Origin of the sequence: Mucilaginibacter ginsenosidivorax (assembly GCF_007971525.1) — a bacterium.
GTDB lineage: Bacteria > Bacteroidota > Bacteroidia > Sphingobacteriales > Sphingobacteriaceae > Mucilaginibacter > Mucilaginibacter ginsenosidivorax.
The window spans coordinates 3,682,830-3,798,172 of record NZ_CP042437.1 but is presented as its reverse complement, the minus strand read 5'-3'; the positions used below and the strand labels follow the sequence as shown (position 1 = coordinate 3,798,172).

Sequence of the window (115,343 nt, the reverse complement as noted above, 5' to 3'; positions counted from 1 at the left end):
CGAAATAAACTTTTTAATATTTCTCTTAACTTAATAGCATTGGAAATTCCCAGGCAGACAGACCACTTAATGCGCCCTGCCTTGTTCGCTCTCGGCGCCGCCGGTATCACGTTTTTGGGGTGTGTTGGTTAGCTTACCAAAGCTATAGGTAAATGCAAGTGTGGCTACCCTGGTATCTAAAAAGTTATGAAAGTTTGCATTGGCGCCCACAATATTAGTAATGGTGCCACTTGGCCTGAACGTGTGAAAAATATCGCGCGCATTTAACTTAATAGTACCTTTATTGTTCAATATTTTTTTCTGAATGGCAGCATTAAGCATTCCCTTGGGTAGTACAACAAACTGGCCGTATGTGCCCCCGTTATCATAAAAACCACTTAATTCGGCGCTCCATGTTTTGGATATGGTGAACTGGTTGTTGCCATTGCCCGAAAATGTGTATTGCGATTGATTAAGGTACCCGGTGTAAAACGCCCCCTGGTAAGTATTTTTATAAACCTCGGCATATAAGTTAACCGACCACCATTTGGCCGGCTGAAAGTTGCTGTTGGCCGACAGGTTGATTGTTTTTTGGCGCCCTATGTTACCCTGGGTGCTGATGAACACGTTGTTGCTGTTGTGAATGGTTTCGCCCTGAACATCGGTAGTGTAATTATAGGCAAGCGCAACGGTAAAAAGGCTTTTGAAACTATAGGCCAGCTTATAATTATCGGTAAACTGCGATTTAAGAAAAGGGTTGCCCGAAAAATACGTGAACTTATCTACAAAAAACGTAAACGGATTTAAGCTTCCGTAGCTGGGCCTTCCAATGCGGCGGCCATACGACATAACCAGCACATTGTGGCCGGCTGTATCCAGGTTGTAAGAAAAATACGCCGTTGGGAACAAGTTGGTATAATGTTTAACAAACGATGAATCGGCCTTTTGGGCATTCCCCAACTGATGGCCCGATCCGTTGGTATTCTCGGCCCGCAAGCCGGTTTGTAATGAAAACCGGCCCAGGGTTTTGTTGAAATTAACATAACCTGCATTTATGTTTTCTTTATATAAAAACCGGTTGGTGTTGTTGTAATCAATAGTGCTTACATTATCAACCACGTTAAAATAATTGGCCGCGTTATCTGTACTTACATAGCTGCTTTTAACCCCGGCCTCCAGCTTGGCTTTGCCCTTAAGCGGATGGGCGTAATCGGCCTTTGCCGAGTAAATGTTGATGGTGGATGGCAAATTATCAGTCAGCGTTTGTGAATTTGTTAACGTGCCATCGGGCAAAAAGGTATTGTTTACAAACAGTTGGTTGCTGCCGGCGGCATCGTGGATATAATCCAGGTCGAATGTAAGTGTACGGCCTGTGCTATCAAACTTATGGGTATAGTTTAGGTTTATACCCTTGCTGTCAAACTTATTGGTGGATGTATTCAGGGTATTTATGGTTGAATCCAACCCGCCACTTTTGCCATATAATAAGCTGTATACCGGGCTGCTGTCGTGGTCACGCGATATATCCCCTGTAAATACCAAACCCCATGTAGTTTTTGGCGATGAGTAGAAGTCCATTCCGGCTTTAATATTGGTGTTGTTACCGGAGGGCCTGAAATAGGAGATGTCTTTTAAAGAAGAGGTTCTATCTCCATTGGCGTCAAAATAATCGCGGTCAATTTCCAGCCGTCTGAAAGTTTTTTGCTTGTTATAAGCAAGGTTGGCAAAAATATTAATTTTATCTACCCGATAATTCATGTTGATGCTTTCATCTGTACGGCCATAAAAACCAAGTGCGTAATTTGCCGAAACCACGGCGTTAAATCCCCGGGTGGTATTTTTTTTTGTTTTTATATTAATAACGCCCGCATTTCCCGCGGCATCATATTTGGCCGGCGGGTTATCCATCAGTTCTATCTGGTCTAATGACGATGACGGTAACGAACGCAGGTAAGTTGCAAGGTTTGCAGCCGAAAGATAGGTTGGTTTATCATCAATCATCACCATTACTCCGCTTTTTCCCTTAAAAGTAATATTGCCTTCGGCATCTACCTGTACGCCGGGTGTTTTTGCCAATACCTCTAAAGCGCTGGCTCCTGTGTTTGATATCAATGCACCAACGTTAACCACGGTACGGTCAATTTTTTGTTGTACATATGATTTTTTGGCAGTTATTGCTACCTCATTTAACCTTTTGCCTGCCAGCGATAAAATAAACGGGGGCAAATTAACCGGTTTTTGCTGGTTTACAATCACGGGAATGCTTTGGTAAGTTTTATAACCAATATAAGTAGCCTTAATAAGGTAGGTATTATCCTTTACATTTTTAAATACGAAGCCACCATCCGGGTTAACAAGCTGGGTGCTTACCACGCTTGAATCTTTTGCGGCAAGTAAAATAACGGTTGCGCCATCAAGTGGTTTCTTAGTATCATCTAAAATAAATCCTGAAATTCTGGCACCCGGCGTTTGCGCCTGTACAAAGTTGAATAGTAATAACGTGAATAAGGGCAACAGAAATAATCGTATCGGTTTCATCATAACTATAAGACATAGGCTGCGCTATTATCGTTACATGATTTTGTTTTTTATTTAGGCGGGAGGCCGACAATCCCGGTGGCTCATGCGGTGCTCGGGGTTACATAATGATCCCCTTACAACACAAAAAAGGACACACCCAATTCTGGATTTTTATTCAGCCGTTAAAAAAAACAATATTATATTTGAACCCGCTGTATAACAAGGCATACAACGGGTTCTTTTTTATGGCAGCAGCCGTAAACCATGAACCTTAACAATGAACTAAAAAAGTTATGGGAAGAGCATTTGAATTCCGCAAAGAAAGAAAGTTTAAGCGCTGGGCCAAAATGGCGGTGCAGTTTACCCGTTTAGGGAAAGAAATTGTAATGGCCGTAAAAGCAGGTGGTGGCGATGTAAATACCAACTCGCGCCTGCGTACCGCGGTGCAAAACGCCAAGGCAGTAAATATGCCTAAAGACCGCGTGGAAGCCGCCATAAAACGTGCAAGCAGCCGCGACGAAAAAGATTACGAAGAGCTTGTATATGAAGGCTATGCACCTTATGGCGTTGCTGTTTTGGTTGAAACAGCTACCGATAATACCAACCGTACTGTTGCCAACGTGCGCAGCTATTTTACCAAATATGGCGGCTCGCTGGGGAAAACCGGCTCGTTGGATTTTATTTTCACCCGCAAATCGGTATTTACCTTTGAGCCGGGCGACCGCGACCTGGAAGAATTAGAGTTTGAACTGATTGATGCCGGCCTGGAAGACCTGTTTGTTGAAGCAGATGAAGAAGGAAAGGATATCGGCGTTATCCACACTGCGTTTGAAGATTTTGGAAAAATGCAGAAAGCCCTGGAAGAAGCCGGAGTTGAAGTAAAATCGGCCAAACTGGAGCGCGTACCGCAATCTTTCCACGAAGTAACCGAAGAACAGGTTGTTGATATCATGAAACTGATTGACCGTTTGGAAGAGGACGACGACGTACAGGCGGTGTACCATAATATGGCGGAGTAAGGTTTGATTTGAAAATTTGAGGATTTGAAAATTTGAAGATGGTTTGATAAGGTAATAATTTTCAAATCAATAGCGCTTTTTCATTTTCAAATTCTCAAAATAAAAAACATGCCACTATTCAGTTCACGTAAGGAAGAAAAAAAAGTAAAGGTAAGCTTTGCTAACGGCCTGCTTTTTGTTGAAAAACCCGATGGTAAGCAACAAGCTTTTCCGCTGGAGTGGTTTCCTAAGCTGATGAACGCTACTGATGAAGAACGCGAAGACTGGAAACAAACAGATAAAGGCATCCATTTTAATCAATTGGATGTGGACGTGACTTTATAGAGTCAAGATACAAGAACCAGGAGTCAAGAGTTTTGAATGCGGGCGATTTGTCTTGATTCCTGGCTCTTGATTCTAACATCTAATTCCTATGCTATTCGAAGAGTTTTTTAAAAAGAAAAGAATTGACCTTGCTGCTTTACAAGTGGCCGAGGGATTGTTGTTTTCGGAATTTAAAGACCACTTTGAGCAAATGGGCGAGAAAAGTTTTGACCATAGCAAAAAATACTGGTTTAATAAATTAAGGCGCCGGTTCCCTTTAGCGCCTGAAGTTAAAACCGAACGGGTTCACATTGCCAACCCATTGGCCGAGCAAACTATTACCGAAAGCCTGATAGAGCCCGGCAACACGCCGCCACCTAAAATTGGGTTTACACCAAAATTCAGGGCTACAGCGGTACCACCAAAACCAGTTGACGAAGCAATTGAAGAAACAAAACCCGCAGAAGCATCAACGCCAACAGAAAATACAGCACCCAAACCGGCATTTAAGCCGCGTTTTAACCCGGGCATGGTAAGACCCAAAGCGGCTGAAGGCGCAGGCGCTATTGAACAAAAGCCGGATGTTGCCGATGGAGGAGTTACACCGCCCACAGAAACGCCTGCTACCAAGCCCGCTGGTTTTAAACCACGGTTTAATGCAGCAATGGTAAAACCAAAGCCTACCGAAGAAAGCGAAGCCCCTGCCGATACGCCGGAAGTAAAAGAACAACCAATAGCAGCAGCCCCCGAAACGCCTATTGCCAAGTCAGGCTTTAAGCCACGGTTTAACGCGGCCATGATGAAGCCAAAACCCGTTGAAGGAACTGAGCCCACTGCAGAAAAACCGGAAGAAAAAGAAGAAATGCCTGTTGAACCCACGGCAACACCCGCTGCAAAGCCGGGATTTAAGCCCCGTTTCAACGCGGCCATGATGAAGCCGAAACCAATTGCAGAAGAGGAGGCAACCCCAGCACCGGAAGTGCCCGCCGGGCCAGTTACACCATCACAACCCGAAGCAAGCGCCGATGAACCCACCCAGGAAACGCCGGCCGCAAAACCTGCCTACAAGCCCAAATTCAATATAAAAACCCTGCCAAAGAAACCGGAGCAGGAATAATATACCCTAAAAAGTTGCCCCGAGTCGTAAGGATTCCCAAAGTTGACAAGGGGAAATACATTGTAAAGAAGACTGTCATACTGAGTTGTAAAATTTCGTGAAATTCTGAAGGGGGAATGACATACAATAAGAGAACTGTCATCCTGAACGTAGTGAAGGATCTATTCGCGAACTTTTCTATCGGTCGTGCACGGCTGATAGATCCTTCGTACCTCAGGAAAGCCGCCGGATACCCGCCAGTACACAAGTCATCGGGAAACAACGTTTATGCGCCAAACTGCCTCAAATGATGATCAATGTGTTTGTAGGCAAAGCAGCCTATTTGCTCTTTGGTCATTTTGCCAAAAAAAGGGTGTACAAAATTGTGATTGGCAAAATTTTCTTCCTCATGTATCAGTTCTATCCATTTGGCTTTTTCGGCCTCCACGTCGCCCGTGCCGGTAATGTTAAACCCGGGCACAGTAGGCATGTTTTTTTTGACAGGGCTATCGTCTTTTAGCATGCCTTTCAAGGCCATTTTGCCAAACAGCTTCCCAATGAACGATTGTTTGTACATAGTTTTACCCAATACCATTTCTTCCCATAGGCTGCAATGTTTCAGCATCTGGTAAACGGTCATTTTGCCCCATTGAGCGGTGCTGCTTTCGTTGAGGGTGCCTATACGGTCAATAATTTCGGCACGGGTGGCTTTGTCAAAAATGGTTTTCATGGATGGGTAAGCGGTGTTTTTAGGTTGGTTTAAAAATAGTTAATTATTTGTGATGATAACGGCTACTCCCGGTTATCATTTTGTCCAAAAACAAAGCTATAAGATAAATACCATTGCCGCTAGCCCGGTTTATGACAAATTAAGGGTATAATGCGACAAAGTCATTAAAGCCTCTTTAACTGGCATTATCCCGATGTTATATTCTTTGGAAGCTGTATGTTTTTTATAGGGGAAATAGTTAGGGCATCACTATCCGTTTTTTCCTGGATTATTGCTTACATGGGGCAGCTATTTACCAGCCAGTCTACGGTATGTTAAACAGTTCTTTGCTAAATCGTTTTTAATTACATACGTATTCGCGGGTCTAAAATAAAGAGCGCCAACAATAATTACTAAATAAATTAGCAAACAAGTAAACTTATTGGCATATTTGTATATACAATGCAAATTGCATCATCTGCATATCTGAAATTTAAAATCTGCATATCTGAATCTCCATGGCCAAAACTAAAATTGCCTATTTCTGCCAAAGCTGCGGCTTCGAATCGCCCAAATGGTTGGGCAAATGCCCATCGTGCCAGCAATGGAATACTTTTGTAGAAGAAATTATAGAAAAGGGCAACGCCAGCAATGCTGTACCCACCTGGAAGGTAACATCCAATACCCAGCAACGCGCCAACAAGCCCGTGCAGGTAGCAGATATTACTTTTAACGAAGAAGACAGGGTACTTACGCCGGATAAGGAATTTAACCGTGTTTTGGGGGGTGGTATAGTAGCTGGTTCGCTGGTGCTTATTGGCGGAGAGCCTGGTATAGGTAAATCAACCCTAATGCTGCAACTGGCGCTAAATATGCCGAAACTGAAGGTGCTTTATGTATCGGGCGAGGAAAGTGAAAGGCAGATTAAGATGAGAGCGGAAAGATTAGCCCCCGACGGGGGAAATGCTAAAAATCAAATTCTGAATTCTAAATCCGAAATCGAACATCCGAAATCCGAAATCGGAGGCTCCTGCTATGTACTTTGCGAAACATCTACCCAAAACATATTTAAGCAAATAGAGGCGCTGGAGCCCGATTTGGTGGTGATAGATTCTATCCAAACCCTGCATTCATCGCACATTGAATCCACCCCGGGGAGCGTATCGCAGGTACGGGAGTGTACCGCCGAAATGCTGCGCTTTGCCAAAGAAACCTCGACCCCGGTATTCCTGATAGGGCATATTACCAAAGACGGCGCAATTGCCGGCCCTAAAATACTGGAACACATGGTTGATACAGTGCTGCAATTTGAAGGCGACAGGCACCATGTTTACCGCATCCTGCGCACGATAAAAAACCGTTTTGGCTCGGCATCTGAGTTGGGCATTTACGAAATGATGGGCGAAGGGCTGCGGGAAGTATCCAACCCTTCCGAGATCCTGCTATCGCACCGCGACGAACCGCTGAGCGGCATCACCATATCGGCCACTTTAGAGGGCATGAGGCCCATGCTGATAGAAACCCAGGCATTGGTAAGCGCATCAGCCTACGGTACCCCGCAACGTACGGCGACGGGCTTTGATACCAAACGGATGAGCATGCTGCTGGCTGTACTGGAAAAACGCTGTGGCTTCAGGCTTGCGGCTAAAGATGTGTTCCTGAATATTACGGGCGGTATCAGGGTAGAAGATCCGGCTATCGATCTGGGCCTGGCTGCGGCCATTATATCGTCTCATGAAGATATGCCTATCCCCTTTAAAACCTGTTTTGCCGGCGAAATTGGCCTGTCGGGTGAGATAAGGGCCGTTAACCGTGTAGAGCAACGCATTGCCGAGGCACAAAAACTGGGCTTTAACCAGATATTTATCTCTAAGTATAACCTCCCATCCGGCGGACAGGATAAAAAGCGCATGGACCTATCCCGCTACGATATCGATATTAAAATAGTAAGCAGCATCGAAGAGGTATTTGGGCAATTGTTTGGGTGAAAGGTGAATCAACCTTGCTTCGCTGGTTGATTCACATCATTGAGGCATACCGCAAACGCAGCTACCTTTTACCTTTCGCCTTTATCCTTTCACCTATCTATAAAGCAGGCAATACAATTTTACGGATACGATTGTTGCCCGAGTCGGTTACGTATAGGTTGCCGCTTGCATCTGCAGCTACGCCCTGTGGCGATGCAAACAAGGCACTTGTACCGCTACCTTCGGCAAAGCCCGCCGTGGCGCTAAGGCCGGCCAATGGTAATAAAACCTTATCGGTAGTAATTTCAAATACACGGCCGGTTTGGTCGGCAATAAAAAGGTTCCCTTTGGCATCAAATGTTAATGCCACTGGCGAACCAATAACCTTGTGTTTTGGATCGCCAAGGTAGGTACTCACTACACCAGCAGCTGTTATTTTGCGGATGGAATAGTTTAGCGCGTCGGCCACATAAATATCGCCGGCCGCATTTATAGCCAGGCCCGATGGCTTGTTAAATGAGGCGCTGGTAGCGGTAGTATTATTAACCCAGGCTGCTCCCCTGTTGCCGGCAAATGTTGTTACCACACCAGCCGGTGTAACCTTGCGGATCAGGTTATTCCCCCTGTCGGCTACGTAAAGGTTACCAGAGCCGTCAATCACAATACCGCGGGGGTTGTTAAATGTGGCAGCTGCACCTGTTCCGTCGTCATAACCTGCGGTTCCGCTGCCTGCCAGGGTGCTTACCACACCGGCCGGAGTTATTTTGCGGATAATGTTGTTGCTGAAATCGGCTACATAAATGTTACCCGCGGCATCAGTTACCAAACTTTGCGGTGCATAAAAACGGGCATCGGCTAATGAGCCGTCTATGTATCCAATAGTTCCGTTACCGGTTAATGTGTTTACCGTACCGCCGGTAGTAACTGTTCTGATGGCGCTATTGAAAGCATCGGCAATATAAATGGTACCTGTACTGCCGATGGTGATACCTTGCGGACTGTAAAAAGACGCAGCATCACCTGTAGCATCAACAAAGCCGGCAATACTATTACCGGCAAATGTGGTCACGGTGCCTACCTTCGATGTCAAATCGGCGCCGGTAGTAAATTCCACAACTTTACCATAGCCGGTACCAACAGAATTGGTGGCATAGGCACGTACATAATATTTGGTGTTAATTTTTAAGCCTTTCATTTTACTGGCATAGCTTAAATAGTTAACAGAATCGGCAGTTTTTGAATCGGCTGTAGTTGGGGTTGGGTTTGTTGCACTCCAGCACACGCCATAGGTTGATACGGCATAAGTAAGCGCTTCGGTAATAAAACCACCGCTATGGGCGCTGGTATCGGCAGCATCTTTAACCACATCAGTGGTGGATATAACAGGCACTACGCCAGGAGTAGGATTATTGCTTTTAACACACCCTGCCTGGGTTAAAGCAATAGTAAACACTACTGCCGCAAACAGGATGGAATTAGTAAGATTTTTGTTCATTTGAAGTAATATGAATTAATGAGCACGGTATTATCAGCTGTAAAAATAAACAACTTGACAAAGCTTATTACCTAAAACGAATATTTTAACATTCATTAACACTTAAATAAAAGCCGGTTACAAATTGAATAAAAATAAATGAGTTTAAAGTGAATATAATACGGCCAATAACCACAAAATGTAACAGTAATAGGCCCTTAAAGTAAATATGCAACATTTTACAGGCTATGGTGTTATGTAAAAACAAGCTATAAGTATGAAAATACCCACATTATTAATTGCGATACTAATGCCTGCGATGGTATTTGCCCAAAAGCACATACCCCTACCCCATGGTATGGTTTACGGCCAAAAGCCAGATACCATTGCCATGATGCCTGCTAATAAGCTGGAAGAATTTATGGGCAAAAAGACCAGGATAAGCACCACCATTGAGGGTAAGATTATAAAAGTGACCAAAGAAAAAGGCGGCTGGTTTGATGTAGACGCGGGTGGCGGCAAAATAATGGCAGCTCACTTTAAAAATTACAATGTTATACTACCTGCCCAGTTAGCTGGCCGTACCGTAATTATGGAAGGCGTTGCCGAAAAAATGTTTATTGCCGATGACCTGCAACACCTGGCGGGCGATACAGTAAGCGGTAAAAAGCAGCACAAGGTAAAAACCGATCCTAAGCGGGCGGTTACGTTTGAGGTAAAGGGGCTAATGGTTGATAAATAGCCTTGCCGGCTTTGCGCTTATTACTTTAGCCTTGTAAACGAATAACTGTAAATAAGCCGCATACCGAAAATGCTTAACGATCTGTTGTTATTGTTTTTGATATCGGCGTGAAAGTTTAAATCGATAGTTTGATGTGTTGTGGTCATCACCATATATCCTATACCAGCTGTGCCACCACCCCCTGTCTCGCTAAACACCTCGCCTTCGGCATTCACAAAGCCACCGGCATGCAGGTATAATTGAGGAGTAACGTATATCCTGGCTACAAGACTGGCATATGCCAGGTAAGGCGCCTCGATACCAACGGATGGTGTAATGCTCAAAAAGTTATTTAATCTTAACTCGCCCTGACCTACAATTCCATAGCCGGGCATGTTTTCTTTGGAGTAGCTTAATGCCCCACCGCCTCCAATAGCAAATTTAGCCTGGGCTTTGGCGCCATGTACAGTAAAAATGAGGCAACAGGATGCAAGGATGGACGTTAAGGCTTTGCAGGCAGCGTTCATAAGGTAGTTGTATTAAAACAACAAAAGCCCCTTAATGCCGGGGGCTTTCATCATGTTATTACAATAACGTAAAAAACAAAAAATACTTATGTCGCTAATTAAATTTAGCGTTATGAGTTTATACCAGTGGTTAGGTGCAGTTCGTTAGTAAAAAGGTCTTTTACTTTTTGTGCTACTTCGGCGCGGTTCACTGTTGCAGCATCGCGCCTGCATTTAAGGTAATGTTCCCTTGCCACTTTTTCGGCCAGGTCACCCAGGGTTTTTACTTTCAGTTCTTTTCCAAACCTGCCAGCAAGGGCAAATCCCGAAAGAGCAATTGCCAGGCCAAAAGCGGCTATTACAGGCTGAAAGAAAAAGCCGGCCAAGGATGCCGCCAATATAAAGGCAAAAGCGGCAATTACACCTTGTTTGGGCTGCAGTAAATTAAGCTGAAAACCCATTTCCCGTTCAATCTCATTAATAACTACGATACGGTTATCGCGCGGAAAAATGTCTTCGAGCCGGGTTTGGGGTTTTACCAATTCCCTTGGGGCGGTAATGGTGCAGTTAATGGCATTCCTGATTTTGTAAAATGCCTGTTGAGTGGTGCAGCTTTCGTTGTTTACATGTTTTATCTTTTCAACAACAATATCGCAAAGTTTACCGAAGGTTTTTACATCCCGTACAGATGTATCTTCGAAACTGATATTAAATGATCTTTCAATTTTTACAAGAACGTCACCTAAATCATCAGGATCAACACTATTAAGGTTGAATGCCTGGTTATTATTTAAATTAACTTTCAAACTATAGCAACTAAATTTAACCATAAATTGCCTGTAACCGGGGCTACAGGCAATTGTTATTAGCTATTAAACACTGTCAAGTCTTAAGTTCTGAGCCTCAAGTCTTAAGTCCGATTTATTACTTCTAACTTTGGACTTAATACTTTGGACTACAAACTACCGGCTCAGGTACATCGATTTCTCTTTGTACAGGTGACGGAAATATGGGTCTTGCAGGTTAGGGATAAAGCGTATCGCCTCTCCTGTCGATTTCATTTCAGGGCCTAATTCCTTGTTTACTTCAGGGAATTTATCAAAAGAGAACACCGGCTCTTTGATGGCATAGCCCCAAAGTTTGCGTTCGATGGTGAAGTCTTTTAATTTATTTACACCCAGCATTACTTTAGCTGCTATGTTGATGTAAGGTACATCGTAAGCTTTAGCTATAAACGGCACCGTACGTGATGCGCGCGGGTTGGCTTCAATCACATACACCTGGTCGTTTTTAATGGCGAACTGGATATTTAATAATCCGCGCACATTTAACGCCCTGGCAATTTTCTCTGTATACTCTTCCATCTGGCTGATCACATTGTCCGACAGATCGAACGGAGGCAATACCGCGAACGAGTCGCCTGAGTGGATACCAGCCGGCTCGATATGTTCCATCATACCAACAATGTGCACATCGTCGCCATCGCTTATCGAGTCAGACTCGGCCTCGGCAGCACGGTCAAGGAAGTGGTCGATCAGTACGCGGTTGCCTGGCAGGTTTTTAAGCAAGCTCACAACAGCTTTCTCTAAATCCTCGTCATTAATCACAATGCTCATGCCCTGACCGCCTAATACGTAGCTTGGACGAACCAAAACCGGGTAACCTACATGATGTGCAACCTCAAGAGCTTCTTCAGCGCTTTCAGCAACACCATATTTGGGGTAAGGAATATCTAAATCTTTTAACAGATCGCTAAAACGGCCACGGTCTTCGGCAATATCCATATCGTTGAAGGATGTGCCTATGATTTTGATGCCATGCTGGTGCATTTTTTCGGCCATTTTAAGAGCGGTTTGGCCACCCAACTGAACAATTACACCGTAAGGTTTTTCAAGTTCAATAATCTCGCGAACGTGCTCCCAGTAAACCGGCTCAAAGTACAGTTTATCGGCCATGTTAAAGTCGGTTGAAACCGTTTCAGGGTTACAGTTAACCATGATGGCTTCAAAGCCCGATTCTTTAGCGGCTAATAACCCGTGAACGCAGCTGTAGTCGAACTCGATACCCTGGCCAATGCGGTTAGGGCCCGATCCTAATACGATGATCTTCTTTTTATCAGACGATACAGATTCGTTCTCGCCTTCGTAAGTGGAGTAGTAGTAAGGTGTTTTAGCAGGGAACTCGGCAGCGCAGGTATCAACCATTTTGTACACGCGTTTGATGCCTAATGCCTTGCGGCGCTGGTATACATCTTCCTCGGTAACGTTACCTAAAATGTAGGCTATCTGTGTATCCGAGAAGCCTTTTTGTTTTAGGGTGAACAGGAAGTCCTCAGGGATATTGTTCAGTGAGTAGCGGCGCAGTTCGTTCTCTAAGTTAACCACATCCATAATCTGGTTCAGGAACCAGCGATCGATCTTGGTTACTTTACGTACAGATTCAATTGGTACACCAAGGCTCAACGCATCGTAAATATGGAATAACCTGTCCCAGCTTGGGTGTTCCAGGCTGTACATAATTTCTTCCAGGTTGCGGCTTTGGCGGCCATCGGCGCCTAAACCTGCCCGGCCTATCTCTAAACTCTGACAGGCTTTTTGCAAAGCCTCAATAAAGCTGCGGCCAATACCCATTACCTCGCCTACCGATTTCATTTGCAGGCCAAGCTCACGGTTGGCGCCTTTGAATTTATCAAAGTTCCAGCGAGGTATTTTTACAATCACATAGTCCAAAGTAGGCTCAAAATAGGCCGAAGTTGTTTTTGTGATCTGGTTTTCTATTTCATCAAGGTTATAACCTATGGCCAGCTTAGCAGCAATTTTAGCGATTGGGTAACCGGTTGCTTTAGATGCCAATGCCGATGAGCGCGAAACGCGTGGGTTAATTTCGATGGCAATGATGGCTTCATCGGCAGGGTTAACCGAAAACTGTACGTTACAGCCACCTGCAAAGTTACCAATGGCACGCATCATTTTGATGGCCTGATTACGCATTTCCTGGTAACAACGGTCGCTTAGAGTCATGGCCGGTGCCACGGTAATCGAGTCGCCGGTATGGATACCCATTGGGTCGAAGTTTTCGATAGAACAGATGATAATCACGTTATCGTTGTTATCGCGCAACAACTCCAACTCATACTCTTTCCAGCCTAAAACCGCTTGCTCAACCAAAACCTCGTGGGTTGGCGATGCCTGCAGGCCACGGCTTAAAGCGGCATCAAAATCCTCTTTTTTATGTACAAAGCCTGCGCCTTTACCGCCAAGTGTATAGCTTGGGCGGATAACCAGCGGGAAACCAATTTCCTGGGCAGCTTCTTTACCTTCTAAAAACGAATTGGCAATTTTTGAAGTTGCAACACCTACACCAATATCAACCATCAACTGGCGAAAAGCTTCGCGGTTTTCGGTTTTTTCGATGGCGGCGATATCCACACCAACAATTTTAACACCGTATTTTTTCCATATCCCTTGTTCATCTGCCTCGATACAAAGGTTTAACGCGGTTTGGCCACCCATGGTAGGCAATACAGCGTCGATCTTTTGTTCGATGAGTATCTGTTCGATACTGGCAGGTGTTAAGGGCAACAGGTACACATGATCGGCAATAACTTTATCCGTCATGATAGTGGCGGGGTTACTGTTGATAATGGAAACGGAAATGCCTTCGTCTTTAAGGGAAAGGGCGGCTTGCGAGCCGGCGTAATCAAATTCGCAGGCCTGGCCAATAATGATGGGGCCAGAGCCGATGATCAGAACGGATTTGATGGAATTATCTTTGGGCATAGGGCTTTTTTTTAAATCAAAAGTTCTAAGTCAAAAGTTACCGGACATTGCGGCCGGCAAACGATTTTTCCTATGCACTGAAGGCGAGAAATCCCGACCTCAGTGTCGGGGTGCAAAGATAGAGTTTTGACCGACACAATTAATGTTTTTTTTGAATTAATATTTATATTTTATGTACGTCCTTAAATTTCAGCATTTCGGTGAGTTTTAGCTCCTTGTCGGTATCAAATCCGCATGATGTTGTAAAGTTTCGCGGATTGCTGTAGGTGCCAAATAACATATCCCACCAAACAATATCGCCATAATTATTACTGTGTTTTTCGTACTCGTGATGTATGCGGTGCATTTCGGGCCGTTGAAAAATATAGCCTATCCATTTTGGTGTTTTTATATTGGTATGATAAAAAAATTCGCCCAGGGCTGTGCATAGGGTATAAATAGCCCCGGCTTCGGGATTTAAGCCAAGCAGGGTGTACACCAGTAAACTGCCAATTACGGAGTTAACCATCATTTCGAGCGGGTGTTTATAAAAGGATGTAATTACTTCAATGCGTTGCGCGCTGTGGTGTATCTGATGAAAATGCCGCCATAAAAAATCACTCTGATGGCGCCACCTGTGCCACCAATAAAATATGAAAGTTGCTATAAAGTAAGCCACCACTCCGCCAAGCCAATTAGGCATATGGCGCGACAGAAAGAAAAGAGAATAGCCTGACAGCCATTTTTCCCAGCTATAACCGGCAATAACTACAATGAGTAACTGTACAAAATTGATAGCAAGCACTCTGATGGTCCAGGTAGGCACCTGAGGGAGTTTCCACCCCGGCGAAAGCTTTTCAATGAGGAAACAAACGGCGAAACAAATGAAGATGATATAAAGCATGGTTTTATGTTTTTGATTAAATCAAATCTCGGTGCCAGGCCGGTCAATAAGTTTTGACTTATATCAAAAAACGTTACCCTTTAGCTCTTATCCTACTTAAGGTTTCCTGTTTAATACTTAAAAATGATGCTATTTGCCCCAGGGATGCTTTCTGAAGAATGTCGGGATAGGAGGATAACAGGTTTTCATAGCGCTGTTTTGCGGTAAGTGTTTGCAGGTTAATGACGCGCTCTTCGCTGCGGATGTAGTATTGCTCGGTAATTAGTCGGCCGGTTAAATTAAACTCCGGATGATTTTTATAAATACTTTGCAGTTGATCCCAATTAATGGACTGCAATATGCTATCTTCCAACACCTGGATATTTTCGAACGATGGCTTCCTGGAAAAGAAACTATAAACCGATACTATAATTTCGCCCTTTCCCATAAACCAGCTGGTAAATTCGCTTTCCCCTTTGTGGTAGTAGGCCCTGGTAAAGCCTTGTTTTACAAAATAAATTCGCTGCGACACCTGTCCTGCTTTTAACAGGATGGATTTCTTAGCATAATGGTCTTCAACCAGATATGACTCAAGCTGGCTTTTTATCTGCGGTGTTAGGATATTTATATTATTAAGTACTTGCAATAAACCATTTGTTTCCATAAAATCTTAATATATTTATACAAGGTATAAATTACCTATAAAACCAATTAAACTTGTAATTGTAGTAATGTACAATTACCTTACAGCGATAAATTATGATGAAGAAACATACATTTTTTCTGTTTGCCGCTATTTTCCTGTTCGGAAGCTGTGGTATGCTGCAGTCAATCATGAAATCTACGTTCCCTTATACGGCTAACCTGGTAATTCCGGCATCATCATCGATCGATCAGCCGCATACCGCCATAAGTACGGCCAACAGCTTCGACCAGGATTTCACCAAAGATGGCAATAATGCAAACCGGATAAGTGAAGTTCGTATTATATCGGCAAAGCTGCAGTCAAAAGATCCATCGGATTATAATATTGGCAATATTGCTGCTTTAAGGATATATATGGCCAAAGCCGATGGCAGCGATGAGGTATTAGTAGCCATCCGTAAAGATATTACTGCCAACGTTGGCAACAGTGTGGTACTGGATATAGATAATTCGCATTTTTTGGACGAGATTGTAAGGGAACCAAGCGTGCGCATCAGGATGGTTTACCTGTTACGTAAAGCCGTTAACACCGATGTAGAACTGAAAGTATCATTAAGCATAGGCGCCGAACCTCGGGAACGATAATTTAATAGCCTTGCAATGCAAAAGCAACCGGCACCGAATACAAAACCCTTACAGGCGATCCAAAACGCATACCAGGTATCCACTTCGGCGAAGCATTTAATACCCTTACAGCTTCTGCATCAAGTTCCTGGCTAACAGATTTTACAACTTTAACCTCGGTAACCTGCCCGTCTTTTTCAACAACAAAGGTTAAAACTACACGGCCCTGTATATTATTTTGCCTTGCGTAGGTGGGGTATTCAATATGATTGGAAAGGTACCTGCCAAAGCCCTGTACCCCGCCTTTAAACTGCGGTGGCACACTCCTTGTTTTGGTATAGGTATTAACCTTGCCATCATCTAATGTAGCAGTGCCTGAAATAAGTTGGCCGTTACTATAGTTCTCTTCAAAACGAGTATGGATATCATCAAAACGGCCTTTCCAAAGCCCTTCCCGTTTGCCATTTTTAATTTCGCCCTCTTCAGTTACTTTTTTGAAATTATCATTATATCCAATATAATGCCCATTGCCGTTTGTTACCAGCGGCGTTCCCAATGAATCGAGACAATCTGTTAATAAGTAGTTACCGTCAAAATCATTATAAGGGCTATCGTTATCAGGAAACTCCCTGCCAAGGTATAACTTGCCGTTTGGGAAATAATCATAGGCGCTACCAATCACTTTGCCTTTTTTGTAGGTGCGTACAGATTCTTTATTGCTATTTTTAAAATACGTTACACACTGGCCCTCAAGTGTTACCGGATCGATGGTAGAGGTTTTACCCAACGTCTTAATTTTCCCGTTAAGGTAGTACTCCAATACGTTGAAAAAAACAGTCCCTGAATCGGGCTCGCGAATGATCCTGATGTAATCGGCGCTGTCGCGAACATCAACATGTTTGCCGTTGTTTTTCAAAAAATAAACATTCTGGCGCTGGGCAAAGCACAGCGATGCCATAAGAAGAAAGGTAAAGGTTAAAGGTAATTTCATTAGTAAACCAGGGGCTTTAAAACCGCGCTAATTTACTTTATTAATTTATTATCGGCATCAGGAAATACCAATATGGGTTCATATTTTCGCGCTTCGTCGCGCTCCATATAAGCGTATGACATAATGATAACCACATCGCCAACCTGGGCCAGCCTGGCGGTAGCACCATTTAAGCAAACCGTGCCGCTGCCGCGCTCACCTTTTATAACATAAGTTTCAAAACGCGCGCCGTTATTGTTATTCACTATCTGAACTTTTTCGTTCGGAATAATATCGGCTGCTTCAATCAGGTCTTCGTCAATTGTAATACTGCCCACATAATTCAGCTCCGCCTGCGTAACCTTCACCCTGTGAATTTTGGACTTCAATATCTCAATAATCATGGCGCAAAGTTATAAACTTTTTTGTTCATGGGTCATAGTTGATGGTTCATGGCCAAAAAGATTACAATTAATTCATAGTCAACACCTAATAAACAACCTGTACCATGATGATGAACCATCAACTATGAACTAAAGCATCAACATATTATCTATCAATCTTGTTTTACCCGCCCGGGCTGCTACCAGGGCTACTATATTTTTAGTGGCAGCGGTGACCGGCAACAATGTGCTGCCATCAACAATTGCAAAATATTCAAGGCTAATTTCCGGCTCAGCACCTATCATCTGTTCGGCTTGCTGCTGAAGTTGCGGGATATTTTCTTTATCGAAATTGCTTTTAACCCAGTTTAATGTTTTTGATAAGATGAGGGCGTGCTGCCTGTCGTCGGCGGTTAAGTGAATATTCCTCGAGCTCATGGCCAGGCCATCGGCATCGCGCAAAATGGGGCACATCACAAGCTTTACGGGCATGCTTAATAAATTAACCATTTTGCTTATCACCATAAACTGCTGGTAGTCTTTCTGCCCAAAAAATGCGATGTCGGGCGTTACGATGTTGAACAGTTTATTTACCACCTGCATAACACCCTGGTAATGTCCGGGCCGGAATTTGCCTTCCAGTAAGTGCTCCAGGTTGCCTATGTCTAAATGCCATTTCTCATTATCATCATACATCTCATCAACCGCCGGGTTAAACAATATATCGCAGCCCGCCTGCTCCAGCATTGCAATATCCGCAGCAATGGGCCGGGGGTACTTTTCAAGGTCTTTTGGATCGTTAAACTGGGTGGGGTTTACAAAAATACTGCAAACCACTTCGGTGCTAATTTGCTGAGCCTGTTTAATTAACGATAAGTGGCCATTGTGCAGCGCACCCATTGTAGGAACAAAGCCAACAGTTTTGTTGGTTTTGTTGGCAAAGTACTGGGTTACCTGTTGCCTGGTAGTAAATATCTTCAATGTAGTTTGAATTACAAAATTTGGTAAAGGTGTGCATTTACGCAAAAAATACCAAAAGTTACTTGCACAATTCGTTGACAGTTCATATAATAATGATTATATTTGCAAACTCAAATTTTTTGACTTCTTTACATATTTTTAATACTGATTAAGTGATGGGTAAATCTAAGCTATTGTTTATAACTCATGAAATGTCTCCTTTCCTTGAACTCACAAAAATTGCTGAAATAACACGCCAACTTCCGCAGGCAATGCAGGAGAAGGGATTCGAGATCCGGATCCTGATGCCGCGTTTTGGCAATATTAACGAGCGCAGGAACAGACTTCATGAAGTTATCCGTTTATCGGGTATGAATATTATTATCAACGATAATGATAACCCGCTGATCATTAAGGTAGCATCTATCCCGGCAGCACGTATGCAGGTGTATTTTTTAGATAATGAAGAATATTTTCAGCGTAAACATGTGTTTGGTGATAAGGACGGCAAGTTTTATGCCGATAATGACGAGCGTATGATCTTCTTTTGCAAAGGTGCATTGGAAACGGTTAAAAAATTAGGATGGGCTCCAGACATCATCCATTGCCATGGATGGTTAAGCGCCCTGGTGCCTGCATATTTAAAAACTACTTACAAAGACGACCCGACTTTCAAGCATTCAAAAATCATTTATTCGATTTACGAAAACGACTTTAATGATAAGCTTGGTGCCGATTTTGCCCAAAAAGCAATCATGAGCAACATGACTGAGGTTCACGTTGACGCTTACAAAGAGGGCACTAACACTGCACTTTATGCCGGCGCAATCCAGTACTCAGACGGGATTGTTTTGGGCAGCGAGAATATCGACGCAGATGTGTTAAATAATGTTAAAAACAGCAATAAATCGGTTTTAGAATTTGATTCTACCGCAGATTTCGAAAATTATTACAATTTTTACGACGAAATTACCAACGACGAATTGGTGCATGTTGCATAAGACTTAATATTATATATGAAATTTTTCAGATTAGACTTATTGACCCTGTTAATAAGTCTTTTTATTTTCAATAGCTGTAAGCGCCAGGAGGGCATAGGTTTAGGCGTAGATACATCATCCCAGGTAAGCGGCACTTTGCTTGTTGATACTACCGTTACCATCAACACTGTTGACGAAGATACTGTAACCGTAGTTACATCGGGATTAACCAAAACACCACTTGGCGAGTTTGTTGACCCAATTTTTGGCACAACAAAAACAAATGTGGCATTAGGCATTCAATTACCAACAGCTCCGTATACTGTTCCTGCAGGCACGCTTACTATAGATTCGGCTGTGCTGGTATTGGGCTATGCCGATGGCTTTTATGGCGATTCAGTAGTTTCACGATATAAAGTTAACGTATATCAGCTACAAGATAAACCCACTAACCAAACCTATTATGGCACCAAACGCTGGGCGAGCCAGGCTACTGTATTGGCAACTAAAACCTTTACTGCCAACACCCATGATAGCTTAACTATTGCCCGCATACGTAAGGACACCATTGATACCGTGCAAAGGGTTGCGCCGCAGTTACGTATACCTTTTAGCAAGCAGTTTATTTATGATAACCTTTTTAATGCCACTGGTACAGCGTTAGCTTCTGACGCGGCTTTCCAGGATTTGGTTAAGGGCTTATATTTAACGCTGGCCAGGGTACAATCTTCAAACGCGGGTGGTACATTACAATTAAATCTTTCGTCTACACGGTCGCACCTTGACGTATTTTACAAGGCCAAGAATGACACAACAACAGATACTGCAAGTGTATCGTTAACCTTCCCGATTCACGCAGCCGAAATAAGACATCAATATAGCCAGGCTATAACAAAGGCCAAAACCGCAACTGCTGGTGTAACCAGCCAAACTACAGTTTACCTGCAAGGGTTGGGCGCATTGCGTGCCAAAGTTGGGTTCCCGGGTTTAAGTAAGCTTAACCCCGATTCAATTGTGTTAAACCGCGCCGAGTTAATTATAACACCTGTGCAGGGCTCAGGTATTCCGTATCCGTCGTTGCCTAAATTGGCCATGTATCAATTAGATATCGCCAACCAGCGTATTTTGATACAGGATGCATCGTCATCAAACGCGCTTTACCAGGCGGGGGTATTTGGCGGTTTTTATACCCGCACAACCAAAGAACCTATAAAAGCCTACCGGTTTGTAATTACAAGCTACATCCAGGATTTGATCCGTAAAAAGACAATAGATTATGGCACTTACGTAGCCCCTATTGATACCAGCGAAGTAAACTCAACCACTGGCGCAGGGCTTATATCTCCAAGCGCGCAAATTGCCGGCCGCACAATATTGATTGGCAGCGATAAAAATTCGCCTTACCGTATCAAACTGAATATTTTTTATACCAAGATACCCAAGCTGTAAAGGCTCAATTAAAATAAAAAGAATCTCCGCTTAGGGGATTTTTTTGTTTAAGCCCAAAACACTTCTTAAAATTAATTTTTAAGTAAGTAAAAACCTTTCCATTTTCTGAAATAATTAAAATAATAAGCTATGAAGTGTGTTATATAGCTGATTATTTTTGCTCCATTTACATTTTATAAAATTTACTATGTGCGGAATTGTTGGTTATATAGGTTACAGAGATGCTTATCCCATCATTATAAAAGGACTTCATCGTTTAGAATACCGGGGGTATGACAGTGCCGGTGTTGCCCTGTTAGATAAAGAGCTTAAGGTTTATAAAAAGGCCGGCAAGGTTGATGACCTTGAAAACTTTGTAAAAGGTATTGACCTTAAAGGATCAATAGGTATGGGGCACACCCGCTGGGCAACACACGGCGCACCAAGCGACCGTAACTCGCACCCACACTCGTCTGGCAATCGTAAGCTTACCATAATACATAATGGTATTATCGAAAACTACGGCGTTATTAAAGAAACGCTTACAGCCAAAGGCCACGTTTTTAAAAGTGATACCGATACCGAGGTGCTCATTCACCTGATAGAAGATATCATGGACCAAACAGGCCTTGGCCTGCGCGAGGCAGTAAGGGTATCACTTACTAAAGTTATTGGCGCCTATGCCATAGTGATCATGAGCGCCGATGAACCCGATTTGCTGATAGCAGCACGTAAAGGTAGCCCCATGGTGATTGGTGTTGGCAAAGGCGAATACTTTATAGCATCAGACGCAACGCCTATTGTGGAGTACACCAAAAATGTGATCTATTTAAACGATAACGAAATTGCCTACATACACCGCGATAACCTGTTGATCAAAAACATTGACAACTCGGTTCAAACACCCTACATCCAGGAGCTTGACCTAAAGCTGGAAATGCTGGAAAAAGGCGGCTACGAGCATTTTATGCTGAAAGAGATTTACGAGCAGCCGCGCTCTATCCGCGATTGCTTACGCGGCCGTATTTACCCGCAGCAAGGTAAAGTACAATTGGGTGGGATAAAAGAATATACGGAGAAGCTCAAGAACGTAGACAGGATCATCATTATTGCCTGCGGTACCTCATGGCATGCTGGCCTGGTTGGTGAGTATTTGATTGAGGAATACGCCCGTGTACCTGTTGAGGTGGAGTATGCTTCGGAGTTCAGATACCGCAACCCTATCATCACCGAGAAAGATCTGGTAATAGCCATCTCCCAATCCGGCGAAACTGCCGATACTATGGCAGCAATAGAGTTGGCCAAAGAAAAAGGGGCTACTATTTTTGGAATTTGCAACGTGGTGGGTGCGTCCATTCCGCGCACCACTCATGCCGGTGTTTACACACATGCGGGGCCCGAAATTGGCGTAGCTTCAACCAAAGCGTTTACAGCCCAGGTAAGTGTTTTAACGCTGATAGCGTTTTATATAGCCCAGCAGCGTGGTAAAATAACCCAAAGCAAGCTGGTGGAATATTTAACCGAATTGAACCAGATCCCTCAACTGGTTGAGGAAGCTTTAAAATGCAACGATCATGTAGTAAAAATTGCCGCCAAGTTTAAAGACTCGACTAATTGCCTGTTCTTGGGCAGGGGCAGTTCATTCCCCGTTGCATTAGAGGGCGCTTTAAAGCTGAAAGAGATCTCCTATATCCATGCCGAGGGCTATCCTGCTGCCGAAATGAAACATGGCCCTATCGCCTTAATTGATGATGATATGCCGGTGGTTGTAATTGCAACCCAAAGCTCATCGTACGAAAAGGTAATAAGTAATATACAGGAGGTAAAAGCCCGCAAAGGCCACGTAATAGCCATTGTTACCGAAGGTGATACCGAAGTAAGAGAAATGGCCGACTATGTAATTGAGATATCCCAAACCCACGAAGCGTTTGTGCCGCTAATAGCAACTATACCATTACAATTACTGGCTTACCACATAGCTGTTATGAGGGGCTGTAATGTTGACCAGCCAAGAAATTTGGCTAAGTCGGTTACGGTGGAGTAGGTTTTAGGTGGTACGTTGTAAGTTATACGTTTTTATTTATTGCAAAAGCCGATAGTAGTTGCTATCGGCTTTTTTGCTTTAGGCTGTCTACGTAAAACCTACAACGTCCAACGTAAAACCTCTAAGCCGGCATATGTTTCATTGTTTCTGACAGGTCAAGCTGCAGGCCTTTGGCTATGGCCATGCCCAGGTTAATATCTGCACGGAACCAGTGGCAAAGCTGGCGGTTGGTAATCAGGTCTTTCTTCGGCCCATCTATACCGCTCATGGAGTTTACTATATTATTAATCAAATCCTGCTTTTGTTGGGCATCCATTAACCGGTACAAATTGCCGGGCTGTGTGTAATGGTCGTTTTCGCCTTCGGCATTGCGGTCGTACCAATCGCCAACAGAGCTGCCAAAATCCCAGGCGGGTTCTTTATAGCTTTGGTCGGCCTCAATGTCATCAAAACTGTTGGGAAAGTAATTAGGTGCCGATCCGCCATTGCCATTAACCGCCATTGCGCCATCCCTTTGGTAATTGCTTACCAGGTAAGGGCATTTATTAACCGGTATTTGCTCGTAATTGCCCCCTAAACGGTAACGGTGCGCGTCCGGATAGGATAAAATACGGCCTTGCAGCATCTTATCCGGCGAGTAACCAACACCATCAATAACGTGAGCCGGGGCAAAAGCAGCCTGCTCAACATGGGCAAAATAATTATCGGGGTTTTCATTCAATTCCAATACACCAACATCAATCAGCGGGTAATCACCATGTGGCCACACTTTAGTTAAATCAAATGGGTTGATGTGGTAGGTTTTGGCATCAGCCTCGGGCATTACCTGTATTTTCATGGCCCATTTCGGAAAATCGCCGTCATCAATATGGGTTAGCAAATCATGTTGTGCAAAATCAGGAGCTTTGCCGCGCATCTCGCCGGCTTCGGCATCGGTAAAGTTTTTGATGCCTTGCAGGGTTTTAAAATGAAATTTAACCCAAAATCTTTCGTTCGCGGCATTAATAAATGAAAAGGTATGGCTGCCAAAGCCATCCATATGGCGATAGCCGTAAGGCGTACCCCTATCGCTCATCAAGATGGTTACCTGGTGCAGGCTTTCGGGGTTTAACGACCAAAAATCCCACATTATGGTAGCGCTTTTGCAATTGGTATACGGGTCGCGCTTTTGCGTGTGGATGAAGTCGCCAAATTTTTTGGGGTCTTTTATAAAAAACACAGGGGTGTTATTGCCAACTAAATCCCAGTTACCATCCTCCGTATAAAACTTAATGGCAAAGCCCCGCGGGTCGCGCTCGGTATCTGCCGATCCTTTTTCGCCACCAACCGTCGAAAATCGAAGAAACAATTTGGTTTGCTTGCCAATGGCGTTAAAAACTTTTGCCCTGGTGTATTTGCTTATATCATGTGTAATTGTCAGTGTGCCGTATGCCCCGGAACCCTTGGCGTGCACAACACGCTCAGGTATCCGTTCGCGGTTAAAGTGTGCCATTTTCTCGTGCAGAATAAAATCCTGCAACAGGATTGGGCCCCGTGGCCCCGCGGTTTGCGAGTTCTCGTTTTCGGCGTAAGGCTTGCCCGAGGCTGTTGTCAGTTTCTTTTTAGTTTCCATAAATACTTGGTTTTGTAATTCAAACTTCAGCATAATAATTCAATAGAGAAAATCAATAATTACTATATTTGTATAGAGTTTATCTATATCAAATGACCATAACACAACTGGAATACATTGTAGCTGTTGATACTTATCGCAGCTTTGTTTTAGCTGCCGAAAAGTGTTTTATTACACAGCCTACCTTAAGCATGCAGATACAAAAACTGGAGGATACCCTCGGTGTAAAAATATTCGACCGCAGTAAACAGCCTGTTACGCCTACCGAAATTGGCATCGAAATAATTACCCAGGCCCGCATTATGCTATCTGAAAGTGAAAAGATCAAGGAGATTATCACCGACAGGCAAAAAGAGCTATCGGGCGAATTAAGGGTTGGTATTATCCCCACCGTATCGCCTTACATTTTACCAAAAATCATCCACGGGTTTATTGAAAAATACCCGCAGGTAAAGCTTGTGGTATGGGAGCAAACAACCGAAGAAATTGTACAGCAGTTAAAACTGGGGATGATTGATTGCGGAATATTGTCAACTCCGCTGCATGAAAGTAGCTTGACGGAGATTCCCGTTTTTTATGAAAATTTTGTAGCCTACGTATCTAAAAACAGCAAGCTTTCAAAAAAGAAAAACATCACCCCCGATGACATTGATATGGAGGAGATATGGATACTGAACGAAGGGCATTGCATGCGCGAACAGGTATTAAATATTTGCCAGCGCCGCAAGGCCACCAAGGGTTTCCAGCATTTTGAATACAATACCGGCAGCGTTGAAACCCTTAAACGCATGGTCGATCAGAACAATGGCGCCACCATATTACCCGAGCTGGCCCTTGCCGAGTTAAACGATAAACAGCTGGACAAAGTGCGCTATTTTAAATCGCCCGAACCAGCCCGCGAAGTAAGCATCGTTATCCAACGCAATTTTTTGAAGCGCCGCCTGATTGAAGCCCTCAAAAACGAAATACTTGAGTTTGTACCCAAGCGCATGAAGAGTAAGAAGAAAAAAGAGGTGATGGATATATAGGATTTTCGATTTCGGATGTTCGATTTCGGATTTTTGAAGGTGCGGATTGTAAATGTGCAGATGAGCAAAGCGATTCCTGTGGGCCGGCCTTGATACTTGATACTAACTACTTGATACTTGTTTAGAATCTTTCTAAATAAATTTGGATGAATTGTCATAATGGATTACTTTTGGTCATTATTTATAATTAGTCTAAATAAAAATGAATCAACTCCAACCCTACTTTTACAAACTATTTTCTATTGTTCTTTTGCCTGTACTGTTACTTTTAATGGTTACAACGGCATTTGCTCAGCAAAATCGGGGAACCGTTAGCGGGCACGTGGTTACCAATACCAATAAGCCGGCCGACAATGTTTCGGTGATGTTAAAGGGCACCAAATATGGCGCTGTTACTAATGACGACGGCGATTTTAGCTTCAGGGCGCCGCAGGGCAAATACACGCTGGTAGTTTCGCAGGTTGGCAGCCAAAGTCAGGAGGCGACCGTTGAGGTTATCGCCGGTAAAACTACTGTTATGCCGCAGTTCACCGTATCTGACGCTACCCACGGCTTGCAGGAAGTAAATATCAACGCCAATAAAACCAATAAGTTTAAACGCAACAAAAGCGTTGATGTATCTAAAATGCCTTTGAACAACCTGGAAAACGCTTCGGTTTACAATAGTATCAGCAGCCAGTTATTACAGGAGCAACAGGTGTTTTCGATTGATGACGCCATACGCAACGCATCGGGAATCCAAAAAATGTGGGAGGCAACCGGTCGCGGCGGCGATGGTGGCGCTTATTATGCCAGTCGCGGTTTTGTGGTACAATCTGCATTGCGCAACGGTATTGCCGGTAATGTTACCAGCCAGATTGATGCATCCAACATCGATCGTATCGAGATTATAAAAGGCCCATCGGCCACTTTGTTCGGTAGCAGTCTTACGTCATACGGAGGCTTAATTAATCGCGTAACCAAAAAGCCCTATGACTCATTTGGCGGCGAAGTGTCCGCCTCTGCAGGTAACTTTGATTTTCAGCGTGTAAGTGCCGATATTAACATGCCGCTCGACGCTCAAAAAAAAGTATTATTCCGTTTAAACACAGCTTATAACCACGAAGGCAGCTTTCAAAACACTGGTTTTAACCGCACGGTTGCTGTGGCGCCAAGCCTGGTTTATAACGCTACCGACAGGTTAAGCATTGCGGTAGATGCAGAGTTGTTTTACGGAAAAAGCATTGGTAAGCCCATCTTCTTTTTCCCGTATGGCGTTACCATTGCCCAGCTTGGGCACAACCGGGCTGATGAACTTCCTATCGATTACAAGCAATCATACATGGGGAATGATTTAACGGAAACATCAAGAAGCACCAATTTTTATGGCGAAGTAAAATATAAGATCTCCAATTCATGGACTTCGCGTACCAACATCGCATCAACCCATAGTTACTCTGATGGTTTTGGCCCTTACTATTACCTGCTTCCAGGCGATTCTGTTTCCCGCAATGATCAGTCGACCCGCAAAAGCAAGGATGACATGATCGAGATTCAGCAAAACTTTAATGGCGATTTCAAGATTGGCAAATTCCGGAACCGGTTTGTGGGCGGGCTTGATTTTTTCAGGGATAACTCCAATCAGTACTTCTTCGGCAGCACCTTGGATACCGTATCATTAAAAGGGAACCAAAATTACAGCAACTTTAACAAAGCCGCTATGGATGCCATGTATGCTACCGGCACCTTCGGCTTTACCTACCCGGCCATTTATATCCGTAACACCTATAGTGCATATGTATCTGACGTATTTAACATTACCGATCAGTTACTTGCATCGGCAGCCCTGCGGGTAGATCGTTTTGTTAATATCGGCAATTACGATCCTACTACCAAAACAAGGTATGGCGCTTACCAGCAAACTGCATTTTCGCCAAAATTTGGCCTGGTTTATCAGCCTGTGAAAGATCATGTATCCTTGTTTGCCAATTACCAAAACAGTTTCCGTAACCAAACCGGCATTACCGAAGATAATAAACCACTTAAACCCGAGCACGCCAACCAAATTGAAGGCGGTGTTAAGCTGGATTTGTTTGAGGGTAAGTTAAGCAGCACCATTAGCTATTACGATATTAAAGTTAAAGATATCACCCGCCCATCAGCTACGCCAAACCGGGTTATCCAGGATGGCACCCAGTTGAGCAAAGGCATCGAGGCCGAGGTGATTGCCAACCCTATTGCCGGCCTAAATGCTGTATTGGGCTTCTCGTACAACGACTCTAAGTACGATGCTACCACCAATGCCGATGTGGCCAACCGTCGCCCGGGAACAGCGTCTTCGCCATACCTGGCCAATTTTTGGGTAAGTTATCGTTTACAAAAAGGCACTGTCAAAGGTTTAGGATTTGGATTTGGCGGCAACTACGCCAGCGATAACAAAATTATTAACAGTGTAAGCCAGGGTGTATTTACCCTGCCGGCATACACCATTTTTAATGCCTCTGCATTTTACGACCTGAAAAACTACAGGATAGGCACTAAGATGGATAACCTTACCAACCAAAAATACTGGATAGGTTATACCACCGTTAACCCGCAAAAATTAAGAAACTACGCCCTTACATTTACCTATAAATTTTAATGATAACCTTTAAAAAAGGCATACTATTTGCGCACCGCTGGCTTGGCTTTATATCCGGGCTGGTGGTGTTTATTGTGAGTATTACCGGCTGTATATTTTGTTTCCAGGACGAGATTCAGGATGCCATTCACCATTATCGCCATGTAGATAACCTGTATAAACCATACCTGCCGCCATCTGTACTAAAGGCCGAAGGTTTAAAAGGATACCCGGGCGCTACAGCCAGCTATATGTATTATTATGGGGCCGACAGGCCGGCCGGTGTACTGGTGAATTTGCCGAAGGATAAGGGGATGTTGTATGTATACCTGAACCCTTATACCGGCAAGGTTACCCACACGGAAAACCCGATGCACAATTTTTTTATAATTGTTGAATACATTCATTTGTACCTGCTATTGCCGCCCAAAATAGGCGGATTGGTAGTGGGGATATCGGTTATTATATTTGTGGTGCTCATGATAACAGGCATCATCCTGTGGTGGCCTAAACGTAAAACCGACCGCAAGAGAAGCTTAACCATAAAATGGAACGGCCGCTGGCGCCGGGTTAATTACGATTTACATAATGTATTAGGTTTTTATGCCACCGGCGTCGCCCTGATTTTAGCTATCACAGGCTTATCTATCGCCTTCGACTGGATGAGAGAAGGCATATATACCACAGCCAACCTTGGCAAGGCCTATCCCCAGGAAAAAGCAGTGTTAAAATCGGATTCGGTTTTAAGGGGAAAAACCAATACGCGCTTTGTGATAGATAAAGCTTTTGAAGCCGCCCAGACAGGATCGCCCCGGGCCGAAATGTTTTTGCTGTTTGATGATGCGTCCGCTTCGGGAACTATCGGCATAAGCGCCTACGCGCAAAGCCTGCATTATTACAAAAGTGATGAGTATGCTTTTGAAAAGTATACCGGCAAAATGCTCAAGAAAACCAGCCATGCCCAAAAAAGCCCCGGCATGAAAATGAATAACATGAATTACGATTTGCATGTTGGCCAGGTGCTGGGCCTTACAGGTAAAATCATTGCTTTTTTAGCCAGCCTGATCTGTGCTTCGCTGCCCATAACAGGGTTTATCATTTGGCTGGGCAAGCGTAAAAAAGGCAAATCAAAAAAAGGAAAAGAGGTGGCGCACAGGCGGGTGGTAAAACAGATGGGCGTTTAATATATTGTAGCGTTAAGTCAACAGTACTAAGTCGTAAGTCTAAAGTTGATTTTTTCTTTTTTGGCCTGGAACTTAAGACTTTTGGCTAAAGACTATCCACCAATTATCGATGACACGACAGCAGCACAATGTTAATGTCTGATATTTTTGACTTAGAAACTGATACCAACTACTGACCACTAACCGCTCCCGATTACAACTAACCGCTAACCGGTACATATACCGATACCAGCGTACCCCTGCCAACCTGCGAATCCAGCTCGACTTTGCCTTTCAAAAAATTAATCCGCGAGCGCAGGTTGTTCAGGCCCATGCCGCTATAAGCTTCGGGGTTGGCGGCATCAAAGCCCAGGCCGTTATCTTCAATAGTAAGGCTGATGTTTGTCTCGTCCCTAATCAGCGAGATGTCTAAACGGCTTGCGTTAGCGTGTTTCATTACATTGTTCACGCTTTCCTGTAAAACACGGTACAAAATAATTTCGATGGTATCGTCAAACGGCGAATCAAAGCCTTTGCTGTAAAAATTTATAGCGATGGTATCGTTTTCAATATTCTCAATAAAGTGTTTAATCACCTGTGCAAGGCCTGTTTTATGGAGCGCCCATGGCATCATGTTGTGCGATATGGTGCGCACTTCCCTAAAGCCATAGTCAACCAGGTTTATTGCCTTTTCAAATCGCTTTCGCTGGTCATCGCTTACAAAAGGCAGCTCGCCGCCAATAACCGTTAAATTAATTTTTGCTGCCGACATGGTTTGGCTTACACTATCATGCAAATCCTGCGCAATGCGCCTGCGCTCACTTTCTTCGGTTTCAATAATAGCCTGCATGGCCGCGTTGCGTTGCTTTAGCTGCGCCTGCTTATAAAAAACAAAAACTATCAAAAGCACCAGCAATACAAAAACAATAATGCCTATCATCCAATAATTGCGTTTGGTTATTTCAAACTGCTGTTTCAGTAACTGGTCTTCCCGCTGCGTTATTTCATACTTGGTTTGCAGTTCATCAATAGTTTTTGAGTTTTTGGCGGTGCTTAATATGGCATGCTTTTTTAAGTAGAAAAGCGATTGTTTGTAATCGCCCATCTGTCCATACAAATCGGCTATCTCATTAACAGCGCTGTTTTGCATGTCGGTATAATTTATTTGCGTGGCGTATTGCAAACAACTTTGCAAAGCATCCAGCGCCTGCGGATACATCCTGTTGCTTTTGTACAACTGCCCCAGGTTAAAATAATTAATGGTAAGCGCCAGGGTATCGTTTAATGCTTTTTTTGTTTCTATCGTTTTCAAAATGTCGGGCGCCTGGATGCTTTTTTGTTTCATACTGCCCAAAACATCTCCCATAAAATTATGGCTATAAGCTTCGGAAGTGTTTTCCTTTGCCTTTTTTACAAAATCAAGCGAGTCGCCGATGTCAAAAGATTGCCTGTAGTAATTTAGTGCCTCTCGGTAATTTTGCCCGTCTTCATACAGTTGGCCAAGTCCGCTTAATGCCATCATCAGCGTTTTACGCGTGCCCGTTTTGGGTGCAATGTCTATCGCTGCATTGTAAAGGCTAATGGCCTTATCGTAATTTTTTTGTTTGGCATACACCTGTGCTAACGCGATATAATCATCAGCCAAAACATGCTGCTGGTTTAGGGTGCCAAGCATATCCACAGCCTTACCGTAGTAATGGGCTGTAGAATCATAATTGCCTTTTAAAAAATAAATTGCACCTATGCTTCTGAGCATTAAACCGGTTACTTTTTTATCATGAAGTTTCATGGCAAGGTTTAGCCCTATCCGGGCAACAGGCAAAGTTTCTTCTTTATTTTCGGCGGTTAGATAAGCTACAGTTTTTTCGGCAGCGATTAAGCGCGTTTGGGCCGGCGATGTACCAACCACTATTTTTTTTAAGCTATCAATATTCTGACCGAAACACGGAAGGATAATTGAAAAAAACAAAAGTAGCAACAAGTATTTCATATCCGGGTGTATGGCCCCAGTTAAAGATAGCAATTTATCAGCTTTGAAAAAAAAACTCCGATTGTATAACAATTATTAGTAATGCTGATATTACGGCCAGTACCGAAAACAATGTTTGCCTTTGCTTAGCACCCTGAATATCAGGAATTTTACCGGTACCCTGTAATTTGTTGAATTTTAGTTTGTAAACACGCGACAACACCACAAAAACAACCGGGGTACAATAAGCTAAGTATTCTAAAATGGTTGTCATATCCTTAATTTTAAGTGAAACAAATTGGTTTTTAAGCAGCCAATAAATGCAGCCTGCTGTTGCCTGCTATATTTATTGAGCTTTGCATACCACAATTTTATGGAGTATTAAAAAGGCACACAATACAAAGCAATTGGTATTTTTTGTAGGACCGATAAAGTGTAGATTTACAAATAATTAGTACAATAAAAAGAAAAACAGAAAAGACTACCGGCCCGACGCAATGCCGGATGCGTTTGTTAATGCTGATTTAAGTGCTGATAAATTAAAAAACACTAACTTTAATATGGATTACCTGCGCAGCGCGTAAACCAATAAAATGGCCAACAACTAACAAAATATAATATAGTTCAGCAAAACATAATCAATCATTTTATATCTGCTACCTGCTTTTATAAAAAAAGATAGTCATTTAATGGAAACATACCTGATCAAAAAAGCAAGAAAAATCAAAGCCAGCGGCAAAATGCTGGTGGCCTTGGTTTTTACTACTATAACCATTGCCTGCTGCCTAAACCAGGCAATAGCACAAAGCAAAACTAATCAGTCCGATTGGAATGTACCGCCGCCGGTGCCGCCCCCCCTGCATCCCGGTACCCAGGTAAAAGTTGGTAGCAATGGCAAGCCTTCATTGGATAAACCCGTTTCGCTTAGCCTGAGTGATATTCCGCCGGTTGCATTGCCGCCCGCGCCGCCCGTTCAAATACCGGTTTTGGCAGCTATTTCAACAACGTCGCCGATGGTAAATAGTCCCGACCAGCCAACTATATTGGGCATTGGGGCCAACCTGCCCGAAATTCCCATGCCCGGTGCACCCGAAACCCCGGCCTTACCAAAACAATCCCTGCGCGATTTACCGGTGACATCCATTCCCGAGCTGCCCATACCTACATCGCCTGAATTGCCTGCTTTACCTGCCGAGCCGGTGCCATCGGGCCAGCCCGCACCCGCAAACGTATTAATGCCAGCTATGCCCGAGGTGCTTAACCCGGTTACCCCTAACCTGCCCGCAAACAGCGGTGGATTAGAACCATGGCCCAGCCCAGGGATTCCTGAAAACGCCAATTTTAAGCTGATTACAACAGCCGTAAAAGGAAGCAGCTCAGGCAGCGTTAAAGGCACGCAAAAAGTTAAATCTAAATCAGTTATAAAATAAAACAGGTTGGCTTAGCAATAGGCCATATAATATATCATGGTATATTTAAAACATATATTTATTATAACACTAACATTTATTGGCAGTGTTACCTGTGCGCAAATTAGATTTAAAACAGGCGATGAATTTCAACGGCAGGTGATTACCAAATCAAATTGTGTTTTACAACGTGGCGGCCAAACATTGCATGTTGGCTCGGTTTCAAACATTGTTAAAACCTATAAAGTAACAGATGCAACCGAAAGAAGTGCCTCTGTTACTATCATAACCGATAAGTTGATTGATACAGTAAATGCAATGGACCAAAACCTGGTGTACAATTCGGCCAAACCAGGCGATCCGAATTCAATAATTCATGCCGGCTTACAAAAAATATTGAATACCCGGCCGGTAGTTTCTGTAAATCATAAAGGCGAAGTATTGAATTTAAAACGCCCGGTATCGGTAGATGATACGCTATTGTCATTCACCGGCATCCAGCCCGAACGTTTGTTGCCCGGCAGCACCTTGCAGTTTATGGTCGATTTCCCGGTAAACCCAACACTAAAAAAAGGCTATACATGGACAGATGCCACCAAAGCTGCCGAAACCAGTTATACCATTTACGCTGTAAGCGGGCGCACTACTACCATAACCTACAAAACATCGGTTTTAGGCGGCAATTTAAATAGCCGCATTAACGGATCAATATTGATAGATAACCTTACGGGGATTGTTTTAAAACGCTACTCTCAAAGCGTTTCTACCGGGTACGAAATGGTAAACGGCGTTGTTTATACCGCTACCCGCCGGACGGCTATTACCGAGGTGAGTGTTAAAAAGTAGAAGTATCTATATGCCTGGTCGCCTGTTCTTAGTATTTATCCTTTTCAGCTGCTCTTCCTGTTCCTCCCAGGAAAATATAGGTTTGATTAAAAACTGGCATAGTTATCCAGTGCCTGTTAACCAGGATTCACTTATAAAATATAATTGGGCTGTTACTGGCTGGGCCGTATCTCTCAGCGATAATGAGATACATGTAGGGAGCGAGAAGGATAGGATGACTTCAAAAGACTTACCTTTTAAGGCAGATGTTAATAAAGAAGATAAAATTACCGTAGGCGAAGTATCTTATCTGAAAGTTGATGACGGTTTAATTATTGGTTTCAACAGAGGCGAATGGGGAGGCAGTCTTTATTGGTTTACTGCCGACGGCAAAAAGCATTACAAAATATCGAACGACCAGGTAATACAATTTACGCAGAAAGATGGCAGGAATTATGCCATACAGGGTTTAAACCACATGGGATTTTCACAGGGGAGTATCATAACTATTGATAAGAAAAACGGCAGGTGGACATCGAACACTTATTTCAAATTACCGGATGCTCCGGAGGTTTTCACTACTGACAACGCCGGCGATTTTTATATTGTAACGTCCAGTCGGATTTTGAAAATTAATAAAAGTGGCAAAGCAGTTACTTTGATTGCAGATGGATTTTGGTCGCAAGGCTTATATCCAAATTCTGTAGTGGTCAAAGATGGTATATTATATGCGGGCATGCGCGGCGGCGTGCTTAAGTATGAAATAAAAAACAATAAACAAACCTGGTTATTGAACCATTGAGCAATGCCAGCCTTGGCAACCTTGCGTTAATGTCAGAAAAAAGATATCTTCACCCCAAAACTTAAAATACTACCGTATGAGTTCGTCAAAAGAAATTTTTGAAAAAATGTTTGCCGGGGGCGATATAAAAATAAACGGTGATAACCCCTGGGATATAAAGGTAAATGATGAAAGAACCTATGACAGATTGCTTAGCGATGGAATGATAGGCTTTGGCGAATCATACATGGATGGCTGGTGGGAATGCCCTGCCTTAGACGAGTTTTTTTACAGGATGATGTATTACCGGATTGACAAATTAATCCCCAAAAACTTTAACACTATAAAATTTGCGCTTAAAGCCAAATACCTGAACATGCAAACCAAGACAAAGTCTAAAAAGGTTGCGCATATGCATTATAATATAGGCAATGATCTTTACAGGGGCATGTTGGATAAACGCATGATATACACCTGCGGTTATTGGAAAACGGCCCAAACACTTGATGAAGCGCAGGAAGATAAGCTCGACCTGGTGTGCCGGAAGCTGAAGCTGGAACCGGGAATGCGCATGTTGGATTTAGGGTGCGGATGGGGAGGTTTAGCTAAATTTGCAGCCGAAAGATATGGTGTAAGCGTGGTTGGTGTTAATATTTCTGAAGAGCAGGTTAACCTGGCCCGCGAAGCCACTAAAGGCTTACCTGTCGAGATCAGGTTAATGGATTACCGGGATATAAATGAAAAGTTTGACCGCGTTGCCAGCGTTGGCCTAATGGAGCATGTTGGTTACAAAAATTACCGCAGTTTAATGGAAGTAGCAGCCCGCTGTATGGATGACGATGGGATTTTCCTGTTACACACCATAGGCGGCAACTTTTCGCAAACAAAAACTGACCCATGGATAGATAAATATATTTTCCCTAACGGTATGTTGCCATCGCCGCCGCAAATTAGTACCGCGGCCATGGGCCTGTTTACTTTAGAGGACTGGCACAACTTTGGCGTTTACTATGACCGTACCTGCATGGAATGGCTGCACAACTTTAAACGAACCTGGCCCGAGATAAAGGATAAATATGGCGATACCTTTTACCGTATGTGGGAGTTTTACCTTAACGGCTGCGCGGCATCGTTCAGGGCACGCAAAAACCACCTATGGCAAGTAGTATACAGAAAATCGAAAAGTTTAGGATTGTATGAGCCGGTGAGGTAGGGGTACTGATTTACAAACAATAGCCTTGCATTGCCTTATGTCATTGCGAGGAACAAAGCAATCGCGAACTGTGTAGTGTAGACTTATAAAGTTCGCGATTGCCGCGCTACGCTTATAATGACGTGTTTATAAGTTATTGACTGTCACTATCAAATCGAGGTACGAAGCAATCCCCTACATGCTAAGTCCCACATCGTTCGGGATTGCTTCGTACCTCGCAATGACGGTAGTTTAGAGCATTCGTTTAACTATATCCCTGGCACGTCATAACGGCTTTTTTCAGCTTTAAACAGTTTTTAACCGCACAGGCGACCCGCTACTTCCCCTTATCAAACTTCATCCAATGCAGGTTAAAGCCGCCCATATCTGCATAAATCCTTACTTTATTACTGCCGGCTTTTAGCTTAATATTTTTTAGTTCGATGACCTGCCATTTTTTAAAGCCCCCGGTGGCGGGAATATCGATAGCCTGTTTAATTCCGTTAACATCCAAGGTTATTTTGCCATCATCGGCAGCTGCCGCTATTTTAAGTTTTACGGTGTAGATACCGGGTGCCATGGTTTTCACCGTATATTGCAGCCATTCGCTTTTTTCAATATCAGTTACATAGTAGCTGTTGTACGCGGCAGAATCTTTTGCGATATCTACCCCATCGTTACGGTACATGTGCCCATTGTTGCCTTTGCCGTACTTACCGGTTGATACGTGGTAATCGGCAGTATCGGTATCAAAGTAGGCGTAGCCATTGCGGCCCAGGTCATAATCTACCGCGTTGATGATAGTGCCGTTGGTAATCTTATTGGCCTTAAACGGTTTGGTTACGGTTGTATGGGGCTGCCTGAAAATGGCATCTATCACATCATGGTGAATAATGGCGTTTTCCAGTTTGGCATAAGTGGCCATTTCTAAAGTGCCGCTGTAAACATTACTTTCTTTGGGCTTGTTACGGCCGGTGTTCAGATAGTTGGTAACATCATCATAATTCGGGTTAGATGGTATCTCTATAGGATTATTATTCCCCATCTTTTTTAACGGCCAAAGCGCCCAGCCGATATTATTTTTCTCTAACAGGCCGATGGCTTCGGTTAGCCATACGTTAGAGTTTTCGCCGGTTTCGCCAAGCCATACGGGCATATTGTACTGGTCGCGGGTTTTTACAATATGCGCTACCGATTTTTGGTCGTTATAGTTCCAGTATTTGTGAAAACTAAGCACCATGTTTTTATCCCAGGCCGGCAAAATGCCGTTATAGTTGTTGCCCCAGCCATTGCCTTCAATAATAATAATGTGCTTTTTATCAACCTGGCGTATAGCCGTGGTAATATCAACCATTAGTTTTCTTAGCGGGGCATTGGTTTTTTCCTTCAGGCCATTTTTATCATTCGCCGGGTCATCAAAGCCAAAGTTGGGTTCGTTAATAATATCATAACCGGCTATGTTAGGTTCGTTTTTATACCTGTCGGCAAGTTTATGCCAAAGGGCAATCATTTTTTGCTTATTGGCGTCGCTATCCCACAACGAGGGGTTATCGGTATTCCTGTCAGATATGTTCAGATCGTTACCCTGGCCGCCCGGGGTGGCATGCAAATCAAGTATCAGGTACATATGGTTGGCCTTGCACCAGGCCAGCAGGTCGTCGGTCATTTTAAAGCCTTTGTCTATCCAGGTATTTTTCCCGGCAACGGGTTCTTTTTCTATAGGGAGCGTATACAGGTTATAATGCATGGGCAGCCTAACCGAGTTAAAGCCCCAGCGGTGCATCGAATCCACATCAATTTTACGGGTGTTGTTGGCCAGCCAGGTATCGTAAAACTCTTTGGTTTCTGCCGGCCCCATCAGCTCCTCCAGCCGCTCGCGGATGCGGTACTGGCGGCTATCTTTGGTTACATGCAGCATGTAACCCTCCTGTAGCATCCAGCCGCCAAGGCCCATGCCGCGCAGCAGCACGTTTTTGCCTTTTTCGTCGGTTATTTTTTTTCCATCGGCCTTTAAAAAGCCCTGTTGCGCCTGGCTTTGTACCGATATAAAGGAGGCCGCGGCCAATACCAGCAAGCCCTTGCAAGAAAATATATTTTTAACAGATTTTTTTAACATGTTATTAGCGATTATTATAACGTTTATTTTAAGAGAGCCAAGATATTAGAGTCAAGAACCAAGAAAGAAAAAAGTAACAGCCTTTTGCGCTCATCTTGATTCTTGACTCTTAATTCTATTTTCACCTACCAGGTATAAGTACCAACAGATCCTTTATCCAAATGAGCGGCAAGCATTTTGCCGGCGTAGCTGATATCAAAATCCTGCGCGGCTTCGCTGGTATTGGCCACTATTAAAACCTTTTTGCCATCGGGGGTTTTAAAAGCCACGTTTGGCAATTTATCCAGGTTGTTTGATGCTATGCGTACCGAACCTGGCCTCACAAATTTTGATGCATGCGCTATGGTATAATAAGCCACATTTTTTTTTACCTCATTTTTATTGATAGTAACCGCGCCCTGGCATGACGGGCATCCCCCCCTATCGGTATAAGGTTTATAATCCTGGTCGGCGGCCAGGTTCCATTCCAGTACGTTGCGGCTCCAGTTGCGGGTTGCGCCAATAATCAGGTTTTTTAAGGGCCATCTCATATCAATGGTCGATTCGTTTTCGGGCTCAACCACCATCTGTTCGGTAAAGTAAACGTTCTTTTCGGGGTGGGCGTTGTGTACGGTACTTAGGGCGCTGATATCGCCGCCATATAAGTGAAAACCCGAGCCATCGATATATTTGGCTGCCGCCTTATCGTTTAATATCGAAATTGGGTAGTCGGGCCGGTCGCAGTTATGATCGTACAAAATAATTTTTGTTTTGATGCCGGCTGCTTTAAAGGCAGGGCCTAAGTTGTTTTTGATAAAAGCGCCTTCATCGGCTGCAACCAATAGTAAGCTGGGATTATTGCCGGGGTGTAAAGGCTCGTTTTGTACGGTAATGGCATCTATGTTTATGCCCTGCGCTTTCATCCCCTGTATGTATTTTACAAGGTATTTAGCGTAGGTTCCCCAATATTCGGGTTTTAGCCTGCCGCCGCGGGTATCGTTGTTAGTTTTCATCCATGCCGGAGGCGACCATGGTGAACCTAATATTTTTATTGAAGGGTTAATAGCCAGTATCTGTTTCATCACTGGTATTACGTCGTGCTTATCGGGGCCAAGGTCAAAATGTTTTAACGTAGGGTCGGTTTGGCCGGCGGGCATGTCATCGTACGAGAAAGCTTTTTCATTTAAGTCAGATGCGCCTATGCTCAACCGCAAATAGCTTACCCCAATGTTGTTATCATTAACCGCAAACAGGTTTTTTAACAGCGCAACGCGGCTATCAGCACTCATGCGAATGATGTGCATGGCGCTGCCGCCGGTAAGCGCAAAGCCAAAACCATCAATAGGCTGGTAAGTTTGCTTATCATCCACCGTAATGGTAACATCATTGGGCTTGCCCCCTGCCTTAAACTCCAGCGCTTCTTTTTGCTTAGCAAACAATGCCGACCTATCGGCTTTGGTAAGCCAAAGGCTGGCCGCTGTTGTTTTTTGGGCTGATGCTATGGTAGCGGTACACATCAGCGCTGCCGCCGATAAAAACGAAATGACATGTTTATTCATCAAACAAATATTTAACGGGTTATACATAATTCAAAACAGGCTTTGAAAAGGCCGGAAGGCAATTGGTTGAGTAAATTTATTATTGTTTTTGAGATATAACCGCATAAATTATTAAGTAACCAACAATTTACGTGTATTAGTTACACAAAGGTACCGGATAACAACTATACCGGGACTAAGTGGTATTAAACTGACCGGATTATACATCTAAAAAGGCGCTTTATAATGGGCAGGAGTGCCATTTAATTAGAACCTAAATTTATTTGCTTTTATTAAAAATAAACTATATTTTCACTTGCACTATCCACATGAGAGACTCGAATAAAAAGATCATCATTTTTGATGATGACGAAGACATCCTTTCTATATGCAGTTATATTTTAGAAGAGCAAGGCTGGGAGGTTTTTACATTCACTGATTGCAATAATATAACCGAAAAAGTATCGCGCGTTTTACCGGATGTTATACTCATGGATAACTGGATTCCGGATGCCGGCGGCATTATTGCCACCCAAACGTTAAAAAAATCCGAAGAATTAAAAAACATCCCGGTAATTTATTTCTCGGCCAATAGCGATATCCAGATCCTGGCCAGCAATGCCGGCGCCCAAACCTACCTGGCCAAACCGTTTGACCTGGAGGAGTTGGAAAAGGTTATCAGCAAAGTGCTGATTAGTTAATAAACATTAAATTTTTATTTTACAATATACAACAAGGCCCCATCTGTTTAGGATAGGGCCTTGTTAGTTTATGCCTTTTATTGCGGGCCGCCAGGGCCGCCTCCTGGACCGCCGCCTCCCGGACCTCCACCACCGGGGCCACCACGCTCGCCACGCGGCCTGTCGCCCCTAATGTCCTGGGTTGGCGCTTTACCGGCAAACTTTTGCAGGCGCAGGGTAAAGGTAAGCAGGTAATAACGTGCAAGCCTGTTCACGCTCGATTGTGTAATTGAACTGGTAGTTGTTGTTGATGAAAAGCCGGTATTTTGATTAAACAAATCAAATGCCGAAAGGCGCAATGTAGCCACCTTGTTTTTCAGGAAACGGCGCTCAACATATACGTTTAAAATGTTGGGGTTGGTTATCTGGATGTTTGAGGTATAACCATAGTTGGTTGCCTTGGTATAATCGTAGCTAAATACCCAATCGCCAAAATAGTTTTTGCCGTTAAGGCCAATGTTCCAGGTTTTTATATTGGTTAAACCATCGTTAACCGGGTTTTTTATCGAGTTGTTTGTGCGGTTGATGGCATAGTTGGTTAAAATTTGTGCATCGATGATATTCGGCAAATCAACCCTGAACCTGATTTCGGGCGTAAATACCAGGTTTTTAGCAATGTTTTTTTGTTGTGCCGCGGCAATTTCTTCGGCAGTAGCCGCAAGCGGATCGCCGGTAACCGTGGTTAAATAACCAACATTATTATTGTACTGGGCGGTACCATTTAGGGTAACCGAGTATTTACGCTCGGCCCATGGTTTTGAATAGGTTACACGGCCGGTAAAGTTATAAAAGCCATCTGCATTTAAGTATTGGGTAAAAATTCGGCTGGAAGTGGTTGACGAAATAGCGTTGGTTACAATTTGATTGGATATGTTTTGATAGGTAAAGTTTGCAAAAAACACGTTGCCTGTGGTAAAGCTAAAGTTGTTATACCTGATAGATATATTGTTGGTGAACGCAGGTTTCAGGTATGGGTTACCCTGTACCGGGTACAACGCGTTCGAAAAATCAATAACCGGCTGCAACTGGGTAAAACTTGGTGCTGCGTTTGATCCGTTATAGTTAACCGCGAATGTTTTGCTGCGCGAAAAATTATAAATATAGCGGGCTGTAGGTATAATATTAAAGGTGTTTTTATGCGTATCAGGGATGGTATTGTTTGATACGGAGTGGCCATCCAAGGTTGAGGGCTGAACCGCCAGGCCCAAAGTATAGTTATACTTTTTCTCGATAAACCTATAGTTTAAGCCAACCTTATTGGTGGTAAACGTATAATCAAATTTGTTTGACAGCAAATCATACACATTCCAGGTTTGGGCGTTACTTAGGGTATCAGTTTCCTTATTATTTACCGTTGCCGAATGATTTAAGGCGTAATTAAGCTCAAGATACGATCGTGTGCCCAATGGCTCAAGGTATGAAAGGTTTACACCAACACTATTGGTACGGCTATAGGTATTAATAATCTGGTTTTCAGGAGCGGTTTGCTGTGTGCCCGGAACAAAATTATAAATGGGGTTTTGATACGAAGTGGTTGGCGCGGAGCTTGCCGATGCAAAAATGCTTAAGTTACGACGATGCGGAAATTTATGGTTATACAATGCTGTAATACCGTAATTAGGCGATTGCGAATCGCCATTGGTAGTAGAGGTGTATGCCGAAGCAAGCGTTCCTTTCCGGGTAAGGTTTACACTATCCGATTCGTTGGTGTTGGTACTGCCGTATGAAAAAGATGGTACCACTTTTAAGTAATTAACAGTATCCGGCTTATACTCCATGTTCCAGTTAAAGCGGTGATTTATATTCTGATCTTTTTCAAGGCTTAACTGATGCTGCTCGCTTGGGTTAGCGGCAGAAGTATTCTGTTGAAAAATATTGTTATTGGTGCTTGTAGTATTATCCGCAAAGCTATAGCTGCCATATACGGCCAGTTTTTTGCCCCACTGATCGCGAAAGTTTATACCTATTGATTTTGCATCGGTTAAACCATTTTGAGCGGTAATTAGGCTTCCGCCGCCGCCACCGCCACGGCCCGCGTTACCACGGCCACCGCCGCCGCCAAAACCACCGCCGCCACCACCACCCGTAGTGCCGAATGAGAAGGTATTAACATTGGTATTATTGATGCTTCCCTGCACCGCAATTTGCTGATCGCCGTGAAAATTGAAAATATTTAATGATCCTATATACCGGTTTTTATTGGGCACGCCCTGGTCTTGCGGCAGTGCATCGCGGCCATCGCCGGCAGTTGCCTGGGCGGTATAGCCATAGTTTTTATCTTTCCTGATGGTAATGTTCATTACCTTGGTAGGGTCGCCGGTTTTAATGCCGGTAAGGTTGGCCTGGTCGCCGTAATCGTCAATCATCTGTATGTTTTCAATAATATCGGCAGGCAGGTTTTTGGTGGCGCTTTGCACATCACCGCCCATATAATCCTTGCCGTTTATCCGCACCTTGGTAACCTGTTTGCCCTGTGTGGTAATATTGCCGTTTACATCTACATCCACACCGGGCAGCTTTTTTATCAAATCTTCGGTGGGCGCGTTCGCACGTACTTTGTAGGCAGCCGCGTTGTATATTACTGTATCCTCTTTAAGGGTAATGGGGTTGGCGGCCCCTATAATGTTTACCTGGCCAAGCAAATTTGTTTCGGCCTTTAACAATATCAACCCCAAATCTACCGGCTTGGTGTTATCCTCCAGGGCAAAGTGCTTTTTTATTGCAGTAAACCCAATTGACGATATGGTGAGCGTTATTTTACTCCCTTTAACACCCGCAAACCTGAATTTACCATTAGCATCTGCAACGGTTAATGAGCTATCGCCGGCATCGTTTACCAGTTTTACACTGCTGCCGGGCAAACTTAGTTTGGTTGTATCGGCAATGGTACCGCTAATATCGCGCGCAGTTTGGGCGTGGGCGCCAAGGGCGCATAACAAAAAAATACTTAAAGTAAAAATTAGGGGTTTCATGATATATGTTCAGCTACAAGTGTATTCATTTGTGTTAAAGACACATTTAAAGTGCAAATGTTCAACATATAAAGGGCATATTAAATAATAAACATATAATTGTTACACATACAGCTATTAAAGGCCTATCAATCATATTATTGTTACATATACAGGCAAAAAACAACTCTTTTAAAAAGCTGTTCAAACTGATTTTTACGGTAGCACATTCCCGATCTATTAAATGTGTATCTGATTTGAAATATTAAGATTGCTGTTTGAAATGATTAATTAAAAACAATGGGAAAAGGTTCAGCCTCTTGAGATTATACCAATCGCAAATTCCCGCGTTTTAACTCATACCCTGGCGAACCTTTTTAGTTATATGTAACACCTTAACCCTAACGCCAAAAAGTCTGGTTATTACTTAGCACGGCGTTTACTTATCAGCGGACCACAACGATTAGCCATTGAGGCGGCAGCAAAGAAAGCCGACCGGCTGAAAAGGCTAATCAACCACTCAAAAAAAACACCTTCTTGTTTAATCAAAATATTTATATAGCTTTATTTCCAAATCAAAAAACTAATCACGCAATGAAAATTTTAATTACCGGGGCAGCCTTTATCGCGCTGCTATCGTTCTCGGCAACCTCAATGGCTCAAAAAGTTAAGTTAAAAGATGGCGACTTTTCTGCACTAAAAAGCGAAACAACCATCAATGTTGAATTTACCTACAACAACATGGCGGTAGGCAAATACAAAGATGAAGCCGATTACCTGGAACGCAAAAAAGCAGATTATAATAAGAAAGAAGATGGCAGGGGCGATACCTGGGTAAAACAGTGGGTAGATGACCGGAAGGCCAACTTTGAGCCTAAATTTATGGAGTTGTTTGAAAAATACTCGATGCTAAGCGAAAGCAAGACTGCCAAATACACCATTATATTTAATACCTGGTTTACCGAACCTGGCTACAACATTTACATCAGCCGCGAAAACGCCAAGATTAGCGGCGATGCTGTAATTGTTGAAACTGCTAACAGGAGCAAGGTAATTGCCACTATATCTGTTGAAAAAGCACCTGGCCGTACCTTTGGCGGTTACGATTATGATACCGGCACAAGGTTAGCCGAATCATATGCCACCGCAGGCAAAGCCCTGGGAAAGTTTTTAAAAGATAAGTAAGCCATTATAAATAATAACGAAATCAAAAAAAGCCGCCCCATCTGTATTGATGAGGCGGCTTTTTTTTTAACCTGCTCTATGAAGCTTTTGGCTTTAATTAAAAACCACCGGCACAGTCAAATTTTCCCAATTCAGTTCAAATCCTTTTCCCGAAATGGTGTAGGTTAGCCTTTCGCTCATGCCTGCAGATTTTCCTGGAGTAGCAGTTACCACAGCAACATCTTTTGCAGGGTCCTGGGTGGTTGAGCCATCGCGTTTAATACCCCATTGCCCGGTTTGCGAATTGAAGATGATTTTCCACTCTTTTTCGCCCGGCACCGCGTACAGGCTGTACTTGCCGGCCGGGATGGTTTTGCCTTGTATGGTTAAAGCCTTATCGGTAGTAAAAATGGTTGCCTCATTGGCGCCCGCGCGCCAAACTTTATCATAAGGTACCAGGCCACCCCATATGGTACGGCCTTTAACCGCAGGGCTGCTGTAAACAATGGTAACCGCAGCGCCATTTATAATGCCGGTGGCGGTAGCCGCAGGGCTTGCTTTTTCTTGTGCCATAACAGTAAACGACATCATAATGCCGAACAAAACGAGCATAAATGATTTTTTGAATGTGATACTTTTCATAATGGGGAATGTTTTATTGGTTAATATGAAGCAAGTTACAAGTTATTCGCAAATAAAAACAAATTAACAAACGGCAACAATTAACAACTGATAAACATTTGTTAGCTTGTTTTACACGCTGTTCAGATAATTGTTAAGGGATTTGGTCGCCTCCTTCGTGCCGTGCCGACCCACATGCCTGTTCAGTTTAATCGGACCACATTCACGTCCGGCAGACTTTTCTACGCATTTGCATCTACGTTAATACGCATGTAGGCAGCGACAGGTCCGCTTTTGTCCTTCTTTTGCTTTCTGAGGTAAAAGGGTGATGGAAATTACTTTTCATAATTACAAGCTTAAAAGTGAAACAAAAGTAAGTTTGCAGTCTGCTGTTAGCAAGCCATTCTCCGTTTTAACATATTGATAGTCAAATAATCATGAGCAATCCAATGCGTAGTTGTTATACCATTTAGTTACTAACCGAATTTAGTAAAAGATGCCAACATCGCGCAGGGTATTCCAAGGCTACGCAAATAGTAAATTACCGTTAATACGCAGGCAGCGGCAGCGCATTAACGCAAGTTGAACGACAGTACAGAACGTCCAATCATTTCCACTTTAAGCTCTTAATCAAAACCTCCACATCTTTTTTTACAAAGTTTAAGGCTGGTTGTACCGAGTCAAGCCGTGGCTCGTTGTTAAAATAAAGAGCCCCCCGCAGGTAATTTTTTGTACTATCCGTAAGGAAAAACTGGGCCGATGATGCTGCGTTGCCATCAATAGTATAGTAAATGCCGTATACCTTACGCTCCGGATAAGCAATTATGCCCTCGTCAATTGACGTTGCCTTTATGGTATGTTTGAAAGCAAAGGTGCGGGCATCCTCGGTTAGCTGGTTAAATTCTTTTTTTGTGGTTACCGGTTGATAGCTCAAATGCAGCGTGGCATGAAAATCAGGAAATTGCATGTTTACCCAACATGGCTTTGCATTGCTGCTCTTATCCGGCTCAATAACAGCGTATTTAGGGTAAGTAAAGCTATAGGGGCAACCGCCATCATATTCCTGGTATTCCTTTTTGGGGAACACAATGCGGGAGTAGCCACGGGGTTTGGGCGAGTAATCATGATTGCCGCCACATGCAGCTAAAACAAATAAAGCTAAAACCAGTAATGTTAAATACCTCATACACGCAGGTCTTTAGTATTCCATATCTCCCATGATTTTTCGGCCTGCAATACCAGCATTTCGTAACCATTTTTGGTGGTTGCTCCACGTTCGCGGCCTTGTTTTAAAAACAGGGTTTCCTCGGGGTTGTAAATCAAATCGTACAGTAAATGCTCATCGGTAATGGCCTCGTAGGGTATAGGGGGGCATTCGTGAATATTGGGCGATGTGCCTACAGGCGTGGTGTTGATGATAATTTTATGCTTTTTTATATGATGCGGTTTCAATTCGCTGAACAACAAATGGTCGGGATGTGGCTTGCGGGTGACGGTTTTGTAAGTGATGCCTAAATTTTCCAGTACGCAGCGCACCGCTTTTGCGGCCCCGCCATCGCCCAAAACCAGGGCCTCGTCATTGGTATCCTTAATGAGTGGCTTTATCGACATCTCGAAACCATACAAATCGGTGTTGTAGCCTTCCAGCCTAAAATCGTGCCCGGTAATGCCAACCTCGCCTGTAAATGCTGCCTGCAGGGGGCTTTCGGCGCTTATGCAAATACAGTTTACGGCTCCCGCCGTGCGGGCATCGTGCTCAACCCAATCCAGGTATGGAATAATGGAAACTTTATGGGGGATAGTAACATTTAAACCAACAAGGTTGGGATGTTCATCCAGCAAGTCCTGTAAATCTTTAATATGTTCCAGCGGATACACATCGTAAACTGCATCTTCAATGCCTTCGGTTTTAAATTTCTCGGTAAAATATTTCTTCGAAAATGAATGCGAAAGCGGAAAGCCTATAAGCCCGTAGTGTTTCATCTGTTGTTCAATTAGTATCGCCTAAAATAAAAGCTTAAAGATATACACAGAAATGATAACTGCCGTATGAAAATCATTATAGGATAATGTAAAGGGACACGGAGTTTCGATCCCAGGCCAATGGTGAACTTATCATCTTTAAAATAGCGGCCTGCGGGGACACAAACCAGGAGAGTAGAATCAAGATAGCTGCAAATCAGTTTAATGAGTTTAATCTTAATTCTTGACTCTGTTGTCTTTAATTATAAATTCAAAAAATGATCAAATGTATCGCTTCGGATGCCCAGGCGCAATGTTTCCAGCGGGATAATATCCGCAGGGGCTATGTTGCCCAGGCTTACATTGGCGCCAATAAGCTTGATAAACCAAACCTGCTGGGCTTTTTGCGGCGCTTCCCAAATAATGGTGCCTTCGGGTATCTGGGTGAGTATCTCATCAACCAGGCCCTGCCTTACCTCGCCCGAATCGCGGTATATGCCTACGTTACCGCTTTCGCGGGCTTCGGCAATAACTTTCCATGAACCGGCTTCAATCTCGGCATTCATGAGTTTGATCCATTTATAGGGGGCGAAAATTTTTTGCACGTCCTTTGATCCCACTTCTGATATTACTGTAACCTGTTTGGCCAGTTTGCTGATGTAATTGCATTTAACATCGTGCTCGATGGTAATTGAGCCATCTGATACCTCACAGTGCTCCAGCTGGTATTTATCCAGCAGGCGGCAATAATCATCAAACTGGTTACGTACAATAAAAGCTTCAAACAAAGTGCCGCCAAAGTATACCGGTATTCCTGCTTGCTTATAAAGCTTTATCTTTTCATCCAGGTTAGGGCTAACGTATGATGTTGCCCAGCCCAGCTTTACGATATCGGTATGTGTACCGCCAACCTCAATAAAATCTTCAACCTGCCTTAAGCTTAAACCTTTGTCCATTACCATAGTAATGCCTTTATCGCGGGGTTTAGCTGTACGTTCGGGTAAATTATTGATGGTGTAATTCATATCGCTGTTCTGGTTATAGCCTATAACTAAAAGTACTAACGCCGGCAAAGGTCGTAAAAAAAATTCATTGGAAAAATGAAGGAAATGTTAAATTAAAAATAGATAGGCAGATGTGCAGATTTCAAATGCGTAGATGCCTATGTAAACAACTAATAGGACTAAACTAAAAAAATGTAAACTTTTTTCAGGACGAGACACTAAAAAAATCCTGTAAATCCTTAAATCCTGTCAAAAAAAAGCCCCGCATGGCGCAGGGCTCTCACACATATTAACTATTTATAACTGAAAAAACTCAAGTTTAAATAAGCGCCTGCACGTATCGATATTCAAAGGTAAAGCTACAAAGGGGTGTTATTAGGGTATCTTATATCAAATTTATTATTCTTAAACTGTCATTCCATTTCAGAGTTTTCCACAATGTGTTCACAAGTGCCTGTTTTAGCGCTTTTTTGTTGATTTACTGCAATAATTTTAAACACTGCCTGATAGTTGAATTTTCTTTTTTGTAAATTGGGCTTGACTTAACCACTATGAAAAAACTGATTTTAATTGCCTTTGTGTTGTTATTTGCTTTTGGCGCCAATGCGCAGGACAAGCCAAATTTGTACAACCCAGCTGCCAGCGCCAGGGCCGAAATTAACGCAGCGGTTAAACAGGCTGCCAGTCAGCATAAAAATGTACTATTGCAAATTGGAGGCAACTGGTGTAGCTGGTGCATCAGGTTTAATAACCAGGTAACTGCCGATAGTACACTTAACACATACATGAATAAAAACTACATAGTTTTGCATGTAAATTATAGCCAGGAAAATACCAACGATGCTTTAATGGCAAGCCTTGGCTACCCACAGCGTTTTGGCTTCCCTGTTTTTATTATATTGGACGATAAGGGCAACCGGCTGCATACCCAAAATTCCGAATACCTGGAAGAAGGCAAAGGTTATAACAAGAATAAAATACTGGAGTTTTTTAAGGGCTGGTCGCCAGAGGCACTTGACCCTAAAAGTTACAATAAAACCAAATAAACCGCTTTTGTGGTAAATTGCTGAAAAGCAATTATTTACAAAAAGCATCTATTTATTGATATACACCGCCGGGATATATTCTGTAATAAACCCGATACAAAAGAAAAATTATTTTCTAAAGGTTAAATATTTTCTCAATTGTTAATTAACTTAGTTTATTGTTTCACCCTTAAAAATCAAACTTATGGCAAAGCACACCACTCTAAAACGAGGTCAGTTACTTAAGTACATTGGTAAAAGGTGGAAAAACCTGGACATTGGCAGCCCTATCATGAAATTTTTAGGCTATGATAGTAATGGTTTTGCCGATGTATGGGTTGAATACCAGGGCCGCCTTATGCTGCTGGCCATCGGTGAGGTTGAGCTGGCAATTTAGCCAGCAACATCTGTTTCACACACAAACTCAGGGAGCCCTGGTCAGTACGCTGGTCAGGGCTTTTTGCTGCAATACTTTTGGATAAAGCTATCGGCCTTATCGCTGCCTATATTACGGATAAAGTTCCAATCGGTACAGGCACCGGCTATATCATTTTGCTTTACTTTCTCGACGGCCTTGTTAAGGATATCACTGATCAATTCGTCATCAAAACCCAGTTGTTGTTTAAGCGCGATGATGGTGTTTTCTTTAGATAAATCGGCCTTGCCCTGGTACTTATTAATGTAGTAGTTGGTAACCGCGTTTTCCAGTTCCTGCCGGTTTTTATAATCGGCAATGGCGGCCTGCATATTCCTAATGGTTGACTGCCCACATCGCGTTTGATCGGGATCAAACCTGATGGGCTGCACCAGATTGGTTGTGGGGTTATAACCAGCAGGCAGCACCCATAACCCGGATGTTAGCTTAATAACCCGCAGGGCTTCGTCGTCCAGATCAATTCCGGGGCCTTGCTGCACTTTAGCATCGGTTACCCGCCCTTGCTTATCCAGCCGGAAAGCTACATTTACCGTGCCTGAAATACAGTTACGGCTTGAATACTCCGGGTAAACTATTTTTGATTTCAGAAAATCATCCAGCGCGCGCTGCCCGCCTTTAAATACAGGCTGGGCACCTGCAGCAAATGCAGCTGTTAACACTATTATACCGGCGAGCAGGCGCTTTATCATACTATAAATATCGACAATAAAACGGGAATAATGTTTGGGGGATAAAAAATGTTGGGGTATATGCACGTAAACTTACTTGGAGAAACTTAAGCTATGTCGATTAAGCATGCGGAGTTTTAAAATCTGCGGGTTCGGAAAAGGAAGTGACACTCAAACATAAAAGACTCTCATGCTGAGTGGTAAAATTTCGCGAAATTCTGAAGGGAGAACGACATCTTTAAAAAGGCTGTCATGGTGAGTAACCGATATTTGCGTTTAGCAAATAACCTCATTGAAAATGACATTTTTTAATACTGATAACCAGCAAGTTACAGACTTGTCATTGGCAGCGGGCAAAGGCCTCTCCGCGTGCGACCCTTCGACAGGCTCAGCGTGACAGGCCTGCGCACCTCGAAAGTATAACATGTCATGGGTAGGTACGAAGGATCTATTCACGAACTTTATTGGCGGCTATGCATGGCGTACAATAGATCCTTCGCCATCGCTCAGGATGACAGAAAATGAACCCCGTCACGGGTAGGAACGAAGGATCTATTCGCGAACTTTTCGCTCGGCCGTGCATAGCAGATAAATCCTTCGTTCTTCAGGATGACAGGAAAATTGAATATGTAATGGGGAGAAGTATACCAAGCATTTGCGAACTTTTCCATCGGCTGTACACAGCAGGTAGATCCCAGAGGACGATTTTTTATTAAACGAGGGCATTAAAAACCCAGCACCAATCCCGGATCAGGTACATTAACTCTATACTTTTCCATCTCCGAATATTTACATACCCCGGGATAATCGCCAAACTTTCCTTCCATGTCAAACATCAGTTGAAAATGCAGGTGCGGCGGCCACTGGCCATTTTCGGCATTATCGCCAAGTGTAGCTATTTGCTGGTCTTTTTCAACCGGCATATCAACAGCCAAACCCTCCAGGCTTTTGCGGCTCAGGTGGCCGTAAAGGCTGTACAAAGTTAAGCCCTCCAGGTTATGCTGCAGTATAAGGCAGGGCCCATAATCTCCCAGGTTGTTGTTATCCTGGTAGCTGTGTACTGTGCCGGCAAATGGTGTGTAAACGGGCGTACCCGCCGGCCCCCAGATATCAACACCCAAATGTAGGCGGCGTGGCTCATCTTCGGTATCAAAGTGGGTGCTTACGGCATAAATAGTGCGGTGCTCCAGGTAACCGCCAATGCCGTAGCGGCAATTATTTGCTTTTAGCTTATCGCTCACCCAATTGGTAAACTGTTGGATATTGCCAATTATGGCTGTACTCAACTCTGTATTTGCTGCGGTAAAATCCAACGGAAAAAGCCGGTCGGTGCCGGCATCATAATCAACCACCTTGCCAATGGCATCGGGATTGTTTTGTAAATAAGTTTTCAGCTGTTGGTGCCGGTCCATGAAGTATTAATCATTTTAGGTCATTAGCCGAAAGCCTTAGGCCTAAAGAATAGTTTCATCTTTATTGACTTAAGACCCATCCCGACTTAGAACTTAAGACTTAAATTGCTATTCGGTATCTGGCTGGCGCTCTTCCTTGCTTATTTTGTCGAATATTTTATCCATACGTTCTACATATTCGCTGGTATCATCCACAAAAAACTCCAGCTGGGGGATAATCCTTACCTGGTCTTTAATACGGGCGCCCAGCTTGTAGCGAATTTCGGAGGCATGTAGCTTAATGGTTTGCAAGGCCAGCTGCAAATTAGTGTTGCCAAAAAAGCTTAAAAATATACGCGCTATGGCCAAATCGGGTGTAACACGTACTTTGGTTATAGTTACCAGGGTATTAGGCAAATAATTCATGCCTTCGCGCTGAAAAATGGCCGCCAGGTCTTCCTGTATTACCCCTGCAAATTTTTGCTGACGTTTTGATTCCATGATGATAAGTTAACGCCAATTGAGGCAGATGTTTATTTATTTGGTTCCCGGGGATAGTTTTGAGTTGTGGGTATTGAGTTTTGAGTCAAAAAAAAACTCTTGACTCAAAACTCGCAACTTAATTACACATATCCTGCGGGATCTCTTTTGTTATTTTTACTACTTTTTTTACCACAAGGGTGCTGTCATACTCCGAGCCCATACCCTCTTTACCCGATTTTAGTTTTACACCCTCTACCTCAACATAAACCGGCTCATAAGGTTTTTCGAAATTCATTTGAGAGTATTGCAACTCCAGCCGCGCCGAACTATCAGTTACCCAAAACTCCTGCCCGCTATCGCAATCTTTAAATGATTTTATTTCGGGACCAAAACTATATAAACCTTTATAAACAACAGGTTTATCTGCCTTATCCGGTTTCCTGTTACATGAGGATACCGCTATAAAAAAAACAAATAAAAAGGCCAGATACTGAAAATAGCTTATCCTCATATAACAAATTTACAAATCCTGTTTGATTTCGTCCAATCCTTTGATGCTTAATCGTGCACTTATTCCCGATGCAATTACCGAAATAGCTCCTACGGTTAAAAAAACCAGCCCGAAATCGCCTATTTCCAAATCCACGGGATAGGCGTCAAGAACCGATAGGGTTGCGCCCATTTTTATTAAACCATAGTGCTGCTGTACCAGGCAAACGCCCAGCCCCAGGGCAATACCTACAATACAACCAAATATCGATATCATCATCCCTTCAAAAAAGAATATGCCCTGTATCAGCATTTTATTGGCGCCCAAACTGCTTAAAATGGCAATATCTGCCCGTTTATCAATAACCAGCATGGTTAACGAGCCAATGATATTGAATATTGCAATAATAAGCACAAAGGTTAATATCATAAAAATGCTCCAGCGCTCGTAGTTCAGGGTTTTATAAAGTTCGGTATTTTGCTGTTTCCGGTTTTTTACTGTGTAGCTTTTGCCAATAGCATCTATTATTTTGCTTTGAACGGATTCAAGATTGGTGCCTTTTTTATAAATAAGCTCCAATGAGCTTACTTCCTTAGGCTGATCGAGCAAATCGCGGGCAAACTCAATAGGTGTTACCACAATATCGTCAAAATCCTGCTGAATACCGAACACGCCCGATGGGTTTATGGAGCGCACCCTAAACTCATCCAACGGGTTTGCGGAGTTTACCGCGGTGCGGCTTGGCGAGTAAATCTGGATAGGCAACAGCGCGTCATGTACATTAATGCCCAGGTTGCCCTGGATGGTTGCGCCAACTACAGCAAAATTGCGCCCGCCGCTTTTTAGCGTAAAAGAGCCATTTTGCACGGTGCTATCCAGTTGTTTATTTTTTAAAAAATCGTCGCTTACGCCTTTTATTGTCCCTAAAAAAGGCTTGTCGCCATATTTTATCAAAGCTTTTTCCTGCAATACCTGGGTAAATGAAAACAGCTGCGGATCGTTATGCAGCGATGTAAAATAAGGCGTATTAGGGTCGAAGGTTTTGCCCAGGCGGGTTTCTATCTTAATTTCGGGCGTAAAATTGCTGTAAAGCGAAAGGATCACTTTCTCGAACCCGTTAAACACCGATAAAATAATAATAAGCGCAGCACTGCCAACCAATACCCCCAGCATGGATATGCCCGAGATGATATTGATGGCATGCATCTTCTTGCCCGAAAACAAGTATCTTTTAGCTATGTATACCGCGGTGTTCAAGTAAGGTTGTACGTTTTATGTTATAGGTTGTACGTTTTACGTGGTAAGTTATACGTTTTTTGTTTAATTTGATTTCTTTCAGCTACGTATAACGTAAAACGTTCAACGTATAACCTCACCAATTTGCTAAGCATGCGCGTCTAACGTATAACCTCACCAATTGCTAAGTCAAAAACGGGTTATTTTGTTTTTCGTAACCGATAGTTGTTTCGGGGCCATGGCCGGGATAAACAGTGCAATCATCGGGCAGTGCAAACAGCTTTTGTTCAATACTATCCATTAGCTGGGTAAAATTGCCGCCGGGTAAATCGGTACGGCCAATGCTCCGCCTGAACAGCACGTCGCCGCCAATTAAAATATTGGCCTCTTTATCATAAAAGCACAATGACGCAGGCGAATGGCCAGGGGCAAAAATGAGTTGCAAAACGGTATTGCCAAACTTTACGGCGCCTGCTTGGGGCAGGTACTCATCCGGTAATGGCGATACCTCATACCTGATGCCCATTTGCGGGGCGTACGATACTACGGCTGTTAACACCGGCAGCTCGCCCTGGTGAAATTTGGGTTTAAGCCCGTACTTATCAAATACAAATTTATTACCCAAAACGTGATCAATATGGCAATGGGTATTTAGTAATAAAACGGGTTTTAAATTATTATCCTTTATAAAATTTACCACTACATTTTGCTCGGTAGCGGTATACATTCCCGGATCAATAATTGCACATTCGCCGGTTTCATCATATAAAATGTAAGTATTCTCCTGGTAAGGGTTGTTCTCAAATGATATAACTTTTGCCATGGGGTAAAAGTACGGATTTAATTTGTTGGGCGGGGATGAGTTTAAAAAGGCGGGTAAAAATCGTGATGATGAGCGCTGTGTTTTTTATTTAGAGACGCATAACTGCGTCTCCCGCAGGATATTCAAGCAGGCAGGCGTTAAAAACTATTCCTCCACCAATTCCACTTCGGCAACCGGGCTAAACAAATAAACACGTTTGGTTTTCACCTCCACACATTTAAAACGCTTGCGCAGTTGTTCTTCCTTCCTGAAAACGCGGTCGCCTTTTATTTTAAACAGGGCTTTAAAGGGGACTTTCTCAACCGTTAGCATTGCCTCTTTAGGTGCGTCGTATTTGCGGAGCGATCTGTAAAGGTTCAGGTCCGAACAGCTGGAAGCCGCCGGATTATCCAGGTAGCTGGTAATGGCGTGCTTTACATCGGGCGGAAAAATATCCTTCTCAAAAAAAGGCTGCATCATCTTTTTAAAATTACCTTTCCACTCGGTTCCGTGCGGCTTAGCTTTTTGCTTATGCTCGTTCCAGGTATGCAGGTGCGCAAACTCATGTACGGTAGTTACCAAAAAAGCATAGGGGTTAAGGTCATAGTTAACCGATATACGGTGGCCTTTACCGGCATAAGGCGAACGATAATCGCCAAATTTAGTGCCGCGGTTACGCGAAATTTTAAACTCGCATTTAAAGTAGTCAATCCAGCGGCCAATGAGCGGGGCAGCATCAGGTGGAAGATACTTTTCTAAAACTTTTACTTTATCCAATTTTTACCTCAACACAAATATAATGATTTCATCAGTTCATAGTTGATGGTTCATAGATCATAGCGCGAAGTTTTTAAGTAATTACAAAGAGATTATTATTCGTTGATGATCATGATCAGTAACTTAAGTTCTCCTATTCCGGTTTATACAAAGATAGTTTAGATATAAATTTAAAATCCTTGATGTTATAGGTAAACAACTTTAATTCCGTTTGAATAGCGGTAGCGGCAATCATTGCATCAGCAATTGCAAGACCATGACTTAACCTGTAGGATTGCACAAGATCTATGGCTCGTAAATTTATCTCGGGGTTAATTAAAAGGACGCCGAACCTGTTGATATCTTTACTTATTTTATGCAGATCGGCTTTGTTATTGGCACCCGAAATAAGTTCCATTTTTGTGATGGAGGAAATCAATATATGCTGAAAACCTATTTTTTGTTCGAGTATAATCCGGGTCTCTTCGTGACGGGATTTACGGGTATCAAAATAGTCGATGATAACATCAGTATCACAAATTATTTTTTCCGCTGCCATCCGGATTTCCTTAATTCAGCTGCATCCATTCCTTTGCCGGTGAAAACCTCATGCAGTTCTGAAACATCTATAGTTTCGTCACCAGGTATCACGGTAACGCCATTTATATAAAATTCCTGCTTTCCTTTAATAGCAAGGCGTTGCTCAGAAACAGAAAATCCCAGGTACTTTCCCAGATCTTTTAAAGCATCCAGCGTTTTGCTGTTTTTATACTTTATGGTTACTTCTTTCATGACGCAATTGCTACAGTGATTGTTTATCAAACAAATTTAACGATTTAAACTATAAAACCTGCAAGCTAAACTACGGGCGTCCGGCATGGAATAATGCAAAACTTCAGAAGTTCGTTCCCTGTGGTTTCTTTAAAAAGGAACTTTGCAGCCGTCTGAAAGAACCAGGCCATGGAATATAATCTATCAACCATCAACAAAAACCTATTTCAGCAAGTGGTAAACAATAAAACTGGCCGAATAAGCTAACGCTGTCATGTAAGCAAACTGGGCAGCTGGCCAGCGCCAGTCTTTAGTTTCGCGGAACACTACTGCAACAGTACTGGCGCACTGCATGGCAAAGGCATAAAACATCATTAATGAAAAGGCCACAGCTAAAGTAAACACCGGCTTACCTGTATCGGGATTGGTAGCACCATGCATTTTTTGCTGAACCGATTCCATTTTGTCGGCATCGCCTTCTACGCTGTAAATAGTGGCCATAGTACCTACAAAAACCTCGCGGGCAGCAAAAGAGCTGATGAGGGCTATCCCTATTTTCCAATCGAACCCTAAGGGCTTAATAACTGGCTCAATTACATGACCAAATACACCGGCATAAGAGTTTTCCAATTTTTCTGATGCGATAACCTTTTCCAGGCTATCGGGTGTCATAGTTTTAGTGTATTTGGGCTGACTAAAAGCTTTATCTATCTGCGCAAACCTATCGCCGGGGCCGTATGATTTTAGTACCCACAGGATGATGGATACCGCTATAATTACTTTACCTGCCTGAAAAACAAAAGTTTTAGACCTGTCGTACATGGTAAATGCTACGTTTTTCCATCTCGGCATCCGGTAAACCGGCAGTTCCATAATAAAGTAACCGCGTTCGCGCGATTTCAGAATAAATTTCATGACAAAGGCCACTACTATAGCTGATACTATGCTGAGCAGGTACATGGCAGTAAGCGCAAGCCCACGCATGTTAAATACCCACCAAACATTACGGTCGGGCACTACCAGCGCAATCAATAAGGTATAAACCGGTAAACGGGCCGAGCAGGCTACCAACGGGGTAACCATAATGGTAATCATCCTGTCCTTCCAGTTTTCGATATTGCGCGTGCTCATAATAGATGGCACCGCGCAGGCAAAGCCGCCAATAAGCGGCACCACCGATTTGCCGTTGAGCCCCACTTTACGCATCACCTTATCCATCATAAACGTAACTCGCGACATGTAACCCGTATCTTCCAGTATGGATATTAACGCAAAAAGTATGGCTATCTGGGGCACAAAAACCATTACCCCGCTTAAGCCGGCAATTATACCATCGCTGATGAGGCTAACTAAAGGCCCGGCCGGCATGGTTTTACTTATTAAACTTTGCAGTTTTATAAAAAGCTGTTCGATAAGCGACATGGGGTAGGCCGACCAGGAGAATATAGCCTGGAAAATAAACATCAGTATGGCGAAGAAAATGATAAAGCCAAATACCTTATGCGTAAGTATTTTATCTATTTTGTTGCTTACGGTTTCGTCATGCGCCGTTTCGGGTTTCTTAACAGTATCGTATAAAAGATCGTTTATAAAGTTATAGCGGGCAATGGTTTCGGAGGCCTGCGCCTTTTGCGAGTGGAACGCGTGTTCCTTTTCCAATTCTTCAATGCGGTCGCTTTCGGCAGGCGTTAAAAAGCCCAGCGTTTCATGCTGGTGCGCCAACTGCAGGGCTAAGTAAGGATTATCAATTTTATATTCGGCCTGAATTTGTGCTACCAGTTTTGGTGCAATTGTATCTACATCAATGGTGTCCTGCTGCAGGGCAATTTTATTAGCGTAGGCTATAGTTGTTTTAAGCTGATCGATCCCTTTTATTTTCCGGGCGGATATTGGTACCACAGGAACGCCCAACTTTTGGGCAAACAAGTTAATATCGATGATGATGCCGGCTTTTTCTGATACATCAATCATGTTAAGGGCAACAATAACCGGAATTTTCAGGTCGGCTATCTGGGTGTACAGCAGCAGATTGCGTTTAAGGTTAGATGCATCCAGGATTACCACAATCAAGTCGGGTACCATTCCTTTAGCTTTGTCGGCTAAAACAGAAAATACAATGGATTCGTCTTTACTTTTGGGGTAGATGCTATAGGTACCTGGCAGGTCAATAATTTCGGCGGTGCGGCCATCGGGCAGCTGGCAAAAACCTGTTTTTTTGTCGACAGTAACCCCCGGAAAATTTCCTATTTTTTGATTAAGACCGGTTAGTATATTAAATAGAGTTGATTTACCGGTGTTTGGATTTCCTACAAGCGCAACTCTTATATCGGCTTTCAATGGTTACAAAAACTACTGCAAAATAATAGTGGAGGCCTCAAATTTACGAAGGCTTAACTGATAACCTGAAACATGAATAGCTATCGGATCGCCAAGGGGCGCTATGCGCGAAATTTTAATTTCCTCACCTGGTAAACATCCCATTTCCATCAATTTAACCGACATTTCAAGGTCAGTAAATTCTTTAACAATTCCTGTTTCGCCTACTTCAAGTTGTGAAAGTCTCATCGTATAAAATTAACCTGAGCAAATGTAAGCTTATTTATATTAAATCCAAATAAACAGCCATGGCGTTTTTATATTATTTGAAAATTTGAGGATTTGAAAATTTGAAAATGATTTTAATATGATGTAAAGTCGAAAAAGATATCGGGGCACGACATTTTAAAATTAACAAATTTTCATATTGCTCTGAATTTTGGTAACTCCAAACGTGGGGCAGCCGCATCCTTTTTTGAAGATACCGCATGATGAAAAACCGGTTAGCAGGATTGCTGCACCCAGGATAATAAGTTTACTTTTTTTCATTGCCAATTGCATTTATTGTTAGCATAACACCAAAAATACCCATACAAGCCCCAAGCCCATCGCAAAAGAAATCGCTCCATTCGGCGCTGCGCCACGGAAAAAATTCCAGCTGCAATATTTCTATCAAGCCGCCAAAAACAATCGCGGCTATAACTATTATCAACGCCCGTGTATACGATAATGGCCTTGGTTTTTGTTGCCTTATTATACCATTGCAAAACAATACAACCAATGTAAAAAACAATCCGGTGTGCGTAAGCTTGTCAAAGCCCTTAAAAAACATAGGCGAGTCGCCTGCCGACCCCAGGTTAACAGAGCAAATTATCAAAATAAATAAGGCCCACAAAATTGCGGGCCCCTGATATTTTAGTGTTGCTTTCATTAAGCGCCAACAACAGATTTATAGTCATCGGCAGATAAAAGGCCTTCAATTTCCGAAAGATCGGCAACCGTTATTTTTACCATCCAGCCTTCGCCGTAAGGATCTGAGTTTACCAGGTCGGGCTGGTTGTTAAGTGCGGAATTAATTTCGGTAACTGTTCCGGTTACAGGCATAAACAGGTCTGATACTGTTTTTACTGCTTCAACCGTACCAAAAACGGCATCTTTAGCAACTTCTTTCCCTAAGGATGCAATATCCACATAAACAATATCGCCAAGCTCGCCTTGAGCAAATTCGGTGATGCCAATTGTAGCTTCATTGCCTTCAACTTTTATCCACTCGTGGTCTTTAGTGTACTTTAATTCAGCGGGAAAATTCATGTCGTTAAATTTTATGTGCCCAAAAATAATAAAAATTAGGCTATAGCAATAATTAAAGATTTATTGGGAGGCACAGGTGTTAAGCCGAAAGTGCTTAGTCTTAATTCAGGGCATGATCTTTCTTTTTTCACCTTTGCGCTTTAAACTTCCAACTAACTATCCTCCAATAACTCCGGTGGTATCGTTAATGGTTCAATCGTATACCAACCTCCTATTTCTCGCTGTAATCGGCTACCTGAGCACCCAGTATTTTTATCCGGTCGAGTATCGAGCTATCGGCATTTTTGCGGTAGTTATCAAGGAGTTTATTAATCCGGCTTTTATCAGCATCTTTTACAAGCTTTTGAGCCATTAGCTGGCTAATGGCGTTTAGTACGCGGTACTCTACGTGTTTCCAGGTTACCTGGTCTGCATATTGCAGCAAACGGTCCAGATCGCCGGGTTCGGGTTTGGTGATGATCAGGGTAGCCAGCGCCACAATCAGCCCCTGGTTAAATGAAGTAGCGTTTAGCTCCAGGATTTCGTCCTTGGTAATTTTATTAGTTAACGCATAGGCCGCCATATTGCCCGCGCTGGCATTTTTCATACGCACACGGGCACCATAATCGCCCGATTGTATGCTCAAATAGGCATCTGCCTGTGCCTTCAGGTTGTCAAGGTTGGCCTGTTTATCTTCGGCTACCGCGGCCGGAGCGTTCTGAATAAGCGATTGCGTGAGCATCGACTGCCCGGCCTCCACGTTTTCAATTTTTGCCTGTGCGGTATCAATTTGGTTTTTTAATTCGGTTAGGGTAGCAGCCTTATCTACTTCCCTGAATTCGGCAGCCAGGTAAAGGCGGGTAACCAGGTACCCAAACAAAAAGCCAACCACAAAGTAGCCTATAACAAGGCCGTATGCAAAAGCCATAGCAGTGGGTGCTTCGGTTTTGCCAGCTTCATTAAGGCCGGTGGCAAATGCCTGCGCTATGCCTTTTAAGTAGGGCGGAATTTTAGTAAGTTTTACCAGGCCCAAACCCACTATAATTTTTGTAAGCCAATCGGATATATCTGAAAGGTTGGTATTAACCTGTTGCCGGTAATTTTCGGCGCCGGCAGGCGTTCCGGCACTTTGTACCACTTTGGGGATACCAAAAAGAAAACCAATGAAACCACCACTAATGGTACAGGCTATAATCCACTCCACCGCGGTCATGGCGGCCTGCACATTATGCGCCCAAATAAGTGCGCTTATAAGTCCGAGTCCAAAAAAACTTGAACAAAAATAAAGTACAGGTAATATTTTTTCACGTTGCCTTTGGTCTTTTTCGATAATGGCGCGATCCATAATTCAGGGGTTTAGATTTAAATTGACTAAGTAAATTTAGCCGCCCCGCGGTGAATATTTGCACGTAAAACTACGTTATTACAAAGGTGTTTTTACGGATTTTGGGGGTGAATTTATATAATATCTCATTGAAAATCAGATCATATAATGCCATAGGCCCCTGGCACCGGCACCACAACGGCAATAATCAAAAAAGCCCTGTTCCACATCCGGAACAGGGCTTTCATTAATTAAATTGAATTGTTTTATTTCAGTGTAAAACCTGTTTTTCCCATTGTGCTGCCATCGGCATAAAGCAAAACAGTGTAAGTGCCCTTTACAAACGGCGGGGTTGGGTTAACCCAGTCAATGGTATACTCGGTGCCATCATCTTTAAAATCAATAGATGTTTTGTAGGTGTATTGCAGGTCGGTGTTATCGGCACTAAAAGTTCCGCCATCGGGCGCGGTTATCAGGTTGCCTGTAGGGTCAATAATACGTACATAAATATCATGCATGGCTTTATTGGCCAATGTATTGCTGGCAACTGTAAAGTTTATCTTTATTTTTTTTGCAGGCCCTGCGCGGGTAACATCAACCTCTTTTCCGCTGCCCTTTATTTTATAGGCCACAATATTTGATGTGGCCAGCTTTAAGGCCTGCGCCACTTTTACCTTGGCATCCAGGTCCTGGTTTTGTTTGGTAAGGGTATCGGCTTTTTTAGATACTGTAGCCAGGTTATTCTTCAGTGTATCCCGCTCTGAGGCAAGCGTGGCATTCTGCTTATGAAGTTCTTCAATATCGGCTGTGTATTTAGTTACAAAATAACGCAGTTGTTTAACATCCTCTTCGGCCTTTACCAATTCGGCCTTGGTAAGCTTGCCTTTAGCCAGTTGTACCCTTAAAACTTTAATTTTTTCTTTTAACGAATCGTTTTTGGCTATCATTTCGGCCGACATTTTGGCCTTGCCGGCATTTACAAGCTCAACCTGGTGTTCAAGACTGTCCAGGTCTGCTTTTAGTTTTGTTTGTTCATCCTGTTGGGTAACTATCCGCACATCCGACTTGTTTTTTTGCAAGTACAAATACACATCGGTACCTAACAAAGCCAAAACCACCACAATCAGAAAATAAATTACGTTTGAATTTTTCTTAGGTGGTTGCCCATATTGATTTTCCATAGCAATTAATTATTTAAAGTTTAAATACAGTTTAAAACGGCAGCTGTTTTAAAAATCTACCTTTTTAACCGGAACATTAATGTACAAGCATATTCATATTAATTGATATTACATGCTTTTTATTGCAATTCTAACTGTTTTTTTAAGTGGTTAACTCTTTAGCGATATTAAACGTAAAAAGGCTAAAATTATGATTTTCAAAAAAAATGCAGGTTGAAAAATGTATTGGTGACGGCTAAAATTAAGCACAAAATGCCAAAAACACAACACACAAGCAAATTTTAGACACGAATTGCCTTTCAAGCTGGCTACAATTAAATCGAATTACACGAATCCTTATCGCTTGTTATTTGAAAAATTATTAACAAGTGAAAAATTTGTGAAATCCGGTCAGTTGTGTCCCGGCTACGGTATATTCTCGCTTAATCAATCATTGCTACTTCATATTAAAATTCGTGGAATTCGATACAATCTATTACGGTGGCAGTATAATTCGTGTGCAAATTTTATGAGTTATAATAAAACACCTGCAATGTGAGTTTTATATCTTTGCAGCTTTAACAAATCGGCTTTAATGCATATATCCCGCCATATTTTACTATTGATATTTACACTGTTTATCATAACAAGCGTTAACGCGCAGCCGGCCGAACCGGCAAATGCCCCGGCTGCTGTTAAAACCCAACCCAAACGCGAATTCAGGGGCGTTTGGATAGCTACTGTTGTAAATATCGACTGGCCAACAAGTACTAAGCTCACCATGGAAAAGCAAAAGCAGCAATTGCTGGATATCCTGAATTCGCACCAGGAAACCGGGATTAATGCCATTATGCTACAGGTAAGGCCCGCTGCCGATGCCCTTTATGCCAAAGGCCGCGAGCCATGGTCAAAATATTTAACCGGCCGGCAAGGCCAAAACCCGGGATACGACCCTTTGGAATTTGCCATTACCGAAGCCCATAAACGAGGCATGGAACTGCATGCCTGGTTTAACCCATACAGGGCAACTTTTGATGGCAACTTTGCCGCGCTTAGCCCCCAACACATCACCCGGATAAAACCAGAATGGTTTTTTACCTATGGCGGCATCAAAACCTTTAATCCCGGCCTGCCCGAAGTGCGCGATTATATAGTACAGGTAATACTGGATGTGGTAGATAACTATGATATCGACGGCGTACACATGGACGATTATTTTTACCCCTACCCCATTGCAGGCCAAAAAATAAACGACGAGGATACTTACGCCAAATACGGGCAGGGCTTTGATAATATAAAAGATTGGCGCCGGCACAATGTTGACCTGCTGATAAAAATGATTGCCGATAGCGTGCATGCGCATGACCCGAATATTAAATTCGGTATCAGCCCCTTTGGTATCTGGGCCAATAAGGCACAAAATGAGGTGGGATCTGAAACCAACGGCGGATCATCATACTATGAAAACTATGCCGACTCGCGCAAATGGATGCAGGAAGGCTGGATTGATTACATAAATCCGCAATTGTACTGGCCTATTGGCAACCGTGCTGCCGCGTTTGATAAACTATTAAGCTGGTGGAGCGATAATACCTATGGCAGGCACCTTTATATAGGCCAGGCCGCTTACCGTATAAATGAACGTAAAACCCTGGCTTTTAAAAACCCGGCGCAGCTGCCCAGCCAGATAACCCTCATCAGGAATAACCCGAGGGCGCAGGGGAGTGTATATTTTAGTTCCAGTTCGCTTACCAATAACCCGTTGGGTATAACCGATTCATTGCGGGATAATTATTACAGGTACCCCGCTTTGCCACCGGTAATGCTTTGGCGCGATTCTATAGCGCCCAATCCGCCTCAAAACGTTACGGCCCGCCCCGGCTTAAAAGGTGGCGTAGCTGTAAGATGGCAGGCCCCGGCACTGGCTAAAGATGAAGAACCCGTTTACGGCTACGTGATATACCGTTTTGATAACGAGAAAATAAATATAGACGATCCTAAAAACATCCTCAAAATTGAATACAACACCAACCCTGGTTATGATGACAATACCGTACAAAAAGGCAAAACCTACTTTTATGTAGTAACCGCGCTTGACCGGATGAAAAACGAAAGCGACCGGTCGCCAACCATTGCCGTCACGGTGCCGTAGTGGGGAGGCGTAAAAAAGGCACAAATAATATTGAGTAACGAATTTCGAATGTCCAACACCGAAGTTTTCCTTCATTATTCGATATTCAGTGTTCGATATTTAATCGTTGTTTATTTGATAATACTGCCGGCACCTGCTGATTAATGTATTAGCTGTTTTTCTGCCAGTAGTTTAAGGTAAATATCAATCTCGCTATCGCCCATGCCATATATTTTTTCTGTCGACCAGAATGCATGATACATTTCAGGCCTGGTTTTTATACCGCTGTTATAAATGTCAAGCAGTTTTTGTTCAATGTAATTTAGGCCGTTGGTATTTAGCCTTAAGCGTTTTAAATGTGCAAGCAGCGCCGGCTTCAAAAGGTGTAAAGCACCCCAAAAGGAATTTTCATTAAGCCATTGGTCCATTTCATCGGCATTCCCTTTAACAATTAATGGCCAGGCTTCGGCAGCCAGCTCAAATTCCCAGTCGCTTAATTGTTCGCGGCTGTCATACAGGTCTTCCAGCTGATCGCCGTTTAACTGGCCAATACCCTTAAAATCGTCGATGCCGGGGAAGTCATTTGGGCAAATCAGGAATACGGCAGGGGCCGACATATTGGTTTGCTGGTTTAGCATGCGCATTACGCCAAGCAGGTTTACCTGGCAATGCAGGTCAAACTCAAACCAAAGATTCACTTCGTCGTATTGTCCGTTTAGTTTGCCCAGTTCGTCAATCACTTTGTGCTTGTATTCTTCTTCAGGCTCGTTAAAAGTTTTGCCCATCCACCTGGATCGGCTGCTCCAGAAAGTGCCCGACGAGATATTTTCCATCAAGGGGCCTTCTGATAAAACCTCGCGCCAAACCATTACATCGCCATCAAGGCCGGTTTGGTTAAAGCTATGCCATGTTGAATCGCCGTTAAGGATATGAAGAATGTTGCTCATAGTAGCATGGTTATATACAAAACAACAGGTTTTAACATGGATTGATGAGTTTTTTTGAAAATATTTTTGTGAGACTGTTGTGATAGATGCAACCAATAGGTTTTTGAGATTTTTGGTTGAAGATATTTGATTAATTTAGCCCCACCCAAACCCTCCCCGGAAGGGAGGGCTTAATAAACAAAAAAACTAACTAAGAGTCTCCCCTACCGGGGGAGATTTAGAGGGGGCCTATGCAACTAACTATTTCATCCATATCCAACTTACCCCAGGCGGCCCGGGCTATTATTGAGCATGCCGGCAATAACCGTATTTTTTTATTTTACGGCGATATGGGCGCGGGTAAAACTACGCTGATCAAAGAGCTATGCAAGGCGCTGGGCACTACGGATAATATCAGCAGCCCTACGTTTTCCATTGTTAATGAGTACCATACCGCGAAGGATAAAATTTATCATTTTGATTTTTATCGCCTTAAAGATCAAACCGAAGCGCTGGACATGGGTTATGAAGAATATTTTTACGCCGGTGCCTGGTGCTTTATTGAATGGCCCGAAAAGATCCCCGATTTGCTCCCAGAGCATTATTCAAACATAACTATTAAAGTGCTGGACGATGGCGCAAGGCTGGTTAGTATAGAAAATATTTAGTTTCAGGATACATCCTTTTTTCTTATCTTCATCAGCCAGAAAAAAACATATACATGAGTTCAGGGAAATACAGTGGGTTTTCGGATGTTGCCAAACAGGCCATGATGCAGCCCCAGGAATCAATGCTGGAGGTCAAAAACAAAAAGAATCAATTATTTATTGGCATTCCTAAGGAAATTTCCTTCCAGGAAAACAGGATTCCGCTTACACCGCTTTCGGTTGCGCTGTTAGTTAATAATGGCCACCAGGTAATGCTGGAGAGCAATGCCGGGCAGGCTGCCAATTTTAGCGATAAAGATTACAGCGAACAGGGAGCCCTGATTGTTTATGATACTAAAACGGTTTACGAGGCCGATATCATTATTAAAATTGCCCCGCCCATGGTTCAGGAAATTGAAATGATGAAACATGGCCAAATCCTGATCTCGGCGTTGCAGCTGGCTACCCTGAAAGCCGATAGCCTGCATGCCCTCATGAAAAAAAATGTTACCGCCCTATGTTTTGAGCATTTGCTTGATGAAGGCGGCTCATTAACCGTAGTAAGGGCCATGAGCGAAATAGTTGGGGCCACATCTATACTGATAGCAGCAGAATATTTAAGCAATGTTTTTGAAGGCAAAGGCCTGATGCTGGGGGGCATTACCGGTGTGCCACCTACCGAAATTGTAATATTAGGAGCAGGTACCGTTGGCGAATACGCTGCCCGTACAGCCATATCATTAGGAGCCGAAGTAAAGGTTTTTGATCCATCAATATATAAGCTGCGGCGCTTGCAAAACAACATTGGTGCAAGGGTATTTACATCAGTGGTGCAGCCCATTGTATTAGAAAAAGCCATTACCACCTGCGATGTGGCTATCGGCGCAATCCGTGCCGAAGATGGCCGCAGCCCCTGTATCATATCCGAAGCTACGGTAAGCCGCATGAAACGCGATTCGGTTATCATCGATGTGAGTATTGACCAGGGCGGTTGTTTTGAAACCTCGGAGGTTACCAACCACACGCACCCGGTTTTTCGCAAATACGATGTTATTCATTATTGCGTACCCAACATCGCTTCGAGGGTTGCCCGTACAGCTACCTATGCCCTCACCAATATTTTTGCCCCCATTTTGCTGGATATAGGCGAACAAGGCGGTATTAAAAACGTGATATGGCAAAAATCGGGTGTACGCAACGCGGTATATATTTACCAGGGCCAGCTCACCAATAAGTACATTGGCGAGCGGTTTTCAATTCCGTGTAAGGACCTTGACCTCCTCATCGTATCGCACAGGTAATGGTATGATGCGTTATTGCCTGCTTGCTTTTGTTTTACTTAGCCTTAATGCCGGAGCGCAGCACTATAAGTATATTGACAGCACCCGTGTTTGCGGCATTGCAGGCTATAAAGCCCAGGTAAAGGCCGATTCAAATAAACGCCTGGTCGAAATAATAAAATACATCCCGGCTATAAAACTCGATATCCGCTATGCCACAACTAACAATTTTATGCATCGGGTTATGTACAGGCAGGCTAAGGCATATGCCCGGCTACCTGTTGTAAAAGCTTTAGCGGAAGTTGAAGCTGATTTGAAAACGAGGGGGTTGGGCTTAAAAATATTTGATGCCTACCGGCCTTATGCTGTCACTGTTGCATTTTACAAAACCACGCCCGATACCAATTTTGTTGCCAATCCTAAATTCGGCTCAAAGCACAATCGTGGCTGCGCGATAGACCTTACGCTGATTGACCTTGAAACCGGAAAAGAACTGCAGATGCCAACCGGCTTTGATAGCTTCAGCAAAAAGGCATCGGCCAACTATCCCGGGGCAACACCGTTACAAACCGCCAATCGTGAGCTGCTTAAAACAATTATGCACGCGCATGGCTTTACGGTATTGCCCACCGAGTGGTGGCATTATGATTTTGACGGATGGCGCAATTATCAACTGGCTGATATTCCGTTTACAGCATTATAAATTAAATTTATGAGCAAGCATTTAAAAGCGGGCTACACAAAGGCATTATAATTGCTTAGCTATAGCCGGGTTAAAATTGATTAAAAGAATAAGCATGAAAGTTTTAAGCAAAGAATATCTAAAACAACTTTGGAAAGTGTTGATAGCCACGTTTAGCGGCTTCATAAGCGATAATGGCCTAAAGCTAAGTGCCTCTTTGGCTTACTATACCGTTTTTTCGATAGCCCCCTTATTAATCATCATCATTTCTGTAGCCGGCCTTGTTTTTGGCCAGGATGCCGCAACCCATAGGCTTTATCCACAAATTGCTCACTACGTTGGCCCGGGACCGGCGCAGCAAATTCAGGATGCTTTAACACACTTAGCGCTTTCGGGCAAGTCCGGTGTTGCTGTGGTAATTGGCGTAATTACCTTGTTATTAGGCGCCAGCAGCATTTTTATTGAGATACAGGATTCATTAAACATTATTTGGCGGGTAAAAGCCAAGCCTAAACGAGGGTGGGTACAGTTGCTCAAAAACAGGTTTGTTTCTTTCTCGCTTATCATCAGCCTTGGCTTTTTGCTTTTGGCAACGTTGGCTATCAACTTGATAATGGATGCCTTAAAAGACAAGATAGCACATTTTATACCCTCTATAACAGGTTTGCTTTTAAAAGGAATTAACTTAGGCATTACCCTGGTTGTAATTACCACATTATTTGGCATCATTTTTAAGTTTTTGCCCGATGTAAAAATTAAATGGCGCGATGTACGGTCTGGTGCGTTTTTTACCGCCTTGCTTTTTATGCTTGGCCAGTATATTATCAGCTTATACATTCAGTATACGGCGCAGGGCTCGGCCTATGGCGCAGCCGGTTCAATTATAGTTATCCTGGTTTGGATATATTACACATCGGCTATCCTGTACATTGGTGCCGAGTTTACCCAGGTATATGCCGAAGCATCGGGCAGCCACATCGAACCTGCAGATTATGCCGTATCTGTACAGCAAACCGAGGTGGAAAGGGAGGTAAAAAAACTCCCCCCCCAAAACCCGCAGCTGGCGGGAAATTTAAAAACGGAAGAAGTTAAGGAAAGTAGCAAGTAGTTAATAGCAATGCAAACGCATCTATATAGAAATAACTAATGGAATGAGCTTATAGCATCAGGAAGTGATAAGCATCAAATAATACCTTATTTTATTGGCTGATCCTGGTTACATGATGCAGTTACCCAAGTACCTTATGGCGACCAGCGACAGGCCCCAATATTGGAATGCGCCTAAATTCGGTCTTTTTGATGTTAACCATGATAAAATATATAATGCTGATTATTAGATGTTTATAAAAAATATATCTGAAATGTGTTAAGTTATGTTAACCCAATTAGATGCGTTTGCCCTGTATCAAGAAGCAAGATTTTTGATTTCCGGACTGATTCAATATGCAAGGTTGTCCTGATACCTGATACTAATTTGCCTGATACGTTCCTTCACAATATATTCACCGATTATTCGTATATTCGTGTATTAATTTATTAATAAAAAAAATGGAAATTAAAGATTCTGGATACGAATACAAAAACGTAATCCAAATAACAGAACAAGACGCATCGCGTAAATTTATAGCTAATGTATTTTTATGGATGTTTGGAGCGTTGGCAGTGTCGGCTTTGTGCTCGTTTGCATTTGCTACATCTCCCGCATTATTAACCACATTGGTTGATGTCAATACCGGTCAGTTAACCATGTTTGCATATGTGGCTATGTTTTCTCCACTGGCCTTTGTTTTATTAATGCGTTTTGGATTAAACAAAATTTCATACCCCGTGCTTGCCTTATTATTTATAGCATACGCAGCTTTAACGGGTATCAGCTTAAGTTTTATCCTGTTAATTTATACGGCAGGCTCCGTACTGGGCGTATTTTTAACCGCTTCGCTGGTGTTTGGTGTAATGGCAGTAGCCGGTTATACAACCAAGGTTGATTTAACTAACTTCGGATCGATCATGATTATGCTGCTTGTTGGGATTATCATTGCTTCGTTAATCAACTTCTTCTTAAAAAGCACAGGTTTAGAATATGTTATCAGCTACATAGGTATCGCGGTATTTACCGGTTTAACTGCCTATGATGTTCAAAAACTTAAAAACATTGGTGCCGGCCTTGAATATGGCGATGCGTCTGCCAAAAAAATGGCACTGATGGGCGGCTTAACCTTATACCTCGATTTCATCAACCTTTTCCTGATGATCCTGCGTTTATTCGGCAGAAGAAGATAATAAGAAACCAACATTTATTATTTGAAAGCTGCCCCGCAAAGGCAGCTTTTTTTGTACACATAAATTTACTTAGCGTACACATAGCCGGGCATATAAACTATTGCATTTTACCGCTTTATTATGCACCTTTGCACTGCTTATGGAGAAAGACGGAGGGATTAGACCCTGCGATGTCTTAGCAACCTGTGCTTCACAAGGTGCTACATTCTACCTGGCCGGCTAAACAGCCCCTGGAAAGATAAGCGAAAGTCAATTGAACACCCGACTTTTCGATGTAAGCTTTTTTATTTCTGTTGCGTGTTGCCCGGTTCCTGTTCCTGTGATTTGCTTTTGCAAATATCAGTATGAAAGGCCCCCGCCACCCGCCACAGAAACCTGGCAACAGATACAACAATGGACATTAGAAAAGAATTAGAAAAACGCATCCTTGTAATTGACGGGGCAATGGGTACCATGATACAGCGGTACCAGCTTACCGAGAAGGATTTTCGTGGCGAAAGGTTTAAGGATCACCATAGTGACCTGCAGGGGAATAATGACCTTTTGAATATTACACGCCCGGATATCATCAAGGCTATTCATGCCGAGTATTTGGATGCCGGCGCTGATATCATCGAGACCAATACCTTCAGTACACAAATTATTTCACTGGCCGATTATAAGCTGGAAGAGCTGGCCTACGAGCTTAGCTATGAAGGCGCGCGCATTGCCCGCGACGTGGCCGACGAATACAACCAAAAAAATCCATCAAAGCCGCGTTTTGTGGCGGGTGCTATTGGGCCAACCAATCGTACAGCGTCCCTTTCGCCAGATGTTAACGATCCGGGTTACCGCGCCGTTACTTTTGATGATTTGGCCAATGCCTATTACGACCAGGTACGTGGCCTGGTTGATGGCGGATCTGATTTATTATTGGTCGAAACCATATTTGATACCCTGAATGCCAAAGCGGCCTTGTTCGCTATCAATAAATACGCCAATGAGTCGGGCAAGCATTTGCCTATCATGATCTCCGGTACTATTACCGATGCATCTGGTCGTACCCTTTCCGGGCAAACGGTGGAAGCTTTCTGGAATTCTATCCGTCATGCCAACTTGTTATCGGTTGGTTTAAACTGCGCTTTGGGTGCCAAAGAAATGAGGCCGCATTTGGCCGAACTTTCTGAAAAGGCTGATGTGTTTATATCGGCATATCCTAACGCCGGTTTGCCTAATGAGTTTGGCCAGTACGACGAAACCGCGCATGAAACCGCGCACCAGGTTGATGATTTTATTAAAGCTGGCTTGGTTAATATTGTTGGTGGTTGTTGTGGCACCACGCCCGAGCATATCAAATGCATAGCCGAGAAGGCAGCCAAATACCCCCCAAGACTCATCCCCGAAATTGAATCCGACCTGCGCCTGAGTGGCCTGGAAGCGGTTACCATAAAGCCCGACAGCATTTTTGTAAACGTGGGCGAGCGTACTAACATCACAGGTTCGCCAAAATTCTCAAAACTTATTTTAGCCGAAGATTATGAAGCCGCTCTGGCCGTTGCACTGCAACAGGTAGAGGGCGGTGCCCAGGTTATTGATATCAACATGGATGAAGGCATGATTGATTCGGAAGCGGTTATGGTAAAATTCCTGAACCTGGTAGCATCCGAGCCGGATATTGCCAAACTGCCTATCATGATCGATTCATCAAAATGGACGGTTATTGAGGCTGGTTTAAAATGCATCCAGGGTAAGGGCATCGTAAACTCCATCTCGCTTAAAGAGGGCGAAGAAAAGTTTATTGAGCAGGCCCGCAAAATCCTGAGCTATGGTGCCGCCACTGTTGTAATGGCTTTTGACGAAACCGGCCAGGCCGACTCGTTACAACGCCGTATTGAGATATGTAAAAGATCGTACGATATTCTGGTTAACGTGGTTGGTTTCCCTCCGCAGGATATCATCTTCGACCCTAACATCCTAACCGTTGCAACCGGTTTAGAAGAGCATAACAACTACGCGGTTGATTTTATTGAAGCCACCCGCTGGATAAAGCAAAACCTGCCACATGCCAAAGTAAGCGGGGGGGTAAGTAATATCTCCTTCTCTTTCAGGGGTAATAATGTGGTGCGTGAAGCCATGCACTCCGCATTTTTATACCACGCCATTGGCGCCGGTATGGATATGGGTATAGTTAACGCCGGCATGCTGGAAGTTTACCAGGAAATAGATAAAACCCTGCTTGAGCTGGTAGAAGATGTGCTGCTTAACCGTCGCGATGATGCTACCGAACGCCTTGTTGAATATGCTGATACCATAAAAAGCAAAGGCAAAGAGGTGGTGCGCGATGAGGAATGGCGCAAAGGGACTGTTCAGGAAAGATTATCGCATGCGCTTGTAAAAGGCATTATTGAATACCTGGATGACGATGTAGAAGAAGCCCGCCAAACTTACAGCAAACCGCTGGAGGTTATTGAAGGCCCCCTGATGGACGGGATGAACATTGTAGGCGACTTGTTTGGCGCTGGCAAAATGTTTTTGCCACAGGTAGTAAAATCGGCCCGTGTAATGAAAAAGGCGGTGGCTTACCTGCTGCCATTTATCGAGCTGGAAAAGCAACGGGTTATTGATGCCGGCGAAGACAGCAGCGGCAGCCGTGCCAATGCCGGTAAAATATTGATGGCCACCGTAAAAGGCGATGTGCATGATATAGGTAAAAATATAGTAGGCGTAGTATTGGCCTGTAACAACTTCGAGGTGATTGACCTGGGTGTTATGGTACCGGCACAACGTATTATTGAAGAAGCTAAAAAACAAAATGTAGATATCATCGGCCTCAGCGGTTTGATTACGCCGTCGCTGGATGAGATGGTGCATTTTGCTAAAGAGATGGAGCGCGAAGGGTTTACTATACCGCTGATTATTGGCGGTGCTACTACCTCGCGTATCCATGCGGCTGTTAAGGTCGATCCGCATTACTCGGGCGCTGCAATTCACGTGCTGGATGCATCGCGTAGCGTTACTGTATGTAGCAGCCTGATGAACCGCGATGGCCGGGATGCCTATATCCAGAACATTAAAGAAGAATACGCCAAATCGCGCGAAGCGCATTTAAATAAAAAATCGGATAAACGTTTTGTTACTATTGAACAAGCAAGGCAATCCCGTTTCCAGGTCAGTTTGGATGGCGATGTAGCGCCAATGCCAACGTTTACCGGTACCAAAGTATTTGAATCGTATCCGTTGGAAGAACTGGTTCCTTATATCGACTGGACACCGTTTTTTCATACCTGGGAATTGCGGGGCAGTTATCCCAAGATATTTGCCGATAAATTTGTGGGCGATGAAGCCAAAAAGCTTTATGACGATGCACAGGTATTGTTAAACAAAATAGTAAAAGAAAAACTGCTGCATGCCAATGGCGTCATAGGTTTTTGGCCGGCCAATAGTGTTGGGGACGATATTGAACTATATACCGACGAAAGCCGCACTACTTTGTTAACCCGCATCCATACCCTACGCCAACAGGCCGAAAAGGTTAAAGGCGACCCATATTATGCACTATCGGACTTTATCGCACCAAAAGAAAGCGGAGTGCCCGACTATTTTGGTGGCTTTGCCGTAACTACCGGCATTGGCTGCGACGAGCTGGTTGCCGAATTTGAGGCCGATCATGACGATTACAACAGTATTATGGCCAAAGCCCTTGCCGACCGCCTTGCCGAAGCTTTTGCCGAAAAAATGCACGAACTGGTACGTAAAGAATACTGGGGCTACAGCAAGGGCGAGCAACTAAGTACCGACGACCTGATCAAGGAAGAATATCAAGGCATCCGGCCGGCCCCAGGCTATCCTGCCTGCCCGGATCATACCGAGAAAACAACCTTATTTGAGTTGTTAAAAGCGGAAGATACGGCAAAAATGCACCTTACCGAGAGTTTAGCGATGACGCCTGCAGCATCAGTTAGCGGGTTCTATTTCGCACATCCACAGGCCAGGTATTTTGGGCTAGGTAAAATAAGTAAAGATCAGGTGGAGGATTATGCGGTGCGGAAGCAAATGCCTTTAGAGGACATCGAGAGGTGGTTGGGACCTAATATAAATTATTGAGTTGTGTGTTGAATGTTGTAAGTTGTATGAGAAAAAAGCTTTTAATTAAACGACGTGCAAAGCGATTATAAAAAATACATAGAATTAAATGTTTGGATTGAAGCAAGGAAGCTTGTTAGCGAAGTATATTCTGCAACACGTTCATTTCCAAAAGAAGAGCAATTTGGTCTAAGTAACCAGATGAGACGATGCTCTGTTTCTATTCCATCAAATATTGCTGAAGGATGTGGAAGAAATCATAAAAAAGACAGTCTTCAGTTTTTCTACATAGCAAGGGGATCACTATATGAATTAGAAACACAACTCTTTTTAAGCAACGATTTAAACTTCATTGAAAAACTACAACTCGATAAATACCTATCACAATTGGAAATTGTAAGAAAACTGCTTAATGGTTTCATCAGATATTTTAGTTCTGAATAAATCTTTTTACTTACAACTTTCAACACACAACCTACAACAAAATAATGAAAATTACAGAGCACATTAAGAACGCGGCAGGAAAAACCTTATTCTCATTCGAATTAATCCCACCACTAAAAGGTCAAAGCATAAAAGGCATCTACGATGCTATCGACCCGCTGATGGAGTTTAAGCCGCCGTTTATTGATGTTACATCGCTGCGCGAGGATTTTATTTACAAGCAGCATGATAATGGCTTGCTGGAGAAACTGAGCTATCGTAAACGCCCGGGTACTATCGCCATTTGCGCGGCTATCATGAATAAGTACAAGGTAGATACCGTTCCGCATTTGTTGTGTGGTGGTTTTACTAAGGATGAAACGGAGAATGGCTTAGTTGATTTGCAGTTTTTAGGCATCGAGAATGTATTGGTTTTGCGTGGCGACGCACGCCGCGGCGATGCTTCATTTGTGCCGACGCCCAACGGGCATAACTACGCTACAGATTTATTGCAACAGGTAGTGAACATGAATAATGGAATATATCTACATGAGCATAACGACGATAGCCTGAAAACCGATTTCTGCATCGGTATTGCCGGCTATCCCGAAAAACATTTTGAAGCACCCAACCTTAAAACAGATTTTAAATACCTGAAACAAAAGGTAGATATGGGCGCGAATTTTATTGTTACCCAAATGTTTTTTGACAACCAGAAATACTTCGATTTTGTAAATAACTGCAGGGCCAATGGCATCAATGTGCCTATTATACCGGGGTTAAAACCTGTTACCAACTCAAAACAGTTAATCGGTTTAGCCAAAACCTTCCATATTGATATGCCCGAAGATTTATGCGATGCGGTTAACGGCTGCAAATCTGAAAAAGATGTGCGGGATATCGGAGTGGAATGGATGATAAACCAATGCCGCGAGTTAATGGCTTTTGGTGTGCCCGTGCTGCATTTTTACACCATGAGCAACGCAGGGCCGACTAAGCGGATAGCCGAGGCGATTTTTTAGTGAGTTATTAAATATCTTATTGTGAAACGATGCTCTAAAACAAGGGTATCGTTTTTTGTTTGTAAGAAAAATATACTTGCCTTTTTGTTATTAGCCAATGTCGTGTTTGCATCACCATAGTTTCCAAAAAGGCTTCTGATTTGATTGAGGCTTAGTCAACATGTGTATAACCCGCTCTGCTCCCCATTCTTCATTGTCGGGTATTTTTTTCCAATCTATGTTTACAATTTCTATCCGTTGGGTAACGGTGCCTGGTCAGTTTATCTGGAGGTGGTTTTCCTTGAGTGCTGTAACAATCATCTGGGCAACCTGCAGGGCCTCATCGTCATTTTGCGTAACGCTATCAAAACCTAAATACAAGTTCCGGGTATCTGGGTCAACTGCCCTGGCTAAATCCTGCGCGTGATAATAGCAAAAGCCAATAGCTTTAACACCTAATTCATCCAAGCGTTCTATAGTCTCCATGCAATCGCCTTCGCCATCTTGTTTGGTATAACCGGCGTTGTGCAGGCATACTATCTTTTGCACAATTAGTTGGTCAAATGCCCTTGCCAGCCTATCAAATCCGGTTGGTTTTATCCACTGCAAAGCTTCCTTTTGATGCTGATTGTATCGTTGATGTATGGTTTGTTTTAGCCATTCTTCGTCAATGTCGTCCTCATCATAAAACATATCTTCTAAACCTTCAAAAATCTGTTGTTCATTTTCAAATCCAAATTTGATGTCCAACTTTATTTGCTCTAAAGCCTCATCTTTTAGATCTTGTGTCATTGGGAGCGGTATATTTGATATTTTTCTTAAAAGCTAATTATCAAATATCTACATTTAACTATTACCATCCACCTTACTATCTATGGATTTTTTCAGCCACATCAAATCTGTTATTGGTATTATACTGGGCCTTAGTATTACCCATTTGCTGAAAGGGGCGGCTAAGCAAATTCAACATCCTGGGCGCAACAAACCTTACTGGGTGCACAACCTCTGGGCTTTTTACATGTTCCTGTTGCTGCTGCATTTTTGGTGGTGGGAGTTTAACCTGCATGATATTAAACACTGGCTGTTCCTGGAGTATTTCTTTGTGATCTTTTACATTGTAATTTATTACAGCGTATGCGCCCTGCTATACCCGGAAGACCTGAACGACTATAAAGATTACAACGATTACTTTTATTCGCGCCGCAAATGGATATTCGGCATATTAGGTGCAAGTTACCTGTTAGATATGGTTGATACTTTTATAAAAGGACAGGCTTACTATAGCCATTATACGTTGGAATATCCTATCCGCAACATCAGCCATTTTGTATTATGCATGGTAGCCATGAAAGTGAACAACAAAACGTTTCATGCCATACTGGTAATTTTATTTATCGTTTACGAATTCTCTTATATTTTGAGGCTCTTTTAAACAAAAAAGGCATCCCCGTTACAGGATGCCCTTTTCCTTAACGGCTATTTTACTTGCAAAAAATAACCTGGTTTGTTTTTACATAATCGTTCCAGTCGCCTGTGGTTAACTTACGTACGGTGTTTAACGTTAAGCTGTAGGCGCATGACGGCCAGGTACTAAATGCAGGCGACAAGGCCGCTGTTGCGAGGTTATACACTGCGGCATTTCCCCTTGGTACATTGCCCGATGGTAAGCCCGATACGCTACCTATTGCGTTTGACCATATCCCAATGTTCCAGCTGCCTATTAATTCATGATCAACCGTATAATCAACGTGGGCTTGTGATTGTACGGGGGTACAACCGCTGCCGCCACCGGCAAACAGTTCTTCCAGTTTAAGCAGGCTTACCTCGTTCCAGTTGTTTACATATATTTTACCGATGATAGATTGTGTTTTTAAATTGGTTGATGCAGGGTTGCTTGGATCATCGGTTGTTTGAAACTTAAGGTATAGCATTGTGCCGTTTTTTTGATTGGCCGCGCTAACCGGGCTGCCGGGCGTTAAACCCGCGCTGGCATCGCCGCCGCCAATAATGGTATTGGTGTTTAGTAAAACCAGCGGGCCGTAAAAGCCATTATCCAGGGCGGGCTGATCAACCCTTATCCAGCCATTGGCATCGGGATGAAGCACATGATCGGCAATTGGGCTGGGGAAATTATCGGCCGGGATGCTATCCGCTACCGAAGCAGGTTGCCCCAAATCGATAACCACATTTTGAAACGCGGGGCCCCCGTTCCAGGTAATTTGGCGGGTGGCAACCTTAAGCTGAGTAGGGTCCATCTGGGCGCTGGTAACGGGACTGTAATTCACATTATCCAGCGAGTATAAAAAGCGGTAATGTAACGCGCTTGCAGGTGCTGTGGGCACCTTTTTGGTTGCGTAGCCAACCAGGTTTACCGAGTTGAAGAAACCATAACCTACACCACCAACGCCAGATTTGGTAGTAAGTGTTTTGCCTGAGCCATCAATATCCGATGTGATATTGAATTTACCTACCGATGTAAACCAGGGCACATCGCTGGTATAAATGCCGCCATCTTTTATGCAAAGTTTTACGCAGAAACAATTGTGCGCGTTGTGCCTGTCGGTTTGGCGGCCGCGGGTGCGGTCTTCCTGCAGCAAAACGGCGCCTGATGACGATTCCACCCTGAAATAATAATCCGGGCCGGCGGGCCACTCTACATTTAAAAATGGCGAAAGCAGCGTTTGCCTGAAATTGGCGCCCGGATATACGATGGTGAATTTGCCATTGCTATCTGTATAGGCATTACCCAAGGTGTCATCCTGTATCAGGTCAACATCGTAGGCAAATACTTTAACACCCGATAGTGGCTTTTTAGTTTCGCAGTCGGTTACTATACCACAAACCACCCAGATATCTAACAGGGTAAGGATGCGGCAAAACCATTTAGGGTCTACCCTGTATTCAAAAAAAGCAACCTGCCCGCCGTCGGTTTGCTTAAATGCCGGCTGCAGCGTGGTAATATGAAACTGGAGCGATAGGTCTTTCTTTGGCCCCGGGCCGATTTTGATAGGGGTATTGCCGCAATACCAGTCAACATCAAGCGTGCCACCCTCGTAACCGCTTTTATCGCCTATCTCAATCACAAAATCGCCGTTATCCTGGAGTTTGCCTTCGGCTATAAATAGTTTTTCTTTTTCTTTCAGTTCGGCATCGGTAACCTGGTGAAACGTTTGTTTGGCATCGGCTACGGCCAGCCGGGTTTCGTTGGCCCTATCAAAGGTTTTGTAAACCTTTACCGAGTTGCCCGATACCGGCAGCTCGCAATCAGAACATAGCAAACCGCGTAGGTTGCCTTTAATAGTAAAGCTCATAGGTTTTGTTTTAGATTTTTCTTCCCGCCTACTCTTTGATTGGATTTTCGGCACCCTCCATAACTTTTTACAGCATCGCTGTTTTGTTATGTCAAAGGTTTCACTAAAAAAAGCTCTTATCAACGTTGCTACTACTGTTTTAGGCCCTATGATTGTACGCAATTGTAAACGTACTACTACAGTTTTTGCTGCGTAGAAATACGCGGAGGGGGATGATATTTAAAACAGGATAATTTAATAAACGCAAAAAAGCGCCTCCCCTTAAAGAAAAGACGCTTTTTGACTTGGAAACCCCTTATTGATATAAGTAAGTATCCGTTAAATGTTGCATTGCTTCCTGGAAAAGGCTGTAAGCTGTAGCCTCATCGTTATTGTTTATGGAAGTAATTGATGGCTGAATATATTTATCATAAATTCCTTTAAATATAACGGCCTTGTTTTGTTCTTTATCAATGGCCTCGAGCAGGGAAGAGGATATTGTATAATATTTTTCAATCTCGGCGCCATTGAATTTTTCCTGTAATATTTTATCCCTGAAACCCCTAAGCACATTTAATTGGCCATCAGCTTCTTCGCCGGCAAAGTTTGTGGCAATACGGGTAAGGGCGCATGGGTCTGAGCTGGTGGAGGTACCGGGGCATCCTGATGAACCAGGACAAGGGAATGATTGATCACCTATTAAGAAAGCATTCGTTTCCGGCTGTATTAACGCTTTATAAGGATAATTCATCTCGATATTGTATCCAAAAGTATAGATTAGGTTATCATTGCCGGTCTCCTCAGCGAGCGCCGTCAATAATTTCCTGCCTAAAAACGATCCGCGGTTAATTTTTGTGTAATGCATGCCTGCATCCAGCTTCTTGAAGTTAAGCACGTGGTTAAAAAGCACTTGCCAGGTTTTCTCTAATGAAATCACCTCGCCAGTATTGGTGATAAAGCCATCCTTTTTAATAACAGCATTTGGCAGGCTGTTGTTCATAGTGTAATTGGCCGGTATCAGCACCAATATTCTTGATGACGGATCATTTACATCGGTAAGGCCATTCATGAATTTAATGCCTGATACATCGCTGTCACTAAGAACAGTTTCAACGGCCGATTTAGACAGATTTACAAAACGGGCTTCTGATGAAAATTTAGCCCTAAAGTTTTGAGCGAGTTCTTGGTAAAGGTTTTCGGTAATGAATTCGCCTACAGTGGTAGGGTCAAGTACGGTACTCAACATTTCTGTTTTCATGTTAATTGGTTTATGGTTTAAGATTTGATTAATTACTTATTGATGTATTAATACAAATGCAATATAAAATATATTTATTATAATAAATATATTTATCCCGTAATAAAGTTGTTAATATTTGTTAAACGCCAATCCCCTGGCTGCCATTTCAATTTTATCATAAGTTCCATATCATGCCCACGTAGTACTACAGTTTTTGCTGCGTAGAAATACGTAATATCCACCCGGTGTAAAAAACAGATGAATTCGCTATTGGCTGTAAATGAATAGCTTACAAAAACATGTCAAATAACGAGATAACAGCCCAAACCCGTAGCCCTGTTGAAATAACAACTTATTAATCTTAGTTTTAGCCAAACTAATTCCTAACCCTCTATACTAAATCAACAATGGAAACCAAACCAACAAGAGACACCAACCCAATTACCGGCGATGAAGGCGCCGCCATCGATCTTGAGCTTGCTGCTCAATGGACACGAAACCATAGGCACAGGCATCCTAATGACACTGTTTCGCAATTTTTCGGCAATAAAATCCTTAACCATATCCTGCAACAGGATGGTTGTATGGGCATACGTATTTACTATGCTAATGATGAAAAACTTAGTGGATGGCAAAAATTTTGGGTATCGGTAAGCAATTTTATTTTATCGGTTTTTGCTAATGTTAAAGGTCAAAAACATTTTGTAATAGTGGGAGTATCTGCCGATGGTGAAGATCAGCTGCCAGATGCAAAAAACGGCAAAATACCGACACCAAATGGACACGCCGAGTTGAAAACATTGAAACTTGCAGCAACCGCGTCGACATATTTGGTGGGTGAAATGTCTGCTCCATGTCCCGGTTCAACTGGTTGCCCCCAAAGTAGCGTTCTTAGCGGTTCTTCGAAATCATAACAAAGTTATAATATGCCTTTAGATGCGTTGTTGGTAGATATTTCAGTAATATCAGGTGTCGCGCCTGTATTCGTTGCCATATATTACTATAGGCAATTGGATAAGACGTTGAAAATTGCATCTTTATATTTTCTAATTGCTTTTTTGGTTGATGCCGGGTTGTGGCTATCGTTTCATGAATGGAAAATTAAAAATACGATGCCCGCTTTATACGGTTTTGTACTGGTTAGTATAATATTGTTTGGTCTGCTGTATTATAATATCTATTCAGAGGCCAAACTAAAAAAAACAGCAATCATTTTGAGTCTTTTGGCAATGATTGTTGCTTTATTTGATGCCCGGGACTTGTTGGCCTATCCCTCGTTATCTATAACAACATTGAGTTTAATGCTGATCGTTTTTTCGTTAATATATTTTTATAAATTATTAAACCCGTTAAAATATATCGCCATTGAAAAGCAAGGACTGTTTTGGATAAATGCGGGTGTTTTGTTTTATTCATCGGTCAATATATTCCTGTTTATGCTGCTAACACAAATACCGGCAAATGACCGGCCTAATTACTATATCATAAACAGTCTAACTAACATTATTGCTAACATATTGTATTCAGTCGCTTTACTTTGCCAGCCCCAGAAAACAACCTGATCCCGGTACTAATTATCGGCACATTAGTGGTGGTTGTATTAATCACCTGCTTATTTTTTTTCGTGATTATTTACCAGCGTAAAATGATCAAAAACCAGGTTGAATTGCGGGCCTTGCATGACGCGCGCCAAAGCGACCTGATGGCGGCCGTATTTGAAACCCAGGAAAGCGAACGGAAACGCCTGGCCGAAGATTTACACGATAGTGTAGGCCAGGTGTTATCGGCCATAAAGCTTAACCTGCACCGGTTGGATAAAAACTGCACCACCGATGCTACCCAGCCATTACTGGCTGACACCCGCAGGCTTACCGACGAATGCATACAGGAGATACGCAATATTATCCACAACGTTTTGCCGCCGGTACTTACCGATTATGGCCTGCTGGTGGCTGTTGAAGCGCTGGCGGGCAAGGTTGAGCAAACTACCCACATTAAGGTAAAGTTTAGCAAAAACATGCCCGATCAACGGTTTCCGCAAGAGATTGAGCTTACGCTTTACCGCATAGCACAGGAACTTTTTGGCAACGCCATTAAACACTCAGATGCATCGGTTATCCACCTTTCTATTAACCGCGAAGGCAATTTTATGGTGATGGAATTTAAAGACAATGGCATAGGGTTTAACCTGCCGGAGGTAAAAAGGGGCTTTGGGATTAAAAACCTCGAGAGCCGGGTTCAGCTTATCAACGGCGAAATTAATATTTACAGCAAGCCATTAAGTGGTAGCCTTACTACTATTAAATTAAAAATAGTTTAGTTTTGTATCTTTAATCTATCTTTAGCCAACTATTTGTTAATCAATGGGTACAATTAAATTAGGTATAGTAGATGATCATAAAATTTTCAGGAACGGTTTAAAAGCCACCCTTGAAGATTGTGAAGATTTTGACTTGATACTTGAAGCTTCAAACGGTAAAGAATTGATGGGTTTATTAACAACCCAAACCCCCGATGTGCTTTTAATGGATATAAAAATGCCCGAACTTGACGGCATCCAAACGGCAGCTTTGGTACATCAGCATCATAAAACCATCAAAATACTTGCGCTATCGATGTTTAACGAAGACAAGTATATTGTTGATATGATGAAAGCCGGAGCATCTGGCTACCTGCTAAAAAATGCCGAACCGGAAGAGATTATTGAGGCCGTATCAACGGTACATAACAAAGGTTTTTATTTTAACGAGCACCTGTCCATCACCCTTATTAAGCAGCTGGTAGGCAACGATCATTCCGAAAGTATAGCGGCGAACAAGGCCGATTTAAACGAACGTGAGATTGAAGTGCTGAAACTGGTTTGCCAAGAATACTCCAACCAGGAAATAGCCGATAAAATTTTTCTAAGCGTACGTACTGTTGAAGGCTACAGGGCACGTTTATTTGAAAAAACAGGATCAAAAAACCTGGTAGGCCTGGTTATATACGCCATAAAACGCGGTATAATTAACGTAACCTGATTTTAGGCTGATAGCTTTTTGGCGCTGCTGGCAAGGTTACGCATAAATCTTTTGCGATAATTAAGCGGGCTTAAATTCATTTTGGCCTTAAACATTTTATAAAAATGGGAAACATCGCCAAAACCGCTCTCGTAGGATATTTCTGATATTGGCTTATCGGTTTGTACCAATTGCTGTATGGCATAATTAAGCCGGTACTCAATTATAGTTTCCATAAACGTTTTACGGGTTACTTTTTTAAAGTACTTGCAAAAAGCATTGGTAGTCATGTTGGCAATACTCGCAGCCGCATCCAATGATACCTGTTTCCTGAAATTTTCTACCAGGTAAGCAAATACCGGGTTAATGCGTTCCTGTTCGGCTGTTGAACGCTCGGCTATAATACGGTGTTGATCCAGCAAAATATATTCGTCAGATGATGCCAGCCGCTGCAATATCTCCAGCAAGCCTATCAATACCCTAAAATTGCTTTTTTCTTCAACCAGGTTTTGCAGCATTTGCCTTACGTCCTGTTGCGTTTCTGAATGGAATGATACCCCGCAACCGCTTTTCTGAAAAAGCTTTTTAATATGCAGTAATTCAAATTTGTTAAAAAAGTCGTCGCCCAAAAATGCGTCATTAAACTGGATCACGATTGCGCTTGCTTCCTCGGGCAAAATATTGGTAATATCAAGTTTCCAGCAATGGGGTAAATTGGGGCCAAGCAATACCAGATCGCCAGATACAAAATCTTCCATATGGCTGCCCACATAACGTTTACCGCTTCCTTTTAAAATACAGGTTAACTCATATTCCGGGTGAAAATGATAAGGTGCGTCAAATGCCAGCTTATCAAACTTTTTGACAAGGAACGATTGACTAATGGAGGGCTGAAGAATTTCGAACGAGGCTTTTATCATTGCATATTTTAACGTGTATTTTAATAAAAAGTTAGCTGGTGGATAAAATAATCCATAATTACACCACTCATTTCATTTTTTGTCAGCTAAAGTTAAACTTACTTTGAATATAAACTAAAAAAAATATGAATACAAAGGTTTCTGATCTGTCAACGCTGGATGATTTTATGAAATTACCGGCAGAAAGCATTCTGGAGTTCCGTGAAAAGGGGCATACCTTAATTCGAAATATCCTCTCAAAAGAAGAAACAGCAGCCTACCGCCCGGTGATTGTAGATGCAGCCGCACGGTATAATACCGAGAAGCGCAAACTGGAAGAGCGGGATACTTACGGTAAAGCATTTTTACAGATCATGAACCTTTGGCAAGTAGATGCCGAGGTAAAACGTTTTGTTTTTGCCAAACGAATGGCCAGGATTGCCACCGACCTGATGGGAGTTGAAAATGTACGACTGTACCACGATCAGGCGCTGTTTAAGGAAGCCGGGGGAGGGCCCACTCCATGGCACCAGGACCAATATTACTGGCCTATAGATACCAATAATACCGTAACCATGTGGATGCCGCTGGTTGATATTGACGTAGATATGGGTATGCTTACTTTTGCATCAAACTCCTATACCAATGGCGCGGTATTTAACCATGAAATATCCGACGAATCAGAATCGGCATTTGACGATTATGTAAAGAAGAAAGGTTTCCCAATAAGCAGGGCACAAACGATGAAGGCCGGCGACGCTACCTGGCACCGTGGTTTCACCATCCACAATGCACCAGGCAATAACTCTGATAAAATGCGTGAAGTAATGACCGTAATTTACATTGCCGATGGTGCCCGTATTACGCCTTATAAAAACGAGTGGCAAAAAAATGATCATCATAAATGGCTGATGGGCAAACCCATTGGCGAACTGATAGATTCTGAACTGAACCCCAAATTACTTTGACACGATTAAGAGATTTGGCAGGATTTACAGGATTTTTTTCTGAACTCGGATTAAATCAGATTTGTCATATTTTTTGGATTATGATTTGAAAAAATCCTGTATAATCCCATAAATCTGCTTAATCCGAGTTCAGAAAAAGAGTAAAATCCTGTAAATCCTGTAAATCGTGTTTATATAGTATTTGCCACCCAAATAGCATCCACAAACCACTTTTTCCCGTCAAAAAACTGGGTTAATGGCACAAAGCCGGCGTTAATGGCAATCTGATCAGTTTGCATGATGGTGAATTTCTGAGAAATTTCCATATAGATGTACTCATCTTTTTGAAAAGAGATTGTTTCTTTACCGCCGATGGTTACCAGTTGGTCTTCCAGGCTTATAAGGTAGCTTTTGCAGGCACCGGATTCCGGATCGTAAGTTGGATAATGATCAAATTTGGAAACATCAAAATTGCCCTCTAATTCGCGGTTAATACGCTCCAGCAGGTTAAGGTTAAATCTTTTGGTGATGCCATCTTTATCATTATAAGCGGCCAGTACTACCTTAGGATCTTTCTTTAAATCCATACCAATCAGCACCATATCCCCTTCAGAAAGGTGCTTGCGCAGCTCCCGGCAAAACTCGATGGCCTCGGGTACCGGCATATTACCAATGTTCGACCCTAAAAAAAGAACCACTTTTCGTCTTGGTGATATTGAAGCAGCCTTTTTAAGCATATCAAAATACTCGCCGTTAAGCCCTTTAATATTCAAGCCCGGCAAAGTAACAGGCAAGGTAATATTGAGGTACGATATTACATTGTCCGATATATCAATAGGCAGATAAGTAAACTCAGCCTTTTTATCCAGCAGGTCTTTCAGCAGGTAGGTTGATTTCATGGCGTCACCGGCGCCCAGTTCAATCAGGTCAAAAGCATCTCCATCGGCAATAAGGGCGCTGGTGATCTCGTCTGTTTTTTCCGAGAATATTTCCAGCTCGCAATTGGTTGGATAATACTCCTCGCAGTTCATCAGTTCCTGGAAAAGTTTATCGCCATTGGCATCATAAAAATATTTTGAATTTAAACGCTTGGGTGTTGCGCGCAAGCCGGTTATAACATCATTATAAAACGAGTTTGTTTTTGTGGTTGATGCCGCCGTTAAATTTGTTTGTGCAAAGGTTGAGTCCATATCTTCCTGTTTTGTGCGGTTACCTTGCAAGCCTGATGCCGGTGAACTGCCAACGTAAATGTGTTTGAAAAAAATTGCGGTAAGTTATCCTGCTGTGGCCCGGCGATGTTACTTCTGATGCGCCACGCAATACTTTTTGGTTTACCATAAACTTGCCGTTATACTCGCCAATTGCCCCCGGTGCTTTTGCAAATCCGGGGTAGGGGAGGTATGCGCTTTCTGTCCACTCCCAACTTTTGCCCCAGCTAAATTTTGTTGCCGCCTCCTCCCACTCAAATTCGGTAGGCAGCCTTAGTCCTTTCCACGAGGCGTAAGCATAGGCTTCAAAATAGCTGACGTGGCAAACAGGGTCGGTTAAACTAAGCGGTTTTAAGCCATGGTAAGTGTAATTGTGCCATTCGCCGTCAATCAAATGCCAGTAAAGCGGCGCTTCAACTTTATGGATGTTCACCCAATCCCAACCCTCGGCGTGCCAGTGGCGAAAATCGTGATATCCCCCGCTGCCAATAAACTCCAGGTATTCGGCATTGGTTACCAAATTGGGGCTAATTTCGTACGCATTCAAATAAACCTTATGCCGGTTCAGCTCATTGTCAAAACAAAAGCCTTCACCGCTATAGCCTATCTCATAAACACCTTCGTCCATCTTAATAAAACCAGCGCTTTCGGCCCCGGCAATTTTCGGCGATACATAACTGTCGTCATATGCCGGGAATAACGGGTTATGGCCTAAAATGTATTTAATGTCTGTTAATAAAAGCTCCTGGTGCTGCTCTTCATGGTTAAAACCAAGGATAAGCAATTCCTTCACTTCTGCGGACGGTTCCTGGCACAGGAATTTGGCCATGGCTTCATCAACGTATGCCCGGTACCGGTAAATATCGGCAACTGTAGGGCGGCTTAAATTGCCCCTATCTGTACGGATAACGCGGTTGCCTACCGTTTCATAATAGCTATTGAAAACGTAATTATAGTTGGGGTTAAATTCCCGGTAGCCCATGAAATACGGCTTCAGTATAAAGGTTTCAAAAAACCAGGTAACGTGCCCGATATGCCACTTAGGCGGACTAACATCAACCACGGGCTGCACTACGTAATCTTCGGTTTGCAGCGGGCTGCAAATCTGTTCCGTTCGCAGCCTGACTTTTTTGTAACAATTGGCTAAATCCATTTAATTAGTTCCTATTCAAATATCGTTTAAGGTTTGAAATTGTTTTAATATTTAACCCTTTTGCCTGCTGCCTGCGCATCATTAATGCGTATGCATTATTAAAACCAATAGGCTTGAGCCATTTTACCTGATACCGTTTTTCAAACTCCTGCTGCACATATTCATAAGTGCTATCCTTACTTTTTGATACTTCGGCAACCGTTTTTGGCGATGCCTGCAAAATGGCCAGCAAGCCGGTGCCCGTGTATTCCGGGTAAAAATCTATCTGGTCGTTAGTTAAGGCATCAAAACAAATTTTTGTGCCCCCAAGGCCCGTTTTTGTAGCTACATCATAATTGGTATACCCCTTTATCAACATGCTGTACATGTTGGCCAGGATGTATTGCTCGCCAAATATTTTTGAACCAATACGGACAATACCGGCAGCCCCCTCGCGGGATGGTTTATATAGTTTATTTGCCTCCAGGAAATCCTTCGCCACCCTTTCGGGGCTTTGGTGAAGATAGTCGGTACGATAGTTTAATTCCGTCATAATGGAATCATTTATTTTGCCCGAAAGCAAGTTTAATGTCTTTTCCAGGTCAGGATATTTTTTCAGCGATTCATCGCGCACAATGGGCGCAGCGTAATACGGCGGAAAAATATTTTTATCATCATCTAAAACCACCAGGTCGTAAGCTTTTAACCTACCATCGGTAGAATAGCCGCTAATTACATCCAATTGTTGTTCAAACGCGGCCTTGTACATCACCGCGTCGCTGATTACCACGGTATGAATTTTTAAACCGTATTTGCTTTGAAGCCCCAGGTTACCATCCTGCCTGCCCATAAATTCGGGCGTAAAACCAGCTGTAAGCTTACCGCCATAGGCCGATGGAATAAAATACAACGATGATAGCATCGCCAGTAAAACCGGTAATGTGTAAGTACTTTTCTTTATTTTTTTAAAATTGAGTTTTTGCAGCCGCGACAGCAGGAAATCAAATATAATGGCCAGTAAGGCTGCCGGTATGGCGCCCGCTAATATCATATTGGTATTGTTGAGCGAAATACCACCGAAAATAAACTCGCCCAAGCCACCAGCGGCAATATATGAAGCCAATGTTGCAACGCCTACATTTATCACTGTAGCAGTGCGAATTCCGGCCAAAATAACGGGCATGGCAAGGGGTAGTTCTACTTTAAACAAAACCTGCCACTTATTCATCCCCATTGCTACGGCGGCCTCCTTCACCGAGGCATCAACCCCGGTAATGCCTGTATACGTATTACGGATGATTGGCAGCAGCGCATAAAGCAACAAGGCTACAATAGCCGGTTTGGCTCCGATACCCAGCACCGGAATCATGAACCCCAACAGGGCGATGCTTGGAATGGTTTGTAATATCCCTGCTATCCCCAGTACAGGGCCGGATAACTTTACTTTACGGGTAATGAAAATACCCAACGGCAAACCAATAATTACAGCAATAAAAAGCGACATAAAAGTAAGGCCGATGTGCTGCAGCGTTTGCGCAGCAAGCTTATCGGCCTGCTGAATCATAAACTCAACTAAGGTTTGCTGATGCTCATTCATGCGCCCGGTTATTTTTATACTGATAAAAGGCCGCCATCAATTGCTCAAAGCTCACATGTTTTTGCCCGCCGGTATCGTTACTTATGCCGACGGTTTCGTGATCATTAAACTTAAACCCCTCGAGTGCCGACCACACATCAATGTCGGAGGCTAACGACAAACCATCTGCCTTTTTGTGCGAATCGGGCAGCAAACCCCAAATATTACTTAAGCGCACAGCCCTAAACTCCAGCTGTAGGCGTTGATCTTTCAGAAAATTCTGTACAAACTCGTTGGCCGGGTTAAACAATAGTTCGGCAGGTGTGCTCGATTGAACAATTTTGCCTTTATCCATCAGGCAAATCCGGTCGCCAAGTTCAAAAGCCTCCTGCACATCGTGGGTAACCATAATGATGGTTTTACGCTTTAATTCATCAAGGGCTTTAAACTCTTGATGGATGTTTGACCGGGTAACATTGTCCAGCGCGCCAAAGGGCTCATCCATCAACAAAACCGGAGGGTCGGATACGAGAGCCCGGGCCAACCCCACACGCTGTTGCTGGCCACCGCTCAGCTCATTGGGGTAAACATGCAGGTAACACTTATCCAGGTGTAATTTCTCCATCAATTCAGCAGTCCTGATTTCCGTTTTCTTTTTATCCCATTTTAGTAACTGCGGCACTATGGCAATATTTTCGGCCACGGTATAATGCGGAAACAGGCCGTTGTTTTGCAGCACATAGCCAATGTCTCGTCTTAAAACTTCGGGTTGCTGCTTAAATATGTTTTTATTGTTAATGTAGATGTTGCCGCCGGTGGGTTCAATTAACCGGTTAATCATTTTAAGCGTTGTTGTTTTCCCGCAGCCACTGGTACCCAGTAAAATCAAATTTTCGCCGGGCTGCACCTCAAAAGAGATGTCATTAACGGCTTTAACTTTCCCAAACTGTTTGCTTATGCCGTCAACTTTAATCATGTTGTAAAACTAATCTTCAAGTCCCAGGAACAGGTTGTTTAATGATTCGGCATATAATGGGTGTGCAAAAATAAAATAGCGAACCATGTCATAGGTAATTCCTCCCTCCATAGCCATTTGCAGCACGGTCATAATCTCGCCGCCTTCCGGGCCCAAAACCGTTGCTCCTAATATCTTCCTGGTTTTAACATCCACTACAGCTTTCATAAAACCACGGGTATCACCGGTTTCAATGGCACGGGCCACATGCGTCATGGGGAGTTTGGCTACTTTATAATTCAATCCTTGTTTCCTGGCTTCAGTCTCGTCAATCCCTACCCGTCCCAGTTGCGGATCGGTAAACATGCAATAAGGCACCAACCTGTCGGTAATACTCAGGTTTTGCTTTTCAATAAGGTTGCGATAAACTATAGTATAATCGTTATATGATATGTGTGTAAAAGCAGGCCCGCCTTTTACATCGCCCAAAGCGTAAACGCCTTTTACATTTGTTTCCAGTTTGCTGTTTACTTTGATGTTGCCTTTTTCATCTGTTTCTACCCCAGCCTTATCCAGTCCAAGCGTTTCAGTTTGTGGTATACGCCCAACTGCTATTAGTACGTGGCTGCACCTGATCTTCTTTTCTTCACCATCTATGGTTACAGTTGCGGTTATTTTACCGCCGGCTTTCTGCTTAAATTTTGTAGCATGCGCATTGGTAATCACATTAATCTTTTCGGCCTCCAGGATCTTTTGCATTTCGGCAGATACGTCCTCGTCCTCACGCGAAACTATTCTTCCTGATTTCTCTAAAATAGTAACCTTACTGCCAAACCGGCGAAACATCTGGCCAAACTCCAGGCCTATATAATTACCACCGAGCACCAATAAATGCTCCGGCACATAATCCAGATCAAGAATAGTTGTTGAGGTAAGATATTTGATTTCGGCCAACCCTTCAATTTCGGGAATAAACGGTCTGGCGCCTACATTTAAAAAAAACTGATCGGCCTGGATATTTTGCTTTTTACCATTTTTAAGCTTTACCGAAATGGTTTTATCGCCGGTAAATGTCGCCTCGCCAAATACAACATCCAGCCCTTTTATCTTCTCGGCCGCATGCTGCCCCCCAATACGCGATTGCATTACTATATCGTCCTTTCGCTTTTTTATACGTGGCATATTTACGGCAAATTTCTTTACCGGTACACCTAAGTCGGCGCTTTTGCCGGCCATGTAAGCAGCCTTAGCCGATGCTACCAAGGTTTTGGTTGGGGTACAGCCATCGTTAACACATGTGCCGCCATAAAAACGTTTTTCAATAATCACCGTTTTCAACCCGGCCAATGCCAGCTTTTTGGCGAGTGGAGCCCCCGCTTGGCCGGCACCTATAACAATGGCATCAAATTTTTTCATGCTTATGGAGTTACTTTAACACCTTTCCAGAACGCTACATAGTTGGTAATGTTTGCCGCGGCATCTTTTGGCTGCGGGTAATACCATGCGGCATCCTGATTTTTTTTCCCATCAACATTAAGCGTATAATAAGATGCCAGCCCTTTCCATGGGCATGTAGTATGCGTATCGGTAGTTTCCAGGTATTCGCCTTTTACACTTTCAAGAGGGAAATAATGGTTATTTTCGACAACAATAGTGTCATTGCTTTCGGCAATGACCTGGTCGTTCCAGGTGGCTTTCATAATATAAATAGATTTTACGATAAAGATAACCTTAACCCATGCAGATTTACAATGCAACTGAGTTATTTTGTTTGTTAATTAAATATATAACATTCATAATCAGCGCCAAATAAAAAAAGTTTAAAAATTATTTTTATTTTACCATTTAAGCTATATCTTTGCATTCCCAAAATAAGGGAAATAAAAACAAAAAAAGGCCCGTTCGTCTAGGGGTTAGGACGTAAGATTTTCATTCTTGAAACAGGGGTTCGATTCCCCTACGGGCTACTTAAAACAATATCGAAAGATGCTAAAAACCTGCAAATCAAATGATTGCAGGTTTTTTTGTTTCTATCAAAACACCATTTTATGCACCAAATCGCAACAAAAAAGACGCAGATTCGGTGCGTACCTAAATGGAAAAATGCTACGCACCGAATTGTTCATAATTAATTGATTATCAAGGTGTTCAATTATTAAACATCTTGATAATAGCAGGCTACAAACTTACTTTTGTTTCACTTTTAAGCTTGTAATTATGAAAAGTAATTTCCACCTGCTTTTTTACCTGAGAAAGCAAAAAAACTACAAAGGAGGCCCCCAGGCCGTCTACATGCGTATTACCGTAAACGGAAAACGCGCAGAAATGTCTGCCGGACGAGAATGCGATCCGGCGAAATGGAACAGCCATGCAGGCCGGGCCATCGGCACAAAGGAAGAGATCAAATCCCTTAACAATTATCTGGACAGCCTGCAAACTAAGGTTAGAAATGCGCATCAGGTACTAATTGATGCCAATCAGCGTATTACCACTGAAAGCTTACAGAACCAATTCGCGGGAAAAACAGAAAAGAGCCACTACTTGATGAAATTGTTTGCCGAGCATAACGACAAAGTAAAGGCCCTGATTGGCAATGGGTTTGAGTCGAATACATTAAAAGGATACAAGACGTCTGAAAAACACCTTACAGGCTTCCTGCAAAAAGAATATGGCAAAACAGATATAGAGATCAGTCAATTAAATTATGCCTTTATTACAGGATTTGAGTTTTACCTAAAAGCTGATTGTAAGATAACCAGTGTATCTGCTGCTAAGTACATTAAACATCTTAAAAAAATAGCTAATCACTGCATTGCTAATGGTTGGCTAAAACAAAACCCGTTTATCAATTTTAAATCCACTGCCAAGGCAAAAGAACGTACTTTTCTCACACAGCAGGAACTGGACGCCATATCAAACAACAAAAAGTTAACTGTAGAGCGCTTAAAGCAGGTAAGGGATATATTTGTTTTTTGCTGTTACACAGGATTATCTTATGCTGATGTTAAAAAACTCAGGCGTGTTGAAATTGGAAAGGGAATGGATGGTGAACAATGGATTTTTACCAGCAGACAGAAAACCGATACGTCATCAAGAATTCCGCTTTTGCCGGCAGCCCTTACTATAATAAATCGCTATCAAGACTATCCGCAATGCGAAAATCAAGGTTTGCTATTACCTGTATTAAGCAATCAAAAGATGAATGCTTACTTAAAAGAAATTGCGGATCTAAGTGGTATAGTCAAACATTTAACATTCCATTTGGCACGGCATACGTTCGCAACAACAGTTACCTTATCTAATGATGTACCAATTGAAACGGTTAGTAAAATGCTCGGTCATACGAATATAAAAACCACACAACATTACGCCAAAATACTAGACACGAAGGTGAGTCATGATATGTCTTTGCTTAAGCAAAAGTATGCTAAGGTTTAAGAGTATTAAAAACTTAAGGTCGCACCTTGTGACCTTAAGTTTTACGGGTAACATTTTATTTTTTAACACTACAATCTTTATATTTGTATGAGAACATTTCATCAAACCATGAGTAACCCAACCGCCATCGATTTACGCTCGACGCCTATCTTCCAGTTATCTGACGAAGAACTACGTGAAAGACTGCGGCCAACCTACGAACGCATGAAAGCGGAAAAATTTGCCAAGGGTGGTTACCTTACCTATTACGACCCAACAGTTTGTCCTAATAATACCTATGCGGTGCATGAATATAGCGACAGAAAAGAACTGGTTAAATTGGATGAGAATGGTAAAGCGCAATATGTAAAAACCCTTTAGTCTTATGTCAAATAACCCGCAACTATTGTTTGTCGCGGGGCCTAATGGCGCAGGAAAATCGACTTTTTCAAAAGATCTGTCGGAAATTGGCGCTATTATTTTTGATGTGGACAAAGTTATTGCTCATATCGAGGCCCAAAAACCTGATATAATTAAAAAACATGCGTATCAGGAGGCGACAAAAGAATTTTTCATCCAGGCTGCAAAAGCCATAGAAAAACGGCAGCATTTTACTTTAGAGACCAATTTCAGAGATGACAACCTAATGGACATAGTGGCTGAGTTCAAGCGATTCGGATATACAACAAACATGATTTATCTGACCCTGGAAAGTATTCGACATTCCATCGACCGTGTTAATGAAAGAGTAGCAAATGGCGGGCATTACGTGGATCAAAATAACATTGAGCAGAACTTTGACCTTGGCTTACAATACCTTGAAAAATTTGCTGAACAGTTTGACAATTTGGAAATCATAGATGCCTCAGGCACAAACTGGCAACTGCGTTCTTTACTCAGTATTCAGAACCGCAAGTTGACACATGTAGGCAACAACGTGGCTGAAAGATTAATTCAAACCGTAAATGCTATTATTGACAGGTTTACGCCGCCGCGACCCAAGCAAGTATTAAGACCATATAGAGGGCCCAGGCGTTAATTCATAAATAACCTGAAATTCAAGGAAGTTTAGAATTTATGGTTTTAAGCAAATGGATTTGAGTTGGACGGGACTCGAACCACTCCTGTAATGCATTATATTTCAAGCATATATATCTTTCAAAACCTATTAGTCACCGCGTAGGTCACGGGCTAAATTTGAGGTTAATTGAGTCGTTTTAAAGAACTTTTGATAAATCAAAGGTACCATTTTGACCCGAACTCTCGGACCGTTGACATAAATAATTTATCAACATCTAGCCCATAATTTACATACATAATTATGTATGTACAGAAATACATAAATCTAAAACGTTAGAATAATTTACCTGCATTTCGAAACGCCTCTCCAAGGTTTATCCTTGCGGAATTTGGTTTGACTTGATCGCGCTAAGCCGCATATCATAGAAATTAAAGAGCAATCATTTTTCATTTGGTTAATGCAGGCGAATAAGCGATTTTCCCGTCGGACTTAATTATAACTAAATGAACAATCTTCAACAAGCCATTGACAGTTTTTTACAACATTGTCGCTACGAAAAGAATCTGAGCGAAAAGACGATCTATTTTTATAATCTAGATTTAATTCAGTTTAAATCTTTTGTTTTTAACAATAGCTATCCGGACGTCATACAAGAAATAAACAAGCACCATCTCAAACATTATCTTCGGGAAATATCCGGATGGAAAATTAAAACTGTAAAACGGAAAATTGCCAGTCTGAAAGCAATGTTTAACTACCTTGAATTTGAGGATATTATCTCTGTCAACCCCATCCGTCGTATAAGAATAAGTTTAAAAGAAGCAATTTGCCTTCCTAAAGCTTTAAACAAGGAAGAAGTAAAGGCTATACTCAATGAAGCTTACAATTCGATCAGCTACGTTCCAAAATCTAAATATGCCTACCTGGAAAAAATCCGAAATGCCACCGTCGTGGAACTGCTTTTTTCTACAGGAGCTCGGGTTTCAGAAATTGCCAACTTAAAATTGGCTGATTTGGATCGGAAATCCGGTTCTTTGATGTTAAGGGGCAAAGGAAATAAAGAAAGAGTTATTCAAATTTGTAACGCCGGTGCATTGGCGTTGATTGAAATTTACATTTGTCTATTTGAAGATAAAATCATTGCATCGGGAGGCTATTTGTTGATCAATAGATTTGAAAACAAACTTTCAGATCAATCAATTCGTAACATGGTAAATGCGATTTCAGTAAAAGCTAAAATCAGCAAAAAAGTAACTCCGCATACATTTAGGCATTCTTTTGCTACCCTTTTACTTGAAAATGACGTTGACATCAAGTATATCCAGGCAATGCTGGGACACAGCTCAATAGTCACAACTCAAATCTATACGCAAGTCAACCAGGAAAAGCAGAAACAAATTTTGACTGACAAACATCCGAGGATGGATTTCTCACTTGCAGTGGCTTGATATGAATACATGATAACTATTTATTATCAATACAATCGGAGAAGCTCCAAGCAGGAGTATGAAATTGTTGACTCCCCAACACGAATTCATGAGATGCCATCCTATGATGCTTCATAGACAGTTCTCGAATTCATCAGCAGCTCGACGATAAACCAGTCTTTAGGGTGTTCTCCGTCGGATTGCCAAGATGCGTGTTTTCTTCATACGGGCCGGAGACTTAACCAAAATCGCTGCAGGCGGCAAATTTGGCTAATACTTTATCTCGACCCTAAAGGGGTTTTGGAACAAATAGCAACTGATTATAATCCTAAATCCGTTGTTAAATTTTGAAGAAGCTTAAGTCGTCAGGGTCCTGCTCGTTTAACAAATTTCTAAAATCTTGAGGCGAAATGAAACGACTGTTCAAATTTGGAACATGACGGTTCACTTGGATGCCAAAGCTTTGCAATTCGGAAATACGTTTTTGGTATTTCTCAATTATGAAAGGCAAATCAATATCATCATCTGCATTATCGAATTCTGCTTCCATCTGCTCCATCAACTCATCGACGATATTTGCTTCGTAGTCCGTCCGATGCATTTTGAACAATGGAGCGGGATCAACAGCAAATCTAATTTTGATTAACTGACAAAGTTCGACCACGTATTCTGATATAATATCTGGGTAGAACAGTGGCTCAAAAATCTTTGTCCCGATTTTTTGGATTGTTTCAATGAGCAAGGGGTGATTTACACCTTCTAAGAAAAGTTCCAGTTGTGAAAATGCATAGTCATCAACGCACGCATCTCCAAAATTTCTAATTGAAGCTAATTCCGCACAGATATGCCCTACCGTGATCTTGTTTAAGTCATATTTGTAACGCATGATTACCAAAAACAACCTCTGATGGTCCTTATTAGACGTCTTTTCGAATTTACCGAAGGCCAATCGATCCTTAAGTTCTGTAGTAGTTTTATAGCGAGTTTCCGAGCCTAATAAAGGATAAAATCTGCTGTATAACTGGTTAAGGTACAACGCTGATTTAATAATGTATTTCACTTCTTCAGGTTCGTTTAAAAAATATTTATATAGAAAATCTACTAAGGAATTGTTACTGAATTTAAACACTTTTCCATATTTGCTATAATCTTTGTCTATAAATCCTTTCGTCAGCCTACGGAAGCTAATTTTAAAAGCATACAGTGGTGTAGCGGACTGATGATTCTCCCTATGATAACGCAATCGCGCTTCGAAGGCTTTTTCTATCTTCTTAAATGTGGCGTGGTCACCTAAGCTAAATATTGTATTGAGTAAGATGCGGTCGTATTCTGAGATCTGTTGTTCATAAGCCTCTCGCCATATTTCGTCCGGCGCGTTAAAATTGTCGCGTATGTATTTTTCGTAATGGTTACAATCCAGCTTACTTACCCTGCTAGCTGTAGTAATATACTCTACGGATCGTGGCGAGAAATTTTTGTGGTTAATGATAAAGTTTTCTATCTCAGGTGTGCCAGCAATCCTCTTCATCTTGGGTTGCAATTTCGAAACCTCAACGTGATTCCTGAATAGTTGCAATTTCTGGTCTTTCGAATAATGCTTTAAGTCAACGATAAATTCGAAGTTACCAAATTCTTGATCAGTCATTCGCTGCGATTGCGCTAAAGCCTCATTGAAAATGAACTTTCTAGTCGTCATGACCAACAATTTATTTGGATAGCGTTGTATTCTTTTCACAATGTATAACAAAGCTGTTTCTGCTGCCCTAAGCTTTTGTATTTCCGCCGAATTATGACCTAAGAAATCGTCGAAATAATAAAGTTGCCTGCTATCGTCAGGTTTAATTGTTTTTTCAACGTCTTTAATATCATCTAAAATATAAGTTAGTTGGTAACTGTCTTTGAGGAATTCATACAACAGTAATTCTGCGAGAGTAGTCTTACCGGCACCCGGTTCGCCCGTTATAATAAGTACTTGGTACTTATTTAATAGCCGCCTGGCCATTCCAAACGAAGGGGTTTGCACATATATGCGGATTTTTTTAGTCAAGTAAGCGGTCGTAAATTCTTGGGACCTTCCCAATTGTTCGAAAGCTACTATCCGCTTTAATACAGCTGTACTGGAGAACCAAAGCTTAAAATGATTATCTAGTACGTCTGGGTGTAATTCAAGCAACTGGTTTAAGGCTTCTCGCCCGTAGATATCTTGCTTGCTTTTGATATAAGGAGAGAAAATTTCGTAGATAGTATCGACATCCGATACCGACAGGCTTAAGGAGGTTACTATTAGATAGCGACTAGGCGCCAGTTTGATGACTTTAGGAAGTTCTTTATTTTTAAGATCACTAAATAATAATTTAGTACCACTTTCGAGGTAATGTTTTACTTGGCCGATAATTAAGTTTTCATTTTGTTCAGTAGCATATCGGAAATCGATCCCCCGGTCTTTGCCAGCCTTGAATGTTCGGTAAAAAATACCGTTTTGAAGTCTTTTGTTTTCAGCGTTAAGTAGTTCACAAGCCAAATCTTCCAGGTCCGAACTGTTCAGCGTTGAAAAATTATATTTGGTCATATCAGAAATAGATTTATAAACTTAAATAAATTATTTATAATCAATTGAAAATCAAACAAATAAGAGGATTCCAATTTTAATTTTAAAGCTCAATCCTAATAGACAAATAAAGCGACTGGCAAAGCCGCTTTATTCCAATACGCCCGTGATGAATACGATACAAAATGCCCTTCGACACGTGTCCGGCGTGGGCTACTTATTATGGAGAAGTTACAATAAAAAGTAGCTGCCTTTTACTTTTGTTAAAGTAATTATAAACAGAGGTAAATATGTCAAGTGTGGCAGCCAGCACATCGCCGCACCGTGCGGCGATTTATTACTTAAATATACGAAAAAATGCTGCCTTAGGCTGTAGAGCCTAACTTATATTCTTCATTTACCAGTCGGAATTTAATACCTACTCCGCTGCATTTGAATGCGAGTGGAAAACCAACTATCTTCATTTCAAATACTAACCCTTATGTAAGTTTAGTGGAAATGAATAATACTGGCGGTATGCTCTGTAATGAATTTATTAAAAAGACATCCAGAATGGAGAAACCTTAGTAAACCATATCCCCATTTATACTGTTTTGAAATAAATACGCTCTGCGATGCTTGTACAGAATCATTTTTTTAAGTTCCGTAAACCCTTTGATTATTCTGTTCATCGATACGATATCGGGCGAGCATTCTTTAGCAACCGGAGGTTAGAAGACAATTTCTTTTTGCTGAAAGTTTACAAGATAGACGTGACAGAATACAACCAATTTTACGATTACCAGCTAGATTATTATTTAACAGCCAATCCCGAAAGCGAAGAGAATTTCTTCAACCATGTCCACGACATCGTCACCAGCCGCATCCGCCACTTTAAACGCCAAGACCCCTTCTCAGCGAAATATGCTAATGGGCTTGAACAGACAAGGAAACTTGAATCATTTTTAGAGTTCCTAAAAACGATAGACCAATGGCACAAAATTGAGCCCTTAGAATCAGTCATCGGCGAAAAGGACAAATTGATCGCCCAGCTAAAGCAACGAATCGCAGAGCTGGAAGCGCAATTAAAACAGGCAAAGGAATTCGATGCCAACGAAAAGGTCGTTATCACTAACGGCTACATAGCAGCGTTCATGGACCTGGTGAACCAGATGCAAAGCCTAACCTCGGAAAAAACAAAATTGGTCAGCTCGCAGGGGCAAAGCCCCTGGTATAAAATGATCGCCAAATATTTTATGCATGGGGATAAGCCAATCTCAATTGACACAGCGAGGAACTATTTTCCAGCCCGGAAAAACGATAAGCCGTCGAAGTACATTGAAATAGCCGAACGCGACAAGCTTTTTAAGATAATCCTTAAGGATAAGAAGTAGTACCATCTTACCATCTATGACCAAACGCCTCCATTGGTCATTCATTCCGCTCATTATGTCTTTACTTTTGCCTTCGTACTGTTCAGGCAACGCTTTTTGATGCAATGACTGAACAGGTTAATAATTTAATCAAGACTAGGAGGGAAAGATGAATGTGGAACTGATCACGAAAGCAGACCTGCAGGAATTAGAGAGCAGGCTGTTAACAGAAATCAAAAAACTCGTGCCCATGGATGGGCAGGGCGTATCAAAAAAATGGCTCAAAAGCAACGAGGTGAGGAAGCTGCTGAAGATATCGCCGGGGACATTACAGAACCTGCGTATCAACGGGACACTAAGCTTTACGCGTATCGGCAGCCTGATCTACTATAAGCAGGACGATATCAACAAACTGCTGGAAGGAGGTGCCAAATGAAACCAGAGGGCAAAGCTACAACAGGAACAGAACTTGCCGGCTACGGCAGACTGCTTAGGCGCATGAGCCGGGACCAACGGCTGAATGCAACGCATAACAGCCTGTTCACAGGCTTATTCATTCTCTGGCAGCGCAACGGCTTTGCCAGCCCTTTCGCGGTAACGCGGAAGGCGCTGATGGGCTACAGCAAAATAGCATCCATTGCCACTTACCATAAATGCATAAAGGAACTTGATGCATTCGGCTACATCCGTTACCAACCGTCTTACCACCCTAAACTCGGCAGCCAGGTTTACTGGCCTGCCGGATGGGAGGCAGCGGGATGAGCTGTATCCATGTAGCTGAGTACCCGTGCAGTGGTACTGCGTTGCACCTTCATAGCAGTGTAACTAAACAGCTAATAATAGGTGAGCTTCGCGGTGGTCGCTTCGCGAAAGCGGAGTGAGCAAGCGGAAGTTGGGCAGAGCCCTACTTTGCTTGCCCTACGCTTCGCTACGGGGGGTTTACGTATCCTCCGGGGATACTTAGGGCGTTTCCGCCTATGTAATAAAAGAAAACAGGATACTATTGGGTATCCTGTACATAAGAATAAAAGCATAACTGTATAAACAGCTATTTGGTCGGTTTGAAAAGATTAACATGGAAGATATTAATGTGAGATCAGTGAGATACCCGGTTACGGTAGATCAGAAGTTTGAAAAGATCGCCCTTAAACTGGGCAGGACGAAGCGGCAGGTGTTTATCCAGATGGTCGATTACTTTTATAAAAGCAAGAAAGATCCCCTGGACCTGAATGATGAATTATTAAAAAATGCGTTGATGAAGAACCACCAGCAGTATATTGGTTTTATCAAAAGCCAGGAGAACATGCTGCTCATTCCGATCAAAACAGAAATGGACAGGGTATCTGTATCACAGGCCAAGATCATCGAACGTTTTAATACGCAAATTCTCAAGGCGAACACGGACTTGCTGAATAACCAGCATGCCCTGGCGCAAAAGTTAACCGGAATAGATGCGCTGATGGAAACCATCTTGAAAAGCCAAAAAAGTAAGGAACACCTGAAAAAACAGTTCCTGTTCATCCTTGACGGTTATATCAAATCCAGGGAGGCTTTCGGGATGATGACATCGGGCCGGGAGAAAGATGAGCTGATCGCTGTTACCAGGTCACAGGTCAGTTTGCTTTAATCACGTATTTTAATTCCCCCTTTAGGGGGTTAGGGGGCAATATGTTTATCAATATCACAGACAGCAAGGAAGCGGCGAACAAAGGCAGCAGCGCGGGGCTGGTAAATTACCTGGAAAAAGAAAACAGAATTGATCATAAGCAGGAACCTGAATACTGGTTCAATGGTCAGCAGATCAGGATCGAGCCTTACCAGGTGATGCGCAGTATCGATGATAATGTCGCCAAACTGGGTAAAGACGATGCAAAGTTTTTCCTGGTCAATATCAGCCCGAGCCAGAAAGAGATCAGGTTTCTGAAAGAACAGTATGGCGAGGAGGGTGCTAAAGAACAAATGAAAGGCTTTGCAGTCAGGGTGATGGATGCCTATGCAAAAAACTTCAACCGGGATGGTGTGAACAGTAACGAAGACCTGTTATGGTTTGCCAAGCTGGAAAACTACCGTTACTACAGCTATACCGACCCGGAGGTAAAACAAGGTTTGAAACAGCGGGGCGAACGTAAAGAGGGTGAGCAAATGCATGTTCAGGTTATCGTAAGCCGTAAGGATATAACCAATAAGATCAAGCTTAGCCCGATGAATACTTCAAGAGGAAAGAATGCAGCGCATTCTAAAAAAATGGGGCAGTTTGACCGGGTAGCATTCAAACAGAGCGGGGAATCTGTTTTTGACCGCCTGTTTGGATTTGACAGGCAGCTAAAAGATACGATGGCCTATGCCAATGTGCAGAAGAACGGGGAGCTATCACAACGGGAACAACTGGGCATATTAGCCGAAGGTGCTTCGCAGAATTATGAAAGCAGGTCGGTGGCTAATGAACTGGCCATGGGAGTCGCGGAGGGCTTGTTTACCTCAACGGCGGGGATGCTGTCCGCAGCAGGTAAGACAGCCGCGAGCTTCCTGGAAGTGATGCTGGAACCAATGTATACAGGAGGTGCTAATATTGTCCCGGAAAGCGAGATGGAGAAAAAGAAAAGACGAAAGAAAAAATCCCAGGGCCAGCAGATCTCGCGTTGAAGCAGTGTGCTATTATAAATAGATATTCTTGTTTTTGATAGAAGAGAGTGACCATTCAGCTGCGGCAGGCGGCTTCATTACACCACGCGCTGCGCTCCGGGTTTCATTTCGCCGCCAGCCTCGCTGCCGCACGTGCAGGAGTGTATTCGTTCCTCATACACACCTGCCTTTCCCGGCGCGGGTTATCGGTTAGTCACAGCACCGCGGTCACAAAATTAGCTCACGCAGGAAAACGGTAAAGGGTATATGAACGGGGCGGGGTTGTTTTGTTTTTTTATAGGCTTGCCCCGCCCTTGACCGTTTTCCCTGCTTTAAGCTCCGGTTGTTTAAGCGGTGCAATGACTGTGTGTGTTGGGAGTATATTATTCAGGAGGATTACTGACCTTTGTTTTGCTTTAGTAACTCGATCTTTTCGCGTTCGCTTTGCAACAATTCCTGGTAAAGTTTCTTGTTTTCTTCAAATAGTTCTACCAGCTTATCAATAGGATTGAAAGTAGGATAGTAATTGAAAAAGGCTGCCTGATCGTGATTATTCACAGTATTGCGAATGATATTGAACACAGCTTCTTCATTAAAATTTTTTATTGCTTCTGTAGGGACTTTTAAAATCTTAGCAACCTGTTCTAAAATATCGTCATCTATTGTCTCTTTTGCTTCCAAAAGCGACACCCTTTTTTGACTCCATTCCTCACCAAGTGCATAAGCTAAAGCTTCCTGTTTTAGGCCAAGCATTTCCCTGAAACGTTTAACGTTACGGCCTTGATGTATGTTCTTTGGTGTGTCAGTAGTAGCGCTCATAGGTCAGATATGTGATAGTATGATATATAAACAAATGTAACAAAAAAATATGCTTGTGTAGAAAAGCCTGTTTTAGAAATAACAGGAGGATAAATTATACCCTGATATTTCTTCGATAGAAACGGCAGGGAATGGTTTAGCATTATTCAAGTGGCCAACTTTGTATTGCCGGTCAATGCAGGCCGGTTTAATGAATTGGTTATGTATTGCGGTGTTTATGCTCCCTGGGACCACTACCCCAAATTTCTTCGCCAATCAGAGGTCAGGAATCCGATGATCCCTCTTAAAGGTTTCTTTGATGCCAATGATGTCGAAGGCCATTTTGAGAAGCTGAAAAGGTGGCGACATTATGTTGTTAATGATGAGCATTATGATGACGAGTGCTTCGGGCCGGGTAATCTGCTTTATGATTACGAGCTGAATTTGAGGTTGCTGGAATCGCTTTACCTCCTGTTATTGGAAGACGAGGAGCCGTCGTATAGTGATGATAAGATTACGGAAGAACAACTTGCCAGCGAAAAAGCAGAATGGGCCTGGTATCCCAATGATCTTACTAAGAAGGAATTGCTTAACCCGTACCTGGTTATAAAAGCCGCCTTTAATGAAATACAGCCGGAAGCGTTCAGAGATCATCTTTGGGAATGGATAAATGCGGCTTTATCAAGTAACGCGATAGACGAGTCTATAACTCCGAGTGAGATCATTACGGTTTATGAGCACATCAAAAAAATGTACTCAGCAGCATGGCTGATCTTTCAGCGGGAAACTGGAGAACCATTTCTAAAAGAAAAACCGGTAGAGGATAATAAGATATTGCGCGAATCTGAAGATAAAAAAGCGCTAGCCGTTATGGCAGACCCCATCAGAAAGAATGTTTCGATTAAAGCGACGCCGGCCCAAAAATTGGGGTTAAAAGAAGTCACCAAACTGATCTTAAAAATAGAGCCCACCGTACAGATGGTATGCCACTTCCATACTTCTGAGGAGCCTTTCATTTTTTTCCTGCTGATCATTGTTGCAAATGACCAGGCATTTACTAACGATGAGATCGCCGCCAAGATAGAGCAGGGCTGCGCTCACCTGGTAACCATCGCGGCGTTTGTTAAAAAACAGAAGTGGTTTGAAAAACCAGAGCGTAGAAGTTCAAGCTTTTACTACTATGCCTTTAGATTAAAGGATGTCACCTACCAATCTACATCCGTAACGATACCGGAGTATCCCAAATATGGGCCGTATATGACCCAACAAGAGATCGATGAAATATGGGATAGAACAGGTCATCATGGACATGAACTGTACTTTAAAGCACAGCAATTGCAATTGGACAAGAATTACACCGAGTGTCTTTCAACAGTAAAAGAAGCCATAAACTATACACTGAAATCAATGATTGCGATGATGACAGGCTTCATGCCGGCAACAAATGATCATAACAGGTTATTGAAAATGTCGCTGCTTTGTTCCGTAAAGATCTGGGGGATTTTTCATAAAGACACGGAATCCAGTATTAGCGCTATGGACTTGCTCAATCTAAATGAACCTCTCTTAAATGGCCCTATAGCACAAACAGAGGATGAAGCGGGCATGAATGTATTGATGCTGAATGCTTACCTCCTGAATATGATAGCCAGGGATGAATACCAGGAACGCATGGCAGATGTGAATCACCATTCAACCTGATAACTAAAAAAAAGTATTTGATATGGAAAAACAGCCAATAAAACTTAGCGACGGACAACATAGAGAACTGCGGGAAATTGCAAAAGTATTGACCAGCAATTACCAAATTGAAAAGGTCATTTGCTTTGGCGCGTTAAGTTCCATGACTACAGCTAACACCTGTTTTATGCCGCCAGATCACAGTACGAAAAATACCTATTACCTGTTGGTACTGACCACAGAGACCAAAAGGATTGAATATGTCATGCAGGATTTTATCAGTAGCCATTTCCCCGGCGTATTTATCATTGCGCATGGGGTGTCTACGGTTATGGAGGCGGTGTACAGGTACGACCGGTTCTTTGTGGATGCCTGTCTGAATGGCCTGTTGGTATACACGTCAGATGGTTTTGCCATGACCCCAGAATTTGTTGCTGAAAATATAGAGGATAGTTATTTAAAAGACGAGGAAGCTTTTTCCCGAATGTACAGTATGGCTTCCGGCTTTTTAGAAAGCGCCTTAGACTGCTTTGAAAAAGGATTTTTTAATAATGTGGCTTTCCTGCTGCACCAGTCAGTAGAACAAGCCTGCCGTGGATTGATCCGGTTATACACCGGTTACCGGGCCGATATCCACAACATTGACCGTCTGCTGTTTCTTTGTGAATGTTTTTCCGCCGAACCTGCTATGCTTTTTAAGCGGCACTTTAAAGAAGATAAAAGACTGTTCCGGGTATTGGCCGGAAGTTATACAGAGGCAAGATACAGGGACAATTACGAGGTCGGGGATCAAGATGGAGACAAACTTTGCTCACTTGTTAAAGCATTCCTTGACCTGACGCTTAAATTGTCATCAAAAGTACCGCACGAGGTAACCGCTAGGACCACAGTGGAAGAACAGGCAGCAGTCGTGGATTATTCCCCGGCCCAGCCTGTCTCCCTGTGAGCATCAAATCTTGTTGGGTTATTATATAAAAACTATGTAGCCGAAATAATCAGTAAAGACACTTAGGTTGACAGCCAGGGGCCGAGACATTTGTCCGGCTCCCCTGTCTCTTAATTATTACGATTATATCAGTTCAAGACAGCTAAATAAAACGAATATGTATTGCGGAGAAACAGCGCCATGGGATCATTTTCCTAAGAATTTACGGATAGGTGAATTCCTTGACCCCTTACAGGTCATCGTTGAGTTTTTTAGCACCGGGCTGCCACCTGAACAGTTGAGGAAATTGGAAGAGTGGCGATATTTTGTAATTGAGGAAGAATACTACAATGACCCGGAATTAGGTCCTGAGCCACTCTTACTAAGGTATGATCTGCATTTAAGATTGATGGAAGCTACTTACCTCAAACTATTAAAATTCAGGGACGACAACATACAACCGCAATCCATACAACCCGGACAATTCGAAAATGAATGTCTAATGTGGTCCTACTTTCCAGCGGATTTCTCAGGCGAAGAATTAGCCGACCCTTATCGAATACTCGAACATTGTTTTTATCGTTATCCGCCTCAAGATTATAGGGATAACCTGCATGCCTGGCTGCATGTCGCTTTATCTACTCGTACAGATTTCGAAACGCTGCCTCCAGGCGAGATCATATCATTTTACGAAAACATGCAACGCTTGTGTAAGGGAGCCTGGATGATACGGCAGCGGGAGGCGGAGAATGCTGTATTGAAAAGATAGAACGACTTGTTTCATAAAGTAGAATTAGCAGTATTGGCGGGCGGTTTAGGTTCTCAGGCCGCCTTGCCTTGCTGCGAATAGCTGTCGTGCATTTGGGGTTGGTTAAACGTGTATTATCTGAAATTCAACATGGTTGCGCTAACTGATAGTGATACAAAGAAAATATAGTCACTTTGACCTAACTATCCCCGAAAATTCGTTCTTTCCTAAAAATTTTACTAATACAAGTGATGGCTTTAGAAACTTTCAGTTGGTTGACACGTCGAACTGATGTATAGTTGAATGAAGCATAGTTAGTGCTCTCCTTATCATAAGGGAAATGCCGTGAATTTATGTGAAAAGACCTATCCTAAAACAGAACTCAATACATAATAGTCACATTACCACTTAAAGTTTTTCTTTTGTTATTTGGAGAGATCATATAGTAATATACTCCGGGAGGCAGTATTTTACCATTAAATTTTCCATTCCAGGGATTCCGATAACCTTTGCTTTCAAATAATTTTGTTCCATAGCGGTTAAAAACGCTGACCACCACTGCCGGGTCATTTTCAAAACCTTTAATAACCCAGGTATCATTCACACCATCACCGTTGGGGGAAAAGGCATTTGGGATACTTGCATCCGGGCATTCATCGGAAATCGTTATATCCCGGGTTGCCTCACAGCCGTTTTCGTCCGTAACAGTGAGGGTTACCTGTTGGGGATGATCTGCCTGATAGGAATTAGTACCGTTTTGCCCGTTCCATACATACTTCACAAATCCCGCAGGTGCCGTTATTGTAATATGCTTCATTGAGGATACGCATATGGAAGTATCTTTCATTGTTAAAACAGGTACCGGGTGAAATTGTACCTGAGTACTGGCATCTGCGGTACATCCTGCATCAGAGAATGTAGTTACCGAATATGTTCCCGAAGCCGTTACCTTAATTTTGTCACTTGTTTCACCGGTAGACCATTTCACGGTACTACCGCTGTATTTCGCCTTTAGTTCGACTGATTGCCCTTCACATAAACCTGTTTTAACGGTTTGCAGGATGTTTACTTCGGGTATTGGATTAAAAGTGATGGGTATCACGGCTGATGCCTTATTGCAACCGGCGAGTTGATCACTTGATATAAACACGCTGTAATTACCCGGTACATTCGTGCTTACCTTATTTTGATTGGCCCACTGACTTACAGCCAAACCATCCCTTATCCAGTTTATCCGGTATCCGTTCCCCGGTAAGATTCCCGCATCAAGAACGGCCTGCTCTCCAATGCAATACGCATTTTTATCGGCTTTAATTACCGGTGAAGGCAAGGAGATAAAATCCATTTGTACTTCCCTGGAAGGTATCCAGCTATTCTCGCAGGCACTTACTTCTACTTTGTACTTTCCAGGGTTGGTTATTTGCAGCTCTGCATTAATGTCCCCTGTGAGCATCCCGTCTTTATACCACCTGTATTGATAAGCCGGATCGCCCGTAACCTTCAATGTGGATACAGCTCCTTCACAGAACGTTAATTGAGTAGGATAATCAAAACTAAATACCGGGGGAGAAATGACTTTGACTTTTAGATGGTTGCTTTCAAAATGAATATTTTGGCACGGGTCATACAATATCGCATAGTAATCGCCGGATTTATCGGTAGTTAAATCATTGTTGCTTTCGCCTGCCAACTCAATGCCATCTTTAAACCATTGTATAGCACTGGTTCCGGTACTGAAGGGATCAGCCAGCAGGTGAGCAAATTCACCCTCGCATACTTTTTCTTCTTTAATATCGTACCCTTTGTCTTTAAAAGTGGTCAGCTGCGCATGCTCAGGATTTAGATATTTGGCATAATCCGGCTTGATCAAATAAACGCCATTGTTGGTTGCCAGCCATACACCGTCTTCACAGATCGGCTCCGTGGTAGAAAAGGCATTTACAGAAATATCATTGACCTGCACTTTGCCAAGTTCATCATAATGAAAAAGGGTAAAATTATTTAACTGGTCATTATTTCCGTAATAATCATAAACAGAGCTGCTGAAGTACAACCCGGAGTTTGTGCCGATCAATAAGGTTTCCTTTATAATCCCCGGATTAAAAAAGGCATGGCCATTGCCAAAAGAAGTAAGGCCGTAAATTCCTGAAATTTTATTTACCGTAATATTATTAAGGTAATGTTTAAACTGTCTGGCACTGTTATAACTCGCATTTCCGTTGATCTGGAACATGCCCCTGTCATTTCCCCAGAAAAGGTTCATATAACTGGCATAGTCATGAAAATCATAGATCATAGGACTTGTATAGTAAGCAGTATTGATCGTGTTTCCAAATGACTTCCCGCCCAGCCATACAAAATGTTGAAATAAGGTCCTGTCTCCAAAAGGTGCTGCCGGTACATATTGTACTGTATCAGGAGTTACATCATGTATGTAATACGTACCGCTAAACATCAATTTGCGGTAAGAGGCTTCAAATACCTGGCTGTTTGTCTTATTTGAGTTAAGGATCAATTTTTCTGTATCGGTATTGTACCGATACAATCCGTTAATGGTTCCGATCAACAATACGTTTGCTGTTTCCGCAAGGAAAATCTTATTATAATCAAAACCGATATCGTTAACTTTATCTGCCAACCCATTCGAACCATCAATTAGCTTGATGTCCCCGTTTTTGTATTGAATGACAATATTTTCATTGGTTGCAATAAAGAAAGCGTCCCCGTTTTGCCCGGCAATGTCAATAAATTTCAGGTTCCCATATCCGCCGAATTTAGCGCTATAATCCTCTATAACTTTGGTGATACTGTTTAAGCGGTAAACAGCATTATCTTTCGCCAGCACCCATACGTAAGGATCATTGAAATTCCGTTTAATTTTTAGTATGGTTTTCTCCGCGAGGAAATGCCCGTTTAAATGAAAGTCTACATCTTGTTGGCTGTAAACTTTTGAGGGAATCAATAAAACGAGAATCATCAGATTGCGAAACCACATGACTTAAGCATTCTTAATATTATTAAGTGCCTTGTTATCTTTTGAAACCAATTTTCTAATTAAGTTATCATTCCACAAAGTCGGGCTTTATTTTCATTAAGTCTTCCTTATTTACGAGTTCAAGATAGCATGTTCGTTCTAAAAAAAAAGCTTTGCCATCATTCGTATTTATAAAACTTAGTTCACTTGGAGGTTCAGTACAGGAAGAGCTCAATTTATATTGAATCTTTGTACCTCCCTTTAAGGTAAGTACATAAAGGTTGCCGCTAGCTTTTTTGAGATTGGCCTGTAAACTTTTTGTTGATATAAATTTATTTTTTACTCCAACTTTTAATACTCTATTAATATCTTTAAATACTACCCCCTCACGGACTTCATCATAATCTCTATCTGAAGTAACCGAAAAAAGAATAAGCGTATCTAGGCCATTTGTTATTTTAATATCATCAGCTGCGGGAAAGTTTAAAAATCTGAAATCCTCAAATGGGATATCTTTATTATTATTTCGCAAATCAAGATTTTCGAAATAAGATGTACGAACTGCCCCTGTTCGATCGTAGAATTTAACACCATAGATATGGGGGTAAATTTTTCCGTTCGTTTTAAACTTTCCAATGTATTCAACCCAATTAAATATTGGCTCGTCGTTTGAACCTAAATTTATTAAGGTTGCTTTTTTAGGAACAGACTCAGGTTTATGAATGGTATCCATCATTGTTTTTGAAGAATTTTTAAAGGAACTATTACCCTCACAACTTGATAAAAAAACTATTGAATTTATCGATATTAAGAAAACAAAGATTATTTTATACATGAGTCCTATGATTTTTTTAAATAAAGATATACAAAGTTAGAATTCAAGGCGTAACTTTAGGTATTTCAACTCTCTTTACGTTATAGTTGCTTTCAATATCACTTATATTGCCTATACCCTGAAAAGTAAACCACCCCCAACTGACACCGCCAGCTTTTCCAACATTTCTTGCAAATTTAGCACAGTAAGTCCCATCACAAACTGAAGTACTTGAACTTGAATAACCTCCAAAAGGTGAATAACCTTCTGCTTCTGCACTTCTAGCATAATTATTCATAGCGTCCGCATCAAGGTTAGATGCTAATGCTCCTACTATTCGCCCATCTTCTTTCAAAAGAGGTGAGTTATGCAGTTTGGTGAGAATTTTTGTTACGTTTTCTTCGTCAGTTAATTTAAAGTCCCAGTCCGGTATTTGTAGCGCTTTTCCATAGTGCAAGCTTGATCTAACAGCACCTTCATCTACTCCTCTTTCTTGGCCTTTGGCAGCCAGATCTGGGCGGTCAAATCGCCCAAAATCATAATATGTCGTTTTTCCCTTTGCATCAATAACAACGACTCCCGCATGCCCCACGGGTACTTTACTATCGCCTGTTAATTTTTTGACGACCTCTCTAAGTCCATTTAGATTTCGTGGTACTTCTGCTGTCTTATCTGGGAATGAAATAAATATAGCCTTGCCTTTGGATTCTTCTTTTATCCCATGAATTTGACGTCCTAAAGCCCAGTTTACTGCATCTTCTCCATCGTAATATTCATTCCCTCCTGAATATGTTGCAGTCATTCCATCAGGATCTATCATCCTAATAGGATTATTTTCGACATATATATAGGGACTAAATCTTCTACCTATTTCGGCTAACGGATCTATTGTGTTCCATCTTGCAATTACAGGATCATAGAACCGCGCACCATAATCATACTCAGCAATATCCTTTTGCAATTCCTTTCCATTGTAACTATAAGTATTGTCAGGATTTGAAGTAAATGATTGACCATAATTGATTTTCCTGCCAAAAGGATAGTAATCATTTACCTGGGTTATTTCATCTGCTGTTAACATGCCATCGTTGTTCTTATCTCCAAACATCGCCCGGATGTTACCCAAATGATCTGTTATATAATATTCAAAAATATATCCACCGGATGTTGGCAAGGTTCGGCCTTCCGCAGTTTGAATTGATTCAATAGTATTTCCAGTATATTCAATTCCATCGTCATAGAAACGATCTTCAGCCACAGTAGAACCTAATTTCGTTAATCGCTCTAATTTTCTTCCTGCGGCATCATATCTATAAGTAAGTGTCTTGCTTCCTGTGGTAATTGTAACCAGGCTTGGTAAGTTTCGTTCATTATAAACAATTGGATTTGTGGCTGCAATGGTCTTGTAACTGTCTGTGAGCAAATTACCATTTGAATCATAAGTATAGTTTGAAGTCATTGCCTCTATGCCCGAATCGGTAACAGACAACAACTTATTGCTTCTGGTGCCTGCAATTGTGTAACTGTAGGCAAGGTTATTAAGTGTACTCGAAGCGCCGTTTTTTCTTGTTAGTGTCAAAATATTGCCGAGTTCGTCATAGCTAGTAGTTTCATCATAAGCAGAATTATTTGCGACTGTTTGTGCCTTGTAAGCGGCATTTGTTAATCTATTTAATGGGTCATAGGTAAAGAGGTAACCTTTATACTCCTGCGTTAAAGTAACTGAAGTTGGTAATTTAGTTTGCCATTTAATATTGCTAATGTTTCCGTTATATTGTGCCGTTCCACCTAATCCATTGGTGATCTGATCATAATCTAAGTTTTCGGAAAAAATGTCAAGCTGCGAAGTAAATGTCTCATCTGTGTAATTGATATTTGAGGCGTCATTTATCCTGGTTATCCAGCCGCGGCTATTATAACGGTAGTCAATATGTTGCAAAAATCCTGAATTTGTTGGTGTTCCCGCTGTCGTATTATGTAAATGTTTTGTTTTTAGTTGTCCGATTTCATTATAGTCGCTTTTTGAAATCGTTACAAGCAGCCCTGTGATGGTTGGCGTCGTATATTGTTGCTGGTTAAGCAAGGGCCTATTCATGTGATCATATGAAACGGCCGTCAGAATCGTAACTTGTGGGCTGCTGGAAGCAGGTAAATAATGTCTCCTTATACTCTGTGTGGATTTTCCTTGAAAACTATATTGATTGTCCCTAGTATTGTATTTATTGTAAGCTAAGATGCTTCCTTGGAAGTGCTGACTTATTGTTCTTACAACGCGTGCATCTTTATCGTAATGATTCACTGAAAATATATAATTGCCGGTTCCAAGAATATTTGTCAATGATGCGGTAATTAAACTTCTTGGGAATTTATCAAGTGAATCAATTGTCGAGGATGGAGCCGAAAAGATTGCCGAATTGGGGTTTACAGAAGGATTTGACAATACATCATAATTGTCATAGTAACTTATTGTTAGTGCTTTTTTTCCTGTTCCTGGACTAATATCTGGATAGCTTACGTGGGTATAGCCATAATTTGTAGTAGCATTTGTAAAATCTTCCCATACATTATTAGTTGATGCATCTGCTGCTGCCTGAAAAGAACTGCGAGTCGAAGAGCTTGTAAGCTCACCAGTCATAACAATCCTTCCTAAGGCGTCATATTTGGTTACAATCCAATAGCCCAGAGTTTTTTGATTGGGATCTTGGCTCATTATTGGTCTATCCATTTTATCGTAGACCAAGTATTGCCAGCCCTGTCCAGGAATTTTCTTCTCCGTAGGTCTGTCCAAGTCATCATAATGATAACCGTAAAAGAAGTTAAGAAACACCGTGGTAGTTTCATCAAAAGTAGAAGGTAAAACAACCGCTGAATTTGCCCCTGAAGCTGTCGGCAATGGCGGGATAACATAGCGTAGGCGACCTAAGTCGTCGTACACATAATCTGTCACCAGAAAGGTACTCGCTCCTGATTGAACTTTTCTGCAAATTACCCTGCTATCAATATCTTTAAATTCGATAAGCGAGTTTCCATTTTCGTTAACAGTGATTGTTTTGGTTAATTTTCCGTCTCCATACGACCCTGAATAAGACGCGCCTGACCCACTCGTATTTAACACCCACAATTTAACTGCATCGCTTGATGTGTTTGAAGAATATGTAAATGTACCCGTGTGCCCGCCTCCAATTTTCCATGAAAGACCTGGTGCTCCTTGTTCTACAGCACGATTGAGTGGCGACGTTTCAAATCTTGTTTCACCATATGCTATTTGTGTTGAAGATGGGATCTGAACAATTCCTGATGGGGGTGTATTGTAAAAAGCAGCTTGCGCACTGGTTAATGCATCAGACCTGTAATTTCCAGCAGTACCTGTTGATGGTACATAGGGTAAATAATGTTTTACTTCCCTTCCATATGAATCATAACCCTGTGTGGTAACAATATCATATCCTAACGGAGACGCTTTTGATAGAATTGTTTGTATCGGTCTGCCAATTCCATCGACATATTGGATAATCGTTTGAACTTTCGATTTATCAGAACTGGCTGTTGTAAGCGTAGCGTCATCCATCAACCCACTGACCCGACTGACCTTGCTGATTACGTAATTCTGGTCGGGGGATTGGGCAAATGATGTACTCGAGATACATATGGTTATTAACAGCGTTGCAAGAACTTTTTCGGTTAAAAACATCTTGTTTTTCACTTTTGTGTTGATTTTCTCTTCCATGGTCCTGCTATTAATAAACCGTTAAAAATGAATCTGTACTACCTGTACCGATAATAACATTGCTGAATGATGCAGATGGCGCATATATTTCGGCTCTCACATTTCCCAGTTTCCAGTGATGTGAATTAAACGGCGAGACCGGAGGGATCGATAAACTGTAGGTGCCTGCGGGAATCTGCACTGTTGTACTTCCGGATGCTGGAAACGGGAAACTGTAGGATCCCGTGCCACTGAAATTTGCCGAAAACCCCGTTTCGCCCGTATTATTGGTCAGCGTAAAAGATATCATCTGCACGGGACATCCGCAGGTCTTGTTCGCGTAAATCTGTCCATAGGCATCATGATCATACTGCGCCTCTGCATTAGCCGAGGCCTTCGTTGATGAACTATACTTTCCGGCCGGCACGGTAAACGTCGTGGAGGTCGGGTTTGTGCCCGGCGGACAGTTGTTTCTTGTCAGGGTCGGCGTGCTGATCGCATCGTTGGTTTTAATCATGTCATAATTATGGTAACCATAATTCTTAACAATATTCCCGTTCCAGTCCCGGATGTTCTTAAGCCGCTGGAAGAAGTCATAATCAAAACCTGTGATTACACCTTTCGTGTCGGTAAGATCAGTCAATCCATTCGGGTCATAGGTATAAGTAGTAATTTGCGCATTCTGTGGATAATAGGCCAGCTCATCTATCGATGTGGTACCACTTACCGTTACCGAACCTGTAGAGCCCGCCGGTATCAGGTGTTCATAATAGGTCCAGCCATTGGAAGCCCGCCGGGCGGTGCCGCCGATGTAATTACCGGCATATACAGTAGCAACACCGTTATTGCTCCAGTAAGAAACCACATAAGCCCTCGAGTAATCGGTAGGATAAGTAGTTACCGATCCGCTTGCCAGTGAATAAACATTTTGACCGGTAGGTGCACTGGGGTCATTTACCGGTATCCCGGAATAGCTCCATCCGCCCATACCTCCTGCCTCAAAGCTCGTATATGCCGCATTCCCATTCGCCGCATTTTTGACCTGGGCTACGGGCAAGGCGTTATTATAATCCCAGATGATGGATACAGGTGTTGAGTTCCGGGCTGTATATTGTAACAGATTATTGTAATAACTGTAATTATCAAAGCTGATCATTTGCTGATAACGGGAGTCGGATGCCAATGCTCCTGACGAAACAATTGAAGCAGTGAAGTTTGTTAATGGCGCAGCAACACGCAAACGACTTACCTTATCGCTCATTACCTCGGTTGCCCCTAAATTGGAAACCAGCCTGTATGAATTTAGCTGGCCCGATACGACGCCGCTGGTTGACGTTGATATATTTTTCACCGTGTCCCATTTCTCGATCAATTCCGCCTGCATGTTCCGGTTCAGCATACTATCTAATACGACGTTACCGGTGCTGCTGCCGTTTAAATAGTCGGCTGGGTATTTCATCGTCGTGATATTGATATTGCCTTTACTATCTGAATGGTAACTCCTGGTTACCTGCTGATGTTTAAAGTTGTCGTACTTGTTCGTTACTGTCGATGTTGTAAACTTTGTAGGGTCTGTCTGGTCATACAAATATGTTGTCGATCCCGTCTGATAGTTATCGTCTGATGGAATGCTGTAATTCTGCCATACAAATTGATTAAATGTATTAGGGGTATATTCGCCGCCGCCATAATAATGCATCGGATCCGGACATGGCCCTTCGTCCCAGGCTTTTTGGTCAACCACAATACCAGCATTCTCATGATAGTTTTTTGGAAACGCAGTGTAGCTGCTGGAGTCCTTTTTTACGATTTGATAGCTGCCGTCCGATTTTTTTAACCAGTCTGTTTTACTTAGCAATTGTC

Annotated in this window: 100 protein-coding genes, 1 tRNA gene and 1 riboswitch (1 of these 102 only partly in view); of the genes, 48 read left to right on the top strand and 53 right to left on the bottom strand. The window is 42.6% G+C overall.

What is annotated here, in order from left to right; genetic code table 11:
* Window positions 1–66: 66 nt before the first annotated feature.
* Window positions 67–2,520, bottom strand: a complete 2,454-nt coding sequence (locus tag FSB76_RS15965; RefSeq protein WP_147054990.1) for an outer membrane beta-barrel protein — start codon at window positions 2,518–2,520, stop codon at window positions 67–69.
* A gap of 272 nt (window positions 2,521–2,792) precedes the next feature.
* On the opposite strand from FSB76_RS15965, the gene FSB76_RS15960 reads away from it, so the two are divergent.
* The 3 genes from FSB76_RS15960 to FSB76_RS15950 all read left to right on the top strand — a co-directional run bounded on the left by FSB76_RS15960 (window position 2,793) and on the right by FSB76_RS15950 (window position 4,938).
* Window positions 2,793–3,518 (top strand): YebC/PmpR family DNA-binding transcriptional regulator, encoded by a 726-nt coding sequence (locus tag FSB76_RS15960; RefSeq protein ID WP_090651649.1) that lies wholly within the window; start codon window positions 2,793–2,795, stop codon window positions 3,516–3,518.
* A 108-nt stretch (window positions 3,519–3,626) separates the two neighbouring features.
* Entirely contained in the window at window positions 3,627–3,842 is a 216-nt protein-coding gene (locus FSB76_RS15955) for a DUF2442 domain-containing protein (protein ID WP_147054988.1), read from the top strand.
* Between the two features lie 88 nt (window positions 3,843–3,930).
* Window positions 3,931–4,938, top strand: coding sequence for a hypothetical protein (locus FSB76_RS15950; protein ID WP_147054986.1), 1,008 nt, complete (start codon window positions 3,931–3,933; stop codon window positions 4,936–4,938).
* Window positions 4,939–5,203: 265 nt separating this feature from the next.
* Here FSB76_RS15950 and FSB76_RS15945 read toward each other — a convergent pair whose 3' ends face one another.
* Window positions 5,204–5,647 (bottom strand): DUF1569 domain-containing protein, encoded by a 444-nt coding sequence (locus FSB76_RS15945; RefSeq protein WP_147054984.1) that lies wholly within the window; start codon window positions 5,645–5,647, stop codon window positions 5,204–5,206.
* Between the two features lie 497 nt (window positions 5,648–6,144).
* Between FSB76_RS15945 and radA the strand changes: the two genes are divergently transcribed.
* On the top strand, window positions 6,145–7,614 hold the full coding sequence (gene radA, locus FSB76_RS15940) for a DNA repair protein RadA (protein WP_147054982.1): 1,470 nt from the start codon (window positions 6,145–6,147) through the stop codon (window positions 7,612–7,614).
* A gap of 97 nt (window positions 7,615–7,711) precedes the next feature.
* Here radA and FSB76_RS15935 read toward each other — a convergent pair whose 3' ends face one another.
* A complete protein-coding gene (locus FSB76_RS15935) occupies window positions 7,712–9,088 on the bottom strand; it encodes an NHL repeat-containing protein (protein ID WP_147054980.1) in 1,377 nt (458 codons plus the stop codon).
* A gap of 256 nt (window positions 9,089–9,344) precedes the next feature.
* Between FSB76_RS15935 and FSB76_RS15930 the strand changes: the two genes are divergently transcribed.
* Window positions 9,345–9,809, top strand: a complete 465-nt coding sequence (locus FSB76_RS15930; RefSeq protein ID WP_147054978.1) for a DUF4920 domain-containing protein — start codon at window positions 9,345–9,347, stop codon at window positions 9,807–9,809.
* A 20-nt stretch (window positions 9,810–9,829) separates the two neighbouring features.
* On the opposite strand, the gene FSB76_RS15925 is transcribed toward FSB76_RS15930, so the two are convergent.
* The 5 genes from FSB76_RS15925 to FSB76_RS15905 form a co-directional block, all read right to left on the bottom strand.
* The gene (locus FSB76_RS15925; RefSeq protein WP_147054976.1) at window positions 9,830–10,315 is read right to left on the bottom strand and encodes a hypothetical protein; all 486 of its coding nucleotides are present in this window, start codon (window positions 10,313–10,315) and stop codon (window positions 9,830–9,832) included.
* A 110-nt stretch (window positions 10,316–10,425) separates the two neighbouring features.
* Window positions 10,426–11,100, bottom strand: a complete 675-nt coding sequence (locus FSB76_RS15920) for an acyl carrier protein (protein ID WP_147054974.1) — start codon at window positions 11,098–11,100, stop codon at window positions 10,426–10,428.
* Between the two features lie 156 nt (window positions 11,101–11,256).
* On the bottom strand, window positions 11,257–14,073 hold the full coding sequence (carB, locus tag FSB76_RS15915) for a carbamoyl-phosphate synthase large subunit (RefSeq protein WP_147054972.1): 2,817 nt from the start codon (window positions 14,071–14,073) through the stop codon (window positions 11,257–11,259).
* 163 nt (window positions 14,074–14,236) lie between these two features.
* On the bottom strand, window positions 14,237–14,956 hold the full coding sequence (locus tag FSB76_RS15910) for a sterol desaturase family protein (protein ID WP_147054970.1): 720 nt from the start codon (window positions 14,954–14,956) through the stop codon (window positions 14,237–14,239).
* A 73-nt stretch (window positions 14,957–15,029) separates the two neighbouring features.
* Window positions 15,030–15,599 carry a Crp/Fnr family transcriptional regulator gene (locus FSB76_RS15905; RefSeq protein ID WP_147054968.1) on the bottom strand — a complete coding sequence of 190 codons (570 nt, stop codon included), beginning with the start codon at window positions 15,597–15,599 and terminating at the stop codon, window positions 15,030–15,032.
* 95 nt (window positions 15,600–15,694) lie between these two features.
* Between FSB76_RS15905 and FSB76_RS15900 the strand changes: the two genes are divergently transcribed.
* Window positions 15,695–16,225, top strand: a complete 531-nt coding sequence (locus FSB76_RS15900; protein WP_147054966.1) for a hypothetical protein — start codon at window positions 15,695–15,697, stop codon at window positions 16,223–16,225.
* Window position 16,226: 1 nt separating this feature from the next.
* Here the strand turns inward: FSB76_RS15900 and FSB76_RS15895 are convergent, their stop codons facing one another.
* The 3 genes from FSB76_RS15895 to panC form a co-directional block, all read right to left on the bottom strand.
* Window positions 16,227–17,162, bottom strand: a complete 936-nt coding sequence (locus FSB76_RS15895; RefSeq protein WP_158642908.1) for an energy transducer TonB — start codon at window positions 17,160–17,162, stop codon at window positions 16,227–16,229.
* A 65-nt stretch (window positions 17,163–17,227) separates the two neighbouring features.
* Entirely contained in the window at window positions 17,228–17,578 is a 351-nt protein-coding gene (gene panD, locus FSB76_RS15890) for an aspartate 1-decarboxylase (RefSeq protein ID WP_090651607.1), read from the bottom strand.
* A gap of 129 nt (window positions 17,579–17,707) precedes the next feature.
* A complete protein-coding gene (gene panC, locus FSB76_RS15885; protein WP_147054962.1) occupies window positions 17,708–18,538 on the bottom strand; it encodes a pantoate--beta-alanine ligase in 831 nt (276 codons plus the stop codon).
* A gap of 155 nt (window positions 18,539–18,693) precedes the next feature.
* On the opposite strand from panC, the gene FSB76_RS15880 reads away from it, so the two are divergent.
* From FSB76_RS15880 to glmS, 3 genes are all read left to right on the top strand, one after another.
* Window positions 18,694–19,518, top strand: a complete 825-nt coding sequence (locus tag FSB76_RS15880; protein WP_147054960.1) for a glycogen/starch synthase — start codon at window positions 18,694–18,696, stop codon at window positions 19,516–19,518.
* A 15-nt stretch (window positions 19,519–19,533) separates the two neighbouring features.
* Entirely contained in the window at window positions 19,534–20,946 is a 1,413-nt protein-coding gene (locus FSB76_RS15875) for a DUF4270 family protein (protein ID WP_147054959.1), read from the top strand.
* A gap of 187 nt (window positions 20,947–21,133) precedes the next feature.
* Window positions 21,134–22,969 (top strand): glutamine--fructose-6-phosphate transaminase (isomerizing), encoded by a 1,836-nt coding sequence (gene glmS, locus FSB76_RS15870; RefSeq protein WP_147054957.1) that lies wholly within the window; start codon window positions 21,134–21,136, stop codon window positions 22,967–22,969.
* Between the two features lie 121 nt (window positions 22,970–23,090).
* Here the strand turns inward: glmS and FSB76_RS15865 are convergent, their stop codons facing one another.
* Window positions 23,091–24,581: a catalase gene (locus FSB76_RS15865; protein ID WP_147054955.1), complete on the bottom strand. Its 1,491-nt coding sequence runs from the start codon at window positions 24,579–24,581 to the stop codon at window positions 23,091–23,093.
* 92 nt (window positions 24,582–24,673) lie between these two features.
* On the opposite strand from FSB76_RS15865, the gene FSB76_RS15860 reads away from it, so the two are divergent.
* From FSB76_RS15860 to FSB76_RS15850, 3 genes are all read left to right on the top strand, one after another.
* Window positions 24,674–25,609 carry a hydrogen peroxide-inducible genes activator gene (locus tag FSB76_RS15860; protein WP_147054953.1) on the top strand — a complete coding sequence of 312 codons (936 nt, stop codon included), beginning with the start codon at window positions 24,674–24,676 and terminating at the stop codon, window positions 25,607–25,609.
* A 202-nt stretch (window positions 25,610–25,811) separates the two neighbouring features.
* On the top strand, window positions 25,812–28,229 hold the full coding sequence (locus tag FSB76_RS15855; protein WP_147054951.1) for a TonB-dependent receptor: 2,418 nt from the start codon (window positions 25,812–25,814) through the stop codon (window positions 28,227–28,229).
* Entirely contained in the window at window positions 28,229–29,392 is a 1,164-nt protein-coding gene (locus FSB76_RS15850) for a PepSY-associated TM helix domain-containing protein (protein WP_147054949.1), read from the top strand. Before FSB76_RS15855 ends, FSB76_RS15850 begins: the two co-directional genes overlap by 1 nt.
* 199 nt (window positions 29,393–29,591) lie before the next feature.
* Here FSB76_RS15850 and FSB76_RS15845 read toward each other — a convergent pair whose 3' ends face one another.
* Both FSB76_RS15845 and FSB76_RS15840 read right to left on the bottom strand, forming a co-directional pair.
* A complete protein-coding gene (locus FSB76_RS15845; protein WP_147054947.1) occupies window positions 29,592–31,361 on the bottom strand; it encodes a tetratricopeptide repeat-containing sensor histidine kinase in 1,770 nt (589 codons plus the stop codon).
* 37 nt (window positions 31,362–31,398) lie between these two features.
* The gene (locus tag FSB76_RS15840; protein ID WP_147054946.1) at window positions 31,399–31,614 is read right to left on the bottom strand and encodes a hypothetical protein; all 216 of its coding nucleotides are present in this window, start codon (window positions 31,612–31,614) and stop codon (window positions 31,399–31,401) included.
* Window positions 31,615–32,029: 415 nt separating this feature from the next.
* On the opposite strand from FSB76_RS15840, the gene FSB76_RS15835 reads away from it, so the two are divergent.
* From FSB76_RS15835 to cfa, 4 genes are all read left to right on the top strand, one after another.
* Window positions 32,030–32,770: a hypothetical protein gene (locus FSB76_RS15835; protein WP_147054944.1), complete on the top strand. Its 741-nt coding sequence runs from the start codon at window positions 32,030–32,032 to the stop codon at window positions 32,768–32,770.
* Window positions 32,771–32,806: 36 nt separating this feature from the next.
* Window positions 32,807–33,595: a hypothetical protein gene (locus FSB76_RS15830; protein WP_147054943.1), complete on the top strand. Its 789-nt coding sequence runs from the start codon at window positions 32,807–32,809 to the stop codon at window positions 33,593–33,595.
* 214 nt (window positions 33,596–33,809) lie between these two features.
* Window positions 33,810–34,376: an SMP-30/gluconolactonase/LRE family protein gene (locus FSB76_RS15825; RefSeq protein ID WP_147054941.1), complete on the top strand. Its 567-nt coding sequence runs from the start codon at window positions 33,810–33,812 to the stop codon at window positions 34,374–34,376.
* Between the two features lie 76 nt (window positions 34,377–34,452).
* Window positions 34,453–35,568 (top strand): cyclopropane fatty acyl phospholipid synthase, encoded by a 1,116-nt coding sequence (gene cfa / locus FSB76_RS15820; protein WP_147054939.1) that lies wholly within the window; start codon window positions 34,453–34,455, stop codon window positions 35,566–35,568.
* A 316-nt stretch (window positions 35,569–35,884) separates the two neighbouring features.
* Here the strand turns inward: cfa and FSB76_RS15815 are convergent, their stop codons facing one another.
* Window positions 35,885–37,663 carry a cellulase family glycosylhydrolase gene (locus FSB76_RS15815; RefSeq protein ID WP_147054937.1) on the bottom strand — a complete coding sequence of 593 codons (1,779 nt, stop codon included), beginning with the start codon at window positions 37,661–37,663 and terminating at the stop codon, window positions 35,885–35,887.
* A 125-nt stretch (window positions 37,664–37,788) separates the two neighbouring features.
* A complete protein-coding gene (locus FSB76_RS15810) occupies window positions 37,789–39,201 on the bottom strand; it encodes a glycoside hydrolase family 30 protein (RefSeq protein ID WP_147054935.1) in 1,413 nt (470 codons plus the stop codon).
* Between the two features lie 308 nt (window positions 39,202–39,509).
* Here FSB76_RS15810 and FSB76_RS15805 point away from each other — a divergent pair, with 308 nt between their 5' ends.
* The gene (locus FSB76_RS15805; RefSeq protein WP_147054933.1) at window positions 39,510–39,881 is read left to right on the top strand and encodes a response regulator; all 372 of its coding nucleotides are present in this window, start codon (window positions 39,510–39,512) and stop codon (window positions 39,879–39,881) included.
* A gap of 77 nt (window positions 39,882–39,958) precedes the next feature.
* On the opposite strand, the gene FSB76_RS15800 is transcribed toward FSB76_RS15805, so the two are convergent.
* The gene (locus FSB76_RS15800; RefSeq protein WP_147054932.1) at window positions 39,959–42,892 is read right to left on the bottom strand and encodes a TonB-dependent receptor; all 2,934 of its coding nucleotides are present in this window, start codon (window positions 42,890–42,892) and stop codon (window positions 39,959–39,961) included.
* A gap of 573 nt (window positions 42,893–43,465) precedes the next feature.
* On the opposite strand from FSB76_RS15800, the gene FSB76_RS15795 reads away from it, so the two are divergent.
* A complete protein-coding gene (locus FSB76_RS15795; RefSeq protein WP_147054930.1) occupies window positions 43,466–44,056 on the top strand; it encodes a hypothetical protein in 591 nt (196 codons plus the stop codon).
* A 93-nt stretch (window positions 44,057–44,149) separates the two neighbouring features.
* Here the strand turns inward: FSB76_RS15795 and FSB76_RS15790 are convergent, their stop codons facing one another.
* The 4 genes from FSB76_RS15790 to FSB76_RS15775 form a co-directional block, all read right to left on the bottom strand.
* On the bottom strand, window positions 44,150–44,677 hold the full coding sequence (locus FSB76_RS15790) for a DUF2911 domain-containing protein (protein ID WP_147054928.1): 528 nt from the start codon (window positions 44,675–44,677) through the stop codon (window positions 44,150–44,152).
* Between the two features lie 586 nt (window positions 44,678–45,263).
* On the bottom strand, window positions 45,264–45,842 hold the full coding sequence (gldD, locus tag FSB76_RS15785) for a gliding motility lipoprotein GldD (RefSeq protein WP_147054926.1): 579 nt from the start codon (window positions 45,840–45,842) through the stop codon (window positions 45,264–45,266).
* Window positions 45,839–46,639 carry a shikimate dehydrogenase family protein gene (locus FSB76_RS15780; protein ID WP_147054924.1) on the bottom strand — a complete coding sequence of 267 codons (801 nt, stop codon included), beginning with the start codon at window positions 46,637–46,639 and terminating at the stop codon, window positions 45,839–45,841. The genes gldD and FSB76_RS15780 overlap by 4 nt, the downstream gene beginning before the upstream one ends.
* A gap of 242 nt (window positions 46,640–46,881) precedes the next feature.
* Window positions 46,882–47,643: a phosphosulfolactate synthase gene (locus FSB76_RS15775; RefSeq protein WP_147054922.1), complete on the bottom strand. Its 762-nt coding sequence runs from the start codon at window positions 47,641–47,643 to the stop codon at window positions 46,882–46,884.
* A 530-nt stretch (window positions 47,644–48,173) separates the two neighbouring features.
* Between FSB76_RS15775 and FSB76_RS15770 the strand changes: the two genes are divergently transcribed.
* Together FSB76_RS15770 and FSB76_RS15765 are read left to right on the top strand one after the other, a co-directional pair.
* Window positions 48,174–48,668, top strand: coding sequence for a thioredoxin family protein (locus tag FSB76_RS15770; protein WP_147054920.1), 495 nt, complete (start codon window positions 48,174–48,176; stop codon window positions 48,666–48,668).
* 184 nt (window positions 48,669–48,852) lie between these two features.
* Window positions 48,853–49,044, top strand: coding sequence for a hypothetical protein (locus FSB76_RS15765; RefSeq protein WP_147054918.1), 192 nt, complete (start codon window positions 48,853–48,855; stop codon window positions 49,042–49,044).
* A gap of 53 nt (window positions 49,045–49,097) precedes the next feature.
* Here FSB76_RS15765 and FSB76_RS15760 read toward each other — a convergent pair whose 3' ends face one another.
* The 15 genes from FSB76_RS15760 to FSB76_RS15690 form a co-directional block, all read right to left on the bottom strand.
* A complete protein-coding gene (locus FSB76_RS15760) occupies window positions 49,098–49,772 on the bottom strand; it encodes an energy transducer TonB family protein (RefSeq protein WP_147054917.1) in 675 nt (224 codons plus the stop codon).
* A gap of 704 nt (window positions 49,773–50,476) precedes the next feature.
* Window positions 50,477–51,163, bottom strand: coding sequence for a peptidoglycan DD-metalloendopeptidase family protein (locus FSB76_RS15755; RefSeq protein WP_147054915.1), 687 nt, complete (start codon window positions 51,161–51,163; stop codon window positions 50,477–50,479).
* Between the two features lie 108 nt (window positions 51,164–51,271).
* Window positions 51,272–51,643, bottom strand: coding sequence for a 30S ribosome-binding factor RbfA (gene rbfA / locus FSB76_RS15750; protein WP_177183692.1), 372 nt, complete (start codon window positions 51,641–51,643; stop codon window positions 51,272–51,274).
* Between the two features lie 118 nt (window positions 51,644–51,761).
* Window positions 51,762–52,136, bottom strand: a complete 375-nt coding sequence (locus FSB76_RS15745; RefSeq protein ID WP_147054913.1) for a hypothetical protein — start codon at window positions 52,134–52,136, stop codon at window positions 51,762–51,764.
* A 9-nt stretch (window positions 52,137–52,145) separates the two neighbouring features.
* The gene (locus tag FSB76_RS15740; RefSeq protein ID WP_147054911.1) at window positions 52,146–53,372 is read right to left on the bottom strand and encodes an ABC transporter permease; all 1,227 of its coding nucleotides are present in this window, start codon (window positions 53,370–53,372) and stop codon (window positions 52,146–52,148) included.
* 163 nt (window positions 53,373–53,535) lie between these two features.
* Window positions 53,536–54,174 (bottom strand): MBL fold metallo-hydrolase, encoded by a 639-nt coding sequence (locus FSB76_RS15735; RefSeq protein WP_147054908.1) that lies wholly within the window; start codon window positions 54,172–54,174, stop codon window positions 53,536–53,538.
* Between the two features lie 144 nt (window positions 54,175–54,318).
* On the bottom strand, window positions 54,319–54,930 hold the full coding sequence (locus tag FSB76_RS15730) for a SprT-like domain-containing protein (RefSeq protein WP_147054906.1): 612 nt from the start codon (window positions 54,928–54,930) through the stop codon (window positions 54,319–54,321).
* Window positions 54,931–55,063: 133 nt separating this feature from the next.
* A complete protein-coding gene (locus FSB76_RS15725; protein WP_147054904.1) occupies window positions 55,064–55,468 on the bottom strand; it encodes a type II toxin-antitoxin system VapC family toxin in 405 nt (134 codons plus the stop codon).
* Window positions 55,450–55,701: a hypothetical protein gene (locus tag FSB76_RS15720; RefSeq protein WP_147054902.1), complete on the bottom strand. Its 252-nt coding sequence runs from the start codon at window positions 55,699–55,701 to the stop codon at window positions 55,450–55,452. Before FSB76_RS15720 ends, FSB76_RS15725 begins: the two co-directional genes overlap by 19 nt.
* A 201-nt stretch (window positions 55,702–55,902) precedes the next feature.
* The gene (gene feoB, locus FSB76_RS15715) at window positions 55,903–58,017 is read right to left on the bottom strand and encodes a ferrous iron transport protein B (RefSeq protein WP_147054900.1); all 2,115 of its coding nucleotides are present in this window, start codon (window positions 58,015–58,017) and stop codon (window positions 55,903–55,905) included.
* A 12-nt stretch (window positions 58,018–58,029) separates the two neighbouring features.
* Window positions 58,030–58,245, bottom strand: coding sequence for a FeoA family protein (locus FSB76_RS15710; protein ID WP_147054898.1), 216 nt, complete (start codon window positions 58,243–58,245; stop codon window positions 58,030–58,032).
* 286 nt (window positions 58,246–58,531) lie between these two features.
* Window positions 58,532–58,927 carry a VanZ family protein gene (locus FSB76_RS15705; protein ID WP_147054896.1) on the bottom strand — a complete coding sequence of 132 codons (396 nt, stop codon included), beginning with the start codon at window positions 58,925–58,927 and terminating at the stop codon, window positions 58,532–58,534.
* On the bottom strand, window positions 58,927–59,307 hold the full coding sequence (gene gcvH / locus FSB76_RS15700; RefSeq protein WP_147054894.1) for a glycine cleavage system protein GcvH: 381 nt from the start codon (window positions 59,305–59,307) through the stop codon (window positions 58,927–58,929). The genes FSB76_RS15705 and gcvH overlap by 1 nt, the downstream gene beginning before the upstream one ends.
* Window positions 59,308–59,518: 211 nt before the next feature.
* Entirely contained in the window at window positions 59,519–60,631 is a 1,113-nt protein-coding gene (locus FSB76_RS15695; protein ID WP_147054892.1) for a hypothetical protein, read from the bottom strand.
* Between the two features lie 245 nt (window positions 60,632–60,876).
* The gene (locus tag FSB76_RS15690) at window positions 60,877–61,791 is read right to left on the bottom strand and encodes a hypothetical protein (RefSeq protein ID WP_147054890.1); all 915 of its coding nucleotides are present in this window, start codon (window positions 61,789–61,791) and stop codon (window positions 60,877–60,879) included.
* A gap of 574 nt (window positions 61,792–62,365) precedes the next feature.
* On the opposite strand from FSB76_RS15690, the gene FSB76_RS15685 reads away from it, so the two are divergent.
* Window positions 62,366–63,922 (top strand): glycoside hydrolase family 10 protein, encoded by a 1,557-nt coding sequence (locus FSB76_RS15685; RefSeq protein WP_147054888.1) that lies wholly within the window; start codon window positions 62,366–62,368, stop codon window positions 63,920–63,922.
* A 140-nt stretch (window positions 63,923–64,062) separates the two neighbouring features.
* On the opposite strand, the gene FSB76_RS15680 is transcribed toward FSB76_RS15685, so the two are convergent.
* The gene (locus tag FSB76_RS15680) at window positions 64,063–64,848 is read right to left on the bottom strand and encodes a DUF1835 domain-containing protein (RefSeq protein WP_147054886.1); all 786 of its coding nucleotides are present in this window, start codon (window positions 64,846–64,848) and stop codon (window positions 64,063–64,065) included.
* A 230-nt stretch (window positions 64,849–65,078) separates the two neighbouring features.
* Here FSB76_RS15680 and tsaE point away from each other — a divergent pair, with 230 nt between their 5' ends.
* The 8 genes from tsaE (at window position 65,079) to metF (ending at window position 75,223) form a co-directional block, all read left to right on the top strand.
* The gene (tsaE, locus tag FSB76_RS15675; RefSeq protein ID WP_147054884.1) at window positions 65,079–65,495 is read left to right on the top strand and encodes a tRNA (adenosine(37)-N6)-threonylcarbamoyltransferase complex ATPase subunit type 1 TsaE; all 417 of its coding nucleotides are present in this window, start codon (window positions 65,079–65,081) and stop codon (window positions 65,493–65,495) included.
* 53 nt (window positions 65,496–65,548) lie between these two features.
* Window positions 65,549–66,775, top strand: a complete 1,227-nt coding sequence (locus tag FSB76_RS15670) for an alanine dehydrogenase (protein WP_147054882.1) — start codon at window positions 65,549–65,551, stop codon at window positions 66,773–66,775.
* Window positions 66,776–66,779: 4 nt separating this feature from the next.
* Window positions 66,780–67,457: a M15 family metallopeptidase gene (locus tag FSB76_RS15665; RefSeq protein ID WP_225976524.1), complete on the top strand. Its 678-nt coding sequence runs from the start codon at window positions 66,780–66,782 to the stop codon at window positions 67,455–67,457.
* Window positions 67,458–67,551: 94 nt separating this feature from the next.
* Window positions 67,552–68,544 (top strand): YihY/virulence factor BrkB family protein, encoded by a 993-nt coding sequence (locus tag FSB76_RS15660; protein ID WP_147054880.1) that lies wholly within the window; start codon window positions 67,552–67,554, stop codon window positions 68,542–68,544.
* A 440-nt stretch (window positions 68,545–68,984) separates the two neighbouring features.
* Entirely contained in the window at window positions 68,985–69,716 is a 732-nt protein-coding gene (locus FSB76_RS15655) for a Bax inhibitor-1/YccA family protein (RefSeq protein WP_147054878.1), read from the top strand.
* 134 nt (window positions 69,717–69,850) lie between these two features.
* Window positions 69,851–69,961, top strand: a riboswitch (SAM riboswitch).
* Between the two features lie 148 nt (window positions 69,962–70,109).
* The gene (metH, locus tag FSB76_RS15650) at window positions 70,110–73,799 is read left to right on the top strand and encodes a methionine synthase (protein ID WP_147054876.1); all 3,690 of its coding nucleotides are present in this window, start codon (window positions 70,110–70,112) and stop codon (window positions 73,797–73,799) included.
* A gap of 54 nt (window positions 73,800–73,853) precedes the next feature.
* Entirely contained in the window at window positions 73,854–74,222 is a 369-nt protein-coding gene (locus FSB76_RS15645) for a four helix bundle protein (RefSeq protein WP_147054874.1), read from the top strand.
* Window positions 74,223–74,266: 44 nt separating this feature from the next.
* On the top strand, window positions 74,267–75,223 hold the full coding sequence (metF, locus tag FSB76_RS15640; protein WP_147054872.1) for a methylenetetrahydrofolate reductase [NAD(P)H]: 957 nt from the start codon (window positions 74,267–74,269) through the stop codon (window positions 75,221–75,223).
* 255 nt (window positions 75,224–75,478) lie between these two features.
* On the opposite strand, the gene FSB76_RS15635 is transcribed toward metF, so the two are convergent.
* Window positions 75,479–75,994 carry a DUF6891 domain-containing protein gene (locus FSB76_RS15635; protein ID WP_147054870.1) on the bottom strand — a complete coding sequence of 172 codons (516 nt, stop codon included), beginning with the start codon at window positions 75,992–75,994 and terminating at the stop codon, window positions 75,479–75,481.
* An 82-nt stretch (window positions 75,995–76,076) separates the two neighbouring features.
* Between FSB76_RS15635 and FSB76_RS15630 the strand changes: the two genes are divergently transcribed.
* The gene (locus FSB76_RS15630) at window positions 76,077–76,634 is read left to right on the top strand and encodes a hypothetical protein (protein WP_147054868.1); all 558 of its coding nucleotides are present in this window, start codon (window positions 76,077–76,079) and stop codon (window positions 76,632–76,634) included.
* A gap of 49 nt (window positions 76,635–76,683) precedes the next feature.
* Here the strand turns inward: FSB76_RS15630 and FSB76_RS15625 are convergent, their stop codons facing one another.
* Together FSB76_RS15625 and FSB76_RS15620 are read right to left on the bottom strand one after the other, a co-directional pair.
* A complete protein-coding gene (locus FSB76_RS15625; RefSeq protein ID WP_147054867.1) occupies window positions 76,684–78,513 on the bottom strand; it encodes a transthyretin-like family protein in 1,830 nt (609 codons plus the stop codon).
* 295 nt (window positions 78,514–78,808) lie between these two features.
* On the bottom strand, window positions 78,809–79,750 hold the full coding sequence (locus FSB76_RS15620; RefSeq protein WP_147054865.1) for a hypothetical protein: 942 nt from the start codon (window positions 79,748–79,750) through the stop codon (window positions 78,809–78,811).
* A 389-nt stretch (window positions 79,751–80,139) separates the two neighbouring features.
* On the opposite strand from FSB76_RS15620, the gene FSB76_RS15615 reads away from it, so the two are divergent.
* From FSB76_RS15615 to FSB76_RS15600, 4 genes are all read left to right on the top strand, one after another.
* Window positions 80,140–80,646: a hypothetical protein gene (locus tag FSB76_RS15615; protein ID WP_147054863.1), complete on the top strand. Its 507-nt coding sequence runs from the start codon at window positions 80,140–80,142 to the stop codon at window positions 80,644–80,646.
* A 96-nt stretch (window positions 80,647–80,742) separates the two neighbouring features.
* The gene (locus tag FSB76_RS15610) at window positions 80,743–81,294 is read left to right on the top strand and encodes a hypothetical protein (protein WP_147054861.1); all 552 of its coding nucleotides are present in this window, start codon (window positions 80,743–80,745) and stop codon (window positions 81,292–81,294) included.
* Complete coding sequence (locus tag FSB76_RS15605) at window positions 81,270–82,052, top strand: sensor histidine kinase (RefSeq protein ID WP_158642907.1); 783 nt, start codon at window positions 81,270–81,272, stop codon at window positions 82,050–82,052. Before FSB76_RS15610 ends, FSB76_RS15605 begins: the two co-directional genes overlap by 25 nt.
* Window positions 82,053–82,095: 43 nt before the next feature.
* On the top strand, window positions 82,096–82,752 hold the full coding sequence (locus FSB76_RS15600) for a response regulator transcription factor (protein ID WP_147054857.1): 657 nt from the start codon (window positions 82,096–82,098) through the stop codon (window positions 82,750–82,752).
* A gap of 2 nt (window positions 82,753–82,754) precedes the next feature.
* Here FSB76_RS15600 and FSB76_RS15595 read toward each other — a convergent pair whose 3' ends face one another.
* Complete coding sequence (locus tag FSB76_RS15595; protein WP_147054855.1) at window positions 82,755–83,651, bottom strand: AraC family transcriptional regulator; 897 nt, start codon at window positions 83,649–83,651, stop codon at window positions 82,755–82,757.
* A 125-nt stretch (window positions 83,652–83,776) separates the two neighbouring features.
* On the opposite strand from FSB76_RS15595, the gene FSB76_RS15590 reads away from it, so the two are divergent.
* Window positions 83,777–84,598, top strand: coding sequence for a phytanoyl-CoA dioxygenase family protein (locus FSB76_RS15590; protein WP_147054853.1), 822 nt, complete (start codon window positions 83,777–83,779; stop codon window positions 84,596–84,598).
* Between the two features lie 170 nt (window positions 84,599–84,768).
* Here the strand turns inward: FSB76_RS15590 and FSB76_RS15585 are convergent, their stop codons facing one another.
* From FSB76_RS15585 to FSB76_RS15560, 6 genes are read right to left on the bottom strand one after another with little or no spacing between them, the layout of a single operon-like run.
* Complete coding sequence (locus FSB76_RS15585) at window positions 84,769–85,767, bottom strand: L-histidine N(alpha)-methyltransferase (protein ID WP_147054851.1); 999 nt, start codon at window positions 85,765–85,767, stop codon at window positions 84,769–84,771.
* Window positions 85,768–85,786: 19 nt separating this feature from the next.
* The gene (gene egtB, locus FSB76_RS15580) at window positions 85,787–86,938 is read right to left on the bottom strand and encodes an ergothioneine biosynthesis protein EgtB (protein ID WP_147054849.1); all 1,152 of its coding nucleotides are present in this window, start codon (window positions 86,936–86,938) and stop codon (window positions 85,787–85,789) included.
* A 4-nt stretch (window positions 86,939–86,942) separates the two neighbouring features.
* A complete protein-coding gene (locus FSB76_RS15575; RefSeq protein WP_147054847.1) occupies window positions 86,943–88,514 on the bottom strand; it encodes an ABC transporter permease/substrate-binding protein in 1,572 nt (523 codons plus the stop codon).
* A complete protein-coding gene (locus FSB76_RS15570) occupies window positions 88,507–89,469 on the bottom strand; it encodes an ABC transporter ATP-binding protein (RefSeq protein ID WP_147054845.1) in 963 nt (320 codons plus the stop codon). The genes FSB76_RS15575 and FSB76_RS15570 overlap by 8 nt, the downstream gene beginning before the upstream one ends.
* 9 nt (window positions 89,470–89,478) lie before the next feature.
* On the bottom strand, window positions 89,479–90,864 hold the full coding sequence (locus FSB76_RS15565) for a mercuric reductase (protein ID WP_147054843.1): 1,386 nt from the start codon (window positions 90,862–90,864) through the stop codon (window positions 89,479–89,481).
* Between the two features lie 2 nt (window positions 90,865–90,866).
* Window positions 90,867–91,148 (bottom strand): DUF427 domain-containing protein, encoded by a 282-nt coding sequence (locus FSB76_RS15560; protein ID WP_147054841.1) that lies wholly within the window; start codon window positions 91,146–91,148, stop codon window positions 90,867–90,869.
* A gap of 195 nt (window positions 91,149–91,343) precedes the next feature.
* Between FSB76_RS15560 and FSB76_RS15555 the strand changes: the two genes are divergently transcribed.
* From FSB76_RS15555 to FSB76_RS15535, 5 genes are all read left to right on the top strand, one after another.
* Window positions 91,344–91,415 (top strand) — tRNA-Glu (locus FSB76_RS15555).
* Between the two features lie 250 nt (window positions 91,416–91,665).
* On the top strand, window positions 91,666–92,886 hold the full coding sequence (locus FSB76_RS15550; RefSeq protein ID WP_147054839.1) for a site-specific integrase: 1,221 nt from the start codon (window positions 91,666–91,668) through the stop codon (window positions 92,884–92,886).
* A gap of 87 nt (window positions 92,887–92,973) precedes the next feature.
* Window positions 92,974–93,246, top strand: a complete 273-nt coding sequence (locus FSB76_RS15545) for a hypothetical protein (protein WP_147054837.1) — start codon at window positions 92,974–92,976, stop codon at window positions 93,244–93,246.
* A 4-nt stretch (window positions 93,247–93,250) separates the two neighbouring features.
* The gene (locus tag FSB76_RS15540) at window positions 93,251–93,904 is read left to right on the top strand and encodes a zeta toxin family protein (RefSeq protein ID WP_147054835.1); all 654 of its coding nucleotides are present in this window, start codon (window positions 93,251–93,253) and stop codon (window positions 93,902–93,904) included.
* A gap of 485 nt (window positions 93,905–94,389) precedes the next feature.
* On the top strand, window positions 94,390–95,334 hold the full coding sequence (locus tag FSB76_RS15535) for a tyrosine-type recombinase/integrase (protein WP_147054833.1): 945 nt from the start codon (window positions 94,390–94,392) through the stop codon (window positions 95,332–95,334).
* 319 nt (window positions 95,335–95,653) lie between these two features.
* On the opposite strand, the gene FSB76_RS15530 is transcribed toward FSB76_RS15535, so the two are convergent.
* Window positions 95,654–97,882, bottom strand: coding sequence for an ATP-binding protein (locus FSB76_RS15530; protein ID WP_147054831.1), 2,229 nt, complete (start codon window positions 97,880–97,882; stop codon window positions 95,654–95,656).
* Window positions 97,883–98,475: 593 nt separating this feature from the next.
* Between FSB76_RS15530 and FSB76_RS15525 the strand changes: the two genes are divergently transcribed.
* From FSB76_RS15525 to FSB76_RS15505, 5 genes are all read left to right on the top strand, one after another.
* Window positions 98,476–99,234, top strand: coding sequence for a hypothetical protein (locus FSB76_RS15525; protein WP_147054829.1), 759 nt, complete (start codon window positions 98,476–98,478; stop codon window positions 99,232–99,234).
* 148 nt (window positions 99,235–99,382) lie between these two features.
* Window positions 99,383–99,649, top strand: a complete 267-nt coding sequence (locus FSB76_RS15520) for a helix-turn-helix domain-containing protein (protein ID WP_147054827.1) — start codon at window positions 99,383–99,385, stop codon at window positions 99,647–99,649.
* A complete protein-coding gene (locus FSB76_RS15515; protein ID WP_147054825.1) occupies window positions 99,646–99,975 on the top strand; it encodes a hypothetical protein in 330 nt (109 codons plus the stop codon). The genes FSB76_RS15520 and FSB76_RS15515 overlap by 4 nt, the downstream gene beginning before the upstream one ends.
* A gap of 313 nt (window positions 99,976–100,288) precedes the next feature.
* Window positions 100,289–100,840 (top strand): BfmA/BtgA family mobilization protein, encoded by a 552-nt coding sequence (locus tag FSB76_RS15510; RefSeq protein WP_147054823.1) that lies wholly within the window; start codon window positions 100,289–100,291, stop codon window positions 100,838–100,840.
* Window positions 100,841–100,881: 41 nt separating this feature from the next.
* On the top strand, window positions 100,882–101,856 hold the full coding sequence (locus FSB76_RS15505) for a DUF5712 family protein (protein ID WP_147054821.1): 975 nt from the start codon (window positions 100,882–100,884) through the stop codon (window positions 101,854–101,856).
* 375 nt (window positions 101,857–102,231) lie between these two features.
* On the opposite strand, the gene FSB76_RS15500 is transcribed toward FSB76_RS15505, so the two are convergent.
* Window positions 102,232–102,654: a helix-turn-helix transcriptional regulator gene (locus FSB76_RS15500; protein ID WP_147054819.1), complete on the bottom strand. Its 423-nt coding sequence runs from the start codon at window positions 102,652–102,654 to the stop codon at window positions 102,232–102,234.
* A gap of 150 nt (window positions 102,655–102,804) precedes the next feature.
* Between FSB76_RS15500 and FSB76_RS15495 the strand changes: the two genes are divergently transcribed.
* The 3 genes from FSB76_RS15495 (at window position 102,805) to FSB76_RS15485 (ending at window position 106,007) form a co-directional block, all read left to right on the top strand.
* On the top strand, window positions 102,805–104,334 hold the full coding sequence (locus tag FSB76_RS15495) for a hypothetical protein (protein ID WP_147054817.1): 1,530 nt from the start codon (window positions 102,805–102,807) through the stop codon (window positions 104,332–104,334).
* Window positions 104,335–104,356: 22 nt separating this feature from the next.
* Window positions 104,357–105,259: a HEPN domain-containing protein gene (locus FSB76_RS15490; protein WP_147054814.1), complete on the top strand. Its 903-nt coding sequence runs from the start codon at window positions 104,357–104,359 to the stop codon at window positions 105,257–105,259.
* Window positions 105,260–105,416: 157 nt separating this feature from the next.
* Entirely contained in the window at window positions 105,417–106,007 is a 591-nt protein-coding gene (locus FSB76_RS15485; protein ID WP_147054812.1) for a hypothetical protein, read from the top strand.
* Window positions 106,008–106,368: 361 nt separating this feature from the next.
* Here the strand turns inward: FSB76_RS15485 and FSB76_RS15480 are convergent, their stop codons facing one another.
* The 4 genes from FSB76_RS15480 to FSB76_RS15465 form a co-directional block, all read right to left on the bottom strand.
* Complete coding sequence (locus FSB76_RS15480) at window positions 106,369–108,981, bottom strand: gliding motility-associated C-terminal domain-containing protein (RefSeq protein ID WP_147054810.1); 2,613 nt, start codon at window positions 108,979–108,981, stop codon at window positions 106,369–106,371.
* Between the two features lie 67 nt (window positions 108,982–109,048).
* Window positions 109,049–109,696 (bottom strand): hypothetical protein, encoded by a 648-nt coding sequence (locus FSB76_RS15475; RefSeq protein ID WP_147054808.1) that lies wholly within the window; start codon window positions 109,694–109,696, stop codon window positions 109,049–109,051.
* A gap of 142 nt (window positions 109,697–109,838) precedes the next feature.
* Entirely contained in the window at window positions 109,839–113,501 is a 3,663-nt protein-coding gene (locus tag FSB76_RS15470; protein ID WP_147054806.1) for a DUF6443 domain-containing protein, read from the bottom strand.
* 10 nt (window positions 113,502–113,511) lie between these two features.
* Window positions 113,512–115,343, bottom strand: partial view of a DUF5977 domain-containing protein gene (locus tag FSB76_RS15465; RefSeq protein WP_147054804.1) — the end only. Its footprint extends 1,921 nt past the window's final position; 1,832 of the gene's 3,753 nt are visible here — the last part of the coding sequence; its start codon lies off the right edge, out of view; the stop codon is at window positions 113,512–113,514.

Excerpts from the sequence above, each read along its gene's own strand:
- FSB76_RS15965 (WP_147054990.1), bottom strand. The coding sequence starts at position 2,520 with ATGATGAAACCGATACGATTATTTCTGTTGCCCTTATTCACGTTATTA.
- FSB76_RS15960 (WP_090651649.1), top strand. The coding sequence starts at position 2,793 with ATGGGAAGAGCATTTGAATTCCGCAAAGAAAGAAAGTTTAAGCGCTGG.
- FSB76_RS15955 (WP_147054988.1), top strand. The coding sequence starts at position 3,627 with ATGCCACTATTCAGTTCACGTAAGGAAGAAAAAAAAGTAAAGGTAAGC.
- FSB76_RS15950 (WP_147054986.1), top strand. The coding sequence starts at position 3,931 with ATGCTATTCGAAGAGTTTTTTAAAAAGAAAAGAATTGACCTTGCTGCT.
- FSB76_RS15945 (WP_147054984.1), bottom strand. The coding sequence starts at position 5,647 with ATGAAAACCATTTTTGACAAAGCCACCCGTGCCGAAATTATTGACCGT.
- radA (WP_147054982.1), top strand. The coding sequence starts at position 6,145 with ATGGCCAAAACTAAAATTGCCTATTTCTGCCAAAGCTGCGGCTTCGAA.
- FSB76_RS15935 (WP_147054980.1), bottom strand. The coding sequence starts at position 9,088 with ATGAACAAAAATCTTACTAATTCCATCCTGTTTGCGGCAGTAGTGTTT.
- FSB76_RS15930 (WP_147054978.1), top strand. The coding sequence starts at position 9,345 with ATGAAAATACCCACATTATTAATTGCGATACTAATGCCTGCGATGGTA.
- FSB76_RS15925 (WP_147054976.1), bottom strand. The coding sequence starts at position 10,315 with ATGAACGCTGCCTGCAAAGCCTTAACGTCCATCCTTGCATCCTGTTGC.
- carB (WP_147054972.1), bottom strand. The coding sequence starts at position 14,073 with ATGCCCAAAGATAATTCCATCAAATCCGTTCTGATCATCGGCTCTGGC.
- FSB76_RS15910 (WP_147054970.1), bottom strand. The coding sequence starts at position 14,956 with ATGCTTTATATCATCTTCATTTGTTTCGCCGTTTGTTTCCTCATTGAA.
- FSB76_RS15905 (WP_147054968.1), bottom strand. The coding sequence starts at position 15,599 with ATGGAAACAAATGGTTTATTGCAAGTACTTAATAATATAAATATCCTA.
- FSB76_RS15900 (WP_147054966.1), top strand. The coding sequence starts at position 15,695 with ATGATGAAGAAACATACATTTTTTCTGTTTGCCGCTATTTTCCTGTTC.
- FSB76_RS15895 (WP_158642908.1), bottom strand. The coding sequence starts at position 17,162 with ATGGCATCGCTGTGCTTTGCCCAGCGCCAGAATGTTTATTTTTTGAAA.
- panD (WP_090651607.1), bottom strand. The coding sequence starts at position 17,578 with ATGATTATTGAGATATTGAAGTCCAAAATTCACAGGGTGAAGGTTACG.
- FSB76_RS15880 (WP_147054960.1), top strand. The coding sequence starts at position 18,694 with ATGGGTAAATCTAAGCTATTGTTTATAACTCATGAAATGTCTCCTTTC.
- FSB76_RS15875 (WP_147054959.1), top strand. The coding sequence starts at position 19,534 with ATGAAATTTTTCAGATTAGACTTATTGACCCTGTTAATAAGTCTTTTT.
- glmS (WP_147054957.1), top strand. The coding sequence starts at position 21,134 with ATGTGCGGAATTGTTGGTTATATAGGTTACAGAGATGCTTATCCCATC.
- FSB76_RS15865 (WP_147054955.1), bottom strand. The coding sequence starts at position 24,581 with ATGGAAACTAAAAAGAAACTGACAACAGCCTCGGGCAAGCCTTACGCC.
- FSB76_RS15860 (WP_147054953.1), top strand. The coding sequence starts at position 24,674 with ATGACCATAACACAACTGGAATACATTGTAGCTGTTGATACTTATCGC.
- FSB76_RS15855 (WP_147054951.1), top strand. The coding sequence starts at position 25,812 with ATGAATCAACTCCAACCCTACTTTTACAAACTATTTTCTATTGTTCTT.
- FSB76_RS15850 (WP_147054949.1), top strand. The coding sequence starts at position 28,229 with ATGATAACCTTTAAAAAAGGCATACTATTTGCGCACCGCTGGCTTGGC.
- FSB76_RS15845 (WP_147054947.1), bottom strand. The coding sequence starts at position 31,361 with ATGAAATACTTGTTGCTACTTTTGTTTTTTTCAATTATCCTTCCGTGT.
- FSB76_RS15840 (WP_147054946.1), bottom strand. The coding sequence starts at position 31,614 with ATGACAACCATTTTAGAATACTTAGCTTATTGTACCCCGGTTGTTTTT.
- FSB76_RS15835 (WP_147054944.1), top strand. The coding sequence starts at position 32,030 with ATGGAAACATACCTGATCAAAAAAGCAAGAAAAATCAAAGCCAGCGGC.
- FSB76_RS15830 (WP_147054943.1), top strand. The coding sequence starts at position 32,807 with ATGGTATATTTAAAACATATATTTATTATAACACTAACATTTATTGGC.
- FSB76_RS15825 (WP_147054941.1), top strand. The coding sequence starts at position 33,810 with ATGACTTCAAAAGACTTACCTTTTAAGGCAGATGTTAATAAAGAAGAT.
- cfa (WP_147054939.1), top strand. The coding sequence starts at position 34,453 with ATGAGTTCGTCAAAAGAAATTTTTGAAAAAATGTTTGCCGGGGGCGAT.
- FSB76_RS15815 (WP_147054937.1), bottom strand. The coding sequence starts at position 37,663 with ATGTTAAAAAAATCTGTTAAAAATATATTTTCTTGCAAGGGCTTGCTG.
- FSB76_RS15810 (WP_147054935.1), bottom strand. The coding sequence starts at position 39,201 with ATGAATAAACATGTCATTTCGTTTTTATCGGCGGCAGCGCTGATGTGT.
- FSB76_RS15805 (WP_147054933.1), top strand. The coding sequence starts at position 39,510 with ATGAGAGACTCGAATAAAAAGATCATCATTTTTGATGATGACGAAGAC.
- FSB76_RS15800 (WP_147054932.1), bottom strand. The coding sequence starts at position 42,892 with ATGAAACCCCTAATTTTTACTTTAAGTATTTTTTTGTTATGCGCCCTT.
- FSB76_RS15795 (WP_147054930.1), top strand. The coding sequence starts at position 43,466 with ATGAAAATTTTAATTACCGGGGCAGCCTTTATCGCGCTGCTATCGTTC.
- FSB76_RS15790 (WP_147054928.1), bottom strand. The coding sequence starts at position 44,677 with ATGAAAAGTATCACATTCAAAAAATCATTTATGCTCGTTTTGTTCGGC.
- gldD (WP_147054926.1), bottom strand. The coding sequence starts at position 45,842 with ATGAGGTATTTAACATTACTGGTTTTAGCTTTATTTGTTTTAGCTGCA.
- FSB76_RS15780 (WP_147054924.1), bottom strand. The coding sequence starts at position 46,639 with ATGAAACACTACGGGCTTATAGGCTTTCCGCTTTCGCATTCATTTTCG.
- FSB76_RS15775 (WP_147054922.1), bottom strand. The coding sequence starts at position 47,643 with ATGAATTACACCATCAATAATTTACCCGAACGTACAGCTAAACCCCGC.
- FSB76_RS15770 (WP_147054920.1), top strand. The coding sequence starts at position 48,174 with ATGAAAAAACTGATTTTAATTGCCTTTGTGTTGTTATTTGCTTTTGGC.
- FSB76_RS15765 (WP_147054918.1), top strand. The coding sequence starts at position 48,853 with ATGGCAAAGCACACCACTCTAAAACGAGGTCAGTTACTTAAGTACATT.
- FSB76_RS15760 (WP_147054917.1), bottom strand. The coding sequence starts at position 49,772 with ATGATAAAGCGCCTGCTCGCCGGTATAATAGTGTTAACAGCTGCATTT.
- FSB76_RS15755 (WP_147054915.1), bottom strand. The coding sequence starts at position 51,163 with ATGGACCGGCACCAACAGCTGAAAACTTATTTACAAAACAATCCCGAT.
- rbfA (WP_177183692.1), bottom strand. The coding sequence starts at position 51,643 with ATGGAATCAAAACGTCAGCAAAAATTTGCAGGGGTAATACAGGAAGAC.
- FSB76_RS15745 (WP_147054913.1), bottom strand. The coding sequence starts at position 52,136 with ATGAGGATAAGCTATTTTCAGTATCTGGCCTTTTTATTTGTTTTTTTT.
- FSB76_RS15735 (WP_147054908.1), bottom strand. The coding sequence starts at position 54,174 with ATGGCAAAAGTTATATCATTTGAGAACAACCCTTACCAGGAGAATACT.
- FSB76_RS15725 (WP_147054904.1), bottom strand. The coding sequence starts at position 55,468 with ATGGCAGCGGAAAAAATAATTTGTGATACTGATGTTATCATCGACTAT.
- FSB76_RS15720 (WP_147054902.1), bottom strand. The coding sequence starts at position 55,701 with ATGAAAGAAGTAACCATAAAGTATAAAAACAGCAAAACGCTGGATGCT.
- FSB76_RS15710 (WP_147054898.1), bottom strand. The coding sequence starts at position 58,245 with ATGAGACTTTCACAACTTGAAGTAGGCGAAACAGGAATTGTTAAAGAA.
- FSB76_RS15705 (WP_147054896.1), bottom strand. The coding sequence starts at position 58,927 with ATGAAAGCAACACTAAAATATCAGGGGCCCGCAATTTTGTGGGCCTTA.
- gcvH (WP_147054894.1), bottom strand. The coding sequence starts at position 59,307 with ATGAATTTTCCCGCTGAATTAAAGTACACTAAAGACCACGAGTGGATA.
- FSB76_RS15695 (WP_147054892.1), bottom strand. The coding sequence starts at position 60,631 with ATGGATCGCGCCATTATCGAAAAAGACCAAAGGCAACGTGAAAAAATA.
- FSB76_RS15690 (WP_147054890.1), bottom strand. The coding sequence starts at position 61,791 with ATGGAAAATCAATATGGGCAACCACCTAAGAAAAATTCAAACGTAATT.
- FSB76_RS15685 (WP_147054888.1), top strand. The coding sequence starts at position 62,366 with ATGCATATATCCCGCCATATTTTACTATTGATATTTACACTGTTTATC.
- FSB76_RS15680 (WP_147054886.1), bottom strand. The coding sequence starts at position 64,848 with ATGAGCAACATTCTTCATATCCTTAACGGCGATTCAACATGGCATAGC.
- tsaE (WP_147054884.1), top strand. The coding sequence starts at position 65,079 with ATGCAACTAACTATTTCATCCATATCCAACTTACCCCAGGCGGCCCGG.
- FSB76_RS15670 (WP_147054882.1), top strand. The coding sequence starts at position 65,549 with ATGAGTTCAGGGAAATACAGTGGGTTTTCGGATGTTGCCAAACAGGCC.
- FSB76_RS15665 (WP_225976524.1), top strand. The coding sequence starts at position 66,780 with ATGATGCGTTATTGCCTGCTTGCTTTTGTTTTACTTAGCCTTAATGCC.
- FSB76_RS15660 (WP_147054880.1), top strand. The coding sequence starts at position 67,552 with ATGAAAGTTTTAAGCAAAGAATATCTAAAACAACTTTGGAAAGTGTTG.
- FSB76_RS15655 (WP_147054878.1), top strand. The coding sequence starts at position 68,985 with ATGGAAATTAAAGATTCTGGATACGAATACAAAAACGTAATCCAAATA.
- metH (WP_147054876.1), top strand. The coding sequence starts at position 70,110 with ATGGACATTAGAAAAGAATTAGAAAAACGCATCCTTGTAATTGACGGG.
- metF (WP_147054872.1), top strand. The coding sequence starts at position 74,267 with ATGAAAATTACAGAGCACATTAAGAACGCGGCAGGAAAAACCTTATTC.
- FSB76_RS15635 (WP_147054870.1), bottom strand. The coding sequence starts at position 75,994 with ATGACACAAGATCTAAAAGATGAGGCTTTAGAGCAAATAAAGTTGGAC.
- FSB76_RS15630 (WP_147054868.1), top strand. The coding sequence starts at position 76,077 with ATGGATTTTTTCAGCCACATCAAATCTGTTATTGGTATTATACTGGGC.
- FSB76_RS15625 (WP_147054867.1), bottom strand. The coding sequence starts at position 78,513 with ATGAGCTTTACTATTAAAGGCAACCTACGCGGTTTGCTATGTTCTGAT.
- FSB76_RS15620 (WP_147054865.1), bottom strand. The coding sequence starts at position 79,750 with ATGAAAACAGAAATGTTGAGTACCGTACTTGACCCTACCACTGTAGGC.
- FSB76_RS15615 (WP_147054863.1), top strand. The coding sequence starts at position 80,140 with ATGGAAACCAAACCAACAAGAGACACCAACCCAATTACCGGCGATGAA.
- FSB76_RS15600 (WP_147054857.1), top strand. The coding sequence starts at position 82,096 with ATGGGTACAATTAAATTAGGTATAGTAGATGATCATAAAATTTTCAGG.
- FSB76_RS15595 (WP_147054855.1), bottom strand. The coding sequence starts at position 83,651 with ATGATAAAAGCCTCGTTCGAAATTCTTCAGCCCTCCATTAGTCAATCG.
- FSB76_RS15590 (WP_147054853.1), top strand. The coding sequence starts at position 83,777 with ATGAATACAAAGGTTTCTGATCTGTCAACGCTGGATGATTTTATGAAA.
- FSB76_RS15585 (WP_147054851.1), bottom strand. The coding sequence starts at position 85,767 with ATGGACTCAACCTTTGCACAAACAAATTTAACGGCGGCATCAACCACA.
- egtB (WP_147054849.1), bottom strand. The coding sequence starts at position 86,938 with ATGGATTTAGCCAATTGTTACAAAAAAGTCAGGCTGCGAACGGAACAG.
- FSB76_RS15575 (WP_147054847.1), bottom strand. The coding sequence starts at position 88,514 with ATGAATGAGCATCAGCAAACCTTAGTTGAGTTTATGATTCAGCAGGCC.
- FSB76_RS15570 (WP_147054845.1), bottom strand. The coding sequence starts at position 89,469 with ATGATTAAAGTTGACGGCATAAGCAAACAGTTTGGGAAAGTTAAAGCC.
- FSB76_RS15565 (WP_147054843.1), bottom strand. The coding sequence starts at position 90,864 with ATGAAAAAATTTGATGCCATTGTTATAGGTGCCGGCCAAGCGGGGGCT.
- FSB76_RS15560 (WP_147054841.1), bottom strand. The coding sequence starts at position 91,148 with ATGAAAGCCACCTGGAACGACCAGGTCATTGCCGAAAGCAATGACACT.
- FSB76_RS15550 (WP_147054839.1), top strand. The coding sequence starts at position 91,666 with ATGAAAAGTAATTTCCACCTGCTTTTTTACCTGAGAAAGCAAAAAAAC.
- FSB76_RS15545 (WP_147054837.1), top strand. The coding sequence starts at position 92,974 with ATGAGAACATTTCATCAAACCATGAGTAACCCAACCGCCATCGATTTA.
- FSB76_RS15540 (WP_147054835.1), top strand. The coding sequence starts at position 93,251 with ATGTCAAATAACCCGCAACTATTGTTTGTCGCGGGGCCTAATGGCGCA.
- FSB76_RS15535 (WP_147054833.1), top strand. The coding sequence starts at position 94,390 with ATGAACAATCTTCAACAAGCCATTGACAGTTTTTTACAACATTGTCGC.
- FSB76_RS15530 (WP_147054831.1), bottom strand. The coding sequence starts at position 97,882 with ATGACCAAATATAATTTTTCAACGCTGAACAGTTCGGACCTGGAAGAT.
- FSB76_RS15525 (WP_147054829.1), top strand. The coding sequence starts at position 98,476 with ATGCTTGTACAGAATCATTTTTTTAAGTTCCGTAAACCCTTTGATTAT.
- FSB76_RS15520 (WP_147054827.1), top strand. The coding sequence starts at position 99,383 with ATGAATGTGGAACTGATCACGAAAGCAGACCTGCAGGAATTAGAGAGC.
- FSB76_RS15515 (WP_147054825.1), top strand. The coding sequence starts at position 99,646 with ATGAAACCAGAGGGCAAAGCTACAACAGGAACAGAACTTGCCGGCTAC.
- FSB76_RS15510 (WP_147054823.1), top strand. The coding sequence starts at position 100,289 with ATGGAAGATATTAATGTGAGATCAGTGAGATACCCGGTTACGGTAGAT.
- FSB76_RS15505 (WP_147054821.1), top strand. The coding sequence starts at position 100,882 with ATGTTTATCAATATCACAGACAGCAAGGAAGCGGCGAACAAAGGCAGC.
- FSB76_RS15500 (WP_147054819.1), bottom strand. The coding sequence starts at position 102,654 with ATGAGCGCTACTACTGACACACCAAAGAACATACATCAAGGCCGTAAC.
- FSB76_RS15490 (WP_147054814.1), top strand. The coding sequence starts at position 104,357 with ATGGAAAAACAGCCAATAAAACTTAGCGACGGACAACATAGAGAACTG.
- FSB76_RS15485 (WP_147054812.1), top strand. The coding sequence starts at position 105,417 with ATGTATTGCGGAGAAACAGCGCCATGGGATCATTTTCCTAAGAATTTA.
- FSB76_RS15480 (WP_147054810.1), bottom strand. The coding sequence starts at position 108,981 with ATGTGGTTTCGCAATCTGATGATTCTCGTTTTATTGATTCCCTCAAAA.
- FSB76_RS15475 (WP_147054808.1), bottom strand. The coding sequence starts at position 109,696 with ATGATGGATACCATTCATAAACCTGAGTCTGTTCCTAAAAAAGCAACC.
- FSB76_RS15470 (WP_147054806.1), bottom strand. The coding sequence starts at position 113,501 with ATGGAAGAGAAAATCAACACAAAAGTGAAAAACAAGATGTTTTTAACC.